Raw genomic sequence first — 115,343 nt, forward strand, 5'->3', positions numbered from 1 at the left:
ACCGGAGAGCTCGAACTCGAGCTCCCCGGTGCTGAGGGTTTCCACCGTCAAGGTGTCGTAAATCGACAGGGCCAAGCCGAGGCTGTCGTAACCGGGCCCCAGGTTGGCACTCGTACCAGGGACCTTGACGGTCAGCCGCTGACCTGCCGCGACAAGTGCACGATCGGTCGCGGTGGGCTGCGTTGATTCCACTCTTAGTTTTCTTCCAGTCCCAGTTCTGCGGCAACGGTGACGACGTCGTTTGGCACCTTGACTGGCTGGACATCGCTGCCGTCCTCAGTGCGGAGCGCCCACTGCGGGTCCTTGAGACCATGACCGGTGACCGTGATGACGATGGTTTTGCCGGACGGAACCTCGCCTGCGGCGTGCTTCTTGATCAAGCCTGCGACACCGGCAGCGGAACCAGGTTCAACGAAGACGCCTTCCTTGGAAGAAAGCCAGCGGTGGGCAGCAAGGATCTCGTCGTCGGTGACAGCCTCAATCAATCCGCCTGATTCGTCACGGGCCGCAACTGCGGTCTCCCATGAGGCCGGGTTACCGATGCGGATGGCAGTGGCGATCGTGTCGGGCTCGGTAATGGGGTGCCCTGCAACGAACGGCGCGGCACCTGCAGCTTGGAAGCCCCACATGACGGGTGTCTTGGTGGAAACAGCCGGGAGTGTTCCGTTGGCCGTCTCGAACGGCGCGGAATACTCCTTGTAACCCTTCCAGTAGGCGCTGATGTTGCCCGCGTTGCCCACTGGCAGTACGTGGATGTCGGGGGCATCGCCCAGTGTGTCCACAACTTCGAAGGCGCCGGTCTTCTGGCCCTGGATGCGAGCCGGGTTGACTGAGTTCACCAGGAACACCGGGTAGGCTTCCCCGAGCTTTCGAGCGATGTCCAGGCAGTTGTCGAAGTTACCGTCTACCTGGAGCAGGGTGGCACCGTGGGCGATAGCCTGGCTCAGCTTGCCCATGGAGATCTTGCCTTCGGGTACCAGCACCGCACACTTGAGGCCTGCGGCTGTGGCGTAGGCAGCAGCTGAGGCGGAGGTGTTGCCGGTGGAGGCGCAGACGACAGCTTTGGCACCGGCCTCGACAGCAGCTGTCATGGCCATCGTCATGCCACGGTCTTTGAACGAACCCGTGGGGTTCATACCTTCGACCTTCAGGTAAACCTCGGAGCCGGTCAGCTCTGAAAGCTTCTGCGCGTGGACCAGAGGCGTGCCGCCCTCGCCCAGGGTGATGACCTTGGTGGCTTCCGTTACAGGCAAACGATCAGCGTATTCGCGGATTACTCCGCGCCATTGGTGAGCCACTTAGACCCCTTCTACCCGGAGTACGGATGTTACGGAATTGATGACGTCCAGGCCCTTCACGGCCTCGACGGTTGCCGCGAGTGCGGCTTCGGACGCACGGTGCGTCACGATTTTCAGCTCGGCCGACTCAACGTTCGAGGCGGAGTCGCGGTGGATCGTCTGACGCATGATTTCGATGGAAACGCCGTTCTCCGCAAAGATGTGCGCGATCCGGGCCAGCACGCCGGCTTGGTCAGCGACGTCCAGGCCGATGTAGTAGCTGGTGGTGGACGCATCGATGGCCAGCGCCGGAACGTGGCCCGTGGTGGTCTCCGTCCGGCCGGGGCCGCCCAGGACCAAGCGCCGTGCGGCAGAGACAAGGTCACCCAGCACGGCGGATGCGGTGGGCGTTCCACCTGCACCCTGGCCATAGAACATCAGTTCGCCGGCGTTTTCCGCTTCAATGAAGACAGCGTTGAAGGCACCACGGACAGCAGCCAGCGGGTGTTCGCGCGGCAGGAGTGTGGGGTGGACGCGCACGGAAATGCCGCTGCCGTTGTCCGAGGCGTCGATCTTCTCGGCGATCGCGAGCAGCTTGATGACAAAGCCGGCTTCCTTGGCGGAGGCGATGTCCGCAGCGCTGACCTTGGTGATGCCTTCGCAATAGACATCATCCAGCGAGAAGCGCGTGTGGAAGGACAGGGATGCAAGGATCGCTGCCTTCGCTGCAGCGTCGTGGCCTTCGACGTCGGCTGTGGGGTCGGCTTCGGCATATCCAAGGCGCTGGGCTTCGGCGAGGGCGTCGGAGAACTGCGCACCTGTGGTGTCCATCTGGTCAAGGATGAAGTTGGTGGTGCCGTTGACGATGCCCAGGACCCGGGTGATGCGGTCGCCGGACAGGCTGTCGCGGATAGGGCGCAGGATAGGGATCGCACCGGCGACGGCGGCCTCGTAGGACAGCTGGACGCCGGCCTTGTCTGCCTCTTCGTAGAGTGTGGGGCCGTCCTGTGCGAGCAGTGCCTTGTTGCCGGTGACAACGCATGCGCCGTTCTGGATGGCCGTCAGGATCAGCGAACGGGCAGGCTCGATGCCGCCCATGAGTTCAATGACGAGGTCTGCGTCCTTGACCAAGGTATCGGCATCCGTGGTGAAAAGTTCGCGCGGCAGTTCGACGTCGCGCGGGGAATCGATATTGCGCACGGCGATGCCGGAAAGTTCCAAGCGGGCTCCGCTGCGTGCTGCGAGGGCCTCGGCGTCGTCAATGAGAATCCGCGCAACCTGGGCCCCAACGTTGCCACAGCCCAGCAGGGCCACCTTCAAGGTTTGCACTTCAGACATTCGCCACTCCCATGTCGCGGTTCAAGAGATCTTCTTCGGTTTCCCCGCGGACAATCAGCCGGGCGGCTCCGTCGCGTACAGCGACAACGCCAGGCCGGGCCAGGTAGTTGTAATTGCTGGAGAGGGCCCAGCAGTAGGCGCCGGTACCCGGTACTGCGAGCAAATCACCGGCTGCCACGTCCGCGGGCAGATATACATCTCTAACAACTATGTCGCCACTCTCGCAATGTTTGCCCACTACTCGGGACAGCTGCGGAGCCGCTGACGAGTCCCGGGAGGCCAAAACTGCCGAATAATCCGCGTCGTAAAGCACCGGGCGCGCGTTGTCGCTCATCCCGCCGTCCACCGACACATAGCGGCGCGGATACGTAACGTTGTTCTCCCCTTCTTCGCCCTCGTTGGCATCGACACGGACGGTTTTGAGTGTGCCAACTTCATAAAGCGTGAACGTGGTGCTGCCCACGATGGCACGTCCGGGTTCAATCGAGATGCGCGGTGGAGTGATGTCCAGTTCAGCGCACTTGGAACGCACGACGGCGGCCATCGCCTGCGCGATTTCGGCCGGGGGCCGGGGTGTATCCACCGGGGTGTAAGCGATTCCGTAGCCGCCGCCCAAGTCCAGTTCGGGCATGACGATGGAGTACTTGGCCTGCATGGCTGCCAGGAAGCCCAGTAGCTTCTCCGCTGCAAGAGCAAAGCCGTCGGGCTCAAAGATCTGTGAGCCGATATGGCAGTGCAGTCCCAAGAGCTCGATGCTGGCGTAGGTGGTTGCCGCAGCCACCGCTTCCTCGGCTGCGGACAGGCCTGCTTCATCGGTTGTGTCCCCGGCCATGGAGAGGCCAAACTTTTGGTCCTCGTGTGCCGTGGCAATGAACTCATGGGTGTGGGCGTGCACGCCGGGGGTCAGCCGGAGCATGACCTTGGCAGTTCCGCCGCGGCTGGAGGCAATCTTGGCTACCCGCTCCAGTTCATCGAGGCTGTCCACCACGATTCGGCCGACCTTCATGTCCAACGCGCGCTTGATCTCGGCATCGGACTTGTTGTTGCCGTGCAGACCGAGATTTGGCCCTTCAATTCCTGCACGGGCGGCAACAGCCAGCTCGCCGCCCGAACAAGTGTCCAAGCGGAGGCCTTCCTCGGAAACCCAACTGGCTACTGCAGTGCACAGGAACGACTTCCCGGCGTAGTAGACGTCCACTCCCCCACAAATATCGTCGAAGGCGGAATCAAAGGCGTCTTTGAACGCCCGTGCGCGGGAACGGAAATCCGATTCACTCATGACGAACAGTGGAGTTCCGTACTGTTCCTTGAGCTCGCTGACGGACACGCCGTCAATGGTGACCTCACCGGCGTCGTTCTTCTCAACGCCGGCCGCCCACATGGGTGCCTGCAAGGCATTGAGGTCTTCGGGAACAGCCAACCATTCGGGTGCGAGCGGAGAAGCGTGTGTAGCGTTCGTGGTCATTTCCCTACATCCGTTCCGGCGCAGAAACGCCCAGCAGTTCGAGTCCGTTGGCCAGCACTTGGCTGGTGGCGTCGTTCAGCCACAGACGCGTGCGGTTGACGTCCTGTACTGGCTCGTCCCCTTGCGGCGAGACGCGGCAAGCGTCGTACCAGCGGTGATAGGCACCGGCGATGACTTCGAGGTGGCGTGCCACCCGGTGCGGCTCACGCAGTTCTGCAGCCTTTGCCACGATGGACGGGTAGCTGCCGAGGTAGGAGAGCAATTCGTTTTCCGTGGCGTGGTCCAGGAGCGATGCGTCAAAGACGGAACGCTCCACCCCGGCCTCGGCAGCATTGCGTGCTGTGCCGCGGGAGCGTGCGTGCGCATACTGCACGTAGAACACCGGGTTCTCATTGCTGTGTTTCTTCAGCAGTTCGGGATCCAGGGTCAGCGGCGAGTCAGCCGGGAAACGGGCCAGGGAATACCTGACGGCATCCTTGCCGAGCCACGAAATAAGGTCCTTGAGCTCGATGATGTTACCGGCACGCTTGGATAGCTTGGCGCCATTCACGGACACAAGCTGGCCGATGAGGACCTCAATGTTGACCTCGGGATCATCGCCCGCGCAGGCTGCGATGGCTTTCAAACGGTTGATGTATCCGTGATGGTCCGCACCGAGCAGGTAGATCTTCTCCGTGAAGCCGCGGTCCTTCTTTGAGAGGTAGTACGCGGCGTCCGCAGCGAAGTACGTAGGTTCACCATTGGCGCGGATCATTACACGGTCTTTGTCGTCACCGAAGTCTGTGGTGCGCAACCAGACGGCACCGCCGTCGTCGAAAACGTGGCCTTGCTCGCGAAGGCGGGCGACGGCCGACTCAATCGCACCGGCGTCATGCAATTCCTTTTCGGAGAAGAAGACATCAAACTCGACGCCAAACTCAGCCAAAGTGGTTTTGATGTCTGCCATCTGTGCCTGGTAGGCAGCGGCCCGGATAACAGGCAGGGCTGCCTCATCCGTCAACTCGCGGATATCCGGATGGGCCCTCAGGACTTCGTCACCAAGCTCACGGATGTACTCGCCCGGGTAGCCACCCTCAGGCACGCCACGTCCGTGAAGGCGGGAGAGGACCGAGTTGGCGAAGACGTTCATCTGCGAGCCGGCGTCGTTGATGTAGTACTCGGCGGTGACGTTAGCGCCGGAGGCCCGCAGAACACGGGCAATGGCATCTCCCAAGGCGGCCCAGCGAGTGTGCCCGATGTGCAACGGACCGGTGGGATTCGCGGAAACGAACTCCATGTTGACCACGCGCCCCGCGAGCGCCTGGTTGGTGCCGTAGTTGCTTCCAGCCTCAACAATTGCCTTGGCGAGGGCGCCGGCTGTGGCAGCATCCACAGTGATGTTCAGAAAGCCCGGACCGGCGATTTCCACTCCGGTAACGCCAGGAATGCCCTGGAGATGGTTGCTGAGGATTCCTGCGAATTCGCGTGGATTCATGCCGGCCTGCTTGGAGAGCTGCAGGGCGATGTTGGTGGCCCAGTCGCCATGATCCCGGTTCTTGGGTCGCTCCACTCGCACGGCCTCGGGCACGACGGATTCCGTCAGGGCGATTTCGCCGGTGGAGACGGCGTTCTTAAGGCAGGCGGATATGGCAGCGGAGAGTTCTTCGGGAGTCACGCTTCTAGCCTACCGGGGGCCCGCAAAGTCGCGGAATTGAGGACCGCGTATGTGGATACTGTCACCACAGTCCACTCACAGGAACGGATACCCGACGCCACAGGCTGAACCATTACGCTGAATTCAACGTTGTGAACACGTAGGAGGTGGCCTCGTTGGTCATCCCGGCACACGCATTATCCCTTGACGAAAAATGACCATTGACGAATTCTTGTCCAGTTGAAACGAGCAGAACCATGACTACGCCACTCCGCAAGAGCATCTACGTTGGTTTCGCCGGCCTCTCCATCATCGGAACAGCCGCTGCATGCGCCCCCACAACCGAAGCCCCCGCAACCCAAACCACCTCTACCCAGGATGGCGGCGGGGCCACTGCCAGCAGTCCTTCGTCGGCAAGCACGTCATCGTCAACGGCAGTGGCTTCCACCGGCGCTTCCGCCTACAAGGACGGAACCTACAGCTCGGACGGCACATACACTTCGCCCAATGGCCAGGAAACGGTGGGTGTTGAGCTGACGCTTGCAGCCGACAAGGTTTCTGCGGTCAAAATCACGGTTCACCCTTCCAATCCCAATACCAGGAAGTTCCAGGGCGAGTTCGCCAGCGGCATCGCCGCACAGATCGTGGGCAAGGACATAGACGAACTCAACGTCTCCAAGGTGGCTGGCTCTTCACTGACTTCCGGTGGCTTCAACGAAGCCTTGGAACAGATCAAGTCCCAGGCCAAGTAGCAGTCATGCCGCACCCTGGCTGGAGCACCTTCCGCTTCGAAGGGATCGGTACGCAGTGGGAGATATCGACGCCGGACAGTTTGGTTGACGCTGTCCGGCGCGAACTGCTTGGGACGGTCGCGGAATACGACAAAACGTGGTCGCGGTTCAGGCCGGATTCCTTGGTGTCCGGCCTTTCCCGTTATGCAGGCAGGATTATCCTGCCGGGGCATGCCGTCGGCCTCCAAGAGGTCTATTCCGCGCTGTATCGCCTCAGTGGGGGCGCCATGACTCCGCTTATCGGCAGCAGCCTGGAACGGCTGGGTTACGACGCCACTTATGCCCTCACTCCATCGGGCAGCCCCCTCCCCCCGCCCCGTTGGGAAGACGTCCTTGATTGGGAAGGCACGGAATTGGCGGCCAAAGAGCCGGTGGTTTTAGACATCGGAGCTGCCGGGAAGGGCCAACTCGTGGACCTCTTGGGGAAACAACTGCTGCAAAGGGGCCACACCGACTTCCTGGTGGACGGGAGCGGCGACATGCTGCACGCCGGAAAACACCCGGTCACCGTCGCATTGGAGCATCCTTATAACCCCCGGCAGGCCATAGGCACGGTGGAACTGGACAACTCCGCTCTGTGTGCCTCGGCCTCGAACCGCCGCACGTGGGGTGATGGTCTCCACCATGTCCTGGATGGAGTCACGGGCAAGCCCGTACACACCACGGTGGCCACATGGACCATGGCCGCGAGCGCGCTGGTGGCAGATGGGGTGGCCACGGCATTGTTCATGGTGGAACCTGCTGCGCTGGAGGAGGAATTCGAATTCTCGTGGCTTACGGTGTCCTCGAGTGGCGCTGCCGCCTTTTCGACCGGTTTTGAGGGGAGACTGTTCACATGATTGCCGCTAAGTCCCGAGTGGACACTTGGTTGGGCCGCTTCACCATGTACCGCTTGATTCTTTGGGTGCTTGGCGTGTTGGCGGCCTACAGCATGGTCCTCAACGTCCTGGGATGGCTGACCTTTGGCCTGCCTGAGATGTTGGTCCATTTGGTGCTCTGCCTGGGCGTAACCTATGCCTCCGGCCGACTCCTGGCACTGCTCTTTGGTGTCAAGCAGCATACGGAGTCGTCACTCATCACGGGGCTTCTGCTCTATTTCCTGTTCTGGCCCGACTTTGGGGTGATGGACATGGCCGGGGTTGCCCTGGCTTGCGTGCTGGCCAGCGTGTCAAAGTACGCTCTGGCCTTCCGCGGACGTCATATCTTCAACCCGGCCGCCACCGGAGCGTTCATCACTGGACTGACGGGGCTCAATATCGCAACGTGGTGGGCTGCCACTCCCGCCATGCTTTGGCTCCTGGTTCCGGGAGTGCTGATTGTCCTTTACCGCACACGGAAAATGCTGATGGCCACTGTGTTCCTCGTGGCTGCCACAAGCATCATTACCGTGGAACTCATCGCGCGCAACATGACGCTGGGGCAGGCCCTGTGGCAGTCCTTGGCGCAACGGCCGCTGCTGTTTTTCGTCGGCTTCATGCTTTCGGAACCCCTCACCCTGCCTCCCCGCCGCTGGCAGCAGTTGGCGCTTGCCGCCGTCGTGGGAGTCGTTTTCGCAGTCCCCTACAACTTCGGCTTCATTGCCAACTCCCCCGAACTCGCACTGCTGCTAGGCAACCTCATTGCGTTCTTCCTTGGACAGCGCGGCGGCGTCCATTTGACGTTCAAGGGCGCCCGCCCCCTCACCCCCGCCAGTACTGAATTCAGGTTCGAACCGCAGCGGCCTGTGCGTTTTGCGGCCGGGCAGTTCATGGAACTCAACCTGCCGCATTCCGGATCCGACGGCAAGGGCCGTCGCCGCGTCTTCAGTATCACCAGCCCACCTGGTGCGGCTGAGGTTACGTTCGGCGTGGGTACGGCCGAGCCTCTGTCCGCAGCGAAGAAGGCATTACTTGCGCTTCGACCCGGGGACAGCGTTTCCGCGACAGCCGTCGGTGGAGATTTTGTTTTGCCGAACGACGCCGGGAGGCCCATCCTGCTGATCGCAGCAGGAATCGGGATCACGCCCTTCCTGTCGCAACTGGCGTCCGACGACGCCTCACGCGACACCGTGATGATCTACCTGGCGAAGGGTCGCGATGAGCTGGCCGCTGTGGAACAGCTGGAAGCCTCCCGTGCCAAGGTGATTGCCCGCCTAGCGGACGGTTCCACTCCCCCGGAGTTCATGGTCGACGCCGGTACGTCAAGAATCGATGCAGCGCGCCTTAGGGAGTTGGTACCGGACATAGGGGACCGGGAAGTCTTTGTCTCCGGCTCTCCAGCGAGCGTGGATTCCCTCCGCGCCGCAGCACGCGGTGCAGGAGCGCGTCGGGTCCACGTGGACTCGTTTGCAGGCTACTGATTCGAAGGTGTCGGGGCCGGGCCTGTTGCTCCTGCGCCATGACTTTCGTCTGCTGTGGCGGGTTTTCATTTGCGGCGCAGGGACTGCTAAGCTCTAGGACGTCCCACCGGCAACGGAGGGAACCCTGGATGCCCTCGTAGCTCAGGGGATAGAGCGTCTGCCTCCGGAGCAGAAGGCCGTAGGTTCGAATCCTATCGAGGGCACAACGAATACCCCGCCAGCCCTGCTGGCGGGGTATTTTTGCGTGCCGATTACCGACTATCAGTTGCGGGCTTGCCGGGCTTGGACCGCAATATTGTCGGCCCCTGCTCCTAGTCTGATCTCAGTTGGTCATAACCATAGCCAAAGGGGTTTTGCCGTGATGTGTTCAATCGTCCCGCCGTACATGCTGCGCAGGATTGCTGCCCGGAACGAACCACGGCTCCGGGCAGTTGCCCGGGCCGCAAAGGAGTCGTTGCTGCACATCAAGGATCTGCAGGCCATACGCACAGCCCCCATCCCTGCTGCACCACCGAGCGCACGGCAAGCCAAACCGGGCCCCCCGAAGCGGACCATCTTCGATGCCGAGTCCTCCGAGACCTTGCCCGGACGCATTGTCCGTAAGGAAGGAGCCCCACCCGTCGGCGACGTTGCTGCGGACGAGGCCTACGACGGCCTCGGGAGCACGCACCGGCTGTACGGTGAGATCTTCGGCAGGGATTCAATTGACGATGCAGGGCTCGCCCTGGATGCAACGGTTCATTACGGGAAGCTCTACGACAACGCCTTTTGGGACGGGAGCCAGATGGTCTTCGGTGACGGCGACGGCCAGATTTTTCAACGTTTCACCAAGTCCGTGAGCGTCATAGGCCATGAACTCGCCCACGGGGTAACCCAATACACGGCCAATTTGGCTTATCGGAACCAGGCCGGAGCCCTGAACGAGTCCATGTCGGACGTTTTCGGGGTCCTCGTCGAGCAGTATCTGAAGCAGGAGTCCGCCCGGGATGCCAGTTGGCTCATCGGTGAGGGCCTCTTCACGGATCAGGTCCAAGGCGCCGCCCTGCGCTCAATGAAAGCGCCGGGGACGGCTTATGACGACGACGTTTTGGGTAAGGACCCCCAGCCGGACTCTATGGATACGTATGTACGGACGAGCGCGGACAATGGGGGCGTGCATATCAACTCCGGCATCCCCAACAAGGCCTTCTATGTGGTTGCCACGGAACTCGGGGGCAATGCATGGGAGGCGTCCGGCCAGATTTGGTACGACACCTTGACCAGTGGTTCCTTGCCGGCTACCTGCACGTTTGGAAAGTTTGCCAAGACCACGGTCGCAACTGCTGAGGAACTTTTCGGCACTGGATCAGCTGAACATGACGCCGTCCTGAAGGCGTGGGAGACTGTGAAGGTCAAGGTTTAAGTCAGGCGGCGGGACCGGACAGGTTGGTTCGGTCCCTGCCGACTGGCTGACTAAGGAATGTCGAACGAGAAGCAGCCGGTCATGAAGATCACCGTCCAACGCAGTGGAGGAATCGCGGCGATGACACGTGTCTGGAGCGTGGATGCGGTGTCCCCCGATGAGAAGGAACGATGGGTCCCGATCGTTGAGGCCTGCCCTTGGGACGAAGCCAAAGGCCAGGCACGGACACCCGGCGAGCCGGACCGGTTCATGTATTCCATCCGTGCCGGGCAACGGCGGGCCACTCTTCCCGACCGCGCCGTAACGGGCCCCTGGCAGGAATTGGTGGAATGTGCCAAGGCCGAAGGTTCAGAGTCACGGGGCGGGTTCGGACGCCGCCGCTAAATTTCGAGCGGCTTCAGCCGGCTTCCGGGCTTGGAGCGGTTTTGGTCGGCTCTGGTTTGGAGTGGTTTCAGATGGCTTCTGCCAACTGCCCCCCTGAATGCCCGCCTGTAGCTTTGCGGACTTGTGTCCAGCACTTTGGTGAAGTGGTGGCGCAGCAGGACTGAATGTCCAAAGCCCGCGATACGAGCGATCTCGTCGATGTTCAGCTCTGTGGTTTCCAGCAGTTCCTGCGCACGCAACACGCGTTGCGAGTTTAGCCAGGCCGCGGGCGTCGCTCCGGTTTCCGCCCGGAATCGGCGGGCGAACGTCCTTGGGGACATGTGGAGCCGTGCAGCCAACTCGTTCACGCTGTGCTCTTCGTCCAGATGTTCAACCATCCACCGCAGTAACGCCTCCATAGGCGCTGAACCGCAGCGGGGCATGGGCCTGTCGATGAACTGGGCCTGCCCGCCGTCGCGATGCGGCGGTACCACCATGTCGCGGGCGATCGCCGCTGCCACATTTGCACCCAACTCCTCGCGGACAAGGTGGAGGCATGCGTCGATTCCGGCGGCCGTACCGGCGCTGGTGATGATGGTCCCGTCTTGCACGTAGAGGACGTTCTCATCCACGATCGCGGACGGGTATCGACTGGCCAGGTCCTGGGAATAGTGCCAGTGCGTGGTGCACCGGCGTCCGTCAAGCAGTCCTGCGCGGGCCAGGGCATAAGCGCCGGAGCAAATGGACATCACCCACGCGCCCCTGGCGTGTGCTGCGCGCAGGGCATCCATCACTGATTCAGGTATTTCCTGGTCCCGTCCGAACGGCGCCATGATGACCAGGTCAGCGTCAGCCGCTGCTTCGAGGCCGAGGTTTACGTGAAGGGACAGGCCGGACTTCATGCGTACATCACCCGGTTCCGGGGCAACCACGCTGAAGTCAAAGGCCGGAACACCGGCGCCGCGGTCCGATCGGTCGATGCCGAAGACCTCGAAGGCTGTACCGAATTCAAAGACCGAGAAGTTGGGAACCACGATCACCGCCACTGATTTCAACATATCTCCAGTGTGGCAGAAAATTATCTAAATGGGGCATTTCTGCCACTGTTTCTTCAACCGGTACAGGCGCAGGCTTGAGGCATGGAAATCTTTGGAATCATCCTCGTCATTGTCCTAATCACCGCCGTCGCTGCCACCGTTTCAGCCCTGTTGAAGGATGGACGCGGGCACAACCCGCCCATCAACTCCAAGGAACCCTGGAGCGCTTTCGAAGCTCCGAGCAGCCCGTATTGGAACCCCCGCATCTACTAGGGAAATGCCAAGCCACTGCAAAGCCCGGCAAACCACATCCATACGACGCCCGTCCGTTAGCGGAATTCTGCAGGATTCCCCGAACGGCGGGCGTCCCTCTTTGCCCAACGCCCGGCAAGGACCCATGTGGATGCCTCATGGGCTAGATTCACATGCATGATCCAAACGTCTGCACGGCTCCTTCAGCTGTTGTCACTGCTGCAGGTGCGTCGGGAGTGGACGGGACCGGCCTTGGCCCACCGCATGGGTGTGACGGAGCGGACCGTACGCCGGGACATCGACAAGCTGCGCAATTTGGGATACCCCATCCACGCCTCTCCCGGAATAGCCGGTGGCTATCAGCTTGGCGCCGGCGCGCAGCTTCCGCCGCTGCTGCTGGATGACAATGAAGCCCTGGCTGTCGCGTTGGGCCTCAATTCCGTAGCCGCGGGTCCGGTGGCAGGCATTGGTGAGGCCTCCGTCCGCGCCTTGGCAAAGCTGGAGCAAGTCCTGCCGGCCCGCCTGCGTCCCAAGTTCGCGATGCTGAAAGCGGCTGTCACCACCCTGCCCAGCAACGCGGGGACCGTAGATCCCCAGCAATTGACCGTCGTCTCCTCCGCAATATCGGACCAACGCCAAATCTCCTTCGACTACGTCACGTCAGAGGGCGAATCAGCGCGCCGACTGGTAGAGCCCTACAGATTGGTGGACACCGGACGCCGCTGGTATTTGGTGGCGTGGGACGTTGAGCGGGAGGATTGGCGAACCTTCAGGGCTGACCGCCTGGCTTCCCTGCCGTCGGAACGGAAGAGGTACACGCCACGGCCCCTGCCTGCGGAAGACCTCGCCGCTTACGTGCAGCAGTCCATCACCCGCTCACCGTACAGGTTCGACGTCGTGGTGCGGCTCCGCGCTCCCCTGGCCGAGGTATCCGCCGTCGTTAGTTCCCAGTACGCGACACTGACGGCCGACGGTCCGAAAGCCACCATCCTGCGATCAGGATGGGACAACCTGGCCGCTCCGGCGGCGTATCTGGCAGCCATGGACATGGACTTTGAGATCCTCGAGCCAGCTGAGTTCAAGTCCTACGCTTTGGAACTCTCGTCCCGCCTGAGTACCGCGGCAGGCACTGTGACGGACACAGCGGACGTGGAACCCCACTCACAGTAGACTGACAGCAGCCATGACACTTCATATTTCCTACCCCGCAGAGCTGCCCGTATCCGAGCGCCGCGAGGATCTGATGGCGGCCATCGCCGCAAACCAGGTGACCATCATTGCCGGCGAGACCGGTTCGGGTAAGACCACCCAGATCCCCAAGATGTGCGTCGAACTTGGCCTCGGAGACAAGGGCCTGATCGGGCACACCCAGCCACGCCGGCTCGCAGCGCGCACGGTGGCCGAACGCATCGCATCCGAACTCGACGTAGAGATTGGCCAGGAAGTTGGCTTCCAGGTCCGCTTCACCGGTGAGGTCAGTGCGTCCACCAAAATCAAGCTGATGACCGACGGCATCCTCCTCGCTGAGATCCAGCGGGACAAGCTACTGCGCAAATACAGCACCATCATCATCGACGAGGCCCATGAGCGCAGCCTCAACATCGACTTCATCCTGGGCTATCTCAAGCGCATCCTCCCCCAGCGCCCGGACCTCAAGGTCATCATCACCTCGGCCACCATCGATCCCCAACGGTTTGCCAAACACTTCGGCACCGAAGAAGATCCGGCCCCGATCATCGAGGTCTCCGGACGAACGTATCCCGTGGAGATCCGGTACAGGCCTTTGTCGCAGCCGGCGGGCGGGGACGAAGACACCTCGGACGATGAACTCGAAGAGGACCGCGATCCCCTTGACGCTGTGTGCGACGCCGTGGACGAGCTCGCCAAGGAAGCACCGGGCGACATCCTCATTTTCTTCTCCGGTGAGCGCGAGATCAGGGATGCTGCTGAAGCAATCAATGGCCGCATCCAAACGAACAGGCGCCTGGCCGGGACGGAAGTCCTGCCCCTTTTCGCCCGATTAAGCCTGCAGGAGCAGCACCGGGTGTTCAACCCCGGCGGGAAACGGCGCATCATCCTGGCCACCAACGTTGCCGAGACGTCGCTGACCGTGCCCGGCATCAAGTACGTAATCGACACCGGAACCGCCCGTATTTCCCGGTATTCACACCGAACCAAGGTCCAGCGACTTCCCATCGAGCGCGTCTCCCAGGCATCGGCCAACCAGCGTTCGGGCCGCTGCGGCCGCGTGTCCGAGGGCATAGCCATCCGTTTGTACTCGGAAGAGGACTTCGAGTCGCGTCCACTGTTCACAGACCCGGAGATTCTCCGGACCAACCTCGCAGCCGTCATTCTGCAGATGACCGCAATGGGCGTTGCCCGTGGCCCCAAAGACGTAGAGAACTTCCCCTTCGTGGAACCGCCCGACTCCCGGGCCATCAACGACGGCGTAACGCTCCTGCGCGAACTCGGCGCCTTAACCTCGCCCAAGTCCGGTGACGCAAGTGGTAACGGTCGCAACGGCAGTGGCCTGACCGCCGTCGGGCAGAAATTGGCGCAGCTGCCGGTGGATCCGCGGCTGGGCCGGATGATTGTGGAGGCGGGAAAGCGTGGCTGTGTCCGCGAGGTCATGATCCTGGCAGCTGCCCTCACCATCCAAGACCCCCGTGAACGGCCAACGGACAAGCAACAGTTGGCTGCGGAGAAGCATGCCCGTTTCCGGGACGAACTCTCAGACTTCACCGGCTTCCTCAATCTGTGGAACTACATCCAGGAAAAGCAGCGCGAGCTGTCCTCCACCCAGTTCCGCAAGCTGTGCCGCAACGAATTCATCAATTACCTGCGCGTCCGTGAGTGGCAGGATCTCTTCACCCAGCTCCGGCAGCTGGCCAAACCCCTGGGCATCGCGCTGGACAACAAGCGCGAAGCTGATCCCGTGGGCAACTACGAGGGCATCCACATCAGCCTGCTCTCCGGACTGCTGAGCCATATCGGCCTGCTGGATGAGCGCAAGCGTGAATACGCCGGTGCCCGCGGAAGCCGTTTTGCGATCTTCCCCGGGTCAGCGCTGTTCAAGAAATCACCCACGTTCGTCATGGCAGCGGAACTGGTGGAAACCAGCCGCCTCTGGGCACGTGTGGCCGCCAAGTTCGATCCGCTGTGGGCCGAGCAGGTAGCTCCGGACTTGGTGAAGCGGTCCTACAGCGAGCCGCATTGGTCTTCACGGCAAGGCGCCGTCATGGCCCATGAGAAAGTGACGTTGTACGGCGTCCCGATCATTCCCAACCGCCGCGTCAACTACGGACGGGTCGATCCCGAGCTCGCACGTGAACTGTTCATCCGCCACGCGCTGGTGGAAGGTGAGTGGAAGACCCATCACAAGTTCTTCCATCGTAACCGCGCCCTCCTGCAGGAAATCGAAGAACTCGAAACCCGCATGCGTCGCCGCGACATCCTGGTGGACGATCAGACTCTCTTCGAGTTCTACGACGCCCGCGTGGGTAAGGAAGTGGTGTCCGAGAGGCACTTTGATAAGTGGTGGAAGGATGCCCGGCAGTCAGACCCCGACCTTCTGGACTTCGACCAATCGCTACTGATGAGCGAAGACGCCGAAGCCTTGGACGATTCCGCATATCCGAAGAGTTGGCTGCACAAGGGATTTGAACTACCCCTGAGCTACGAGTTCCATCCAGTCGCTCCCGGCTCGGCCCCCAACCCGTCCGACGGCGTCACCGCCGAAGTTCCGGTGTTGTTCCTCAATCAATTGGACGACGCCCCCTTCCGTTGGCAAATCCCGGGCCAGCGGGTGGAACTGGTCACTGCCCTCATCAAATCGCTGCCTAAGCAAGTACGGAAGAATTTCGTGCCTGCCCCGGACGTTGCGAGGCAAGCAACCGCAGCACTGGAAACAGACTTCGATTCCGCCACCGATGAGCTCGAGCCGTCCTTGGAACTGGTGCTTCGCCGGCTCCGTGGGCACGTCATTCCGCCCGGATCCTGGAATTGGGACGCAGTACCGCCCCATCTGCGCGTTAGCTTCAAGGTGGTGGACAGCAGTGGCAAGGTGCTCGACGAAGGAAAGGACCTTGCTGCACTCCAGGAAAAGCTGGCACCGGCCACGCGCCGCGCCATTGCCGAATCACTCGGGGCAACGCCTGCGACGACGTCACGCGCCAAAGGAATCAAGGCAACCGACCGCTCGGGCGCGCCCAGCGGTGGAACGCCGGCGTCAGGCCCGGCTCCCGCCGGTGGTGGAGCGGTTGCCGAACGCGCGGGCATCACTGCATGGGACTTCGGCACCGTTGAACGTCAGGTTACACGCACCGTGAAGGGTCACGCCGTGACCGGCTTCCCTGCAGTCGTCGATGAGGGCAAGTCTGTTGCCCTTCGTGTTTTCCAGACGCGGCCGGAACAGGAAGCCGCCATGCGTGGCGGAGTAATCCGGCTGCTGGCGCTGCGGATCCCGCCACCGGATCGTTACGTGCTGGAACACCTCAGCAACACGGAGAAGCTGACGTTCAGCCAAAACCCGCACGGATCCGTGAGTGCACTCATCGCTGACTGCGCACTGGCAGCCATCGACAAACTGGTTCCGCAGGATCTGCCGTGGGACAAGGAGGCCTTCGATGCGTTGTACGAAGTCGTCCGGGCAGAACTGATCGACACCGTGTTTACGGTCACTGCCGTCGTCGAACGCATCCTGGCCAGTACGCGACGCATCCAAAAGCAGCTGAAGTCCAACGCCAGCCTGCCTCTGATCAGCGCCCTCAACGACATGAAGAGCCAGTTGGAGCAACTGGTGTTCCCGGGCTTTGTGGCACAGACGGGCTACGCCCAGCTCAGCCAACTGCCACGCTACCTCCAAGCAATCGAGAAGCGGCTGGAAAAGCTCCCAGGCAACGTCCAACGGGACAGCCTGAATATGGCAATCGTGCAGGCAGTGGAGGACGACTACGACGACGCCGTGTCGGCGCTCCTTCCGGGACGCCGGGCGGGTACCGAGTTAACCCGGGTGCGCTGGATGATCGAAGAGTTGCGGGTGAGCCTCTTCGCCGTCGAGCTTGGTACTGCCTACTCGGTATCGGAAAAGCGCATCCGCACGGTGCTGAACCAAGCCTTGGCCCCCGCATAGCCGCGGCCGCAATGACATGAAAAACCCGGCGGCGCCCAATAGCACCGCCGGGTTAAGTCGTGCAGGACTCAGTCCTGAGGGACTGCGTCGCCGTGGCCTGCTTCCCGAAGGGCAGCACGGAGCTTCACGGCGGTGGCTTCCATGACGGCGGGATCCGGGTTGTGGTCCACATTGTGGATTTCAAAGTCTGCGGTGGAGTAGGCAGGCCACACGTGGACATGCAAGTGGTCCACCTCGAAACCTTCCATCAGCACGCCAACGCGCTTGGCGTCAAACAAGTCCTCCTGCACCTTGCCGATGCGCTGGGCCACGTCCATGACCTTGGCCAGCAGTTCAGGGCTGGCCTGCGTCCACGAATCCACTTCTTCACGCGGAACCACCAAGGTGTGTCCCTGGGTAATGGGCGAGATGGTCAGGAAGGCGACCACGTCCTCGTCTTTCCAGACAAAACGGCCCGGGATCTCCCCATTGATGATCTTGGTGAACAGTGTGCTCATGCGTCTGCCCTTTCGGATGGTTCCTGAAGTGTTGCGGTGTCCAGTACGAAACGGTACTTCACGTCCCCGGCCACCATGCGGTCGTAAGCTTCATTGAGTTGCCCGGCTCCCACTATCTCGATGTCGCTCACAACCCCGTGTTCGGCGCAGAAGTCCAACATTTCCTGCGTTTCCTCAATGCCGCCGATCAATGAACCCGCATAGGCGAGTCGCCGACGGATGAGCAGGCCAGGGCTGACCGGGGGCATATCGTCCGCGGGGAGGCCCAATTGGAAGAGGGCTCCGTCCAGGCGAAGGGTTCGGAAGTACGGATTGAGGTCATGCGGCGCTGCAACGGTGTCGATGATGACGTCTATGCTCCGGTTGGCGGCCTCCATGGCGTCCGCGTCCTTGGAGAGGACCACGTGGTCCGCGCCCAGTTCCCGGGCGGCCTCGAACTTGGATTCCGACGTCGTGAATACGGTGACGTCGGCACCCATGGCTTTGGCAATCTTGACTGCCATATGGCCAAGGCCACCCAGGCCTACGACGCCCACTGAGTCGCCTTCCTCCACATCGAAATACCGCAGCGGAGAGTACGTGGTGATCCCGGCACACAGCAAGGGAGCAGCCGCTGCCGCATCAAGGGCCTCCGGGATGCGCAGCACGAAGCGCCTGTCCACCACTACCGACGTCGAATATCCGCCTTGCGTGATTTCGTCGCCATGACGCGGGTCCGCAGCCCCGTAGGTACCGACGTTGCCCCTCTCGCAGTACTGCTCGAGTCCTTCAAGGCAGCTCTCGCATTCGCGGCACGAGTCCACCATGCAGCCGACGCCCACACGATCGCCGGGGGCAAAGTCCTGCACCCCGGCACCCACCCGTGTCACGCGGCCTACGATCTCGTGGCCTGGAACCAACGGGTAGGGGGGAACCCGCCATTCACCGCGCGTTGCGTGCACGTCAGAGTGGCATAACCCGCAAAATTGAATCGCGATTTCCACGTCGTCCGCTGTGGGGGTCCGCCGCGCGACAGTCAGAGGCACCAAGCCACTGTCCGGGGAAGTGGCACCGTAAGCTGCAGCCAGCGTTCCGGACCGGTCTTCATTGGTATCCAGAGTGACGGGCTTGGCGAGGGGCGGGGGCACAGGGCGTCCGGGAGTCATGCTCCGACGCTACTCCCGGCAGCCGTGCTTGTGCCACTTGGGCCAGTGGATTCCTCCACAAACGGGGTGCTACCCACAACAACGTCATTCGCAGCATTGTTTGACCACTGAGAGAACGAGCCTGGATAGAGCGCTGCTCGGTATCCGGCGATCTCCAAGGCAGCAATCTCATGGGAGGCTGTGACGCCGGACCCGCAATAAACAGCCACGTGGGACGACTGGTCCAGGCCCAACTCCTCAAAACGCCTCCGCAGTTCCTCCCTGGGAAGGAACGTGCCGTCGGCTGAGATGTTTCCCGTGGTCGGCGCGCTGACCGCACCCGGAATGTGCCCGGCCCTGGGGTCAATCGGTTCTACCTCACCCCTGTACCTCTCCCCTGCCCGGGCATCCAGCAACACACCGTTGCGGTGCCACTGTGCCGCCTCCTGCTCGGTGATGGCCGGCATGAGGCCTTCACCCAACGTGACATTTCCGACGGCGGGACTCACCTCACCGGATTCCACTGGGTAACCAGCGGCACGCCAAGCGGCGAGGCCGCCGTCGAGCAGGTACACCGAGGCAAAGCCAGCGTTCCGCAGCATCCACCAAACGCGTGCGGCGGCCATGCTGCCGCTGTTGTCGTACGCGACCACCGTGTCGCCGTGGTTAATTCCCCACTTTCGAGCGGATTCCTGAAAACGGTCCGGACTTGGCAGGGGGTGGCGGCCCAGTCCGGGTTGTGCGTGATCTGCCAGCTCTGTGGGGAGGTCCACGAAAACGGCGCCCGGAAGATGGGCGCCCAGATATTCAAGGCGCCCGTCAGTGCGGCCCAGAACCCATCGGACGTCGAGGAGTACGGTCCGCCGCCCGGTTTCGAGTCGCTGGTGCAGTTCTGACGCACTTATCAACGTGGCCATGGGTCTCCTTCGTTCTGGCGGCTGGTCTTCCTGCAGGGGTTTCGTTGCTGCCCGTGCCCGAATTCCAGCCTAGGCTTATCCGGTGAGCAATTCGTGTATTCAGGACAGGGCATGGGCCAGCGAGGCCATCCGTAAGATCGAGGCCGAGAATAACCGCTCCGCCGACACCCACCTTTATGCGGTCCCACTCCCGGACCACTGGGGAGTCCAGCTGTACCTGAAAGACGAGTCAACCCACAGATCCGGCAGCCTCAAGCACCGTCTGGCGCGATCCTTGTTCCTATATGGCCTGGTCAACGGTTGGATCACCGAAGGGACCACCATCGTGGAAGCCTCCAGCGGCAGCACGGCTGTATCAGAGGCTTACTTCGCCCGGCTCATCAGCTTGCCTTTCATCGCAGTCATGACAAAGACCACCAGTCCCGAAAAGGTCGCCCTGATCGAGGAGTTCGGTGGCGCTTGCCTGCTGGTGGACCATGCCTCGGAGGTTTACGCCGTAGCCGAAGAGACTGCCAGGACGTCCGGCGGCTACTATATGGACCAATTTACGTTTGCTGAGCGGGCAACGGACTGGCGGGGCAATAACAACATCGCCGAGTCGATTTTCGAACAACTGTCATTGGAAGAGCATCCGGTTCCGGAATGGATCGTTGTAGGCGCCGGCACAGGCGGAACCAGCGCCACCATCGGCCGTTACCTGCGGTACAACCGATACAACACCCGCCTGGCCGTAGTGGATCCCGAAAACTCTGCCTTCTACCCCGCGTGGCGGGACGGAGACGCAGCCGCCGCCACTGGCCTTCCGTCCAGGATTGAGGGCATCGGCAGGCCTCGGTCTGAGCCCAGCTTCGTGCCGGCGGTTATCGACCACATGATCCAAGTGCCCGACGCCGCGTCCGTTGCCGCCATGAGGCACCTCCGGAAGCTCACCGGCTTACATGCCGGGCCCTCAACCGGGACCAACCTGTGGGGAGTTTGGCAGTTGGTTGCCGGGATGGTGGCTGAAGGCCGGAAAGGCAGTGTCGTTTCCCTGATGTGCGACGCCGGCGACCGTTATGCGGGAAGCTACAACGATGACGCGTGGCTGGCCGCGCACGGACTGGACCCGGCGCCGCACGAAGCCATACTTGAGAACTTCCACAGCACAGGAGTGTGGACCGGCTAGACCTCCACGGACTCCCCTGGCGCCAGTCGCGCGTAAGTGGTTCCGTAGCGGGCCCCGATCCGTGTGACATGCCCCTCGACGATCCCCCGGCCCAGTTCGTTGAGCAGCCCGTCATGGACAGGAAATGCCTTTGGAGCACGTACGGAAATGACGAAGTCCACAACCTCTCCCACCTTGGACCACGGGGCGTGGATGGGGACAAGAAGGGTTTGGACGCTGATTCCGTCAGGGACCACGAACGAGTCCCCGGGGTGGAAGACGTTGTCATCCACCAGGTAGCCGATGTTCGCTACCACCGGAATCTGGGCGTGGATGACGGCATGTTGCCCACCGTAAGTCCGGATGTTGAAACCTGCCGCTTGAAGGCCGGAGTTGGGTTCCACGGTATGCACGCGGTGGGCGACATCCCCGTTTTCCCTCAGTGCAGCTGCCACCCCGGCTGGGGCGTGGACCTCCAGCGTAGTGTTGCTCCGCAGGGCTGCCGTCACCGCAGGGCGGTCAATGTGGTCATTGTGCTCGTGAGTAACAAGTACGGCGTTGGCTCCGCTCAACGCTTCCTCTGACTCGGAGAAAGTCCCGGGATCGATCACCAGGACCTTTCCCTCCTTCTCCAGCCGAACACAGGCATGCGTGTACTTGGTGAGCTTCATGGAGACAGCCTATGGCCGCCCGCTGACAGTTTCCAAGGTTCGCCTACTGGTAAAATTAGGCTTTGCCAGCATCCCCAGGGAAGTGAGTCTTTCAATGCCACAAGGCACCAGTCCCGCCACGACCGGCCATGAAGCGCCGGCCACCAGCGGCGTCAAGGAGCAGCGCGTCACCAAGCAACGCTTGGCCGTCAGCGCTGCCCTGGATGAATTGGATGACTTCGTCAGCACCCAGGAGCTGTACCGACTTCTGCAGAACAAGGGCATTTCGGTGTCCTTGGCCACTGCCTACCGCATTCTGCAGTCCCTGGCGGACGACGGACTCATTGATGTCCTCCGAAACGGAGACGGCGAAGCCGTCTATCGTCGTTGTGCAGTCACCGGGCACCACCATCACCTGCTGTGCCGCAACTGCGGCAAAGCAGAAGAAGTGGAAGCACCCGCCGTCGAGACTTGGGCTGCCCGTACGGCAACTGAACATGGCTTCACCGAGGTGGCCCACACCGTGGAGATCTTCGGACTGTGCCCGGAGTGCACGGCCAAGAAGGCAGCAGGCAAGCTCTAGAGCGCACCCGCTGGTTGGTCACGCGACACCCGGCCGTTGAGGCCCTTGTTGGCGCGTACCCTGCCGATGATCCGGCACACCACGTAGATCAAGAAGGACAACGTGGTGACGTAAGGGCTGATGGGAATGCGGCTGCCCAAGGCCAGGAGAATACCGCCCACAGTGGCCGTCATCGCGAAGAGAACACTCAGCAGCACTACCAACCGCGGTGACGTGGTGACCCGCAGTGCAGCAGCCGCAGGGGTAATGAGCAGGGCAAGCACCAACAGCGCGCCAACAATCTGGATGGACAGGGCTACGCTGACGCCCAGAAGAACCATGAAGCCGATGGCCAGGCCACGGACAGGGACACCCCTGGCTTCAGCCATCTCCGGGTCAACGCTGGCAAAGCTCAGTGGTCGCCAAATCGCCACGAGTGCCGCCATCACCACCACTGCGGTGCCGGCCAAGACCTGCAGTTGCACCGTATCCACGGACACAATCTGTCCAGTCAGCAGGCCGAACTTGTTCGCCGCGCGCCCCTCATAAAGGGCGAGGAACAGGATACCCAAACCGAGACCGAACGGCATGATCACACCGATGATTGAGTTCTTGTCCCGAGCCCGGACTCCCATGAAACCCAGAATCACTGCCGCGGCCACCGAGCCGATCAAGGAACCGAAGATGATGTCGGCGCCAATCAGCAAGGCAAACGCCGCGCCGGCGAAGGACAGCTCGGAGATGCCGTGGACAGCGAAGGCAAGGTCCCGCTTCATTACGAAGGTGCCAACCAGTCCACCCAGGAAGCCGAGAACGGCTCCCGCCCAGATGGAATTTTGGACCAGGACCAGCAACTCACCGTAGTTCTCGAAGTTGAAAATGGTCTGCAGGATGCTCTCAAAGTCCATCTAGAACTCCTCCATAGTGGTGGCGTGGGCATCTTCATGGAAGTGCGTGGTTGCGTCTGGAAGTCCGACGACGACGATCCTTCCGTTGGTGTGGATGACCTCCACATGGCTGTCGTACAGCTCGGAAAGAACCTCCGTGGTCATGACCTCTTGAGGCGTCCCTACACGGAACTGGCCGCCGGCAAGGTAAAGTACCCGGTCCACGTAGTCGATTACAGGGTTGATCTCGTGGGTCACGAAGACCACGGCACTGTTTCGATCGTGGCATTGCTTGTTGATCAGTGAACTGACGCCCTGCTGATGATGCAGGTCCAACGAGAGCAGCGGCTCATCACACAGGAGGACCTGGGGCTCAGTGGCCAGTGCCTGCGCTACCCTGAGGCGTTGTTGCTCGCCACCGGATAACTGCCCCACCGGCACCTTGGCGTAGTCAGTTGCGCCAACTTGCTCCAACAACTCTTCGATTCGCTGGTTGACCTTGCCGGATGCGAATCGCATTCCCCAGCGGTGGCCATCGATCCCCAGCCCAACCAGGTCGCGTGCCCGCAACGGCGTATCCGCCGCAAAGGACTTTTGCTGAGGTATGTACCCAATACGTTTACTGCCGCGTTCCACGGGGTGGCCGCCCAGCGATACCGTTCCGGAATGCAGCTCCTGCAGGCCCAGAAGGACTTTCAGGAAGCTTGTTTTGCCGCTGCCGTTGGGTCCAAGAACGGCAAAGAACTCTCCGGGGTGGATGTCCAGGTCCAGATCCCGCCAGAGTGTCCTCTTGCCGAACTGCAGGCTCGCTCCGCGGAGGCTCACTACCGGTGTCAAAAGTTGTCCTCGATCCATACGCTCCGGGAGAAACGCAATAGTTGTGCGCCGCTGGTGTCCGCGGCTTTGCTGATGACAGGCAAAGGCCCCGCAGGCATCCTGAATATCTTAGGACGCTAACGGGGCTCTTCACTGCACGTTGATACTCGGGAACGCTACTTCTTGAGTGCCGCCGAAATGGCTTCGACGTTGTCCGCCATCCACTGAAGGTAGTCCTTGCCGTCAGGAAGCGTTTCGGTGAAGTTCACAACCGGCACCCCGGCGTTCTCGGCCGCCCGCTTGACGGACTCAGTCTGTGGCCCCTCCGTCTGCTGGTTATACGCGAGGAGACGAACAGATTTGGCACTGACGAGGTCGGTGGTTTCCTTCAGCACAGCGGGAGGGACATCCGTCTCCTCCTCGATGGCGGCGCTGTAAGCTTCCGGCGTCTTATTTTCCAGGCCGGCCGCCTCCAGGAGGTACAGGGGAACGGGTTCGGTCACAGCAACGGGTGCATGCTCGTTGCCGGCCTTGATGTCGCCGAGCTTGCCGGTTAGTTCAGATAGTTTTGCTTTGAAGGAATCCGCGTTCGTGGTGAATGTCGAGGCAGATCCTGCATCCAGGCTGCCCAACTTTTCGGCAACGGCGTCGGCGAGCTTGCCCATGGCGTCCAGGCTGTACCAGACGTGCTCATTGAACTCGCCGTGGTCGTGCGCGTGCTCATCTTCGTCTTGGGCCGCGGCACTACTGGATTCCGTACCGTGGCCTTCTTCCTCGGGCGCCAGTCCTGAGACCTCCACAGCGCTGATCATGTTCTCGTGGCCAACCTCGGTCTCGTCGGCAATTTTGTGAAGGAAGTCGTCGTACCCTCCCCCGTTCTCCACCACCAGCTTGGCCTTGGAGATCAGCAGCTTGTCCTGTGCAGTGGCTTCATAGGAGTGCGGATCCTGGCTGGTCTTGGTGATGATCGCGTTCACGTTGACCTTGTCGCCACCAATGGCCTTGACCACATCCCCATACACGTTGGTGGAGGTCACCACCTCAATGGCATCAGATGAGGACGGAGCGTTACTCCCGGTTGTACCAGCGCAGGAAGACAACAAAAGTGCGGCAAGACCTGCAGAAGCGGTCAGGGAAAGTCGGGCGGCGAAACGGCGCACGGAGACCTCGGATCTAGTCAAAATGAGAATCAAACACAATTAGGGGCTTTATCCAGTGTACCTCTAAATGGGAATGATTCCTGTTAGACAAGTCTGGCGCCGATGGAGATCCACCGACGCCAGACTCTGGTTGTCCTGCTATTGCACTTGTTGACCACCGTAACGGCGAATGCCGGTGGCTTGGGTGGCGTCCCGGATTTCGCCCACCAATTGCTCAATGACGTCCTCCAGGAACAAGACGCCTTGAGTCTCACCGCCCGCGCCGACAACACGTGCCAGGTGTGAACCCGTGCGTTGCATGACAGACATCGCCTGTTCGATCTCGTCATCCGGCGAAAGGTTGGCCAGTGAGCGGATGCGACCCTCGGCAATTGGGTGCCTTCGTCGCTCGTCGGGAATGGACAGGATGTCCTTCACGTGCAGGTATCCGGCGAGTTCGCCGTCGTCGTCAATCATCGGGAACCGGGAGAACCCGGTGCGGCGGACCGCTTTTTCAAGGTCCACGGGAGTGGACGCTGTCTTCAGCACCACCAGCTTGTCCAACGGAACCATGATGTGCGAGGCAGTATGCTCCGAGAACTCCAAAGCGCCGCTCAGCAAACCCGCTTCGTCGTCCACCAGACCATGGCGCGTCGACTCCTGGACGATCGATTGCACTTCCTCCAGCGTGAACGAAGAGGAAACCTCGTCTTTGGGTTCAATCTTCATCGACCTAAGGATGTGGTTGGCCAGCCAGTTCAGCGTCCAAATGATCGGGTTCACCACCCGGGCTATGAACATCAGCGGTGGGGCCAACAACAGGGCAGCCTTGTCCGCAACGGAAACCGAAATATTCTTAGGCACCATCTCACCAAAGGTGACATGCAGGAAAGTGACTACCAGCAACGCGATGCCAAAAGCAATGACGTCTGCCAGTTCAACGGGAACACCAACCAGCTCCAAGGGCTCTGCCAGCAAGTGGTGGATTGCGGGCTCGGCAACTTGGAGAATCAGGAGGGAGCAGACGGTGATACCCAACTGCGCACAGGCGAGCATCAGCGAGACATTTTCCATGGCGCGCAGCGTTGTTTGCGCTCGCTTGGATCCAGCTTCGGCCAGCGGCTCAATCTGACTTCGACGCGCCGACATGACCGCGAACTCTGCACCCACGAAGAAGGCGTTGCCTATCAGAAGCACCACGAGCCAGACGATTCCTGCCCAGTCACTCATACGGCACCTGCTTCGTGACGCGTGCTTCCGGAGTCCACGGATGACGATTCGTCTGTCTCGACGTGATGGAAACAGATCCTGTCGATCCTTCGACCGTCCATTCGGGTCACCGTCAGTTTCCCACCCACAGTGTTCACCACATCGCCTGTCCTGGCGATGCGGCCCAGCTGGCTCATGACGTAACCACCCACAGTCTCGTAGGCGGATTCATCTGGAACAGTGAGGTTGGGGATCTGCTCGGACACTTCATCCGGCCGCAGCAAGCCTGGAAAGTACCAGTCGCCGGATGCGCTCTGCAGCACTCCCGGCCGGATTTTGTCATGTTCGTCGGAGACTTCGCCGACGATCTCTTCCACAAGGTCTTCCAGGGTGGTGATTCCCGCGGTGCCGCCGTATTCATCGAGCACGACGGCTAGCTGGAGGTTGCCTTCACGCAGTTCAGACAGGAGTGCATCCAGATGGATAGTCTCCGGTACCTGCAGGACATCGGTCATGATCGCGCCTGCCTCAAGCTTGGCCCGACGCTCCGCGGGGACAGCAACGGCTTTCTTGACGTGAACCACTCCGCGGATGTCGTCCGTGGAGTCCCCGATGACAGGGAAACGGGAGTATCCGGTTCGCCGCGCTGCGTCCAGGACGTCGGAAACCGGCTGATCGGCGTCGATCGTTTCCATGCGGATGCGGGGGGTCATGACGTCCGCCGCCGTGCGCCCGGAAAAGTTCAAGGTGCGGGCAACGAAGTTGGCCGTCCCGGCATCCAGCGTGCCCAGCTCGGCCGAGCGCCGCACCAAGGATGCAAGCTCTGCAGGGGTCCTTGCCCCCGAGATCTCTTCCTTCGCTTCGAGACCGAACAGGTTCAGCACCTTGTTCGAGAAACCATTGAGCACCACGATGGCCGGTTTGAAAACGGCCGTGAACATCAGCTGGGGCCGCGCGAGGCGTTTACCCAAAGGGAAAGCGAGGGCAATGGCCATGTTCTTCGGGACCAACTCACCCAGAAGCATCGACAACAACGTGGCAAACGCCATGGCAACAATCAGCGCGACCGAATGCGCTACCTCAGGACCGAGGCCCAGCACGCCGAGTGGCCCAACGAGCAACCGCCCGACAGAGGGCTCCATCACGAATCCTGTCAACAGAGTTGTCAGTGTGATGCCAAGTTGGCAACTGGAGAGCTGCGTGGAGAGCGATTTGAGGCACTTCAGCAGCGGCGCGGCAGCGTGATCGCCGTTATCGACCGCCCGCTGAACGCTTGCCTGATCCAAGGCAACAAGGGAAAACTCAACTGCTACAAAGAAGCCGGTGCCCAGAATGAGGGCAAAGCCGGCAAGGAGAAGAATCCATTCCACTTAGCGCATCACTCCAAGAGTGGGCACGTGCAATGGGGGTAAGGCCCCTGACCCCGGGATTCGCCCCGGTGGAGGCTGGTCGGGTCCCGCGGACGCATGGTCTGCGGCACCACCGGCTGTGAGCGCCGGCGAGTGATGGGCATGTGAACGGGTGTTGCCGGCTCGACGGGCACGCTGCGCGGGGTTGCCAGATTGGCTCCCCCGACAGTTCCCAGGCCGGCACCTAGATTTACTGTCCATAAGAATTTCAGTCTACAGTCCGCCGACCAGGGACGCCTCGCTGGCAACCGGTACGCTTCGAAGACGAAGCGAAGGTGCATTAAGTCTGCCGCAACATGATTTAGGTCACCACTATTGGCAGTTAACCAACGATCCTAACTAGACTGACATGGGTCTGAGTTCGCGGGACCCGGACCCTGGCCCATCGTTGTGGAGAGCATCTGTGGCCAGCGGGAAAACAACACTCATGGAAGAGGCGTATTTCAAGTGCCAGAGCAGCCCAGCCACCGTCTACCAGAGGAATTTGGCGGAAACGAGTGGCTCGTTGACGAACTGTACGAGCGGTACCAACAGGACAAGAATTCGGTCGACGCCAAGTGGTGGCCGCTCTTCGAGTCCTTTGCTTCCGGTGACGGCACTTCTTCCAACGGATCCTCCGCAGCCGCAACGGCTGCCAATCCCCCTACCCAAGTACTTCCCGTGGTAGCTCCGGCTGCAGCGGCACCGGCACCGGCGCCGGCCGCTCCCGCAGCTGCCCCGGAGGCTGCACCGGCGGCACCCGCCCCAGCGAAAAAGGCACCCGCCACGGTTGCCCGGGACGGAGCAAAGAAGCCCGCCGCCGGCACCACGGCCCAGCCCATCCCCGCACAGCTGCCCAAGAGCACCAAAGCTCCCACGGCGCCTGAGGAAGACGTCGTTTCCGTCCTCCGCGGCCCGGCCAAGGCTATTGCCACCAACATGGTGACCAGTCTGGAAGTTCCCACCGCCACAAGCGTCAGGGCAGTTCCTGCCAAGCTGCTCATCGATAACCGGGTGGTCATCAACTCCAACCTTGCCCGCGCCCGCGGTGGCAAGGTTTCCTTCACCCACCTCATCGGCTACGCCGTTGTCCGCGCGCTCTCCCAGTTCCCCTCGATGAACGTCTACTACGACGAAATCGATGGCAAGCCGAGCGCGGTGCAGCCGGCTCACGTCAACTTCGGCATCGCCATTGACATGCCCAAGCCCGATGGCACCCGCCTCCTGATGGTTCCGAACATCAAGAAGGCAGAGACCATGGACTTCGCCGAGTTTTGGCACACCTACGAGGACCTCATCAAGCGCGCCCGCAACGGCAAACTGACCGCTGACGACCACGCAGGTACCACGGTCTCCCTGACCAACCCCGGCGGAATCGGTACGGTCCACTCGGTGCCGCGTCTTTCCAAAGGCCAGGCTGCCATTATCGGCGTCGGTGCCCTTGATTACCCAGCCGAGTTCCAGGGCGCCAGCGAGAAAATCATCGCCCAGAACGCCATCAGCAAGATCCTCACCCTGACGTCAACCTATGACCACCGCGTCATCCAGGGCGCGGGCAGCGGCGAGTTCCTCAAGCTTATTCACCAACTCCTCCTCGGTGCGCAGAACTTCTACGACGAAATCTTCGAAGCCCTGCGTATTCCGTACGAACCCGTGCGTTGGAGCCCTGATCTCCAGGTTGACCCCGCTGACGAGATCAACAAGGTTGCGCGCATTCAGCAGCTGATCCACTCCTACCGCGTGCGTGGCCACCTGATGGCTGACACCGATCCCTTGGAGTACGTGCAGCGCAAACACCCGGACCTCGACGTCCTGACCTATGGGCTGACCCTCTGGGACCTGGACCGTGAATGGCCCACGGGCGGTTTCGGCGGCAAGCCGCAGCTCAAATTCCGTGACATCCTTGGCGTTTTGCGTGACGCGTACTGCCGCACCACGGGCATCGAATACATGCACATCCAGGAGCCTGCCGAGCGCAAGTGGTTCCAGGACCAGCTGGAGCACCCGTACTCCAAGCCCAGCCGCGAAGAGCAGTTGCGCATCGTCTCCAAGCTCAACGCCGCTGAGGCTTTCGAGACCTTCCTGCAGACCAAGTTCGTCGGCCAGAAGCGCTTCTCCCTTGAGGGTGGCGAGTCGCTGATTCCGCTACTCGACGCCGTCATTTCAGACGCAGCCGACGACGGCCTGGACGAAGTTGCCATCGGCATGGCCCACCGTGGCCGGCTTAACGTGCTGACCAACATTGCAGGCAAGACCTATGCGCAGGTCTTCCGCGAATTCGAGGGCACCCAGGACCCCCGCTCGGTCCAGGGATCCGGTGACGTCAAGTACCACCTCGGCACCGAAGGCACCTTCACGTCGGACAACGGCAAGCAGACCAAGGTTTACCTCGCTGCCAACCCGTCCCACCTTGAGGCAGTCGACTCTGTGCTTGAAGGCATCGTTCGCGCCAAGCAGGATCGCCTCGACCAAGGCGAATCCTTCCCGGTTCTGCCCATCATGGTCCACGGCGACGCCGCCTTCGCAGGACAGGGTGTTGTGGCTGAAACCCTTAACCTCTCCCAGCTGCGCGGCTACCGCACCGGCGGTACAATCCACGTGATCGTCAACAACCAGGTGGGCTTCACCACTGCTCCGTCGTCTTCGCGTTCGTCCACATACTCAACGGACGTCGCCAAGATGATCCAGGCCCCTGTGTTCCACGTGAACGGCGATGACCCCGAGGCCGTGGTGCGCGTTGCACAGCTCGCTTACGAGTTCCGTCAGCGTTTCCACAAGGACGTCGTCATCGACATGGTGTGCTACCGCCGTCGCGGCCACAACGAAGGCGACGACCCTTCGATGACCCAGCCGCTCATGTACAACCTGATCGAAGCCAAGCGCTCCGTTCGCAAGTTGTACACCGAGTCGCTCATCGGCCGTGGGGACATCACCGAGGAAGAAGCAGAGCAGCTGCTCCGCGACTACCAGGAGCGCCTTGAGCGCGTCTTCGCCGAAACGCACGCTGCGCAGACATCGCCGATCCCGATCATCACGGCTGACTCCGCGGCGGTCTCGGACATCGAACGTCCCATTGCCCAGCAGTCGGACTTCGGCACCAATTCCCCCGCGTCTACGGCCATTTCCGCAGAGACTCTTGCCCGCATCGGCAAGGCCCACCTGGAAATTCCGGAAGGCTTCACCGTTCACTCCAAGCTCAAGCAGCTGCTGGAGAAGCGTGAGCAGATGTCCCGTGAAGGCGGCATCGACTGGGGCTTTGGTGAAATCGCGGCCTTTGGCTCGCTGATCATGGAAGGCGTTCCCGTTCGCCTTGCCGGCCAGGACTCACGCCGCGGGACGTTCGTCCAGCGTCACGCTGTGTTCCACGACCGCGCCAACGGCAACGAATGGCTGCCACTAGGCAACCTTTCCGATGACCAGGCCAAGTTGTGGATCTACGACTCCCTGTTGTCCGAATACGCAGCCATGGGCTTCGAATACGGCTACTCGGTGGAGCGCCCGGATGCCTTGGTCCTCTGGGAAGCCCAGTTCGGTGACTTCGTCAACGGTGCACAAACCATCATTGACGAGTTCATTTCCTCAGCCGAACAGAAGTGGGGACAGCGTTCCTCGCTGGTGCTTATGCTGCCGCACGGCTACGAAGGCCAAGGTCCGGACCACTCGTCAGCCCGCATCGAGCGCTTCCTGCAGATGTGTGCCGAGGACAACATGATCGTGGCCAACCCCACCACGGCTGCCTCGCACTTCCACCTGTTGCGCCGCCAGGCTTACAGCCGTCCGCGGAAGCCGTTGATCATCTTCACCCCCAAGCAGCTGCTCCGCCTTAAGGGTGCCGCTTCGGCCATTGAGGACTTCACTACCGGCGGCTTCAAGACGGTTATCAGCGATCCGGAAGTGCAGCCCGCCAACGTGGACCGCGTCATCCTGGTCTCTGGTCGCTTGTACTACGACCTCCTGTCCAACCGTCAGAAGTCCGGGGACACCTCCACAGCGATCATTCGTGTAGAGCAGCTTTACCCGCTGCCCAAGGCGGAGATTGACGCCGAACTCGCCAAGTACCCGAACGCTGACATCGTATGGGCACAGGACGAGCCCGCCAACCAGGGTCCATGGCCTTTCATGGGCTTGAACCTGGCACCGGAGCTTGACCGCAAGCTTCGCCTCGTTTCACGTCCGGCTTCGGCATCCACTGCCGCCGGTTCCATGAAGCGCCACGCCGCTGAGCAGGACGCCCTGATCAAGCAGGCGTTCGAACGCAAGTAAGCGAAACTGCCCGGCCTAAGGAGCGATGAGCGCGCCTTAGGCCGGGCAGTTCTGTTTAATGGGACAGGTACCGGTTCCCGAACCGGCTGACGAACCGGAACCGTGCAAGGACCGTAACGAGTGTGAAGAGGTAACCGTGGAAGACAGGAAGCTGCGCATTGCAGCTGTAGGAGATGAACTGCTCGCGGGCCTGGGGGATCCCCGCGCATTGGGTTGGCTCGGAAGAGTGCTGGCCCGCACACCCCAGGATTCCGTCGTGGTGGAAAGTTTCCCGCTCCCCTGCCCCATGGAAGGTACTGAGGGCCTTGCCGCCCGCTGGCAGGATGAAGCCGGCAGGCGTTTCAGTGACACTCATGAAAACCGATTGGTGATCGGCCTTTCGGGTCGGGATCTCGAGTTTGGGCTGTCCACCGCCCGAAGCCGGTTGAATCTTGCCAACATCCTTGACGGCGCTTCGCACAGCAGCGTGGAGGTCTTTGTGGTGGGCCCGCCTCCCACGTTGGATCCCGTCCGCAACAAGCGGCTTGCCGAACTGAACACCGCGTTTGCCGATGTCACCACCCGGCGGAATCACCACTACGTGGACACTTTCTCCCCTTTGCTCAATCATGAGCAGTGGAGGACGGACCTCGCAGCCAATGGGGGGACACCGGGCCAGGCGGGCTACGGATTGATTGCGTGGCTTGTCCTGCACCGCGGCTGGTTCCAGTGGCTTAATATCGCTCAGCCGGAATAATCACATGGAGGGATAGCTCTTCCCGCTATCAAACATTGCCTCTTCGCTAAACGCGATATATCGTGTTCCTTAACGACGCGATATATCGCAATTTGGAGGGATCATGTCTGAGGAACTATGGACCGTGACGGGCCCGCAGACCATCGATGTAGAAAATGTTCGTTCTCTCAAACTGGGCATCGTTAAGGGCCGCTTTGACGTGGTGACACACGACGAGCCCTTCGTCCATATCGAAATCAGCGAAATCACGGGCGACCCCCTAACGGTCACACTTGTCGACGGCAGACTGGAAGTCCGCCACCAACTCCAAGGACCTCAAGGCTGGTTCCGCAACCTGATGGGTACCGTCAACAGCACCAGCACCAATTCGGTGATCGTCGGCATCGCGCTGCCATCCGGCGTAGAAGTTGAAGCAGGAACCGTGAGTGGTGACGGCATGGTCTCCGGCATCAGCGGACGCACCCGCCTGAACACGGTCTCCGGTTCGGTCCTGGCGGACAACACCAGCGGCGAATTGCACGTGAACACAGTCAGTGGCGAGGTCATCGCCAGAAACCACGACGGCGTCCTGACCGCCAAGAGCGTCTCTGGGGAAGTTACCGCCTCGGGCACCTTCAAGAACGTCCGCGCGAGCACCGTGAGCGGCGACCTCAGCTTCGACCTTCAGGACTACACCAACGATCTCGGAGCCAACTCCGTCTCCGGCGACCTGACCATCCGGCTGCCACACGACGTCGGATTGGACATCGTAGCGAAATCGGCCAGCGGAACCGTAGTGATCGACGACCAGATATACGCCCAGCCCGGCAGTAACGTACACACGATTGTCGGCCCGGATGAAAAGCTTATGCTGGTGAGGACCAATACCGTATCCGGCAAGACCTACATCATGCACGGATCGGCGCCCACGGAGGAAAATGGCCGCCAGGTCCCAGGGGAAGCAGGTCTTTGATGCCTCCTGTCTTCGCCCACGGCGCCCTGCGACTATACCTCCTTGCGTTACTCGAGACAGGTCCTAAGCACGGCTACGAGCTGATCAAGGCGTTGGGCGAGCGGTTCGGGGGCACCTACTCCCCTAGTGCCGGCACCATCTACCCGCGCTTGGGCAAGCTGGAAGAGGAAGGGCTCGTTGCCACGGAGACCGAAGGGCGCCGCACCAAATACCTCATTACGGATGCCGGCCGCGCTGAATTGGACAGCCGTCGGCAAGAGCTGGCCGACGTCGAGGACTCCATCTCGGCCTCTGTCAGGCGGCTCGCCGACAACCTGCGGGAGGACATCCGAGCCAATATGCGCGGACTGCGCGCAGATCTCGCGGCCACTGCCGAGGCCGCCCGCACCGGCGCTTCCTCCGCGGCCTTTCGGAGCAGGGCGGCGGGTTACACTCCCGAAGGCCAGCGAATCCTCAAGGAAGCTGAATTATTGGTTCAGTCGTTCAGGGACGACATCCGTGTGGAGTTACGCCAACACGGTGCCACGCAGCCATTGACACCCTTGACGCTTGAAACCGTACGCACAGTTTTGGACCAGGCCCGTATCTCGATCCGGAATTCTCTGCAAAGTTAGCCCTTGGCCAGCTGCGAAACACCACAACACCCCCCGGTTCGCGGCGCAGCACCCGGATGTGCGAAACTGGAGGGCAGCTTTATTGAGTATCAATCCCTGAAGGAGGCCAGCTATGAGCAAGCGTGCACGTAAGCGTCGTGACCGTAAGCGCGGCGGCGCGAACCACGGCAAGCGTCCCAACACCTAAGCCATCGGCTTAGCGTCACAGGCTTAAAAGCGAAGGCCCCGGAAACCATGCGGTTTCCGGGGCCTTCGCTGTTAAAGCTGGAGGAGTTGAGTCAGGCGTCCACTGGCTTGATGGAATGAATCCTGTCAAGAATGGAATTTTTCAGGTTCTCCGGCGCGGACTCAGTGCATGATCGCTTGACCATGGTGCGAATGAGGCACTCGAGGTCATACTGCTCGGCGCATTCCTCGCATGAATCCAAGTGCTGCTTGATCTCACTGAGGTCCTCGCGGGTCAACGCACCGTCGAGGTACTCGTAGATCCGCTGCATTCGCGTATCGTCGCAATCGCCCAATCCCTGGCAGTCGCTCATTTCTCTTTCTCCTGATTGTTGCTTCCGGCCGCGGCCTGATCATCGGTTTGGGCCCTGAAGCCCCGTTCGGCGGCGTAATCCGCCAGCATGTCCCGCAGCATCTTCCTGCCGCGGTGCAACCGTGACATGACCGTGCCGATCGGGGTATTCATAATTTCTGAAATTTGCTTGTACGCATAGCCTTCAACATCCGCGAAGTAGACGGCCAGCCGGAACTCCTCAGGGATCGACTGCAACGCATTCTTCACGTCGGAATCAGGGAGATGGTCAAGAGCCTCAGTCTCCGCGGACCGTAAACCAGCCGAAGTATGCGACTCTGCCTTGGCCAACTGCCAATCCTCGATCGTGTCCGAGTTGGACTGCAGCGGCTCACGCTGCCGCTTCCGATAAAGGTTGATGTAGGTGTTGGTCAGGATGCGATACAACCAGGCTTTGAGGTTGGTCCCCGGCTTGTACTGGTGAAAAGCAGAAAACGCCTTGGTATAAGCCTCTTGAACCAGATCTTCGGCGTCGGATGGGTTGCGTGCCATCCGCATGGCTGCCGAATACAGCTGGTCCACGTACTGCATGGCGTCGCGCTCAAAGCGCGCCCGCCGCTGTTCGGAAGTCTCCGTAGCAGGGTCGACGTCGGTTACAGCCGCCGCGTCGTTCGCGCCGGTTGCCTGGTCCATGGCCGCTGCGGCCGGTTCAGTGGTGCTCATCGTTGCCAAGTCTACTGTCAGCTGCCGGGATTCCGGCTGCATCCCATACGCAGGCTCCGGTGGAACCACCCGGTCCTTAACCAACGTCAAAAAACCAACTCCGTTCAACAGGCGGCAAACATAATGCCGCAGTCCGGTCTCCACCGCACCTGAAGTTCACAACGGCTGCTGCTGGGTAAATATTCCGTAAAAGTGCAAGACTAGAGCAGACTGCACCCCTTGAACACAACATTTATCGAACTAATGTGGCAAGCCATCCAGGAGGCAAGACATGTCTGTTATCCGTTTTCTCGCACGTCCCATGCTCGCGTCCAGCTTTGTCGTCGCCGGGCTGGATAAGCTCAGGAACGCGGACGACACTGCCAAGCAACTCTCGCCCGTCCTTCGCCGTGCCTCGGAATCCCTCCCCTTCAAGGCTGACGAAAAGACCTTGGCGCGCGTCATCGGCGGCGCGCAACTGGGCGCCGGAGCTTTGCTGGGGCTCGGCAAGCTCTCCCGTTTTGCCGCCACGGTCTTGGCTGTGACGTCGGCCTTGAACTCGTACGTGGAGTGGCGTTCCGCCGATATCAGCACGAAGGAAGGCCGGAGTGCCCGCAAGGCCCAGTTGCTGAAGAACATCTCCCTCACGGGTGGTGTGCTTCTGGCCTCTGTTGATACCGCGGGTCGGCCGAGCATTGCCTGGCGGGCGGAGCACTTGGCTGCCGACGCCAAAAAGGTGACGGGAAAACAGATCAAGCGTGCAGACAAAGCAGTTCGCAAGGCCGTCGACAACGCAGTTGGAGCATAAGGAAGCATGACCGGTACCACCGCCTCAAACACCGAATCAACCAAGGCCGCTACCATGCTGCCTCTGTGGCAGGCCCCGCATGCCAAGAGGCCGGTGGATGCAACGGTGACGGTCCCTGGTTCAAAGTCGCTGACCAACCGATTCCTGGTGTTGGCCGCGTTGGCGGATGGTCCCTCACGGCTGCGGGCTCCCCTTCATTCCCGCGACTCTGCGCTGATGATCCAGGCCCTCCGACAATTGGGGGCAACCATCACCGAGGTCCCCGGGAGCGGCTCCTTCGGTCCGGATCTGGAAATTACGCCCGTGGATCCCGCCGCATCGGGAGCTGAAACGGCGATTGATTGCGGGCTGGCCGGAACTGTCATGCGGTTCGTCCCTCCGTTGGCTGCATTGCGCAAGGGTGCTACCGTCTTCGACGGCGATCCTCACGCCCGCAACAGGCCCATGGGAACCATCATCGAAGCGTTGATCGCCCTCGGCGTGCCAGTGGCAGGAGAAGGCGGCAGGACGCCGTCGTCCCTCCCCTTCGCCGTAGAGGGTACCGGCGAGGTCCGGGGCGGCCACCTGGTTATTGACGCCAGCGCTTCGTCACAGTTCGTCTCCGCGTTACTGCTGGTGGGTGCCCGCTTCGTTGAGGGCCTGCATCTGGAACACGTGGGCAAGCCCGTGCCCAGCTTGGACCACATCACCATGACCGTGGAAGTCCTCCGCAGCGTCGGCGTCGTCGTGGACGATTCCGTGCCCAACCACTGGCGGGTCTCTCCGGGACCCATCCGTGCATTTGACCAGCGGATCGAACAAGACCTCTCGAATGCAGGACCTTTCCTCGCCGCTGCCCTGGCCACATGTGGCACCGTCCGCATTCCCAATTGGCCGGCCGGAACCACACAAGTGGGCGACCAGTGGCGAACCATCCTGACCACCATGGGAGCAGAAGTAACGTTCGAAAACGGGACACTGACGGTGACCGGCGGAGCGGAAATCAAGGGTGCTGACTTCGATGAAACAAGCGAACTGGCGCCCACCGTTGCCGCGCTGTGCGCCCTCGCCAGCGGCCCCTCCCGGCTGACCGGCATTGCCCACCTCCGCGGACACGAAACGGACCGGCTTGCTGCGTTGGTCGCCGAGATCAACGGCCTCGGGGGTGACGCGGAAGAGACCGCCGACGGCTTGGTGATCCGCCCGGCGACCCTTCACGGCGGCGTGGTCCACAGCTACGCCGACCACCGCATGGCCACTGCCGGGGCGATCCTTGGGCTCGCCGTCGAAGGCGTACAAGTTGAGGACATCGCCACGACGTCGAAGACCATGCCGGATTTTCCAAAGATGTGGGAAGCGATGCTGCAGTCAAGCGATGCCAACGTCGATCTTGATGAGGCCAGCAACTAACCATGGGCCGTGACGCACGCTCCTGGGACGAATCCGATGTACGGATCCGTCCCAGCAAAAAAGGATCCAGGCCCCGTACCAAGGATCGTCCCAGTCACGATGACGCCGTAATAGGCAGGATCATCACTGTTGACCGCGGACGGTACAGGGCGATTGTGGGCGAAGATTCCGCCGACGAACGCATCGTTATCGCAGCCCGCGCCCGTGAACTTCGGCGGAATCCCGTTGTCCCCGGCGACTTTGTCGCATTGGTGGGTGACGTCTCAGGGTCTCCCGACACGCTGGCACGCCTGGTCCGGGTGGAAGAGCGGAAAACCCTCCTTCGCCGGAGCGCTGACGACACAGACCCCATCGAACGGGTGGTTGTAGCCAACGCCGATCAGCTCGTGGTGGTTGTTGCGGCGGCCAACCCGGAGCCACGCACTGGATTCATCGATCGCGCCCTGGTTGCAGCGTACGACGCCGGTATCGAGCCGTTGCTGCTCATCACCAAGGCGGACGTGAAGGATCCGGCGGAACTTCTGGCCAATTATCTGAGCTTGGACTTTCCCGTGATCATCAGCCGGACCGCTGACTCCGAGGCAGGCGGCATCGATGCCCGCTCGGATGACGGGCTTTCAGCCCGGCTGGACAAAGCCGCCGTGTCCCAACTCCGCTCGCACCTGGGTGGAAAAGTCACTGTCATGCTCGGTCACTCCGGGGTGGGCAAATCCACCATGGTCAACGCCCTGACAGGGGCAGAGCGGGCCACTGGAGGCGTCAACGCGGTGACGGGCCGGGGCAGGCACACGTCATCTTCGGCTTTGGCGCTGAAGCTCGACGACGCACCGTCCGGCAGCTGGATCATCGATACTCCAGGCATCCGTTCCTTCGGCTTGGCGCATGTGGATCCGGACCGGATTCTTCATTCCTTCCCGGATCTTGAACCTGGCACGGAGACCTGTGACCGTGGCTGCAAGCACGGTGCCGCTGCCACCAATTGCGGGCTGGATGCATGGGTGAACGATGGTCATGCAGGGCCATCAGGAGTAGCCCGGTTGGCCTCCTTGCGCCGCTTGCTGGGTGCAGACCCAAGGCTCGAAGCGAAAGAGACCAAGGAACTGGGCACTGTCAACTGATCATTGCCGGCTTCACGTCCCCAACGCATTGTCCGATTCAGGATAGTTTGGTGGCATGACCCATCCCGTTTCCACCTACAACGATGACCTGCGCCTTGCCCACGTCCTCGCTGATTCAGTCGATGCCCAGACCATGGATCGCTTCAAGGCACTGGACCTGCAGATCGAAACCAAGCCCGACCTCACACCTGTCACTGACGCTGACAAGGCAGCTGAGGAAGCAATCCGCGGGCAGTTGTCCCGCTCACGTCCACGGGACGCGGTCCTCGGTGAGGAGTTCGGCAGCAGTGGTCACGGGTCACGTCGCTGGATCATCGACCCCATCGACGGCACCAAGAACTTCGTCCGCGGCGTCCCGGTGTGGGCGACGTTGATTGCCCTCGTGGATGAAGGGGAACCGGTGGTGGGCGTTGTTAGTGCGCCGGCGTTGGGCAAACGATGGTGGGCTGCCAAGGACATGGGCGCCTACATGGGCCGCTCCCTCGCCTCGGCGACACGGCTCAAGGTGTCCAACGTTTCCCGCCTGGCCGATGCTTCCATGTCGTATTCCAGCCTTTCGGGGTGGAAGGAACGGGGCAACCTGGATCAGTTCCTGGGGCTGACGGAGGACATCTGGCGCACACGCGCCTACGGCGACTTCTGGTCCTATTGCCTTGTAGCCGAGGGTGCGGTTGATATCGCCTGCGAGCCTGAACTTAACCTCTACGACATGGCAGCACTCGTCCCGATCGTGACAGAGGCCGGCGGTCGTTTTACATCCTTGGAAGGCGAAGACGGTCCGTTTGGCGGTAACGCCCTGGCCACCAACTCGATCCTGCACTCCGAAGTTCTCAAGCGCCTCAACCCCGGATTGGACGATCTTCTCTAAACTTTCCACGCCTGTCCCACCCAAGCAGCGGCGGAATTTTCGGCGGCGGATGACCCCTTTTGGGGGTCTCCGCCGTTTTTTATTCGGCGAAAAAGGGATTTGGCATCCGACGTAACAAAGGGCTTAACAAAAGGCAGTGGCTTTGGAAGCGTCCCCGGATGTGCCTTAGCCTTTTTTACAGGTCACGAGTGCCAGCGCTAAACCCCGGTTTGCTGGCCGGCAACCCTCCATTCGCGGTGGGGTGCCCCGGGTGACGACCGGGCCGGTCCGGAACGGATGCGGCAAGCGCGGATCCCCCTATGGGGGTCCCTCTTGAGTGAGGTTCCATGAGCACTGTCACGTTCAACCCCAACACTATTCCGTCCTTTGCCGAAGAATCCGCAGCAGAGACGACCACCGCTGCGCGTCCGCTTGCCGCGGTCACTGGCGCTGAGCTGCAGGCTCCGCTGATTCAGGGTGGCCATGTCCGTTACGCAAACTTGGACTACGGCGCATCGGCTCCGGCTTTGACCATCGTCTCGGCCTACCTCAACGAGGTCCTGCCCTACTACGCCAGCGTTCACCGGGGCGCCGGGTACGCCTCCCAAATCAGCACGTCGGTGTACGAGAACTCAAGGAACATCGTCCGTGATTTCGTCGGCGGGCGGGCTGATGACTCAGTAATCTTCACGCGGAACACCACAGACTCTTTGAACCTCCTGGCCGGATGCCTCCCACAGGTGGACGGCGAGGTTGCAGGTGAAGTCCTCTACTTGGACATCGAGCACCACGCCAACTTGCTTCCGTGGCAAGGAGTCCCCCACCGCAGCGTCGTCGCAGCACCAACCCTGGCCGGGACACTCGACAAGCTGGAGGCCGAACTTGCCCAGGGCGGGGTCAGCCTGCTGGCCGTGACGGGCGCCTCGAATGTGACCGGGGAGATCCTTCCCATCGCCCGCCTTGCTTCGCTTGCCCACGAATACGGCGCACGAATCGTGGTGGACGCTGCGCAGCTCGCACCGCATCGCCGGATCAACATCACCGAGGCGGACGTCGACTACATCGTCTTCTCCGGACACAAGCTCTATGCCCCCTTCGGCGCGGGTGTCGTTGTGGGTCGTCCAGACTGGCTCGACGCCGGCATACCGCACCTTGCCGGAGGCGGGGCGGTACGTGAAGCGCGCCTGGACTCGGTCAGCTGGGCCGCGGGCCCGGCGCGCCACGAGGGCGGCTCCCCCAACGTGCTGGGCGCCGCGACACTTGCTCGCGCCGCCCAAGTCCTCGCAGGGTTGGACCAGGACGCGTGGCACGCCCACGAGTCCGCCATCCGCTCGTACCTGGTGCAGGGCCTGGAGGCCATCGATGGCGTGACCGTCCACAAGATCTTCGCTGACTCCCTGGACACCATCGGTGTGGTCAACTTCTCCGTAGAAGGATTCGACGCCGGACTGGTTGCGGCTTACCTGGCGGCCGAGCACGGCGTTGGCCTCCGCGATGGCCGGTTCTGCGCCCACCCTCTCCTAAAACGCCTCGGGCTCCCGTCCGGATCCTTGCGCGCCAGCTTCGGCGTCGGCTCCCGGTTGGAGGACGCCACCAGGCTGCTCGCAGGCATCGAAGGACTCAAGCGCGACGGACTGGGCTGGGACTATGTGGTGGACGAGGGCCGTTGGGTTCCTGCAAATGACCATCGCAGCTACCCCGAATGGGCCCCGAACACTCCCGGCACTGCGGGCGCAGCCCCCTGCACTGTGGACTAGAAGCACTGCGGACTAGAGACACTGCGGTAAATTCGTAGGGTACTTTTAGGGACCCTTTGAAGGAGCTTTTCGTGGCCCTGCGTTCACCCGCTGCCTCCAGCGGACAGCCACGCACTCCCGGACCAACCGGGCCGCGTGGTCCAAGGCTGCATGCTTCCCGCCGGCAGGAACTCGGTCAGAGCTTTCAGGACGGCGGCGAACACTATGACCGCGTGCGGCCCGGCTACCCCGCCGATTCCGTGGACTGGCTGCTTCCTCCAGGGGCGCGATGCGCAGCCGACCTCGGAGCAGGCACAGGAAAGTTCACGGCACTCCTCGTTGAACGCGGCCTGGAGGTCACTGCCGTCGATCCTTCTACGGACATGTTGGAGCAATTGCGAAAGTCCTTCCCCTACGTCAACGCGCTGGAGGGAACGGCCGAGGCAACTGGACTGACGGACTCAGCATTCGACGTCGTCAGCGTTGCCCAGGCTTGGCACTGGTGCGAACCCATCGCGGCGAGCACGGAGATCGCCCGGATCCTGCGGCCCCACGGGACCTTGGGGCTGATCTGGAATCAATTGGACACTTCAATTCCGTGGGTTCACCGCCTCTCGCGCATCATGCATGCAGGCGATGTCCACAAGCCCGGATTCCGGCCAGTCATCGGCCCGGAGTTTGAAGGTTTGGAAAGTCATCTGACCCGGTGGGAGGATGCCCTGACGCCGGAGGACATCATGGAACTGACCAAGTCCCGCAGCTACTATCTCCGCGCCAACGACGCCACGCGAGCGAAAGTCATGGGCAACCTGGAGTGGTACCTCTTGGACCACCTCGGCCATGCCCCTGGTGAAACCATCGGGTTGCCGTACATGACGCAGACCTGGCGGGCAGTCAAGGTTCAGGGTTCAACGCCACGGTAGGCTTAGGGGGTGAAGACCAGTACGCCCTCCTCCTCGATCGAGGACTACGTCAAGGTCATCTACTCCTACACGGAGTGGCAGGACAAGCCAATTACGTCGTCCCAGCTTGCCCAGCGCCTGGGAGTGGCTAACTCCTCGGTGTCCGAGATGGTGCGCAAACTCAAGGACCAAGGCCTGGTTGACCACCAACCCTACAGCGCCATCAGGCTCACCCCCCAGGGCATGCGGCTCGCACTGTCCATGGTGCGCCGGCACCGCCTCATTGAGACGTACTTGGTGGATGAACTCGGCTACAGCTGGGACGAGGTGCACGACGAAGCCGAAATGTTGGAACACGCCGTGTCCGATACGTTCATTGAGCGGATGTCTGCCAAGCTTGGACATCCTGTCCGGGACCCGCACGGAGACCCGATTCCTTCGGCCGATGGTTCGGTCGACTTGCCGCACGCCTACCGAATGATTGAACTGGACCAAGGCCACTCCGGCCGGATCACGCGAATCAGCGATGAGAATCCGGACCTCCTGCGATACCTTGCCTCTGAAGAGATCTCCCTGGACGCGCCTGTTGAAGTGGTGGGCCGCAAACCCTTCGGAGGAGCCCTGGTGGTCCGCATCGGCAGTGGCGCAAAAGGCCGCGAGTTCGACCTCGCGGACGAAGTCACTTCAGCTCTCTGGGTCCAGAGCGCCGAGACGCATGAAGGCTGTATTCTTCCGGCCCGCTAAGCTTGGGCGCGCTTGAGGTCAGCCGCGCTGCCCGCCCGCACCGCCGTCGCCGGAGGCTGCATCAGGTTCGCTGACGGCGGACGCCGCGGCTTCCTGCGCAGGATTCCGGATTCCGACGGCGGACACCACCGCCCCGAACAGGAACAGGCCCCCGGTTACCAGCAAAGCGTTGTACAGTCCGTCCCGAGAGAAGGCCGGTCCTACAATCACCCCTGCGAAGGCTATGGAAATGAGCCCCGCGATACGGGCAACAGCGTTGTTCACAGCCGAACCAATCCCGGCCTCCTCCGAGGGCACAGCACCTAGGATGGCGGCGGTGAGGGGCGCCACCAACGTGGCCAAGCCAATGCCAAAGACTATCTGGCCCGGCAACACTTGGGTCCAGTAGTTGAGCGGCTCCTGGACAGTCAATGACATCAGGAAGCCCGCACCGCACAGTAGCGGGCCTACCGTCATGAACCATCTGGGGCCGTACTTTCCGGCGAGGCCACCAAAGTAGGACGCACCCAGCATGAGGATGACTGTGCCGGGAAGCAACGCCATGCCCGCAACCGTGGCGCCCATGCCGCCTACCTGCTGCAGGTAAATGCCCAACACGAAGAAGCCCAGCGAGATCGCGGCATAGATGGCCAGAGTGGCGAGATTTCCCCAGGCAAAGTTGCGGATCATGAAGAGCCTCAACGGCAACATCGGTTCAGCCGTCCGAGCCTCGTGGAAGAGGAAGATCATCATCGCAACCACGCCTGCCACGAGGGGGACCCACACCTCTGCGCTCCCCCACCCTACCCTCCCCTGTTCGATGAAGGCATACACCGGGCCGCCCAAGCCAACCATGGCCAGGAAAGCTCCCAGGTAGTCGATGCGTTTGCTCTTGTCCCTCGCAGCATCCGACGCGCGCAGGCGTGCAAGCGTTGGCCAGATGGCAACAGCGGGGATGACATTGATGAAGAAAATCACCCGCCATGAGAGCAGGTCCACAGCGATGCCGCCGATCAGCGGACCCACAATTGCCGCAGCGCTCGTCCAGCCCGACCACTGCCCGATGGCTTTTGACTGCGCCGGGCCGGAGAACGACGAGATGATCATGGCCAGCGAACTCGGAACCAGGAGCGCGCCGGCGATCCCTTGCAGTGCCCGGGAGATTACCAACACTTCGCCGGTCCACGCGAGCCCGCACATCACCGAGGTCACGGCAAAACCGGCCAGCCCCCATTCAAGGATCCTTGCCCTGCCGAAATGGTCAGAGAGTGAACCGGCAACCAGGATTAATGCCCCAAGTGTGAGCAGGTAAGCGTCCACCACCCACTGCTGGATGACCAGGCCGCCACCCAGTTCCCTTCCAATGGCTGGCAATGCGAGATTCACCACAAATCCATCGAGGATAGCGATGAACGACGCCACAATTGCCACCACCAGCACGCGTTTCTGGAGAGGTGTGCTCGGCGGAAGGACCGCAGCGTCAGTCATGTGCACAGCCTACGCCCGGGAAGTCCCGTATCGTTGAGTGGTGATTAGCAGACGTGATGCCGCATTGGCCCTTGATATTTCGATGGAAATGGCCCAACGCCACGGCATTCCGTCCCGACTCTCCGAGGCCGAGCTCAGGGACATCCAGGACAACCCTCCGGCGTGGTTGGTACAGTCCCGGGCCAACCGCACCGGCAAGCGACCGGTCTGGGTCCACCTGACCTGTGCTGTATGTGGATACACCGAGGCCGTTCGCCCCAAGAAATGGTGGCCGGACTTTTCCTTCGTCTTCTGTGGCACCCACCGGAACAGCGAACTTCCCGAACTTTTCCTCGGCGATGTCCGCAGCGAATATGAAGGCGTAGGAAGCCGATTCATCGGCGTTGTGGACGTCCGCGAGGACTAGGCCAGCTGGCTCATTTCGGATGGAACGGCCGTAAGCTTCAGTACTTTGCCTTCCCGGAGAACAGTCAGCGGTAACGGCTCGCCGATTGCCTCGGCGAACAGCAATTTCTGCAAGCTTTCAGCGCTGGACACTGCGCGATCTTGCGCACGCAGCACCACATCTCCCGGTTGGAGTCCGGACAGCTCGGCGGGCGATCCTGGGATCACCTCCACCACCCGCAGGCCTTCTTTCTGCCCGGTCCGCACCACTGCACTGGCATCCAATGGTATTGGCGTGCTCACCAGGCCCAGGTAAGCACGGCGCACCCGGCCGTCCCTCAACAGCGCCGCAATGATGCGCCGGGTTGTGGTGTTGATGGGTACTGCCAGCCCCAGCCCAAGGCCCGCAACGGCGGTGTTGATACCCACGATGCGTCCCCTCGTATCGGCCAGTGCACCCCCGGAGTTCCCTGGGTTGAGCGCAGCATCGGTTTGAATGACATCCTCAATCACCCGCCTGTGCTCGCCCGCCCTTACGGGGATGGAACGCCCCAACCCGCTCACCACGCCAGCAGTTACCGAGCCGGCCAAACCGAGCGGATTCCCCACGGCGATCACCAGTTGGCCCACCCGCAAGGTGTCAGCATTGCCCAGCAAAGCCGGAGGCGGGGTTGACTTCACGCCACGGACCACGGCCAGGTCGGAGAGGGGATCTGCGCCCACCAGTTCCACATCAGTTTGCTTGCCATCCGCGAAAACGGCCCGCCCGGATTGGATGCCTGACACCACGTGGGCGTTGGTCAGCATGTTGCCGTCGCCGGTGAAGACCACAGCTGAACCGCTTCCTCCGCGAACCCGTCCGCGGCGGTCTGTACTCGTCATTTCGATGGCAGCAACATGGGGCGTCACCGACTCAGCAACCCGTATGACAATTTGTGAGTACGCGTCCAAGGCGCCGTCGTCGTCTGACGCCTGTTCTTCGAAAGCCTCGCTTGTCGTCATCTGGTGCCTCCTGCCAAGGACCGCCGCGCTTCACCGCTACCTTCGGCGACGCGTCTACCCTGTACAACTGCCATACAGTTGCCGGTAGTCCGGAAGTTGATACGCCGTGGGTGAACGATGGCGCCTGTGGCAAAAAGAAAGCCCCCGGATCACAAGGATCCGAGGGCTTTCCGAGGTGGAGATGGGGGGAATTGAACCCCCGTCCGATGTCGTTTTGTCAGGGCTTCTCCGGGCGCAGTTCGCGTCGGATTTTCTCGGCCCCAGCCATCCTGCGAACAGGTGGCTGATCCGGGCCCAGTCATCTAAAAGTCCCGTTTACCTCAATGACGAAGGCAAACAGCAGTGGCTATCTAAATGACGCCAGGAACCGGGGCGATAGCAACCCCGGGCTGACGGACTGTCTTACTGCTTAGGCAGCGAGAGCGAAGTCAGTGCGCTTAGATTCGGCACTTATTGGTTTGCAGACAGCGTTTACGAGATAATTCTGCATCCTCGGCCCGCTTCACCTGTCGCGACTAACATCGTCGAAACCGATCATCCCCGTATTTTGTTACCAAACCCGGCAAGAGTTTTGAACTCTCGTCGGACTACCTATCATAACGCATCCATCCGGCGGATCATTCCCCGGAGCCACGCTAGCTAACGTCGGTTGCGTTCCCGCAACTCACGCAGCGACTCACGCTTGTCCTGCTGTTCACGGAGCGTCTGGCGCTTGTCGTAATCCTTCTTGCCGCGGGCAATGGCAATCTCCACCTTGGCACGGCCGTCCAGGAAGTAGAGCTGAAGCGGCACTACCGTGAAGCCGGACTCGCGAATTTTCTGCGAAATCTTGTCCAGTTCATCGCGGTGCAGCAGGAGCTTGCGACGGCGACGTGCGGCATGGTTGGTCCAGCTCCCCTGGTGATACTCGGGGATATGGATGCCCTCCATCCACAGTTCGTCGTTGTAGAAGGTGCAGAAGCCATCAACCATGGAGGCATGACCTTCACGGAGGGACTTCACCTCTGTTCCCATGAGGGCAATGCCTGCCTCGTAGGTGTCCAGGACATGGTAGTTATGCCGGGCCTTCCGATTGGTGGCCACTACCTTACGGCCACTTTCCTTGGGCACGGTAGAACTCCTTGTTAGATGCGGATTTCAACTAGTGTACGCCAGCGCGGCACAGTCCCTGCGCGCCATCCGCACGCTAGAGAAGAGTCATGGGGTCCACTGCGGCACTGTTCAGCCAGGTTTCGAAGTGCGCGTGGCAACCTGTCGAGTTACCCGTGCTGCCCGAGTATGCGATGAGTTGCCCCGCCGATACTTGCTGGCCGTTTGCCACGACAATGCTGCTGTTGTGATAGTAGATGGTGGTCAGCGAGTTGCCTTGCACCACACCATGGGACAGTTTTACCCGCCATCCGCCGCCGTCGGCTGAGTTCCAGCCCGAGTTGAAGACCTCTCCTGCCGCCGCTGCATAGACGGGCGTGCCACATGCCGCACCGAAGTCGATGCCCGTGTGCATGTAACCACCGGTGCCATAGAAATCTATGGTGCCTGGTGGTGTTGCACGCCAGCCAAATCCGGAGGTGATGGGGACAGCACTTGCGAAGGGGTGCCGAAGGCCGAACGCTGACGGCGAACCAGCCGGCGGAGGAGAATACGGCGGTTCCGGAGGCGCAGGCCTACCTTGGGCTGCGGCTGCAGCGGCTGCCGCAGCCGCGGCCTCTTCGGCAATCCGGCGCTGTTCCGCTTCCCAGGCTTCCCTCAGCTTCCGGTCACGCTCCACGATTTCGGCGGCGACCGTACTCTGTTCGGCCTTCACCCGGGCAAGGTTGGCTTCAATGCCCGGCTTGGCAGCCTGCAGTTGTCCATTGAGGCGGGTGGTGTCTTCAATCAGCTTGTCGACTTCGGCTTTCTTGCTCGCAGCCTCGTCCCTCGCCGACTTTTCCCGTTCCAGCGCGGCATCCGCCTTGGCCTTCAGGTCCTGGATTTCTTCCTCGACAGCAACAAGCCTCGCCTGGGAGTTCACGTTGGTGGCGTTCTGTTGGGTGAGTTTGGTCATCGCCGCGTTTTGGCTGCGCATGGCCTGGTCAGCCAAATCCATGGACTCGGTCAAGCTTCCGGATTCATTGGAGCCGAACAAGAGTGCAATATTGGTGGGAACTCCACCGGACTTGTAGGCCTGGGAAGCGATCTGTCCGATCAGCTTCTTGGTCTCCGTGATCTTCTGCTTATCGCTCTCCAGCTGCTCCGTAATTTTGGCCTTGTTCTGCTGGGCAAGCTCAACCCTGGCAGCAAGTGCCTCGACTTCCTTCACCGCACTCGCCACCCGGCCCTGCGCCTCAAGCAGAGCCTGCTGTGCACCAGGAAGCCGGCCCTGGTAAATCACCAAGTCACCGGCGGCCTTTGCGATGTTTGAGTCGACAAACTCGAGCGAAGCCTGGACCCGGGCCGCTTCTGCTTCCAGCGCAGCCTGCTGGTCCTCAAGGCTGTCCGCCTGGGCTGTTGGAGCGCCTGAAAGGAGACTGACCGCCAGGCCAACAGCAAGAACCGCCCCCAGGAACCGAGCATGGCCCGACGCAAGGCGCCGACGCAGGGGGTTCGGGTCCAACGTGGTCATCAGGATTCCTTTTCGCTTGTCAGCATGGCCGTTGTTTCAATTCGGGCGTTCACGATTAGACCTTCAGGTATCGCCGGAGAGTTAAGAGGGAAGAAATGCCGGCCAGACCTGCGCCAAGGGCAATCAGTACCGGCGCGATCACCAGGACCTGGGTGGAGGAGATGAACGGAGTATTGAGGAACTGCTTCGACAAGTCGCCGTTCAGCCAGAAGTGGGCCATAAGCCAGAGCGTGACCGAGGCCAATAATGCTCCCACAACGGCGGCTATCACGCCTTCCAGGATGAACGGCAGTTGAATCACCGTCTTTGACGCACCCACGAGCCGCATGATTCCTGTCTCCCGCCGTCGGCTGAACGCGGACAGCCGGATGGTGGTGGTGATCAGGAGGACCGCACAGAAAATCATCACCGCTGCCACGCCTATGGCCGCAACCGAGGCCCCGTTCATCCAGGAAAAAATGCGCTCAAGCACTTGCCGCTGGTCACTGACCGTTTCAACACCCGGTTGTGAGGAGAACGTCTCACTGATGATTTCGTATTTTTCGGGGTTCTTCATATTGATCCGGAACGAGGCCGGCAACTGGTCCTCAGACACCGAATCCACAATCGGCGAGTTGGAGAACTGCTCCTTGAAGTGCGTGTACGCCTCGGCTTGGGACTCGAACTGGAAATCGTTGATGTAGGGCTTGATTGCCGGGGATTCCAGCATTGCCTGGAGGTTGTCCTGCTGTTCCTTGGTGGCCGAACCCGAAGCGCAGCCGACCGCCGTCGAACCGTCATTGCAGAGGAAGACTGCTACCTGGACTTTGTCGTACCAGTAGCCCTTCATCTGGTTGATCTGCATCTGCAGCATTCCTGCCGCACCGACGAACGTCAGGGAAACAAAAGTCACCAAGACCACGGAAATCACCATGGAGAGGTTCCGGCGAAGGCCGCCACCGATTTCCCCCAGGATAAACAAAAGCCTCACAGCTGTGCCCCCTGCGCACGGTTGAGCTCTTCCCCGCTGGCGTCTCGCAGCCGGCGCGATTCCCCAACCACGGGAATCATCGAGGTGTACAGCGCTTTGGCTTCGTCGCGAATGACCTTGCCGTTCTTGAGTTCCACCACGCGGCGGCGCATTTCATTGACGATGTCGTCGTCATGGGTTGCCATCACTACCGTGGTGCCGTTCTGATTGATTTTGTCCAGGACTCCCATGATTCCCATCGAAGTGATGGGGTCAAGGTTTCCGGTCGGCTCGTCCGCCAGTAAAATGCCAGGGCGGTTTACGACGGCGCGGGCGATCGCCACGCGCTGCTGCTCACCACCGGAAAGTTCATGAGGCATGCGACGTTCTTTGCCCTCAAGGCCAACCGTCTTCAAGACCTCAGGTACTGTCTCCCTGATAATCGAGCGGCTTTTGCCGATCACTTGCATCGCGAATGCTACATTCGCGAAGACGTTTTTCTGAGGGAGCAACCGGAAGTCCTGGAAGACAACGCCGATCCCGCGCCGGAGCTTCGGGACGCGCCAACTCGAAATGTTGGCAACATTCTGGCCAGCGACGTAAACGGATCCGGCCGAGGCTTTGTCCTCTTTCAGGATCAACCTCAGGAAGGTGGACTTGCCTGAGCCTGAAGCACCCACCAAGAAGGTGAATTCGCCGCGGTTGATCTCAAGGCTCACAGAATCGAGCGCCGGTCGGGCATTCTGCTCGTAGACCTTGGTGACATTCTCAAATCTGATCATGGCCCTTTAGAACCCCGCCGGACATGACATAGTCGCCCAGTCCAACAGCCGGAGCGCGGGCTTTCGATGGGGGAAGTGAGAGCACCGGCCACTCGACTATACGCACGGGTAAGCCGCTATTCGGCGGCTTTCAGGGGCGTGTCGCGGATTCCGAAGCCTCACGTGATCCGGGACACATTAGTGGTTGTTAGTTAGCCGCTGCGTTTCGGTTGCCGGTACGCCAGCGAATGCCGGCGTCGATGAAGTCATCTATATCGCCGTCAAGCACTGCCGAGGTGTTGCCCACCTCGTGTTCCGTCCGCAGGTCCTTGACCATCTGGTAGGGATTGAGGACGTAGGAGCGCATCTGGTCGCCCCAAGAGGCTTTGACGTCTCCGGCCAATGCCTTCTTTTCCGCGTCCTGCTGTTCCTTCTTAACCAGCAGCAAGCGGGACTGAAGCACCCGCATGGCGGCCGCCCGGTTCTGAAGCTGCGATTTCTCATTCTGCATTGAGACAACAATGCCCGTAGGGATGTGAGTCAGTCTCACCGCGGAGTCCGTTGTGTTGACCGACTGGCCGCCCGGACCGGACGACCGGAAGACGTCAACACGGATTTCGTTGTCCGGGATCTCGATGGAGTCTGTCTGCTCGATCAACGGGATGACTTCTACCGCTGCGAAGGACGTCTGGCGGCGCCCTTGATTATCAAAAGGACTGATGCGGACCAGCCGGTGTGTGCCGGCTTCAACGCTCAACGTACCAAAGGCGTAGGGGGCCTTGACTTCGAAGGTGGCGGATTTCAAGCCGGCTTCTTCTGCATAGGACGTGTCCATCACGGTGGTTGGGTAGCCATGGCGTTCAGCCCAGCGAAGGTACATCCGCATCAGCATCTCCGCGAAGTCGGCAGCATCCACGCCGCCGGCTCCTGCCCTGATGGTCACTACAGCTTCGCGTTCGTCATACTCGCCGGACAACAGCGTTGTTATCTCAAGTTCCGCGAGTGCCTTGCGAATCGAGGAAAGCTCTTTGGCTGCTTCCGCCATCGAGTCCTCATCGCCCTCATCCTGGCCCAGTTCCACCAAGACTTCGAGGTCGTCAATCCGGGAAGCGAGCTTGGAAAGGCGCTCGACTTCGGACTGCCGGTGCGACAACCGGGAAGTGATCACCTGGGCAGAAGCGGGATCATCCCAGAGGTCTGGAGCCCCGGCCTGCTCGCTCAGTTCAGCTATCTCAGCCTTTAAGGCATCAATATCGGTGACGTTCTCGATTGAGCTGTAAGTTGCTCGAAGTGCGCGGATTTCCGCGGGAAAATCAATTTCAGCCATGATCATCCCAGCGTACGCTATCCGTTGCGCTCCCCGATGAAGCTCCCGCCCCTGCCTGTGGGAGCTCTACTACTGGGTCAGCCGGGATCGGGCTGTTGACCTCGCTTCAATGAGAATGCCATCGGGCAGCAGGAAGCTGATTACTGGCGGATGCGCCACTGCGGTCAGGACTACCACCGCCGTAGCGCCCGGCTCGCTGCCCGTCCCCGCTGCGACGGCAAGTCGGTCATGCCGTGAAAAAGCGCCACTTGCATCGAGATAAGATCCGGTTGCGGCCACGACTCTCGCGTCGTCCAGCAATGGGGAAGGCATGCCACCTCCCCCGATATCCCCCACCATGTAGGAATCCGCGGCCGCGAGCGCCGCACCGTCAGCCAGGGACAGCAGCTTCTTGTGCTCCAGATAGACAGCCGACGCAGCCATGACCACCGAGGCCAGGAGAAGTGACAACAGCACGAACCCGACAATGAGAACCGTTATCTGGCCATCTTCAGGTGGACGCCTCTTCGACGGCACTACAGTCATTGGTAACGGCCTACAACCTGCGACGCCGATGCACTGAGTCGGCTTGCCTTCAATTGCAACACGTCCCCGAATGGCATCAAGGGCAAGGAAACGTCCAGGCGTACCGTGACAGTCACCGTGGTGCCAGCCGACAGACAATTCTCACGATCACAGTCGATGGTGATGCTGGCCTGATCAACGGAATGACCATGGTCTTTAAGGGCGACGAGGACACTGCGCTCTGCTGCCGCTCTGGCGCTTGCTGGGTCCCGTTGTGCCACGAAGACTTTAGCTGCTTGGTCAGCGGCGCCCACTACCCCAAACGACCCGCCCTGGATTCGGCCTACGGTCACCACGAAGTAGACCACGGGGACCATGAGCAGCAACGCCAGGAAGGTAAATTCCACCACGGCGCTGCCCTGTTGCTCACCAGGAGTTGGAGCGAAGTCCGACGTTTTGCCAGCCGATTCCACCGGCAAACACATGGCCTCGCGAACTCTCTGCCGTACGGCGTTCAGTAGGCGCCTCAGCCCGTCACCCTGGCAGATCTGCATGTCCCTTGACCTCCAATAATTTGGCTGGACCGATCAGGCCAACAACCGGCAATGGTGCCTTTACTGTCACTTCCAAGGTTCGGTTCCCATCACTGGTGATTTCGGTCGAGGTGACATCGCGGGCAAAATCAACGTTCAGCGCAGCACCAATCAACTCTGCGGTCCGGGAACGGGCGTCCAGTGGAGTACGGTCTGACAGCGCGCCGTATCGCGCTCCGGAGGCGGCCGCATCGACCAGCGTATTCCGGACGTGCAGAACCAGCGTCAGTTGAACAATGGACATAAAGAACAACGTCAGCAACGCACCAATCAACACGAAGTCCACCACAGCAGACCCCCGGTCGTTCTCGACTTTCAAGGGTGCCGGGTGACGACCGTCCTCGATTATGCCGCCCTTGCCCATCCCGCGTCCTACTGGCCCACCTTGCTCATTGCTTGATCAAAAAGGTCGCCCAACGCAGGTGTGGCGATGGCAAGAAGTCCTGCTACCAGGATCGCGGACATCAGCGTAATCATCACCCAGCCCGGTACGTCACCGCGCTCCCGGTCTTCCTTAGGAGGCTTCGCCCTCGGAGTAATCGCCACGAACAACCATGTGGAGCCAAGGAACAGTGTGGAGACAGCGGACAGTTTGCTTGCGATTCGTTTCATGAATTTCCCCAATGTATGTATTTCGAGAAGGTGCTGACTTGGTGTGACTGCTTGCATGGACGGTAGGGCGCATCTATGGACGGGTCGCTAAAGGCTCATTTCCAAAGCCGCAATAGCAGGGAAAGCAGCGAATACCACGGTCAGAGGGAGCACGCCGAAGACGAGCGGGACCATCATGGCGATCTCTTTGCGGCCTGCGGACTCCATGAGTTCCCTTTGTGCGGCGTCGCGGACGTCGGCCGCTTGCGCCCGGAGCACGTCTGCCAGGGGAGTTCCGCGTTCTACGGCAACCACCAAACCGTCAATAAATCTGACCAGGGGTGGCAATTCCGCTCTTGATGAAAAGGCCTTGAGTGCTTGCGTCAGCGGTGTCCCGGACCGGGTATGCGCGAGAATTGTGGCGAATTCCCCGGAGAGTTCACCACTCGAGCTGCGGCTCACCCTATCCAATGCGCCCATTGCACTCTCTCCCGCAGCAACAGCGAGCGCCATTAACTCCGCAAGGCTGGGAAACTCGGACAACATCCTTGATTCCCGTCGTTTGATCCTGAGACCCAAGACAAAATCGCGCAGCAGGTGGCCGCCGAGTGCGCTTCCAAGGACAGAAATGCATGACGCGGCGGCACTGAACCGACCGGCAGTGGCACCGGCGACTACTACAAGTACAGCTATCACGAAGGCGGCGCCAGCCCACAAAAGCTGCTCAGCCCGGAAATCCAAAGTCGTTTTTATCGAACCGGCACGGGAGAGCCTTTTGCTCAATGCCGTGGAGCTGACGTTGAAGCGGGACATGGAGGTGATCGCATCGCGGACGATTGGGCGGAGTATTCGTTCCAAGGGCCCAAACGGCGTTAGGTCTTGTGTTGGCGCGCGCAGTAGGCGCGAACCAAGATTCTGCGACTTCAACTGCGGTTCAATGCGATCCGAGAATCTTGTTCCCCGCATAAACGGGATCCGCACCAGGACCAACCAGCAGCCGATGCCGAGAGAAAGGCCGCACAACAAGGCGAAGGCAGTCGATGTGTTCATCGAAGAACCCGCTCATCCTCTGGCAAGGCGCCAATGCGAAGCATCACGGAGTAGCAGAAAACTGAGACGAGCAGTCCTCCGAGCAACACCACCGCGCCCATGCCGGAGTTGAAAGCCAGCATGGCCTCGGGCCGACTTGCCATGACCACCAGAACTATCCAAGGCGCAGCAACTGCCAGTCGGGCAGCATTGATGGTCCAGGACTGCCGGGCCTCAAGCTCACTGCGCGTCCGGGCGCTGTCACGCAGGAACACTGAAAGGGTCCCGAGCATGCGCCCGAGGTCGGAGCCACCCACTTCCCGGGTCATTCGCAACGCCTCTATGATGCGGTCGGCCACCGGATCTGCCAGGCGATCCTTGAGTCTTTTTACCGCCGCATCAAAATTTCCAGCGGCCCTGTAGTCGGCCCCAAAATCCAGGAACAGTTCCCCTAACTCTTCCGGCCCATTGTTTCCCAGTTGGATCAGGGCCTCCGGTAATGCGAGGCCTGCACGAATTGCTGATCGCAAGTGGTCCACGACATCCGGCCACAGTTGCCGAAGCGCAGTCCTGCGCTTCCGTGCGCGCCAGCGCACAGCCGCAAACGGAATCCAGGAGCCGAAAATCGCAAAGCACGAGGCCACCGGTGGGGACCCTGTCAGAACGTAGAACACCAGCAGCGCCAGCATGCCGAAGCCGGCGCAGGTCGCAAGGAGTCCGCCACCGGTTACTTTCTCGATCCCTGCTGACAGCAGGAGGTGGTCCAAGCGACGGGGCTTGGCCTTAATGGGTCCAGCCGGCGGCTGGACCCACGCGGACCACCATATGAGAAAGACTCCCAAGCCCACTACGATCCCAAGCAATGGCGCCATCAGTTCACTTCCAGGAGGGCAGCCACGTCAAAGCCAGCCTGGGCAAACTTTTCAGCGGCGGGCATGGAGTTGGCTCTCGGCTGCAGCTGCCCGGCCACCAAGCCGAAGACGCCAGAGGATTCGATAATTCCGTTTTCCACCCTTCGTCCCAAGGAGAGGATTTCGGTCACTTGCCTGCGCCCACTTGAATGGCGGCCGCAGTGCACCACAAGGTCGATGCAGGATGCCACCGTTGGCACAACGAAAGCACTGGAAATATTCGCACCAGCCAAGAGCGGAAGGGTACAGATCTTGGTGACGGCGTCGTGTGCCGAGTTGGCGTGCACAGTGCACATCCCGGGCAATCCGGAATTCAGCGCGATCAGCATGTCGAGGCTTTCGGCTTCGCGCACCTCTCCCACTACCAAGCGGTCCGGGCGCATTCGAAGCGCTTCCTTGACCAGCCGCCGCAGTGGAATTTCGCCTTCACCTTCGAGATTTGCTTGGCGGCATTGCAACCCGACTACATCGCGCAGCGGGAGCTGCAATTCAAAGATCTCCTCAACGGTGATAACTCGTTCACGGGAACCGATGCTTGCGGCCAAGCAATTCAGCATGGTTGTCTTCCCAGCCTGGGTGGCTCCCGAAACCAGGATGTTGAGTCCACTGGCTACTGCCGCACCAAGGAATCTGGCAGCTTGCGGCGTTAGGCTCCCAAGCTCTACGAGGTGTTCGAGCCGCTTCGCCCTGGCGATAAATTTCCTGATGTTGACAGCCCAATGCTTCCGGGTGATGTCCGGGATCGCTACGTGCAATCGGGACCCGTCAGGAAGGGCCGCATCCACGAAAGGGGATGAGAGGTCCAGACGCCGCCCTGAGCTTTTGAGCATCCTTTCCACGAGATCGCGCACCTGCTGCTCGCTGAGCGTTATTGCCGTGAGCTCGGATTCCCCGTTGCGCGCCACATAGATTTCGTGCGGCGCGTTGATCCACACCTCTTCGATTCCGTCATCATCCAGCAGTGGCTGCAGTGGCCCAAACCCCGATACGGCGTCAAAGATGTGTTGCCGGGCGGCTTCCAGGTGCCCGAGCGAAGGAAGGGTCCCCAGGAGTGCCCGTTCATCGTAGTCGTTGACGGCGGCATCTACGAGAAGCCGGACATCCTTTGTTTGCTCCAGCGGATCCAGCCCGCGGCGTCGAATGAGTTCCCGAACTTCTCCCTCGACAATTCTTACAGCATCCACATCTCTCCCCATGTCACGAGCCCGTAAACGAGAGGCGCATCTCGAGTCATTCACGCTAGGCGAGCGAATTCAGAGCCTCAAGTCAGTCCGGACCACGTGTGGATAACTCGTCATCATCCGTCTCGTCAGTATCATTCAACCCACTAGTCACTCCAGTTTCGGAATGTTAGGGTAAAGCCCGTTAGGAGCTGGCCTTTGGTCTCAGGCACAGGCGCCCGCCCTGGAGCTTGTCCCGAAGCCACACCATGTACCGCTAAGCCGCGATGCAGGGCCGGATGTGAAAATGAAAACTCGTTCGATGGACCCCGTCCACCGCATCCCGCTGGCACGTGCCGGCCTGGCGCTTACCGTCGCACTGCTGGCGGCTGGCAGCCTTGGAGTTCCCGCATGGGCGCAGCCCTCCGGCCCTCAACCGGCTCCGCATTCCAATACTCAGGAAAGCCCGCCGCCGCAGGGCCCCCGGCCAGCCGGCGACGGCTCTGGGTCCGCTCCGGACAGCGGGTTGTCAACGGGTGCGCCGGTGCCCGATCAGCAAGAGCGGCCGGCCGCCGTCGAACCTTCCCCCACAGTGACGAGCCCAACCGCCGTCGGACAGCCCGAAGCGCCTGCCCCAACGCCCAAATCCATGCCCGGCAACGCGCCGGACGCCGAAGCCATGAAAACGGCCATGCGGGCCGCCATTCCAGCCGGTGGCGCAGAAATGGGGCAGCGCTCGCCCAGAGTAATGGCCAAGCAGCAGAAGGCGGCTTCCCAGCCTTCCGGAGCAAAAGCAATCGGGGGAACCGTGGATTCGGCATTCCCCATGGCGGCTGACCCAGGGCACTGGCGCCCCACTATCGGCATCGCCGGACAAGACGTCAGCGCCCACCAAGGCAACGTCAACTGGCAGAACCAATGGAATCAAGGGTCCCGATGGGCATACGTCAAGGCCTCTGAAGGCAATTACTACCTCAATGAGAACTACACACAGCAGTACAACGGATCCCGCAACGTAGGAATGGTCCGGGGCGCCTACCACTTCGCTATCCCCAACTGGTCATCAGGTGCCGATCAGGCCCGATATTTCGTGGCTAACGGTGGTGGCTGGACAGCCGACGGTTACACGTTGCCGCCCGTCCTGGACATTGAGTACAACCCTTATGCCGGACGGACCATCAACGGGTTTTACTTCGGCAACACGTGCTACGACATGTCCAAAGCGCAGCTCGGACAGTGGGCGGCCGACTTTGGTAACACAGTCAAGGCACTGACCGGCCGTTTCCCGGTGATCTACAGCACCACCGACTGGTGGAATACCTGCGTGGGAAACTCCACGTTCGGAAGCTACCCCCTGTGGATCGCGTCCTACTGGAACAACCCAACGAACTCCCCCGGTAACCTGCCGGTCAGCTGGGGCAATTACACCATGTGGCAGTACAGCAGCACCGGCCCCTTCGAAGGCGATTCAAACGTTTTCAACGGCACTTATGACCAGCTTCGGACATTTGCACGCGGAGTCCCCCGCCCCTCCAGCCCCGCTATCCGATCCGGGGCTGATGTGCTTGCTGCCATGCCCTCCGGACGCCTCGACAACTTTCCGGCAGACGGCCAAGGGCGCATTACGGGACCGGTAGCCATCGGCTCTGGCTGGGGAACTGCACAATCCGTCCACGTCGTTGACTGGAACCAAGACGGAGTCCAAGACATCCTCGCCCAGTGGGAGGACGGCTCGCTTCGGGTCTTCCGGGGTGCTTCCGGTGGCGGTTTCCTGTCCCCCTTGTTGGTAGGAACCGGGTGGCAGGAGATGTCGCTCACTGTCGGGTGGTGGAATGCCAGGGATGCCTATCCGGGTGTTATCGGTCAGGATGGCAAAGGGAATCTGTACCGGTACACAAATACGGCAGGAGCCGCCCTTAGCGGAGGCGCGCTGATCGGGACCGGATTCGGAGGGCACCAGTTCAACCAACTGGACTTCGACGGTGACGGCAACCAGGACATCGTCTCCCGGACGACGGACGGTATTATGCGTCTTTACCGCTCCAACGGAGTGGGATCCTTCTTCTCCGAGCCGGCCCGGGTGATTGGCAACGGGTGGTCCGGCATGACATCGGTAAGCTCCGCAGCCGGTTTCAACGGCTCCGGTTCCCAAGGGCTCCAAGCCCGGGCTGCCAATGGTGACCTGTACTACTACCCGGCGGTTTCCGGGTCCTGGGGCAACCGTTTCCTCATAGGAGTGGGATGGAATGACGCGAATGTGATCAGCGGTGCACCGGTCAACGTAGAGACCACGCTCGGCGTCGACGCTCAAGATGTTGTGGCCGCTCGTCAAGACGGCAACCTTTACCGCTATCCCGGGTCAGGGTCCACATCCTTGCTACCGGCCGAACTTATAGGTACTCAATGGACTGGCCTTAAGGCCGGCTTCCTCACCGACTGGAACAACGACGGCGCGATGGACATTCTTGCGCAGTGGACCGATGGGCGCCTCAGCGTCTACCCCGGATTAAAGGGCCGGGGCTACGGTTCGCCCATCAGCCTTGGAACCGGTTGGAAGGACTGGACGCTCACGGTGGGTTCGTGGAGGAAGTCCGATACCCGCCCGAGCATCGTCGGCTACGATCCCGCGGGTCGCTTGTTCCACATCAGTAATCCCTCCGGCACCGGATTGGGCGCGCGTGTTCAGATTGGTACAGCTTGGGCCGGATTGGACATCGTCCAGATGGATTTCGACAAGGACTCCAACATGGACCTCCTTGCGAAGAATTACGCCGGTGATCTACTGCTCTACCGGTCAAATGGAAGTGGCGCATTGGTGCAGGCAGCGCCAAGCACCGTAGGTGTTGGTTGGAACGTGATCAACAGTTATGGAGCCATCCGTGGTTTCGCCGGGGCGGGGTCAACCGGAATCCTGGCGCGGACCACCGGCGGCGATCTGCGCTACTACCCGGTGGGACAGAATCGCAGCTGGGGTTCGCCCACCAAAGTCGGCACTGGTTGGGGTGCGCTGAGAATCCTCGCCCCCGCCGGAAGTTAGACCACGGCGTTCCAACTCGGAATTTTGCCAAGGGCCTGCGCACTCTGAAAAGGGTGCGCAGGCCCTTTCGCATTTGGCAAAACTACGTCAAGGAAACAAATAATGTTTAGGCCAAGGGACAGGTCTAAATCCCGGGATTGCGTGATCTAATGAAGGTGGTCTCACGTATTGGCTGTTCAGCGCATTCGGGAAACGGGCTTTGTTTGGGGGCAAGCGAAGGTCACCAATGCGCACAATCAAGGAGTGATCTTTCATGGCGTTTACCGTTTCAACGGCCAAGGTCAGCATTTCGCCGCCGCTTTACGTCAACCCCTATATGGCGGGGTACGGGACCCTCGACGGCGGCCGGGAGGCTACCAGCAGTGCACCCTACGAATCACTGTGGGTTCGGGCGATCATACTTTGGGAAAACGGCTCCCCAAACCTGATCATGAGCGTGGATGTTCTTGCCCTGCCCAGATCCATCCACCAACGGGCCCGGCAACGGATCCTGGCACTGGCCAGCTGGACCAACGGCGACATTTTGATCCAATCCACCCACACTCATAACGGGCCAGCCATCGTCGACACGCTTCACCCGTTCATGTGCTACGGGTTGTCAGATTTGTCGATGGTGGAGACCTACAGTCAGCACTTGGAGAACGACCTCGTGGACGCTGCGAGGGAAGCACTCAACGCCGCGCAGACCGCCGTCGCCTTGGATTACAAGGTCACGACGGTAAGCATCGCATACAACAGGGTGGGCCTTCCCTACCTTGAGAACACTGTCCCCGTCATCGTGGCACGCAAACCAAACGGCAACGCTGCGGCGGTGATTTTCAATTACGCATGCCATCCGGTTGCGGCTGGCATGCGCACGCTGTTCGACGGCGACTTTCCCGCCGGGGCGTGTAACTACATCGAAAACACCAACCCCGAGTGTTTTGCCTTGTTCCTGCAGGGAGCGGCCGGAGATCAGAACCCCATGGGAGTACCCAGCTGGGAATTGCGGGACGAGTACGCCACCAGGCTGGGCGCCGCGGTTGACGTGGCCATGCAGAGACCGGGAAGGTCCATCGGCAGCCCTCTCCAGACCAGCTATAGGGAAGTGCAGATCCCCCTGGATATAACGCCGACGACAGGCAATATGGCAGCCGTGCGCGCCGCATATGCATCGCGGCTACCCAATTTGGACGGCAATCCCGCTTGGTACGGACGCCATGCCCAGGTCATGATCGGTCGCATCGATAGCGGCAGCTATGAAACCTCGGTCGTTTGCCCCTTCCAGGTGTGGAAGTTTGGGGGCAGCCCTCAACTAAGGATTGGGATCGTCGGTGGCGAGTTGGTAAGCGGCTATGCAGCATACTTCCGGGCGAGGTTCGGCGGCGCAAACGGCGTGATCGTTGGTGGTTACGGAAACGAGTCGTGCTACTACGTACCCAGCGCCCAGTTCCTGCCGCCCTATTCTTCCGGGGGCAGCTATGAAGGCGGCTGGGACCCGGACCATCCGGGCATCGCGGGGGGCTCCATGACCGTTTACGGACATATCGCTCACTTCCGGGGCGGAACAACGGGCGTAGAAGCAACTGTCATCAACACGTTGAACTCGATGTTCGCCTAAGAACCCTCAAGGTCGAAGGCCTTGGTCTCCGGAGCAAGGCCTTCGACGTTCGCGAATCGCCATTTTGTAGCGGTATCGATACCCGATTTGCAGCCAAATTCATTGACCGGCATTCGGGTTATGGCAACCATGGAGGTGGAGGTCACCATGCGAACCCTGTACCCGGCTGCTGCCGCGCTGCTACTGCTTATTACCGGTTGTTCCAGCGCAACGTCACCTTCAACGACACCGTCGACCACGGCACCGTTCACTTCTGCACCTCCTACTTCAACGCCCTCATCAACGGCCTCATCGAGTCCCGAACCGACGGAGCCGGGCGAAGGCAGCGGACAGGGCGCCGGTGCGCCTGATGATTCAGGCCGGTTCTCGTACTTATGTTCAAGCTTGAATGAGGCCGTTCCGGACGTTACTTATACAAGCCTCGCGGAGGTTTGGGCTTCTTCGGGATACGTGCGGCTGGATTCCTGCACTGCAAGCTATGAGGGGCCCGACCCGTTCGAACCCACGGAAGATGAGGCAAGGATCATCTCCATAGCCGAGCCCGGCGTACCGGCATACGAAGGGCTTGACGCCTACTTGACTGCGTTGTCACTCTGTAGCCGCGTTAGTGACGAAGCTGCATCCGAGCTCTTCGGAGGCAGCAGCCGGCAAATGCTGCAGGCTGCCAGCGAGCTATGTCCAAGGGCGCCACAAGGAAGAATCATTGGATTCTGGTCATCCGGCGAAAGAGCCGCGGACGGCGAGTATGCGGTGACCAACGACGGCCTGGTGCCCGGAAGGTTCCACCTCCGGAAAACCCCGCCGGCGGGCTGCACGTGGTCGGTGACAGCCTCTGACGGCAGCACGAAGGCCAACGGTGGCGCGGCTGAGGGGCAATCGGGAATACTCCTTGAAGAAAAAGACGTACTGGCTAGTGACAAATGCGGAATTTGGGAGAAGATAGAGTAATGCAGCCGGCAACGGCTGGGGCGAAAATCCAACTGCATGCGGAGCTGGGGAGCATCCGAATGAAGTGGGGATCCCTCGGTGGACATGCCAAGACGCGCTATCGTCCAGCTTGGCCTAGCCGGTCTCGTTCTTTCAGGCTGCTCGGTCAAGGTCGTTGAAAATGTTGAGCCATTCAGGCTGGGCGTGACGAATGCCGGCGATGCCGACAAACCACGCGTCGAAAGACCCGAACCAGTAAAGCGCTATCAATTTGAGTGCCGCGGCATTAATGGAAATCCGCTCATCATCTTGTCGAGCCTTGAAGAGGTTTGGGCAAACACTCAATACAAGAAATTCGCAGATGTCGTCGTGACATATGTGGGCCCTCAGCCCCAAGTACTGGCAGCAGAAGAAAATGCCGCGGTAAATGTCGCACTGGAAGCAGGTGCCGCTGGAACACGCAATGACATTTGCCTTGCGATTATCAAAGCCTGCACCAGAAACAATCCACCAACCCTAAGCACGGCCCTCTATGGGCTTGGCGGCGTTCCCATCGTCAAGGGAGCGCTTACCCTGGCGCCCATGGCGCCGCAGGCCGCGGTCCTGACCAAGTGGCTGAAGGAAGTGGCGTAATGGAACAGCAGATAAGGCGCGACGGCGGATGGCGGCTTCGCGGACGCAAACTCACCACGGCATTGACCGCAACTCTTCTGACAGTTGCAGGCATGACGGCGGTGGTCTCCAGTACTCCCGCACACGCAGACCAACAGAAACAAATCATAGGAATCGGGCTTACCAAGCCGGCCGGAACCGTTCTGGACCCCATCGGCAGGATGTGGGTCTCAGACAGTGTGGCCGGATTCTGCCGGATGTCCGAACCAGTCAATGGGAACGCGGGCACCATTGAGCAAGACACGTGCTTGGGTGGAAGTCTGCCGGGAGCCGGACCCGGACCCAAAGTGCCTGGGGTCTCCATAGTGCTCGACCCGACGCCTGGCTCCGTGGGCAACGGCGACGAAACGGTTTTTATCCCGGACTCAGCAGTTGGCAGTTCGCATCTTGTACGGGCCGTATGGAATCCGCCGCTGGACCTCTTCGAATACAGCAGTACGCTGACGGTCCTCGACGGCGATGTCCGACCGAACGCAGTATCGGACGGCCCGGACGGTAACATCTATCTGTCGTTCGCCAACGCCCGATCAATCATCAAGATCGTTGATCCGACGATCATGCACCCAAGTATTGAATCCATTGCATCGGTCACCACCCGGGCACTGGGCCTTGTTGCAGCCGGTTGGGACAGCAACGGACATGTCAGTGTCTATGTTCTGGAATCCACGGGCCTCAGGGCATTCTCCGCCCCGGGCGACGGTGCAATGACAAACTACGTACCGTTGACTTCCTACAACGTCGGCATCGCGTCGTCGATCTACTACGACTACAACGCCCACATCATTTACACCGGCACGAGCAGCGGCACGACAGCAAGCACGGACAAGGTGTCACGCCTCAACCTCACCACCGGTGCAGTTGACAACCAATGGGCGCTGGGCTTCAGCAAGATCAGCGGCCTGGGTATGCGCCGTGGCCAACTGCTGGTCCTGGATGATCCCGGCCAGTTGGGCACCACTCCAGGAACCGGCAGGGGAAGCATCAGCATCCTTGGCGGCGCTGTGGCAAAAATTACTTCCGGTCCCACACTGGCGAGTGGCGCACAAGCCCCGAACCCCGGTTTCACCAACGACACCACTCCAACGTTCGGTGTGACAGCGGAGCCAGCAGGCAGCGCTTTGGAATGCTCCATGGGAGGCGCATGGGTGGACTGCACTGGCGGAACGTATACGTCAACTGCACTGAACAACGGAACCCAGACATTCTCCGTCAGGCCTGCCCCCGGCGGGATCCCGGTTTCACGGACCTTCACGGTGGACACGATCGCCCCGGCAGCGCCTGTCTTTACTGCTCCGAACAGTGGTCAAGTGGTCAACGGCAAACCTGTCCTCGGTGCCACTTTCGAGCCAGGAACAACACTCAGCTGTTCTGTTGACTCCACTGCCGATGCCGCATTCCAGACCTGTGTTCCGGGCGATACTTTCACGCTCACAACTGCGGGTACCCATACCTTAAGGATCCGCAGCACAGACGCAGCCGGGAATGTCAGCCCTGCTGCCGCACAGACCGTGACAGCTGATCTAACGGCCCCCCAGGTAGCCATCACGGCTCCGGCCAGCGGAGCTACCGTAGGAGCCGGATACCAGTTCCAGTTCGCCTCCAGCTCCCCGGATGTGGCGGGCTTCCGCTGCCGATTGGGAACCGATGCCTTCACCGCATGCACCTCACCGAAGGTCTATGCAGACATTGCCAACGGACCGAACAGGTTCGAAGTAGAAGCCCGGGATGTCGCAGGCAACGCCACCGTTGCAGGCGTCAACTTCACCGCCTTCGTGGCTGACACGACACCACCCACCGTCACAGCCAGTCCCATAGGCGGAACGTACGGTCCTGCAACCAAGGTCACACTGACCGCGAATGAAGCCGACGCCAAAATCTACTACACGGAAAATGGCGCGACTCCTACCACGGCCAGTACGCTCTACACCGGCCCCATCACGATGGGAAGCAAAACCATCACGTACATGGCCATCGACGCATCCAACAATGCCTCCGCACCCCAAACCCAGGTGTACGTGTTGGACAATGTTGCGCCAACCGTGACGGCCAGCCCACAGGGCGGAAACCTCACCCTCGGGCAAAAGGTCACTCTGACCACAGAATCCGGGGCAAAGATCCACTACACCACGGACAACTCCACACCGACGGTTTCCAGTCCCTCCGGGATCACAACGGTTACATTGACTCCGACAGCCACCACTACGGTCAAGTACTTCGCAATCGATGCTGCTGGAAACCAATCGCCAGTGGCCTCGCAGACATACACCCTGCCTGCGGCGCCGGCCAATACCTGGAAGGACTACAACTCCGACGCCAAGAATGACGTCTTGGCCAGGGACGCGGCCGGTACGTTGTGGCTCTACCCGGGAAACGGCACAGGTGGATGGCTGGGCAAGGTCAACACGGGTACGTCGTGGAACAACTACAACCTGATTGTCCCAACGCGGGACTTCAGCGGAGACGGACGAAGTGATGTCCTGGCCCGGGACGCATCCGGGCAGTTGTGGCTCTTCAAAGGAAACGGCGTCGGCGGCTGGCAACCGCCTGAGATAGCAGGCGCAGGCTGGAGCGGCATGACGTCCGTGATCGCCCCCGGCGATTTCAGCGGGGACGGCAAGTCCGATGTCCTGGCGAGGGACTCCTCAGGTGTCCTGTGGCTCTACAAGGGCGACGGCTTGGGTAAGTTCAGTGCCGGGCGGACCCAAGTAGGGGCAGGCTGGAACGTCATGAATGCCATATTCAGCACGGGCGATTTCAACGGCGACGCGAAGTCGGATGTGCTGGCCCGGGATACTGCAGGTGCCCTGTGGCTCTACCCTGGCAATGGCAGCAGTGGCTGGGGCAGTCGCTCCCAAATCGGAAGCGGATGGAACGGCATGACGGCGTTGCTCGGACCGGGAGACTTCAACGGGGATGGCAAAACTGATGTACTTGCCCGTGACGCCAACGGCAACCTGTGGCTCTATCCCGGCAATGGTTCCGGGGGCTGGCTCGCTTGGCGCCAGGTAGGCAACGGATGGCAAGGATTCACTTCGCTCCCCTGATAAGGACCGGACATAGCTTGCCGTTTTGAGGGGTGCATCGGAGAATGTCCGGTGCACCCCTTTCGTCTGCTGTCAACGCTGAAACCCCTGCCCTTCCACAGAAGGTATCCAACAATGAACTAGACTGAGGGTTTGCAAGGAACTCGTGACAACAGCGTTGCGAGCTGCGCTGGCGTTCAAGAATTCGTCGGCACGAACTACCGAGGAGAGTCTTGACTTTCGACCAGGCAGGCCAACCGGATCTCTCCGTTGTGATCCCGGTCTATAACGGAGAACGGATTTTGGCGGCAACAATGGCCCGCCTTTCCGGCTACTTGACCAGTGGCACCTCCGAGATCATCATCGTGGAGAACGGTTCTTCCGACAACACACTCGAGGTCGCCCTCAAGCATGCGGTGGACACTCCCAACGTGACGTTCCAGGTTCTCCAGAGCCAAAAGGGCATGGGCAATGCGTATCGCCGGGGCATCGAAGCCAGCTCCGGCCGTAGAGTGCTACTCACCGCCGACGACCTCCCCTTCGGCACCGACGACCTTGACGAAGACAAGAAGCTCGAAGCCAAACCGCACATTGTCATCGGTTCGAAGGCCCATAAGGACTCGGTCACCGAGCGCAGCCTCGTTCGCGGCATAACCACCTTTGGTTTCAAGACTCTGCGACAAGTAATACTCGGGTCAAAGATCGGCGACTCCCAAGGAACGTTGATCGTTGACGGCGACTGGCTTCGACGCATGGTTGACCGCTTCGATGACCCCGGATTTCTTTTCAGCACTCAAGTTGTCTATGCGGCTGAGAAGCAAGGTTTCAGGATTGTTGAAGTTCCCGTCACGCTGGCTCCCGACGACGAACCTGGCGAAACAACCATCCGGACTGCCGACGTCGTAAAGATGTTCAAAGGGCTGGTAGCCATGCGCCGCCGTCGGAGTGAGTTCGCGGCGGCGCCTAACGCGGGAACGCATGCCTCATGACGGGTTCAATCGCGGAAACACCTTCCAATGACAACGATCTGAATCCGGAACAGCCGCCAGTAAAGAGCACCAAGGCAAAGCTGGTCGACTTCGCCCGGCGAGCCTTGGTAGTGATCGTGTTCGCTGCTGCGGCGTACTTCATTGCAGTCCAATGGCCGCAAGTCCAAGCCACCGTCTTCGCCCTGCAATGGTGGCAGGTCCTGCTGTCCCTGTTGGCGCTCATCCCTGGCGTCCTCCTCGGGATGTACATGTGGCGGGTGGTCATGGCGAGTCTGCTGCGGTCAGTAGACATTGAACCTCAAGGTTTGGTGCTCAACCAGATCTACCTGGTCGGCCAGATCGGCAAGTATCTGCCCGGTTCCGTGTGGGCGTTCGTGCTTCAGATGGAGCTTGGCCGTAAGAACGGAATTGCACGTGCACAGGTTTTCGTAGCGTCTCTGGTGAGCACCGGAATCACCATAGGCGCGGCCCTGGTGGTTGGGGCTTCGGCTCTTCCCATCCTGGTCCAACGGCAGCCCAATCTGCAGTGGCTGTACGTCATACTCCCGGTGGTGATCCTGGCGATGAACCCGAACGTCGTCACGTTCCTGGTCAACATCGTCCTGCGAGTGTTTCGTCGCCCACCGCTACCCGAACGCATTCAGGCCAACACCATGGTGAAGGCCTTCATCCTTGGCGTTCTGATGTACCTGTGCTTCGGCCTGCACCTGTGGATATTGGTTGGTCACGAGGCCACCCTGGACCTCGCAACGTTCCTGGTACTGACTGGTGCATTGGCTCTTGGAATGACGCTCGGAGTGCTGGCATTCCTGCTTCCCGCCGGCGTAGGTGCCCGCGAAGCCATCTTGATCCTTGCCCTGGCCGGAATGATGAGCGCCGGTGCCGCGACTGCAATCGCTGCACTCTCACGAATTATGTTCACGATTGCCGATCTGCTGTGCGTCGGAATTTCCTTTGTTCACTTCCGGTGGCGGCAACAGTCCGCTTCCAAGACCTCCGTGGAATCCACCTCCGAGGCCAAGTAGCGGGTGGTGGCGGACGCCCTCCGGCCCTCCATAATCACGGCCGTCCTTTAGGCCAATATCCATACTTATGCCGCGCGCTAAGGAGCAAGCTAAGACCATGACAGCAGGAACCTCCGGGGCTACTGCCCAGCGTCCCCCGGCCACCCGGCGGCGCTACTTCATGCAGCACGACTGGCATTGGGGAATCATTACTGCCGCTATAGCGGCAGTCGCCTCCATCATTCCCCGACTGTTCAATCCCACGTTTTATTACTGGGACGACATGATGCAGTCCTTCCTCCCCTTATGGCGCCATATGGGAGAGGAGATACGGTCCGGTCGATTCCCGTTGATGGAACCCGGCGGTTGGGTCGGCGGCAATATCGTGGCCGAGGTGGGCTACGGAATTTTCAACCCGGTCAACATCGTCAACTCAGTCATCGTCTCGAACTTCGAGAACTTGTCTCTCGCGAGCTATTTCATTATCGTGCAATTCATCGCGTTGCTGGCGTTCGGGACGTTCATGCTCGCCCGCGACTACGGTTCCAACCGGCCACTCGCCTTGGCCGCCGGTGTAGCCATTCCCTTCAGCGGTTTCACGCTCTTCTACGAGGCCGCCCGCTGGCCGGGGGGCCTGATGGCCTTCGCCTGGATTACCGTTTTCTGGTGGTCTGTTCGCCGCTACGCACGTCGCAACACTTCACCCTTCCTGCCGTTCCTGTTGGGCTTCCTCACGATGACCGCCGGAAACCCCTACGGTGCCATTGGCGTCATCCTGGTTCTCGCCGCCGTCGCCGTCGAGTTGATGCTCATGAGGCACTGGCGTCGGCTTATTCCAATCGTCATTGTGGGTGCACTGGTTGGTTTGACCGCTGTCCTGGTCTACTTCCCCTTGCCCCTCAGCTCGGCTGTCACCGTCCGGCAGCAGAGCGAAATCCTGAATGACCTCTTCCTTTCCCCGGATATGTCATCGCTCCTGACCATGAGCACCTCGTCAATGAGGCCCCGGATTAACAACTTCTGGGCCCCCATAGACAACGTCCCGTCCAGTTACTTGGCGTGGTTTGTCCTACCGTTGCTTCCGTGGCTTGATTTCCGCAGCTTTAGGAACCGCTCGCGTCAAATATTCAGTATCTACATCATTACGGGAATCTACTTCCTGCTGACCTTCGCTCCCTCCCAGGTGCTTGTCTTCCGCTGGCCCATTCGGCTCATCGAGTATGTATACCTCGGAGTCATCGTCCTCGTCGCCGTCGTGGCCTCAGCGGGCCTGAAAACCACGTCATGGAAAAAAAGGCTATTCATTACCGTGGCCATCCTTGGTTTTGGAACCTACAGGGCATGGTCCATGGTGCCTGAGGGTGGCAAATGGCAGGTCTTCACCTTGGCAGTGACGTTGGCTCTGGTGGGGCTGGCCGTCCTTGGTTGGAAGCGGTTCGGCTACCGCGGCCTCGCAGCAGTAATGGTGGTCGGAACGATCGCTACGCTTGGAATGCAGTCCAGGCAGTTCGTCCCCAACAACGCTGTTGCCGGGATAGGTTCCCCCGTGGATGCGGACACGCTCCGTGACTCAACCAGTAGTTACAGGGGTAACACCATTCAAATCTTCAACACCATGAAAATCACAGGACAGGAATTTACTGAGGGCCGCCTTTTGTACGGTAATCAGATCCTCAACGCCGACGTCAACAACAGCATGGGCCGGTACAGCGGGATCAGTTTCACAACATACGTGAACGCCTTGTGCATGAACTACCGCGGCGAGACTTGCCCGCTGGCCTACACTGAGCTGTTTAAGCAGGCATCAAGTGAAATCGACGTTACTTTGGCAGATGTCCTCCAAGTGGAGACGGTAGCCGTCCAGAAAACAATGATCGCCCCGGACCAACTCAACGTAGCCCCGGGCTGGAAGATCGTGGCTTCGGATGAGACCAGGACAATCCTTCAGCGGGAGAATCCTTTACCGTACCCTGGAACCGTTTCCTGGGCTTCCGACGGTATCTCCGTGCAGGATGCCGTAAGGAACGGTAACGATGAACACATAACGCTGTCCGGTGACGGCACCGCTGGAAAGCTCACCCTCGCCCGTCTCGCCTGGCCCGGCTACACCGTCACGGTTGATGGGGAACCTCAGAAGCTCACTCAGGGCCCAGCGGGAGTAATACTGGTGGATGTTCCGGCCGGCGCCACCTCAGTGGACGTTACCTTCACGACGCCGGGTCTCATCATGGGCCTTGCTGCTCAAGCAGCCGCGTGGTTCGGGATATTGGTGTTCACTGTTTTCCACTACGTTCGTCGGCATCGCCGGACGAAGTCAGAAGAACATGTCATTCAGGAGCCAGCTGAAAAGGTTTCTGTCTAGGCAGCCGGGCAGTGCCCGGTGGCACCCGTGTCGCAGAAGAGCGTTCGTCCCTCACAAGGAACGGACTCTCTTCTTTTGTGGATTTCAAAGGCCCGCTTAAGCCATTCACGGACGGGTTCGATGTGCGGTATTGGACAGAGCGCCAAGCAAATCCAAGGCTGATCCATGTGCCGTACACCTTCTGATGCTGCTCCGCGGTACGGCAAAGGCCACCTCCCATCTCTTGAGAAGATGGGAGGTGGCCCTGTTGCCGCCCTCTTGCGAATCACATAAGGAGTACCGGCTAGTTGCTATTCCGCAGCCAAGCTACAGCCTCGTCAGCGGGGCCTTCGAACTGGACCGTACCGGAGGCAAGCACGACTCCCCTATCGCAGATGCGTGAGATCATGTCGAGGTCGTGGCTGACCACCACCAGGGTCCGTCCTTCCGCCGAGAGTTGTTTGATCTTGGCCAAGCACTTTTTCTGGAACGGTTCGTCTCCGACAGCCAGGATCTCATCCACCAGGAAGATATCCGGCTGCGTGTGGACGGCTACGGCGAATGCCAGCCGTAGGAACATGCCGGAGGAATAGAACTTTACTTCGGTGTCGATGAACTGTTCTATTTCAGAGAACGCAACGATCTCGTCGAACTTCTCGTTGATTTCCTGCTCGGTCATTCCCAGTATCGCGGCATTGAGGAAGACGTTTTCACGCCCGGACAAGTCCGGGTGGAATCCTGCGCCTACCTCGATGAGCCCAGCTACACGACCCTTTGTGCGGACTGTTCCCTTGTCGGGCAGGATAACTCCCGATATGAGTTTCAACAGTGTTGACTTTCCCGAGCCGTTGAACCCCAACAGTGCCACGGTCTCCCCCGGCTGTACCTCAAAGCTCACATCGTGGAGAGCATCGAACTTCTTGCTGAGGTCGCTTTTCCGGCCCTTGACCAGCCAAACCAGAGTCTCCTTGAGGGAGTGGGAATGGCGCAGATTGAACGTCTTTTTAAGGCCTTTGACGACTATCGCGGCGCCCATCTAGACCTCCTGCGCAAAGTGGCCCTCAAGTCGTCGAAAGACGAGTTGGCCGATGATAAGGAACATGGCTGCCATGCCGAGACCAATCAATCCTGTCCACATGAGATGCGGAGGCAGTTCGACTGGACGGTCAACAGTGGGGTACCAGAAGGCCCAGTGGAATAATTCGACAGCAACTGTGATCGGGTTGAGCTGATAGATCACCAACACCCAAGGTGGCGCCAGCCGGCGGATCATGGTCCAGTCATAGAGCACCGGCGACGTCCATGTAACGATCATCATCAACATATCCACGATGTTTTCAGCATCGCGGAAGAAGACATTGATGGCGCCAGCCAAAAGGCCCAAACCCGTTGCCGTAACTGCCACAATGACGAAGCCCAAAGCAGCTCCAATGAGCTGCATAACGTCTGGTTTCCACCCGCTCAGCAGCGCCGCTGCCAACAGGACAACAAGTTGTGGGAGGAAATGAACCGCTGCCACCCACACCGACGCGACGGGGAACAACTCCCTCGGCAGGTAGATCTTTTTGACCAAGGCAGCATTCGACACGATGGATCTCGTGGCATTCGAAAACGCTTCGGAGAAAAAGTTGATGACGATGACGCCGGAGAACATGTACAGCGCGTAATTGGGAATTTGGTCCCCGACTCGCAGGACAATTCCCAAAGCGAAGAACAGCACAACGTACTGAACCAACGGCTTGACATAGGACCAGGCGAGACCGAGGACGGAGCCCCGGTACCTTACACGGAGTTCCTTACGGACAATCAGCTTGAGGAGGTATCGGCGCCGGTAAACGTCCAGCAGCCCGGCACCTACACCGGGAACTGCATAAGTATCTGTGGAAGTCGTCATTGCTACTTGCTGGGCTCCGAAGCTTCGAATGTTTTCCGCCACGACTCCATGGAGGTGATCTCTGGAAGAGCCTCACGGTATTGAGCCCGAAGGGTCTCCCAGTTGGAAAAGAGTTGAGCATGGAGTTTGGTCGATTCGACCACCAATTGACGAGCCATCTTGGGGTCTCGCAAGTGCCATGAAGCACCTGTGCCGTCAGCATTGGACACCACTGCGCTGTCCAAGTGCGCCAGGCTCCACCATTTGCCGTCCTGATGGGCTACATGAGCCTCAGGGTTGGCCTTGGCGGTATCGCGGACGGGAGCCAGCGTCTGCTTAAGGACGGTCTTAACTGCCCAAGGAAGCAGGCCCAAAGCACCTGGCTGCTTGTAAGACTGCGGCTTCTTGGGGGGACGCTTGAGGAAGACCTCCGGGAAAGCTGCAGGGTCGGTCTTGACCTGCGAGTCCGGGAACTCCTCGCGCATTGCACGGAGTTTCGGCATCATCGTCGGTAGTTGCTTGTGCAGATTACCTGGTCCGGCGAGAACATCGCGGAGAGCCATAACACGGGCCTGCTCCGGGTAGTACTGCATTGAAACCAGATGCTTGACGTCCGCGTTCAAGCTTTCCCGCAGGATACGTCCGCCCTTGGGGAACGGGGAGTGCAAGAGGGTCGCGATAAGTCGGTTGCGCTCGTGGTAGTAGGCTTGCCAGTCCACGGAATCGTCCTTATCCGCCCAAGAGACGTGCCAGACCGCTGCCCCTGGAAGAGTCACTGTGGGGAAGCCCGCTGCACGGCCGCGGAGGGAGTACTCAGCGTCATCCCACTTGATGAACACAGGAAGGGACAGGCCGATGGTTTCCACAACGGTTTTGGGAATGAGACACATCCACCAGCCGTTGTAGTCTGCGTCCCAGCGACGGTGGAGTTGCGGAGTTGAGCGCAAACCTGCGGTGGAGAAGTCGTGATTGCCGAGTCCCTCCACAGGACCCCAGAGGAAGCGGTAGAAGTTGACTACCTCTGAGTAAGCGTGCAGGACTGACTTGTTGTACATATCGAACATGTGGCCGCCAACAATGGTCGGCTTCCGGCAGAGGTCGGCAAACGCCACTGCGCGCATGACACCCTCTGTTTCGAGCTCGATGTCGTCGTCCAGCAACATGACGTAGTCGCTCTTATCAGAAACGACCATTTCGTACATGTTCCGGGCAAAACCGCCCGAGCCGCCCAGGTTGCCCTGGTTGATGATCCGTAGTTGGTCGCCCATGGAGTCCGCAACTGCATCGAAGCCAGCTTCGTCGGCAACTTTCTTATTGCCCTGATCCACGATGATGAGTTCGGCCAGTATTTCGCGTAGACCTGCGTCAGCATCGATGGACTTGATGGTCTCGAGGCAGTAGTCGGCGCGATTGAACGTTGTTACGCCCAATGTCACGCGCCCTTGGGCGCGGCCTTCATCTGGGACAGCCCAGTGAGCGCTCTTTAGCGTCATGCCATCGCCGCCGGCAATCAGATCGAACCAGTACCAGCCGCCGTCCCCAAACGGGGCCAAGGTCAGATCGAAATCATTGCTGGAAGAACCCTCGACAAGAATCGAGTCGACGCGCTGCGACGCGCCACGAGCGTTGGAACGGTATACGATAACCGTCCCCTCGCCCTCGGTCTCAATGTGAAGCACAGTTTTAGTTGCGATGGTCCACTTGCGCCAATAACTTGCAGGGAAGGCATTGAAGTACGAACCAAATGAAAGTCGTTCACCGCGACGCACCTGGACGGAGCCACGGTTCAAGATGTCCTCCGGGTGGAGTTTCCTGGCCATGCCGATGGCCTGAACATCTGCGTTGCTGTCGCTCCTCTGGACCTTGTTGGTGTCAGGATCCACATACAGGGGCAGTGTGTCGAGGTCGCGGTTGGCCGGAAAAATCACGCGTTGGACAATCCGCAGGTTCTGTTCCGTAGAAGCGGGGATTTCAGCGGCAGTGGTGGCCGTCATGGCGATCTCCTGGCTTTCGTTTGTTGCAGCGGTCATGCGTCTACTCCCCCACTTTCAAGCTTGGCGCCACCGGTGAAGTGCGGCTTGATCTTGTTGTCGAACATGGACAAGGCGGAACCGATTGCCATGTGCATGTCAAGGTACTTGTAGGTTCCAAGTCGGCCACCAAACAGGACCGACTTCTCATCCTTGGCAAGATCGCGGTAAGCCAGCAGTTTCTGACGGTCATCAGAAGTGTTGACGGGGTAATACGGCTCGTCACCTTTCTCAGCGAAGCGTGAGAACTCGCGCATAATGACGGTGGCGTCCTTGGTGTAGTCGCGCTCGGGGTGGAAGTGACGGAACTCATGAATGCGGGTGAAAGCTGCGTCCGCATCCGGGTAATTCATAACCGAACAGCCTTGGAAGTCCTCAATAGGCAGGACCTCTTCTTCGAGGTCGATCGTGCGCCAGGAGAGATCGCCTTCAGCGTAGTCGAAATAGCGGTCAACGGGACCCGTGTAGATGACCGGTACCTGTCCGAGGACAGAAGACCGGCCGTACTCACCGTCGTCGAAGAAGTCGGAGTTTAAGACAACCTCAATGTTCGGGTGATCCGCCATGCGTTCAATCCAAGCTGTGTAACCGTCTACCGGGAGACCTTCGTAAGTGTCATTGAAGTATCGGTTGTCATAGTTGTAGCGCACGGGAAGCCGCGAGATGATTTCAGCTGGCAGGTCCTTCGGGTCCGTCTGCCACTGCTTTCCCGTGTAGTGCTTAATGAAGGCCTCGTAAAGTGGACGCCCGATGAGCTGGATGCCCTTGTCATTGAGGTTCTGCGGGTCTGTTCCCGCCAGTTCGCCAGCCTGCTCGGCAATGAGTGCCTTTGCTTCGGTTGGGCTCATGGCCGAACGGAAGAACTGGTTGATGGTACCCAGGTTGATGGGCATTGGGTACACCTCGCCCTTGTGGCTGGTGTAAACCTTGTGCTGGTAGCTCGTGAACTTGGTAAACCGGTTCACGTAGTCCCACACTCGCTCATTCGAGGTGTGGAAGAGGTGGGCGCCGTAGCGGTGCACCTCAATTCCGGTCTGCGCCTCATTCTCGCTGTAGGCGTTTCCACCAATATGGTGACGGCGATCAAGCACCGCAACCTTCAGCCCCAACTCGGTAGCGGCGCGTTCTGCAATGGTCAGGCCAAAGAAACCCGAGCCGACGACGACGAGATCAGCGTTCACAAACTCTCCTGTGTATTGGCGTGCGGGCACAGAGATGCCCACGTCTACTGGTCAAGGCTACCCGACGTTGCGATCGTTCCCCGATTCGGCGGCGCATGGCAGCGAGGCAGCATTTGTTCCGGAAAAAACGAACAGGAGGCGTGGCCCATAGCCAGCCTCCCGTTCAATACTGCAAAAAGAACAATGCTTAGAGCGAGATCACGGAGCCTGTCCCTGCGGACTCGAGCACTGCTTCGGCAACGCGAAGGGTCTCGAGCCCCTCCGCCATTGTGACAATGTTCATGGACTTTCCGAGTACGGCATCACGGAAGGCCTCGTGTTCCATCTTGAGCGGTTCGCGTTTTGCCAGGGCAAAGCGCGTGGATGACCCCTCGGACACACCACGGAAGGCCGCGATGGAATCCCAGTCTGTCTGGAATGTGCCATTTTCAATGAATGTCAGATCAGCGGAGATAGTGTCGGCAATGTATGCACCGCGCTCACCCAGGACAACGGTGGTGCGCTCCTTCATGGGCGAGAGCCAGTTGACGATGTGGTTGGTGACTACCCCGCTCTTGAGGTGGCCAATTGCAGTGACCATATCCTCGTGCTCGCGTCCGCTCCTGGAGGTGGTATGAGCAACAACATTTACGAAATTACTCTGTGCAAGCCAGGCAGTGAGGTCGATGTCGTGAGTTGCCAGGTCCTTGACCACGCCAACGTCCGCGATGCGGGAAGGGAATGGCCCCTGGCGTCGGGTCGAGATCTGATAAACCTCTCCGAGGTCGCCGTTGCCGAGCCGTTCGCGGAGGCTTTGCAATGACGGGTTGAAGCGCTCGATGTGGCCTACCGCCCCGATCAATCCCCGCGAGTCGAACGCTTCGGCGATCCTGCGACCCGATACGGAATCGTTGGCAATGGGCTTTTCCACCAGGCAGTGCACGCCGGCTTCAGCCAACCGCAGTGCCACTTCCTCATGAAGCACGGTTGGCACAGCGGCTACGGCCATGTCGATGCCCTGCTCGATGAGCTGTTCAACCGAGCTGCACACCTCGAGTCCGCTGGCTACGTTGTGAGGGTCACCGAAGGAGTCAGCCACGGCAACGAGGTCTACGCCCTCCAGCTCGCGAATAACACGGGCGTGGTGACGGCCCATCATCCCCAGTCCGATGAGGCCTGCGCGCAGATTTGCCACTAGCTTCCTGCCTTCGCAATGGCGTTGACCGCAGCCACGATGCGATCAAGGTCGTCCTGGCTCAGCGACGGGTGAACAGGCAGCGACAATACGCTGGCGGCGGCTTCCTCGGTGACAGGGAGGTCATCAGACGTCTGGAAAGGAGCCAAACGGTGGTTCGGAATGGGGTAGTACACGCCACAGCCCACGCTATATTCCTCGCGCAGCGCCTTGGCGAAAGCGTCACGGTCCTCTGCGATGCGAATGGTGTATTGGTGGTACACATGCTCGTAACCTTCAGACACCTTTGGAGTGACAACACCCTCGATGTTGGCGTCGAAGAAGGCCGCGTTCGCCTGCCGGGTCTTGGTCCAGGCGTTGATTTTGGTTAGCTGCACGCGGCCAATAGCAGCGTGGATGTTGGTCATGCGGGCATTGAAACCGACAAGCTCATTTTCGTACTGGCGCTCCATGCCCTGGTTACGAAGCAACCGGAGCCGTCGCTCGACGTCGGCCAAGCCGGTGCTGACCATGCCGCCTTCGCCGGACGTCATGTTCTTGGTGGGGTAGAGGCTGAACATTGCGAAGTCACCGAACGTACCAACCTTCCGACCATTGACAGCCGCGCCGTGTGCTTGGGCTGCATCTTCGAAGACCTTCACGCCGTGCTTTGAGGCGACTGCGCCGATACCGTCCACGTCGAAGGGGTGCCCATAGAGGTGTACGGGCATGATAGCGGCCGTGCGGTCCGTAATTTTTGATTCGACGGAGGCCGGATCAAGCGTGTAGTGGTCCATGTCCACGTCCGCGAAGACAGGAGTAGCCCCTGTCAGGGCTACGGAGTTGGCCGTGGCGGCGAAGGTGAACGACGGAACAATTACTTCGTCGCCGGGGCCAATGCCGGCAGCCAACAAGCCGAGGTGCAGTCCGGAAGTGCCGGAGTTGACCGCTACAGCAGCCCTACCATCGAGGAGCACCTGCGAGAACTCCTGCTCAAAGGACGCAACCTCCGAACCCTGTGCGAGTTGGCCGGAGGCCAAGACGGCCTCTACTGCCTTGCGCTCGTCATCACCGATGATGGGCTTGGCGGGGGGAATGAATTCGGGGCTCATGCCTCTACCTCTCGAAGGGTCTCGTTCTGTTCAACATATGTGGCGCCGGTCTCCGGGCATACCCAGTTCTCACCGCTGCGCTGCAGCGGGAAACCAGCTTTGCCGACCCAACCATGGCGTTTGGCCGGCACTCCGACCATCAGGGCAAAATCAGGAACGTCTTTAGCCACAACAGCACCTGCTGCCACTGTGGCCCATCGTCCGATGGTCACGGGGGCGACACAGACAGCGCGGGCACCGATTGATGCACCTTCACGAATGGTGACACCAACCGGCACCCAGTCGTGAGCGCTTTTTAAACCGCCATCCGGGCTAACCGCCCGGGGGTAAGTATCGTTCGTGAGTACTACGGCCGGGCCGATGAACACTCCGGCCTCAAGAACGGCGGGCTCGTAGACAAGGGCATAATTCTGAACTTTGCAGTTGTCCCCCATCTTGACTCCGGTGCCAATATAAGCCCCGCGTCCCACGATGCAATTAACACCCAATTCGGCCTGCTCGCGGACTTGGGCCAGATGCCAAATCTTTGATCCATCACCAATAATCGCCTTGTCTGAAACATCGGCGCTCTCCGCAACCACTATCACCGGTGAAGGTCCTTCCTCATTGAGCACACGCGACAACGAGATTCATCTTAGCTGAGAGACCATGCCCCGGTGTCAAGACGGCTCCTGCATGGGCCCTCCGCAAGAGTTGTCCACATACGCCATTACGTTCGCATCGATTCAATCCGGGGTGCCATAGCGTCAGTCTTGTCAACCCGAAGTTCATTGCCGGACGAATGCAGAGGAAAGCCTATGGCCTTGGAGTGCACATTGGTCTGCGCCCCTGGAGCCCCTCGGACAGCGGGCCCGGAAGAACTCAGCATCGCCGTCCCACAAGGAACGTCCGGCGCCCACGTTCAGCAGCTTCTCATTGAAACGCGTGGAACGGGCGTCCTCTCTGTGGATGGTCAACTCTTGGCCACTCTCACGGTGGGACTACCGCCGCTCATCTCGGGCGCCGTCATCGTCGATGGTTCTCCGCCGCATCGAGACACGAAAAACATGTCCCTGCCCCTGATAATGCTCACCCATTCAGGACCCGGTTCAGGCTCCGCCTTCCGGATTCAACGGGGACGGTACTGCATAGGCAGGGGTTCGTTCGATATTTCATTGCCGGATCCGGGGATGTCCAGGGAGCAGGCCTCCTTGGAGGTTTCCAGCACTGCGCTGATGCTAAGGGCGGTCGGCGGGGCGAATCCTGTCTTCGTGGATAATCAGCCCGTTCAACGAAAATACATCACGTCCTCTTCGCTGGTGAGATGTGGCAACTCCACCTTCACCGTCGTCACGGACAGTGGCCCCTTTCCGGAAATTTCAACTAATGCAGGTCGTTCGGTTGACGTACCACTCGGTATACCTCATACCGGTCGCGCCGGAAACCGTCCGGCAATGGCGTTGGCCGCCCTGCTGCCTCTACTTGCCGGTGTCGGCTTGGCCGTTGCAACAGGAATCTGGATGTACTTGGGATTTACAGCCGTTTCGGCGATCAGTCTTCTCGTCCCGCTGATCGCTGGGCGAAAGGGCCGCCGGGAACGCAGGCTGGCCCTTGACCGCGCAGTGCAGGAGGACATTGAACGACGCCGACACTGCTCACCGTCAGCTGCAGAGCTAATCGCGGCAGTTCACCGGGCTTCCAGGCCGGGACATCTGACGACCGAGCCCGCCGCGGACCATGAAGTTGTCGCTGCAGCTGCAGTGTCGCCGACAGGGACCAGCCGGCCAATACGGATCAGCGGTGAGGGCAACGATGTGTGGCTCCGGCTCGGCACAAGGCAGGAGGCCGCAAACGTGCGCCTTGTTCCTGACGATCCGCAGTTCCGGCCGCCGCCCATAGGCAGCGCGGCAATGACTTTGGATCCCAAGCATCCCGTAGTGACACTGTGCGGCCATCCGGCTCACACAGAGGCGTTGCTTCGATTCGTGTTGATGCAACTAGCCAGCTTTTCGGTCTCAGCGGACACGCCCGTCATTATTTTTGGCAGGGCAGGAAGGTTGCCATTGAGCGCCAGGTTCCTGCCCCGGGTCACGCTCACAAGCACCGTGGCCACCGCCCTCGCTGCGCTGCACCGCGCGAACGGAAAGGTGAATGGGATACTCATCATGCTTGATGATCCATCGAAGGATGAAGAATTATCGTCAGCCCTCCTGAAAACCGCTCAAACCGCAGCATGGCGGGTCATCAGGTGCTCCGGTCAATCCGAACTATCCGGAGACGTCATCGAGATATCACCATCAGGGACAACAGGCTATCTGGAGACGGACGGTGAGCGCCGACACTTCATCCCGGATCTCGTACCAGCCGAAGTTTTCGATAGGTTCTGCCGCAGGGTCCGGGTGGCAGCTGTAGATGAAGGACCGGGAACGAGCGACCCGGTTCCGGAGGAATGTTCGCTCGTCGAGTTACTTCCCCACGGGCAGCGCAGAGTGCTTCGGCGATGGGCCGCGGCATCCTCGCAAGACGGCCTCACCGCTGTCTTGGGCATAGGCCACAACGGGCCGCTGATCTTCGACTTCAAGCGCGACGGCCCGCACCTCTTGGTTGCCGGGACCACCGGTTCCGGCAAGTCCGAACTTCTCCGGACACTTGTGGCTTCCCTTGCGCTGAGTGACTCTCCAGACCGCACGAACTTCTTGTTTTTTGATTTCAAGGGCGGATCGGGCTTGCGGCCACTAGCTGGACTACCTCACTGCGTCGGCCTGCTGACGGACCTCAGCAAGCACCGTTTGGACCGCGCTCTTGTTTCCCTCCGTGGTGAGACCCGGCGTCGTGAAGAACTATTCGCTGCGGCCGGCGTGTCGGATCTCGCCGAATATCGACGACGGGCGTTGGCAAGCGATCCGGAGATCCCGTACTTGGTCTTGGTAATTGATGAGTTTCGCATGTTGGTGGACGAAGCCCCGAACTCTCTCCGGGAGCTCATGCGTGTGGCCACCATCGGGCGCTCCCTGGGTATTCACCTGGTGATGGCTACCCAGCGGCCCCAAGGAGCCTTGTCTGCCGATATCCGGGCGAACGTGACATCAAGCATTGCCCTGCGCGTGCAGTCCGAGGCGGAGTCCGTGGACATCATCAATACGAAAGCTGCTGCCTCCATAAGCGTTGAAGCTCCGGGACGAGCCTATCTCGCAAAAGCTTCATGCAGCCCCGAAGAATTCCAGACAGCGTCCCTGTCGGTTTCCCACGCTACAGCTGGCCTCTGGCGCGACAGTCCCTTGCCGGCCGTGCAGTCGGCTTCGCAGGTTTTGGAGCCCACGTCCGGCGCAGCCGGTACGTCCGCCAACCAGGATTCCCTTTCGGATGCTGGCGCTGAACGGGTCGTTTTAACGGTCCACGAAGCATGGCAGCGTCTCTGCAAACCCCTCCCCAGACGACCAGTGGCCGCACCACTGCCCTCAATGATCCTTTGGCATGATGAGCTGCCTGAAGTGGATGGCCCCGCGTCCGGGCCCGAAGGGCGTTGGGCGGTGGGACCCTTGGCGATGCTCGACAGGCCGACGCATCAAGTTGTGGAACCGCTGCTGTGGTCACCTTCCAAAGCCGGCCATCTGGCAATGATCGGCAGCGACTCGAGCGGAATGCAGGAGTGCTTCAGGGCTGCGTCCGCAATGCTCGCGACCCAAAATCCCCAACCGCACCTCTACATCCTGGACGCAACGGGCATGCTTGGCCAGGTTAACGCAGGCGGTCGAATCGGTGCCGCTGTGAGCCTGCACCAACTGCACCTCGCAGCGCGGGTCCTTAAGCGCCTCGCTGCAGAAATGGAGCGGCGACGAAGTGCCGGCGAATTCGATGCGGCCAGTTCACCTTTGGTCTTAATCGTGGCCGGGTGGTGCTCGTGGGCCACCGCGCTCAGGAGTGGGCCCTTCGGTTATGCAGAAGCAATTTTGCAGGACATCATCAGGGACGGTTGTTCCGTAGGCGTCACTGTTTTGATTTCAGGCGAGCGGGAACTCGTCAGCGCACGGTTTTTTGCCGCGATACAGAATCGCGCCTACTTTCCTTCGGGATCTTCTGAAGAATCACGGTTCCACTGGCCGCGGCTCCCTGAAATGGAATCCCTTCCCGGGCGCGCAGTGGTCATAGGAAACCTTGCCGGCGGACATGCAACCGTGGCCCAGTTTCGTGTGGCTCCGGAGAACGGACGCTGGCCTTTCGGTGAGCTCGCCCCGTCTGAGCCGCCGTTCCGCGTACGGCCGCTTCCTGAGCTTCTTGGAGTTGAGGACTTCCGCGACCTTATGGCGCAGCCCCTGGTGCAAGCACTGCCATCAAGTTCCGGGCGGGCGCCGGGCAAGGGGGCAGAAGCCTACGCCTCGGAAGGCACCGCTAACGGTCCACTGTGGATTGGCATCGGAGGAGACGAAGCCCTTCCGGTAGCCATGCCGCTGCGGGAACATGGAGTCAGCGTCATCCTCGGTAGCGCTCGCTCTGGAAAGAGCTCAGTCCTGGCATCGCTTCACGCCCTGAATCCTTTGTTTCCTTGGGTGTACCCGCCGGACAGAGCATCTGCCAGCGTTTTCTGGGCTTCGGTGGCATCCCAAGCTGCTGCTAAGACGCTGGCCCCAGACAGCATCCTGCTGGTGGATGACGCCGAATTGCTGGATTCCCAAGGCCGCCAGGCTTTGGCCGGCTTGGTAGGCACAGTGCGTGGAATCATCCTCACAGCAACAACGAGACCAGCCTTGCTACATCACTTGCCCCTGTCAAAGGAGATACAGACGTCCAGTATGGGTTTGGTTTTGGCCCCCGGATCACCCCACGACGGCGAACTGCTCGGCGTGAGGCTGGAATCCGATCGGGCCGGACGCCCGGGGCGCGGCTTTCTCATCAGCGGGGCAGACGTGATGTCCTTTCAGGGCGTACTCACCACACGGATTCCACCGCAAGCCAAAGGGCACTAAACGGGAGCCACCCTCTGGCCATGCTGCTCCGTACCTTGACCAGCCCGATGACTAGAGAGCCCCGGTAGCTCCACCGGTACGTGAAGCAAAAGCCACGACGTCCTTCTGGAAAAGGAAAATAATCGCAGCAAACGCCGGAACCAGCATCGCCAAGCCTTGCAAGACGAGCCCGCCGGTTATGGTGGGAAAACCAATGGTGAGAACAAACAATTGGGCCACCAAGGCAGCCGCCCGGGTCCACCTATGGCCGCGGAACAGGAAATGTCCTACGGCAAATAGCCATGCAGCGAAGGCCAGCAGCAGCCCAAGGGTGAAGATAGCCCCCCAAAAGGTCAGCACCGGAGCGCCGGTCAACAGTTCGAACGCATACCAAGCAGCTGCGCTGAGGAGGGCGAGGGCTTCAAGCCCTACAACCACGGAGATGACGACAATTCCCAAGGGACGGCGGCTGGCAACGGGTCCGTTTGCTGCGAGGCTCGCCGTCGTATCAGGATCATCGCTTCCGTCCGGGCCGGACGCGGGTTGGGCAGGGTTTACGGGAGGTCTTGACACACTGGCACACTACCGGACATAGTCATCTAGCAGTGAGGGCACTGGCGGCTGATGTGATGCATCGCTCACGGATTCCGAGCATTTCGACCACTAACACCCCTTGTTTACAAGGCGTTAACATGAAACGCTTGACTCAGACGACCAAGGGGGCCCATGCGGGCCCCTTTCCTTTGGAGCCTCTCGTGAATGTTTTCACAAAAGGCCCTTCTAGTTCTCACGAATGGAGTGACTGATCAGCATGGATTGGCGTAATCGCGCAGCCTGCCTCGAAAAGGACCCGGAGCTCTTCTTCCCAGTAGGCAACACGGGACCAGCACTTTTGCAGATCGAGGAAGCCAAAAGCGTCTGCCGCCGCTGCCCCGTCGTGGACACCTGCCTTCAATGGGCATTGGAGTCCGGACAAGACGCCGGTGTTTGGGGCGGTATGAGTGAAGACGAACGACGGGCACTTAAACGTCGCGCTGCACGCGCACGTCGCGCTTCCTAGCCCAAGGACAATGAAGGCCGCGGACTCTTGGTCCGCGGCCTTCTTCGTTTAGCTGCTCCGGGGATTCAGTGAGCCTGACACAGTGAGCTAGGCCCGAGCGAGGTTGAGTACAATCTCGACGGCAGTACCGCCGCCTTCGCGCGGGCTCCACTGAATGGACCCGCCGAGCTCGCTGGTCACGAGTGTACGAACAATTTGCAGGCCCAAACCTTCGGTGTACTGGCCATCCGGCAGGCCCACGCCGTCGTCGGCTATGGTCACGGTCAGGAACTCGTCGTTGCCGTCGCCATCTGCCCGGTCTGCAAGCAACCAAACCGTTCCTGTGCGTCCCTCGAGTCCATGCTCAACCGCGTTGGTGACCAGTTCGTTGATGACCAAGGCCAGTGGCGTGGCAAAGTCGCTGGGCAGCTCGCCGAACATGCCTGAGCGTTCTGTTCGCACTTGCTGGGACGGCGAGGCTACTTCGGCTGACAACCTGAACTGCCGCCCAATCAGTTCGTCAAAGTCGACACTCTGCGTCAGCCCCTGGGAAAGTGTCTCGTGAACGAGTGCGATCGTGGCCACACGCCGCATCGCCTGTTCAAGACCCTGTTTGGCTTCGTCGCTGACCATTCGCCGGGACTGCATACGCAGAAGAGCTGCCACAGTTTGAAGATTATTCTTTACCCGGTGGTGGATCTCCCGGATGGTGGCGTCCTTGGTAACTAGTTCCATTTCCCTGCGACGAAGTTCCGAAACGTCACGGCAAAGGACAAGGGCCCCGAAACGATGCTGCTCATCGCGCAATGGAATGGCCCGAAGTGAAAGACTGACACCCCTGGACTCAATCTCGCTGCGCCAAGGCATCCGCCCAGTCACTACCAAAGGCAATGTTTCGTCCACCATCCGCCGGTCCTTCAGAAGGCCGGCAGTCACCTCCGCCAGCGAACGCCCCTCCAGAGACTCGACTTCGCCCAGTCGACGGAAGGCAGACACGCCATTGGGGCTTGCATACTGCACGATGCCCTCCGCATCGAGCCTGATGAGCCCGTCGCCGACTCGCGGGGCTCCTCGACGGGAACCCGTCGGAGATGCGAAGTCGGGCCACAGGCCCAGGGTTCCCATCCGCAAAAGGTCATAGGCGCACTGGCGATACGTGAGTTCCAGCCTGGATGGCATGCGAGAGCTGGACAGATCCATATGAGATGTCACAACCGCAAGTGTTCTGCCATTGCGCACCATGGGGACAGCCTCCACCCGGAGTGCCATTTCGCTGCTCCAGCTTGTTTCACTCGAGCGCTCGATCGACCGGCTGTTCCATGCCTTATCCACAATCGGGCGAAGATCCGAGCGGATGCCCTCGCCCACAAAGTCCGAATGGAACACCGTATGCGATGTCGACGGACGGACGTGGGCGAGGGCAATGTAGCCATACTCCGGATGCGGGAACCACAAAGCGAGATCCGCGAAAGCCAAGTCAGCGACCATCTGCCAGTCACCGACGAGGAGGTGCAGCCATTCGGCATCTCCAGGCCCGAAATCAGCGTGTTCCCTGATGGGGTCTGTAAAGATTGCCACTGCACCTCCATTTGCGACGCCGGGACAGACCCTAGCGTCGAACGATTGACCTCAAGAGCCTTAATGCTACCGACAGTGAAGCCATGTCGTCGGCTTCGAGTGCGTTGACCTCATCAAACATCGTCTTGGCACGTCCCAGCTGTTCGGCATTCTGCCCTTCCCATGCCTTGAGGCGACCTTCAGCCAAGGCGCCCGACTCTGTGGATTCAAGGACCGACGTCGTCATATCCGCCACCGTGGAATAAAGGTCATCACGGAGAGCTGCACGCGCCAAAGCCTGCCAACGGTCATCGCGAGGCAAGGAACTAATCCGTTCCAGCAGCGAATCCACATGGAAGCGGTTGAATACTGTGTAGTAGACGTGCGCGACGTCCTCGACACCCTCGTTTCGTGTTTGGGCAATCCGCGCGATGTCCAACAGTGCGTAGCTCTCGAACAGCTCTGCCCACCTGTGTGCAAGATGCTCCGGCAGACCCCAGCCACGGGCTTTGTCCAACCAGTTGGAAATGCGGATCTCGTCCTCACCCCGAAGGTAGTCCAGAAGCTTGGCCCTCAGCGGGGCCAACATGGGCTTGAAGGATTCAACGACCTCGGATATGGGCTGGGAACCCATCCCCTGGCCCAGCACCCAGCGCACTGCCCGGTCGAGCAACCGCCGGACGTCCAGATGGACTTCACTCCAGTGTTCGGTCGGGAAGGATGCAGGAAGTGCGTTCAGCTCGGCAACCATAGGATCGAGATCATAGATTTCGCGAAGCGCCACGAAGGCCTTCGCAACAGCGACCTCATTGGCCGACGTTTCTTCAATGGCCCGGAAGGCGAAGGTAATGCCCCCCAGATTGATGATGTCGTTGGCCACCACAGTGGCAATGATCTCGCGCCGCAGCGGGTGGGTGTCCAACTCAGCGTCGAACTTCTCCCGTAGTTGCTTGGGGAAGTATTCACGGATTGTGTCCGCAAACCACGGATCGTCCGCGAGGTTACTGTCCCGCAACGCCCCAGTGAGCTCGATCTTTGCGTATGCCGCCAGGACCGCCAACTCCGGAGACGTAAGTCCTTGGCCCTGCTCCAACCTTGACCGCAGGGTTTCTGTGGTGGGGAGTGCCTCAAGATCGCGCTTGAGGTCGGCAGATTTCTCCAGCCAGTCCATGAGGCGCTCGTAACTTGGGCTCCAGTCCGCGACGCGGGTCCGGTCGTTGAGGAGCAGAATGTTCTGGTCGATGTTGTCCTGTAGAACAAGGCGTCCCACTTCATCGGTCATGTCGGCAAGGAAGCTGGCTCGTTCGGCGGAGTCAAGCTTGCCGGCTGATACCATCCGATCCACAAAGATCTTGATGTTGACCTCATGGTCCGAGCAGTCAACACCCGCGGAGTTATCGATTGCGTCCGTATTCAAAATGACGCCCTGCAAAGCGGCCTCGATGCGTCCCCTCTGCGTCAATCCCAGGTTTCCGCCTTCGCCCACGACCTTGACCCGCAGATCCCGGCCGTCCACGCGGATAGCGTCGTTGGCTTTGTCGCCCACGGCAGCATGGGTTTCGGCACTAGCCTTGACGTAGGTGCCGATACCGCCGTTATAAAGAAGATCTGCCGGGGCCAACAAAATCGCGCGAAGAAGTTCCGGCGGGCTTAGCTGCGTCGTTCCATCCGGCAAGCCCAACGCCTTGCGAACTTGGTCCGAGACCGGGATGGTCTTGGCTTGGCGTGGATAAACGCCGCCGCCTTCGCTAATAAGGGTCCGATCATAGTCGTCCCACGAGGACCTGGGCAGCTCGAACAGCCTCTGCCGCTCGGCAAACGATGCAGCAGCTTCAGGTGAGGGATCAAGGAAGATGTGGCGGTGGTCAAAGGCGGCCAGCAGCCGGATATGCCGGGAAAGCAGCATGCCGTTGCCGAAGACGTCACCGGACATGTCACCGACGCCAACCACCGTGAATTCCTCGGTCTGGGTGTCCAGGTCGAGCTCGCTGAAGTGCCTCTTGACTGATTCCCATGCCCCGCGGGCAGTGATACCCATGGCTTTGTGGTCATAACCGACTGACCCGCCCGAGGCAAACGCATCGCCGAGCCAGAAGCCGTATTCGGCCGCCAGCCCATTGGCGGTGTCGGAGAACGTAGCGGTGCCCTTGTCCGCTGCCACTACAAGGTAGGAATCGTCATCATCGTGCCGAACAACGTCCGACGGCGGCACCAGCCTTTCGCCGTCTGCTGATGCAACGAGGTTGTCTGTAATGTCCAGAAGACCTCGAATGAAGGTCTTGTAGCTCTCAATTCCTTCGGCCATCCAAGCAGCCCTGTCCACTGCCGGGTTGGGAAGCTTCTTGGCAAAGAACCCTCCCTTGGCACCCGTTGGAACAATGACGGCGTTCTTTACGGTCTGCGCCTTTACGAGGCCCAGAATCTCAGTCCGGAAGTCCTCCCGCCGGTCAGACCAGCGAAGGCCACCGCGGGCCACCTTGCCGAAACGCAAGTGCACGCCTTCAACTCTCGGAGAGTAAACCCAGATTTCGAACATTGGGCGTGGGAAAGGAAGACCATCAATCGATGTGGGATCCAGCTTGAAGCTGACGTATTCCTTGTTCTGGTAGTAATTAGTCCGCAGAGTCGACTCAATAAGGTTCACGAAGGTACGCAGAACGCGATCGGCATCCAACGTGGCCACCTGCTCGATCGACTCAGCCAGAGCTACCCGCGCTGCGGCTTGGCGTTCAGGCCGCTGGCCTTCCGGAACGTTGGGGTCGAAGCGCGCGGAGAAGAACTCATTTAGCCCACGTGCAACATCGGGGTTGCCCAAGAGGGTATCGGCAATGAATCCGAAGGAGTTGGTGTTGCCCATTTGCCGCATGTACTTGGCGTAGGCACGGAGTACCACCACTTGACGCCAATGGATGCCTTCACGGAGCACCAGCCGGTCAAAGTTGTCTGATTCGACAGCACCCGTGATGGCTGCACCGAAGGAGTCGCCCAGGAGGTCTCCCGTACCCAAAGGGTCGACGCCCGCGGGGTACTTGAGCCCGAGGTCATAAAGGAAGAAGTCGCGATGGTCTGAGGTTTCGATCTCGAAGGGCCGCTCATCCAAGACCTCAAGGCCGAGGTTGTGGAAGTAGGGAAGGATTTGACTGAGGCTCTTGGGTTCCAGCAGGTAGAGCTTGACCCGGGCGTCCTCCTCCAACGCTTCACCGGCTCCTACGGGAAGATAAACGTGGACACCGGGCCTGATTTGTTTGGTATCCCGTCCTGCCCGCTCTGCCTCCGCGCCGTATTTCTCGAAGCGTTCAATGTCCTCCAGAGCGTCTTCCACTTCGTAGTCCACGCGGTACCCGGCAGGAAATGCCTCAGCCCACAGCGCGGACAGAACGTCGGCTTCCTCGGCAGACCGGTGTTCACGGAGCACCTCTGCGATACCTTCGCTCCAGGACCGGGATGCACGCATCAGCCGTTGTTCGAGTTCTTTCACGTCAACTTCCGCCAGTTCAGCGGTGCGGGGCAACCTGATCCTGAAGAAAACACGCGCCAAAGCGGATTCCGTGATCCGGGCCTCGTAGTCAATGCTTTCGGCGTGGAACGTTTCGCGGAGTTCCTGCTCGATCCGGAGTCTGACGCTGGTGGTGTACCGGTCACGGGGCAGGTAGACCACCGCGGACATGAACCGGCCGTAGATGTCCGGGCGCAGGAACAGCTTGGTCCGACGCCGCTCCTGGAGTCGCTGGATACCGGTGGCCGTAGCCGCAAGATCCGGTATCTCGATCTGGAACAGTTCGTCCCGGGGATACGTTTCAAGGATTCCCAAAAGATCCTTGCCTGAGTGGGAGTCGATGGGGAACCCCGCGTTCCGCAGGACAGCATCCACCTTGTCCCGAACGATCGGGATGTTGCGTACGGATCCGGTATAAGCACTGGTGGCGAACAGGCCAATGAACCGCCGTTCACCGTTAACGTTGCCCAACGCGTCGAAGCTCTTGACACCGATGTAGTCAAGATAGGCGGGCCGGTGCACAGTTGAACGCGAGTTCGCCTTGGTAATCACCAAGGCGCGCTTCTCCCTCGCGCGCTTACGCCCGGCATCCGTGAGGTGCTGGACTTGGCGCGTGGTGTCGCTGGCCCGCAGGAGGCCGAGACCACTGTCTTCACGGAGTTGAAGAACGTCTTCACCGTCCTCCTCAACAAGGTTGTATTCGCGGTAACCCAGGAACGTAAAGTTTCCGTTGTCCAGCCACCGCAAAAGGTCTTGTGCTTGCCGGAGTTCGGCGACTTGTTCAGGGTGGGTGACGCCGCCCAACGCCTCAGCCAGCTCGAGGGCTTTGCTGCGCATCTTGGGCCAGTCCTCCACCGCTGCCCTGACGTCGCCAAGGACGCGTTGCAGGCCCGCGGTCAACTCTTCCCGCGCATCATCACTTACACGGTCAATTTCAACAGCGATCCAGGACTCCATATGCGAGGCGCTATCGCCATCGCCCAAGAGATGGGCAACGCTGGGAAGTGCGGCCGTATCGCCACTGGAAATGCCGACATTGGACGGGACCCTGGAAATACGGCTCAGCTCACCGGACACCCGATCACGGGTGACCACGAACAAGGGGTGCATCACCAAACGGATCGCGCAGTTCTGGCGAACAAGTTCAGCATTGACAGAGTCGACTAGGAACGGCATATCGTCCGTGACGATGTAGACGACATTTCGCTCAGGTTCGACTGCAATTTCGACGACGGCGTTTCCGGGCCGTCGGGACTGGGCAACGGTCCTATGCTTTGTTGCCCGCGCAATCAGAAGTTCAGGCGAGTATGCGCGCGCGTCCTCCTCTGCGAGGTGTTCATAGTAGTCACCGAAGAACCCTTCACGGACAACTGCTGCATCGGACCGATCCTCCACGCTGGATCCTGACGACATCTACAAACGCCTCCATCACATGTTCATTGCTGCGACTCTGCAGCCCACATGGCGAGCCTAGCGCTTAAGGAAGGGCAAAGCTCTGATAGTTCGTCCAAAGGAATTTCGATTCTGCTGTACAGGCGCACAGACCAAGCCAGCTATTGCCATCCGCAGCGGCGAATCAGGTGCTACTTCCAGCAGGACTGCACCTGATAGCACAGCTGCGTCACACGCCACGGAGTCAGCCGGGAGGTAGGCATCCACGCCCGCTCCCGGACCATAGCGGCCCCAAGCCTCGCCGAGTTGCTGTCTGGGCGAATGTCCAACCGCCGAACGCCTCACCTTATTCAGCACGACACGGGGAGATATCTCCGGAACCGCGGATTCAAGCTCCGCCAACCCCCGTACTAACCGCGGAACTCCAATGGCATCCGCTGATCCTACGGCGAACACAACATCAGCCATTTCCAGACTGCGGAGTGTGGCGGCGTTCCGCCGCGGAGCCACGGAGTCAAAACTCAGCTCTTCATCGGATTCAAGGCAGAAACCCGTATCAACCACCACATAATCCGCCAATTGCCTGGCCTTTTCGAGAACCACCGAGACGGCTCCCGCCCTCAATTCCGTCCACCGATCCGCTCGGGTAGTGCCCGTGAGTACCCGAAAAATCCCGGCTTTTGTGTGCACAGGAATGGCCGCCGACTCAAGTCCCTCAAGATCGAGCAGACCCTGATCCGCCAGCCTGCAAGCCTGAGCCAAGCCCGCCGACTCGTCCAGCAGCCCAAGCATCGCCGACACACTCGCCCCATAACTGTCCGCATCCACGAGGATGACGGATTCGCCGGCGGCAGCCAACTCTGCCGCGATATTGACCGCAAGCAAAGTCCTCCCAGGTGCACCAATCGGTCCCCACACGGCAGTTATCTGACCTGCCCCGCCTCGTGTGTCGTCCACGTACTCCGCCGCAGATTCCAAAAGCACCCCCGCCCCGGGATCTGCGAATCCTGTGTCTCGACCAGCCAGAGGCTGGCCTCGGACGCCTTGTCGACCCACAGCCTCCGATATTTTTGCGGCGAGATCTGCGGGCTCAATGCCAGTCGAAGCCGGCACGGCGCCGATGGAGTGCAGGCGTTTGGTCTCGGCGGGGTCATCGGTCAAGGCGACGATGGAGACGCCGACTGCTCCGAGGCGGTCAACCAGCGTGGTGGTGAGCTCCTCGCAACCTTCCGCCACCACAGCCGCCACAGCGAGGCCGCTTTGGCAAGCAGCGATCAGTTCAGCAAGCTCTGAACAACGGCGGACCACTGTTACCGGTCCGTGAAGGCGTTCCAACCCGCCGACTACAGCTTCCTGTGCGGAACCAACGGTAATAACAGGAATGCTCACCGGACCACACCCGCAGGGTTCCAAACGACCGACACCTTGGCCTTGTTTGCTTGGGCACCCAGCAATTTGGGCATCTGCTCATCAGTCACCAGCACCATCACCACGGTTGTCTTCGTGGCCCCCAGCGGAGAAGAGCCGCTGGTCATTCCGGCAATTTCTGCACCCGGCAGAAGTAGCCGCGGTTCCTCGAAAGCATTGTTCGAACCAGGCATGGCAATCCACACATCAACCCTGGCGCCCGGAACGGCCTGCGAAGGCAACTCCTCCTCCATGGCGATGGCAACCGGTTTACGGTCGACGACATCAGCAGCGCCCAGGCTTGCCCGCGGGACCAGCTGATTCTTTGCCACCCGCTGCAGCGCAACCTCACCCTCAGCTAATCCGTGTTCCACGGTGACATAGCTGGGCTCAACGTCATCCAAGCGGACCTTGACAATGGACAAGTCCGATTCTGTTACCACCTGGCCTACGGCAATGTCTTCCCGGGCCGAGTAGACCTGCGTAGTCCTGTCAGCTGAACCAACCAAAGCAATGACACCGGCCATGGACCCCAGGACCAGCAATAGGCCAATGAGCAGCCGGGGATCCTTCCACGACGGCTTCTTTAACCGTGGAGCTGCAATGTCCGCACCCTGACTCATTTTCCTGCTCCCCCACTCTGAGTTACGACATGGCCGATGGCACCTGCCTCCTCATTCTTACCGGCGCCTTCCACAGTTCCAAAGCCGCTGGCCTCAAACGGGTCAAAACTGTGGATAACTTCACCAAAAACCCACAACGGTGGCAAAATGGGGCCATGCCCCGATTCCTGACTCTTGCGGATGTCGCCGAACAACTTCAAATCAATTCACCTCAGGCTTACGCCCTCGTTCGAAGCGGGGAGCTGAAAGCCATACAGGTGGGAGGGCGGGGCCAATGGCGCATCGAGGAAAGGATGCTGGAGCAGTACGTTGAGGACCGCTACGCGGAGGCCGGCCAAATGATCGAAGAGGCCAGGAACAAGATCGACCAGCCTTAGTTGCTCCTAGCCCCTGAAGCCATGGCTCCACCAGAGCAAAGCGCTGCCAATGAACCGAAAGGGATGGTCAGGACAGCGGCTATGTTGCCGGCCCGCCGTACTTCCCCGTGCGGAACAACTGCGAGATCAAAGTGGTCACGCCCCACCCGGTCTATTACTCCATGCAGCTTGTATCCATCTCCTGTCCGTACCGCCAAGTGAACAACCAGCTCAGCGCGGTCCCTTGACAGCACCCTCAGTGCGGAGGCGATCCCGAGCGACTGCTGTATTCGTGACGAGGGCTTCAAGGCCACTTTCCCCAGCCCTTGGTAGGAGAGCACAGACGCATGGGGCACCAACCACTGGCGCGCACCCTCCGTCAGGACCAGCCACTCGCTACCCGAATGACCCAGCACTCCTCCGATAACGCTGCCGTCGACCAGGACAATCTTGATTTCGGCACCAGCGGCCCCGCGCAAGCGATCACCCAGGTCGATTCCCGCAAGCTCAATCCGAGCCCGATCCGTTATCTCAGATTCCTTCTCCAAGGCGCGCCCTGCCGAGAATTGTGCTTCCAAATCATCGAAAAGAGAGTTCCATCTCATGTAGTCAGACTAGGCTGCAGGAAGGAGGCATGGCCAATCCGCCGAGGAAAACAATAAGAGGATTGGACAAGATGCAGAAAGTGTGCCAAGAATAGTACAGGTAGGTTAAACTTTATCAAAGCATATCAAATAAAGCTTGGGGGCTTTAATGGCACGACGACTGCGTAGTGACTCCACCCTCGCGGCATCTGTTCTAAGTCTGGGAATCCTACTGGCACTTGCAGGAAACCTGCTCCTTGCACAGTGGGAAGCTGCTGAACGGCTTAATCAAAGATCCACGTTTGAACATCTTCTCGGTTTCTTTGCCTGCGCTGCCGGGATAGCGATAGTGATTTGGTGGGCCATCTCGTTGTTCATCGCTTTCCTGGCGTCACTACTGCATCAGGCAGGTCACAGGAAGCGCGCCGACTCACTTTCAAAGTTCAGCCCTGCCTTTATGTTGCGAATCGCCGTGGCGGTCATGAGCCTGAACCTCCTCGGCGCAGGGGTTGGCCAGGCCGCGACCAGCCCACCAGAACCAGGTTGGCATAGTGCTTCCCCGGGCAGCAAGGCCCACGCCCGGCCAGCGTGGCAGCCTTCTTCCGTGGAGCGCACTTTCTCGATCCCGGCATCTGTAGACGACTCCGATAGTGCCGGCAATCGGCTGAATGATCCGCGCTGGCAACCTCAACCTCCAGTGATTGACCCTGGGATTCTGAGCCGCCAGTCCTCACGTTCGAACACACCAGCGGGCGATACCAGCGTGGTTGTCAAGGATGGGGACTCGCTGTGGTCAATTGCGGCTTCCAAGCTAGGGCCCTTCGCAACAGACGTGGACGTCGCGCTGATCTGGCCCAAATGGTACGCCGCCAACCGCGCAACCATCGGAAGTGACCCGGCCGTGCTGCTTCCGGGCCTGGTTCTGCAACCACCCTCACCCGGCTAGCAGTCAAGGGCATCCCTATGCCCACCGTTCCACAGAACCGCCCACTCAGGGGCAGCGTTCGCCCAACAAGCCAGATCCCAACGTCATCCCAGCAGAAGCCACCGAGCAAAGCGTCCCCACGCTGAAGCTCATGTAGTGAATGCCTGAGGTATGACCATGACTGTTGCAACAGCGAATCGACCAGCAAGCCGTCGGAGCACAAAACGTACGGCCCTAACATCCGGGCCGGGCGGTGCGGACATAGACGTCCGGCTTGTAGCCCGGAGCATCGCGCAGGCAGCTTTGGAAGTTCTGGCCGGCACCCGCCCACTGCAACAACTCTCTCGCTCACTGGATTCGGAGTGCTACCTGTCCCTCCAGCATCGAGCAGCCCTCACGCGAAAGCACGCAGCAAGGACAAGGGGTAATCCCCAGCCGCACCTGAGCCCCATGGTCCGCTCTGTTCGGGTCTGTTCAATCTCCGACTCCATTTGCGAGGCAAGCATCGTAGTGACGGAAGAGCTACGTTGCCGTGCCGTAGCCATGAGGCTGGAGCGGTTGGACGGAGTCTGGCAGGTTACTGCTCTGGAAATTGGATAAAGACAGCGTAAGAAAATGCTTCGAGGTATACAAAAAGGGTGAATCACTGGACTTCAGCCCGGGATTCACCCTTTTCATTACTGCTTTACGAGACCGGTTCAGCGGCGCTTCTTCTTCGCCTGCTTGCGCTGGTCCTGGCTCGCCGCTTTCGCCGGATTGCCGGAGCGGCCTGAAGCCCGGCCCTCGATGCGTGTCTGGGTTGCTCCATCTTCACCTGGCGCGGTGTATTGCAACTGCGCCGGCTTTTCCGGCGCCTGAAGGCCTGCCGCACGGATTTGCGGGTCGTGATGCTCGGTGTGTGTGCCAGCGGCAGAATCGTCCGCCACTACCACATCTTCGGCGGGTGTTACCTCAACTTCTAGGTTGTAGAGGAAACCGATGCTCTCCTCACGGATGGCTTCCATCATGCTTTGAAACATCACGAACCCCTCACGCTGGTATTCCACCAGAGGATCACGTTGGGCCATCGCACGAAGACCGATGCCCTCCTTGAGGTAGTCCATCTCGTAGAGGTGTTCCTGCCATTTGCGCCCAAGGACCGAGAGCACAACCCGGCGCTCCAGCTCACGCATGCTCTCAGACCCGATAGCCTCTTCGCGTGCCTGGTAAACGAGCCGGGCGTCCGAAAGAATTTCTTCCTTCAGGAACTCGGCAGTGACCTTGGACTTACCGCCCGCTTCGTCGATAATCTCCTGGGCGGTCACTGTTGCCGGGTACAACGTCTTCAGGTTGGCCCACAGCTGGTTGTAGTCCCAATCGTCGCCCGTTCCCTCGGCCGTAGCGGCGTCAATGAGTGCATTGATGGTGTCTTCCAGGAAGTACTGGACTTTTTCGTGCAGGTCATCGCCTTCAAGAATCCGGCGACGGTCGCCATATATAGCCTCACGCTGACGATTGAGGACGTCATCGTACTTGAGGACGTTCTTCCGCTGCTCGGCGTTGCGGCCCTCTACTTGGCCCTGTGCAGATGCGATCGCACGGGAAACCAGCTTTGATTCAAGGGCAACATCGTCAGGCACCGAACTGTTCATCAGCCGTTCGGCCGCACCTGAGTTGAACAACCTCATGAGGTCATCTGTCAGGGAAAGGTAGAACCGGGATTCGCCGGGGTCGCCTTGCCGTCCGGAACGTCCACGCAACTGGTTGTCGATCCGGCGGGATTCGTGGCGCTCGGTTCCAAGCACGTAAAGCCCGCCAAGGTCCAGCACTTCTTCGTGCTCGTCCTTGACCGCCTGTTTGGCTGCGGCAAGCGCGGCCGGCCATGCGGCTTCGTACTCTTCGGAGTTTTCCTCAGGATCAAGGCCGCGCTTGGCAAGTTCGGCAATGGCAGTGAATTCGGCATTGCCGCCGAGCATGATGTCAGTACCGCGGCCCGCCATGTTGGTTGCTACTGTAACAGCGCCCTTTCGCCCGGCCTGCGCCACGATGGACGCTTCCCTTGCGTGGTTCTTGGCGTTCAGTACTTCGTGTCGGATGCCTTCTTTGGCCAAGAGCTTGGAGAGATACTCGCTCTTTTCAACACTAGTGGTACCCACCAGCACAGGCTGGCCGTTCTCGTGACGCTCTGCGATGTCCTGAACCACAGCGTCGAACTTAACCACCTCGTTCTTGTAGACGAGGTCCGGTTGGTCGATCCGCTGCATGTCGCGATTCGTGGGAATGGGAACGACACCGAGCTTGTAGGTGCTCATGAACTCAGCGGCTTCGGTCTCGGCCGTACCTGTCATGCCGGCAAGCTTCGAATACATGCGGAAGTAGTTCTGCAGCGTTACTGTCGCAAGAGTCTGGTTCTCGGCCTTGATCTCGACGTTTTCCTTGGCCTCAATGGCTTGGTGCATGCCTTCGTTGTAGCGCCGTCCAGCCAGGATGCGGCCGGTGTGCTCGTCAACGATCAGGACCTCGCCGTCGAGGATGACGTAGTCCTTGTCCCGCTTGAACAGTTCTTTCGCCTTGATGGCATTGTTGAGGAAGCCAATCAGCGGGGTGTTGGCAGATTCGTAGAGGTTTTGTATTCCAAGGTAGTCCTCTACCTTTTCAATACCGGCTTCCAGCACGCCCACGGTTCGCTTCTTTTCATCGACCTCGTAGTCAATATCGGGCTGCAACCGGAGCACGACTTTGGCAAATTCGCTGTACCACCGATTAGTGTCGCCTTGCGCGGGACCGGAAATGATCAGCGGGGTACGTGCTTCGTCGATCAGAATGGAGTCGACTTCATCCACGATCGCGAAGTTATGGCCACGCTGGACGAGCTCGCTCGCGTCCCAAGCCATGTTGTCGCGCAGGTAGTCGAAGCCAAATTCGTTGTTGGTGCCGTACGTGATGTCAGCGGCGTACTGTTCCCGACGTACGGTGGGGTCCTGGTTGGACAAGATGCAACCACTGGAAAGGCCAAGGAACCTGTAGACGCGGCCCATGAGTTCGGACTGGTACTCGGCCAGGTAGTCGTTCACGGTGACAACGTGGACACCCTTGCCCGAAAGCGCGTTGAGGTAGGCAGGCGCTGTGGCAACGAGGGTCTTGCCTTCACCCGTTTTCATTTCCGCGATGTTGCCCAGGTGCAGTGCAGCGCCACCCATGAGCTGCACGTCGAAGTGCCGCATCCCCAAGGTCCTGGAGGAGGCTTCGCGCACGGCGGCGAAGGCTTCCGGGAGCAGGGCTTCCAAGGATTCGCCGTCTTGGTGGCGGGACCTTAGCCGGTCCGTTTCCTCCCGGATTTCAGTGTCCGAGAAGGACTTGAAGGTTTCTTCCAGGGCATTGATGGAATCGGCATAGTTCCGCAGTGTCTTGAGTGTCTTTTTGTCACCCGTGCGGAGAAGTTTTTCGATTAGTGATGCCACGTGAAATTGCTCCCAGTCTCATGCTGCCGAATTCTGGCTGTTTCAGTCTACGGGAGAGACCAGCGCCACGTTGCCGGGTTCCCCTCTGAGCGGACTGTCGGATTGGACGCGTTCTCCCGGCGCAATATCACCTTTTGCCACGGCCTCGGAGAGTGATCCGGCGAGGTCCCCTACCGGCCATACCACCACGTCCTGAAGGCCCAGCCATGAAGCCATGAGCCTAAGTTCTTCGGCAAGTTCGACGGCGGTATCCGCCGGCGCGTTCATCTCACCAAAAGCGGAACGCACCAGGAGCTGACCGGACGCGCGGTCTGCTTTGAGGTCCACCCTGGCGACGATGTTGTCCCTGAGCAGGAACGGAAGAACATAGTAGCCGAACCGACGCTTGGCGGCAGGGGTGTAGATCTCAATCCGGTAGTGGAATCCGAACAGTTCCTCGAGTCGCCGCCTTTCGAAGACCAAGGAATCGAAGGGACTCAGCAGTGCCCGGGACGCAGCCTTACGTGGCAGCGTGGCTTCAACATGCTTGTAAGTTTCCCGGCCCCATCCCCGAACCGCAACAGGCTCAAGGCGGCCTGCGCGGATCAAGCGTTTTACAGAGTCCGCTCCTGCTTTCAGAGGTGTCCGGAAGTAGTCGGAGAAGCACCTCACCGTGCCAATGCCGTGGGCTCGGGCGGCTGCTTCCATCAGGCGGTCAAGGGACGCTTCGGCGTCGACTTCGGACGGAGAGACGTAGGGAATAACCCTTGAGGTCAGGGTGTACTTGCGTTCAAATTGCGATGTCCGGGAAGCAGCCGATATCCGGCCTTCTTCGAAGAGGTGCTCCAGCACGCGCTTGACGATGTTCCAATTCCAGCCCCAGTTCTCACGTTCCGGGTTTTCATCGTGTCCTAGCTTCACAGTCAGTTCGGATGCTGTCATCGGGCGGCCCGAGGTAAGGGCGTCCAGGATTCGGTCCTCCATGCCCTGGCGTACGGCCGGATCCAGGCCATGGGCTCCCACCCAGGCCCGCTTCTGCCATACGAGTAAGTCATGGAAGTGCTCGGGGCGGATGAAGCTTGCCTCGTGCGCCCAGTACTCCATCATTTTGCGCGGATTGCGGCTGGCCATCGAGTTGAGGATGAGGGGGTCGTAGTTACCTAGTCGGGAAAAGAACGGAAGGTAGTGGCTTCGTGCCACCACGTTAACAGAATCGATCTGGACGAGCTGTAATTGGGCAAAGGTCCGGCCCACCGCCCGTGAAGTCACGGGGCCGACGGGCCGGACCTTTGCCAATCCTTGAGCTGCCAATGCGATCCGCCGTGCCTGTGAGAGGCTCAGCGAAGCGGTCATTGAAGTCCCTTCGTGATTAAAGTGAGGCCTTACTTGGCTGTGGCGGCCTGATCATCAGATCGGTAGGCGTGGATCTTTTCTTCCACGGCTTCCTGGCCGGGTTCGCAGGTGGAGTCGAGGGTGATGACACCGTAGGTCCAGCCACTGCGCCTATAAACAACCGAAGGTGCGTTGGTCTCTTTGTCCAGGAACAGGTAGAAGTTGTGTCCGACGAGCTCCATGTTGTCCACAGCGTCATCCAGGGTCAGCGATGCTGCGGGGAAAACTTTCCGGCGGATCAAGACGGGAGAGTCGCCGGCCGGAATATCGTTTTCGATGTCGTAGGGCGACCGCTCGTCTGTCTGTGGCACGGACGCCTGGTGGTTGCTTGCCTCTACATAAAGCGGCTCACTCGCGCTGGCTGGCTCAAGGGTTGCCGTAGCTTCCCGCACAGCCTTGGGCGTGTGGCGGCCGTGGTGCACCTTCTTACGGTCCTTCGCACGACGAAGCCTCTCAAGCAGCTTGTTGTACGCGAGATCGAAGGCAGCAAACTTGTCAGCGGCTGTGGCCTCAGCACGGATAACGGGGCCTCGGCCCAAGACAGTCACTTCAACGGTGAGTTCGCCAGGCGTCTGCCTGGGATTGGTTTCCTTGGAAACCTTGGCGTCAACCCGCTGGACCTTATCCCCCAGCGATTCAATCTTTGAGATTTTTTCGCCGGCATATTCGCGAAAGCGGTCAGAAACTGTCAGATTTCGTCCGCTGATCATGAACTCCATGGTGCCCTCCAATAACTCAGGTGACACGACAACGACGCTGTTGGGGGCTTGTCTGACGGACAGTCGAGCCCCTTTCCGAGCCGCTATCGACAGGTACATCTGTTCTTGGTACCCACAACCGACGTTAGTTCATCGGAACCCGTTATTCATCCTTTAGCCACTTAATTTTTGATTGAGTCTTAATGACCACTGGGGGGTCGTCCTTGGCAGCGACGGAGGCGTAGGCTGGTGGCCTCGTGGCCGCGAGCACAACAGCGCCGGAGACTACGCCGCCGGCAAGAGTGACCGCCCGCGCTGCCTCAGCGAGGGTTGCCCCGGTTGTGAGGACATCGTCAACGAGGATGCATTTCCTGCCCCTTAATTCCTTGCCCTTTTGTCGGCCTACCATCATGGATCCACGGACACGGCGAGCGCGTTCGCCTCGACCCAGCCCCTTTTGGCCACCGCCTCCGCGTTCCACAGGGCTCCGTCCTGACACCTGTTCAAAAAGCCGGTCTGTCACTTTTCGTACGGCTTGGGGGCCTGCCATCAGGATCGACGACTCCCCCGGCTTCTCCAGCACGTCCAGGATTGGGCAATGGGGCAGCATCCGGCGCATGCGCATGAAGAAGAGCAGAAGGTGCACCGGGCTGAATCCTCGCCTGCGGTATGCCTTGCCGCTGCTGGGAACCGGGACGAGGTAGTATCCGGAGCGGCCACCGATGGCAGTCTCCAACGCTTTGCTGAGGCAGGGAGCTAGGACATCCGCAAGGCGCCACTGACCATAACGCTTGAAGGACAGCAGGCAGCGTGCCAACTCATCCCGGTATGGCCCCGCTGCTACTACTCCGATCTTCGCTGAACCATCGACGTCAACCAAGGCGGGCGACTCCTGCTCTGCCCGGAACGGCTGCTTGCACAGCTGACGGACTTTCTTTGCGCAGCTCCCGCAAAGTACTGCGTCTTCCATTTCACAGCAGACACAGTCGACGGGAACCAGCAGGGTCAGAAGGTCATCAAATGTCCGTTGCAAGGCGGCGATGATGCGGCCGGTTCTTCTTTTATCCGGACCGCGACGCCGCGCTGCATCAGGTTCAGGCGAATTGAGGTCGGGATCGAAACGTGGTCGCGACTGCCATGTACTTACCCACGAGCCGAGAAAGGAAGAGGAGCCAAACGCGCAAAAGGTCACGCTTCAGCTTTACTGTCTGATCTTTCCCGCAGAAGGCACACAGCACGCTATGTGCATAAACATCCGGGATGAATCGATGACCGGAGCCCCCTGACATTGAGGTCAGCCTGGAAAAGCCGGTTCTGTGGGTCCTTTTAGCTGAAGCTCCCATCCGTTTCCGACGCGTTGGAAGATGCCGGCAGTGGACTGACCGTAAATTTGCTCAGCCCCGTTTCCGACACTGAGGCTGGTCAGACCGTCCCACGGCGCCAGTTGCTGGGGTTCACCCGATGCCAGCGACAGCAACTCCGGAACCACCGTTGAAGTGGCCGAACCGGACATCACTGCCACCGTGGAGCCATTGACCCAGGCGCCTTGGTCAGCGGCGGTATTGCTCAGCAGCGTGATGGGAAGCGTGAGGTCCTTGGGCACGCCCTCGGGATTCCGGACTATGCCCGTGATTTGCACAGCAGTCTTGCCGTTGGCCTCAGAGATGACAAGCGCCCTGGTCCCCTCCCGGGAGACCCTGAAGTCCTTGACTGTTCGTCCGGTGAGCCATGCCGGTGTCATGGTGACGCTGGGAACGCCGGTACCCGGAGCTGTGCCTGTGGGCTTGTGTGCCACAACCTCGGCAGCCCCGTTGCCACCGGGTCCTGCTGTCCACACCCAGTCGTTCGGGCTGAAGGAAGGACCAGTAAGGGTACTTCTGGTGGTTAGTTGCCGCGCAGGTTGTCCCGGTTCGATGGAGTAGAGAGTGGTTTTATCCCCGTTGAGGAAAGCAGCTGTTTGGGACACCGGCGATTCGGCGGGCGAGTGCGGACCCAGACCGGACACCGATTGTATATCCGGCAAGGGAGTAATCCTGTTGTTCTCATACCGCACCAAATCACCGTTGTTCACTGCGATCTGTCGGGCAGGAACGCTCTTGTCCAACACCGGAGGCAAAACAGTACCGTTGTCTTCCACGCGTACCAGGTCCTGATCGGCGCGAAGTTGAACGTTGATGACATCGGACTGGCTGCGGAAGGTCAGCGCCAACTGGTTTTGCATCCTCTGGCGGTCCTCCGCAGAGGCGTCGAAAAGCTCCTTGGCAGAGAGGTCTACCTGTGCTGCACCGGAGACAACCGGAACTGATTCGCGGGCGAGCTTCATTCCCGATGGGAAAGCACTGACCACTGCCCCTCTCAGGTACGGGGCGGGGCCGGCAAGCAGGGCACTGGTCATGGACTTGACTGTGTTCTTTTTAATGAACCAACGGTAGTCCGGCACTGCGTAGGTGAACGTCGGGTCATAGAAGTAAATGGGGTTTGCCCCGTAGATTACCTTGAATGTCTCCTCCGGAATGGCCGTACCATCAGGGACCTTGGAGATCCGCCATTCTCCTTCCACCTGCTCGAGAGTTAGTGGAATGGTCTCTTTGGTACCCGGCGGGAACTGGGTTGCAACCCCATCAGCATCCACCGAATATGCGAGGTCGAGTTCGTAGAGGTATTCGTTCTCCGCTGCGGCTTTGACTACCTGCGCCTCGCGAAAAACAAGGGCCCGCTTGTCCGGCTTCCACGTTACAGACTGCGCTTGCGTCAGGTACTGACGCGCCACAGGGTAGTCATCCTCGTAGCCGCTGCCAGCCATATAGAAATCCTCGATCACAGTCTCCGGACTGGAACCGGCACGCGGCGCAGCGGGAAAGAACACCGGCGCGTTGGGGTTACCGGCGCCTTCGTCTTTGCTTTTGCCGACTGGACCGGAGCGGGGAATCTGCGCACAGGACGCAAGCATCACTATCAGCACAGCCAACAATGCGACGATTGTCCTCGTACGCCCGGGACGCAACGTTCTCACGGCTTCTCCCCTGTTCCACCGTCGTCAGGCGCAGGGTTGCCGCCGACAGATGGAGTCGGCTTCGGGGTGTCGCCGGAATCCCGGCCCAGCACCAGCATTTGCCGTTCGCTTGTTGACCCGGGAAATCCTAGGTCCGCAGGTTCCAGTTGAAGCGGGGACTTCACAATGGTGCCTCCTTGCCGCAGCGGAAGCGTCAATCGGAAGTTGGAACCGGATCCCTTTCGGCCCCAGGCCTGAAGCCAACCATTATGAAGCTTGGTGTCCTCAGCTGCGATGGAAAGGCCCAACCCACTGCCTCCGGTGGTCCGGGCCCGTGCAGGATCTGCCCGCCAGAAGCGGTCGAAGACCCTGGCGGCCTCAACTTGGGTCATGCCGATGCCGTGGTCCCTTACGGACACCGCTACAGCTTCGTGGTTGGCTGCGACGGATATATGAATCGGCTTGCCCTCACCGTGTTCGAGTGCATTGAGCAGCAAGTTGCGGAGGATACGGTCGATCCGGCGGGAGTCCATCTCCACGATGATGCTCTTCTGTCGGGCGTTTAGCCGGACTTCCGAACCATACTCCGCGGCCACCGGCGCCGCACCTTCCATAACGTGAGAGATCACCTGGAAAATATCTTGTGGTTCGGCATCCAGCACGGCAGCGCCTGCGTCAAACCGCGAAATCTCCAGCAGGTCCGAAAGCAACGACTGAAAGCGCTCAACCTGGTGGTACAGCAACTCCGCCGATCTCTTGTTCATGGGATCGAAATCGTCCCGGGCATCGAACAGGACCTCGGCCGCCATCCGTACCGTGGTGAGCGGGGTACGCAGTTCGTGGGACACGTCAGAGACAAAGCGTTGTTGCATTTGCGACAACGTGGCCAACTGGGTGATCTGTTCCTGGAGGCTTGCGGCCATGTGGTTGAAGGAAGCACCCAATCTAGCGACTTCGTCTTCGCCCTTGACCACCATCCGTTCCTGTAGTTGGCCGGCAGCAAGCTTTTCCGACACGACGGCGGCATGGCTTACCGGACTGACGACGTTACGGGTCACGTACCAGGCAATGGCGCCAATCATAAGGACCAGGGCCGCACCGCCGGCCCACAGGACGTTCTGGATCTCGTCCAGTGTCTGTTGGGCCGTATTGAGGTCGTAGATCAGGTATAGCTCGTAAGCCGTTCCGTTGAAGGTGACCAAATTTCCCACGGCAATACCGGGCCTGTCCTCGTTCCCCACAGGGAACTGTGTGGAGGCCCAGAACTGCTGCTTACCACCGGTTTGAACGGCCTTACGCAGCTCCGGAGGAATGACGCGAACCGTCAGCTGGTCCGAAGCCCGCGACTCAACCCAGCGGTTACGCGGTTTGGTTTGTTCCGGAGCAGCTTCGAAGACATACCTGCGCTGGATGACCGAGCCCCGGCCTTCCACTGCTGTCAAGGTGTCATAGACCAGGGTGATGACGCTTGATTGGTCGGTGACCTGGGCGCCGTCGAACGTGTCCTGGACTTGCTTGACGTTGAAGCGCGACTCGGATTCCGCCTGCGCCAGCCTCTCCTGGAAGAGGTTGTTGGCGATCTGGTTGGACAAGTAGGCGCCCACAATCGCGAACGAGGTCACAGCGAGCAGCAAGGTGGTCAGGACTGTGCGGAACTCCAAGGACCGCCGCCAGCGCCGCAACAATGAACGCCAAACGAAGCGCAGCCCCGGCCTGATTTGCCGCACGCCGATGGATACGAGCCGCGAAACACGAAGGACAAGGATCAGTCCACGCCTGGTCCAAATCCGCGCCCGGGTCAGAACCCACGAAAGGTTCCTGACCTCCTTGGCGGATTGACCGGGGCTCGTTTCCGCTTGATCAGGGGACGCTTCAGGGGACGTTGACTGTGCCGGCGTCACCTGTTGGACACCGGCTGAACCGGCAGTTTGGGGACTCAGTTCCCCGCCTGCCTCGCCGGTCTTGCCGACCGGGGACTCAGGAACCTGCTTTATACCCGACACCACGCACCGTCAAAACGACCTCGGGCGCTTCCGGATCGCGTTCGATCTTGGAGCGCAACCGCTGGACATGGACGTTGACCAGCCGCGTGTCAGCGGCGTGGCGGTAGCCCCACACCTGCTCCAGGAGCAATTCGCGGGTAAATACTTGCCAGGGCTTGCGTGCCAGCGCGACCAAGAGATCGAACTCCAGGGGCGTCAGGGAGATCCGCTCTCCACCACGGGTCACCAAATGACCCGCGACGTCGATTGTCACGTCTGCGATACGCAGGGTTTCGGGGGCCTTCTGATCTCCCGGGCGCAACCGTGCCCGGACCCGTGCCACAAGTTCAGCGGGCTTGAAAGGCTTAGGCACATAATCATCGGCGCCGGATTCAAGACCACGCACAACATCTGAAGTATCTGACTTGGCGGTCAACATGACGATGGGGACGTCCGACTCGCCACGGATCTGCCGGCAGACCTCAATGCCATCGGAGCCCGGCAGCATCAGGTCCAGCAGCACCAGGTCCGGCTTTGAGGACCGGAAGATCTCCAAAGCTTGGCCGCCGTCTGCGCAGAACACCGGCTCGAAGCCATCGTTGCGCAGGACGATACCAATCATCTCTGCGAGTGCTTCGTCGTCGTCAACTACCAGAATGCGTGCCTTCATAGTTATATATTCCCTTATCACCAAGTCTTTGTCCCGTTGGGCGCGGCGCACGGCATGGCGTCCCCGGGCAATTCCACCGTACTGCACCCTGCCGTTCCCGCGACCCGGCGGGCGGCATGGTCGGCAGGCTATGAGGGACGACGACGGGACTATAGGCTGGGTGCGAAGGTCCGTGTGGGGGACGTCGGGAGTCGGCGGGCCGGATCTTATGGGGAGGGAATCGTGTCACAACCAGAACACGGCCGGAATCCGTTGCCGGGCGATCAGCCCGTATGGGGAAACCAGCCACAGTGGGGCAATCAACCGCAGTGGGGAGGCCCTCCGGGATGGGCGGCGCCGCAGAGCGGTGGGCAGAACCACCCAGGCCAAGCCGCTCCGGGATGGCCTCCGGGGCCTCCCTATGGACAGCCCCTCTATGTCGCTCCCCCAAAGCCCGGAGTCATTCCCCTGCGTCCGTTGCAGTTCGGCGAGATTCTTGATGGCTCCTTCCAAACGATCCGCCGCAATGCTGCCTCCATGTTCGGCTCTGCGCTGATCGTACAAGCCATTGGAGCAGTCTTCATTGGCATCGTCACAGTTGGAATGTTCCAGCTGTCAGCCTCCCTTGAATCTGTCAGTTCAGAAGCAGAGTTCGCCGACGCGATGGGCCCGTTGCTCGCTTTCATGGCCGGCACCTTGGGAGTTTCCGTGCTGATCGGTTTCCTGGGATCTGTCCTACAAGGAGTTTTGGTTGTCCCGGTTTCCCGCTCGGTCCTCAACCGCCGGACAGGCTTCAAGCAAATGTGGAAGCTTGCGGGCCCGAGGATCCTGCCGCTCCTCGGCGTTGCCGCGCTGCTGACGCTGGGCGGCCTGCTCGTAGCTGCTGCAGTGATCGGCATCGCGATCTTGTTGTTGACTGCGATGGGAGCTGCCGCCCTGCTTATTGTCTTGCCGCTGGGGCTGGGTTCCTTTGTGGCTTTCGTTTGGATCGGCCTGAAGTTGATGCTGGCTCCCGCAGCCATCGCGGTGGAGCAGACCGGCGTTTTCCAAGGATTGCTCCGATCCTGGCGATTGACCAAGAACAATTGGTGGCGCATCTTCGGCATCACCCTGGTGGTAGCCATCATGGTGGGAATCATCACCCAGATTGTGCAAATTCCCGTGTCATTGGCCTCTGCTGCCATTGGTGGAGTAGTTGCTCCCCACCCTGATCCCGACTCGATGGCCTCCACGCTGGTTCTGACCACTGTGATCTCCACTGCGATTGGGGCGTTGGTGGGGTCCGTGACATTTGCCTTTCAAGCGTCCGTGTCGAGCTTGATCTATATGGACCTTCGGATGCGTCGCGATGGCTTGGACGTTGAATTGATGCGGCTCATGGAAACGGGTTCCGATCCGGACGGTATACCCGGCGGGCCATCCACCTTGACCCGGAACACCACTTGGCCACCTGATGGCGGGCAGTTTCCTTATGCTCCCCCGGGGCAGCGGCCTCCCGTATGAGGGTAGCGGCGATAGACATTGCACCGCTGGCTTTCATGGAACCGCCGGTGGAACCAGACCGTGACGAAGCACGGCGTTGGGCTGCCGAGGAGCTCTCGAATCCCCGGTATCCGGATGCAAGGCCCAGCTGGCTGGACCAGCTATGGCGCGATTTCCTGGACTGGATGGCATCGTTGGGAGGCGATGGGCCGGGTACTGGACCCAACCTTGCCGTCCCGTTGATTGTGGTTTTGGCTCTAGCCCTCATCATCGCTGCCATCGTGGTCATTAGGCCAAGGCTCAACGCCCGGAGAACGGGAAAACCCGGAGATCTCTATGGAGAGGAGCAGAGTGTCGACGCCGGGGGCTACCGCAGGAGGGCGGCTGCTGCAGCCGACGGCGGCAACTGGCCTGCCGCCGTCGTCGACCAATTTCGCGCTCTTGTCCGATCGGCCGAGGAACGGGACATCATTGATGCTCGAGCCGGCAGGACGGCAGATGAAGCAGCGGGTCAACTGGGCCAGGTCTTTGGTGCGGCACAAGTCAGGCTGCTCGCCGCTGCCGGTATTTTCGACGCCGTGCGGTACGGCGAACAAGCCGCAACATGGACGGATTATGAGTCCGTCCGCCAACTGGATGCTGATCTTCTTGAGTTGAAGCCCGACTTCACGGGTCAAGCCCATGCCGGATTCGCGGTACCCCGATGACAACCACCTTGGAAGGCAGCACCCCGGGTGCCAACAATGCCGTTTCCGCAGGGCTTTCGACGGATCAACGTTTTAGGGCCTGGTTCCGGAAGCACCTGGTCTGGATTGCCCTCGGCACCCTGCTAACCGGTTTGGTGACTTTCCTGGCTGTCAACAGCGTCTCCGGCGCAACAGATTCCCGGCGGCTCTCCGCGCGGAATCCAGCGCCGGACGGTGCCATGGCTGCAGCCGAAATCCTCGCACGCCACGGCGTATCCGTCACTCCGACAGACACGTTTGAAGACACTATGGATGCGCTGTCTGCAAAGGACGAAGCCACGGTTCTCCTCTTTGACGCACAGGGCTTTCTTGACCGGTCCCAACTGGAGGAGATCACAGCCGCAGCAGATCGCGTTGTGGTAGTTGCTCCACGGCTGAGGACGCTCAACGGCCTGAACCAGGGAATTCGCCCCGGCGGAGTGGTTCCAGAAGCAACACAGGTAATCGAACCCGGATGTGAACAAGAAGATGCCAGGGCGGCGGGCCGGGTATCCGCACAAGGATCTATCCTTTCCGGGCCCGTGGTTTGCTATCCCACCCGCGAGGACGGACCAGGCTTGTATGCGGCGTCAGCCGATGGGCGAGTCATCGTCCTGGGCAGTAGGGAACTCATGGACAATCAACACCTCGCCTCGGAGGGCAATGCGGCCCTCGCCCTGCGTAGCTTGGGGAACAATGCTGACCTCGTGTGGTACATCCCTGGCGTTGGGGACGTCTCCGCCTCAAGCTCAAACCCCACTCTGAGCGAACTGGCACCGCGGTGGCTGGCGTTTGCTGGCCCATGGCTGGGCTTGGTAGCCCTGCTGTCCATCGCTTGGCGGGGCCGGCGCATGGGCCCTCTCGTATTCGAGCCACTGCCGGTCGTGGTCAAGGCCGCGGAAACCGCAGAAGGCCGGGCGCGCCTTTACCAGGATTCGCGGGCTGTGCGGCGGGCAGCCGACAACTTGAGGGCAGGAACCTTGTCACGCTTGGCACGGCACTTCAACCTCGGCGCTGACACCACCCCCGAAGCAATCGTCGACGCAACCGCCCGCCATGCGACGCAATCGGCCCAAGAAGTCCGATTTGTCCTGATTGATTTCACGCCTGAAAGCGAAGGACAACTGGTGCAGTGGGCACAAGAGATCGACCGAATCGAACAGGAGGCTACCGCCCGATGAGCAGCCAGCCAAACAGCTATACGGACAGCAACAGCCACTACCCGGGCGCTACGGCGCCTCGCCCGGATGGACTGCAGCCAGAAACATCACAGCAGGACCTGGGCCAGCGAGACGCCAGCCAGCAGGGTACGCCTCAGGAAACCGGGCCTGCGGACAACGGCCAACGCCATTCCGGGGAGGATCCGGCGCGGCAGTCGCTGCTGAATGTCAGGACCGAGGTCGGCAAGGCCGTGGTCGGGCAGGACCCCACCGTCACGGGTATGCTCATCGCCCTGCTCTGTGGCGGGCATGTTCTCCTGGAAGGTGTGCCCGGCGTAGCCAAGACCCTCTTGGTCAGGGCTTTGTCCACCGCGTTGAGCCTGGATACAAAGCGCGTCCAGTTCACTCCGGACCTCATGCCCGGCGACGTCACGGGGTCACTGGTTTACGACTCTCATACGTCAGAGTTCACTTTCCGCGAAGGCCCGGTGTTCACCAACATCATGCTGGCCGATGAGATCAACCGGACCCCGCCGAAGACCCAGGCCTCGCTCCTGGAAGCGATGGAGGAACGCCAGGTTTCCGTGGATGGCGTGTCGCGTCCACTTCCGAGCCCGTTTATTGTGGCCGCAACCCAGAACCCAGTGGAGTACGAAGGCACTTATCCCTTGCCGGAAGCACAACTGGACCGGTTTCTCCTCAAACTGACCATGCCACTACCTGGACGGGCAGAGGAGATCGAGGTCATCCGCCGCCACGCCAGCGGCTTTGATCCCCGGAACCTGGCTGCAGCCGGCGTACGGCCTGTGGCGGGCGCAGTCGAGCTTTCCAATGCCCAAGCGGCTGTCGCGCAAGTGGCTGTGGCTCCGGAAATCCTCGCCTACATCGTTGACGTGGTGCGCGCCACGCGGTCTGCTCCTTCTTTCCAACTCGGCGTTTCTCCCCGTGGAGCCACCGCCCTACTCAACACATCCAAAGCCTGGGCATGGTTGTCCGGTAGGTCATTCGTGACTCCGGACGATGTCAAGGCATTGTCGTTGCCGTGCCTGCGGCACAGGGTGGGTCTGCGTCCGGAGGCTCAAATGGACGGCATCCAAGTGGACGACGTCCTGGGCAGTATCCTGGCGTCCGTCCCGGTGCCGCGGTGATCCTCGGACCGGCATTGGGCGAGGGGGTTTGAGTGGCCATCACGGGTCGTTTCGTGTTGCTGGCCCTGCTGGGTTTGGTGCCCTTGGTGGTTTTTCCTGCGTGGAGTACGGTCCTGTTCGTGGCCGTGGGACTCCTGCTTTTGCTGATTATGGACCTTGTCCTGGCGGCCTCCCCCGCGAAGCTTGCCCTGGACCGCGTGCAACCTGGAAACGTGACGCTTGAGGGCAAGGTGGACTCCGTTGTCACTGTCACCAATCCCACCCGGCGCAAGCTCCGTGCCGAGGTAAAGGACACGTGGCAGCCCTCCGCCGGCGCGGTGAACGCTTCACAGTCCTTGGTGGTCCCGTCCGGCGAGCGTCGCCGTGTGACCGTGCCCCTGATTCCTCATCGTCGCGGCGACCTCAAAAGCCCTCACGTGACCATCCGATCGTTCGGCCCTCTGGGCTTGGCAGCACGGCAACGCACACGCGCCCTACCTGGCCAACTGCGGGTCCTCCCGCCCTTCCACTCAAAGCGCCATCTTCCTTCGAAACTCCGCAAGCTCAGGGAACTTGATGGCAGGGCCGCCGTACAGATACGTGGGGCAGGTACCGAATTCGACTCATTGCGCGACTACGTCCGCGGTGACGACGTCCGGTCCATCGACTGGCGCGCCACCGCCCGTCGAACATCCGTGGTGGTAAGGACCTGGCGCCCAGAGCGTGACCGGCGTGTTGTGATCGTGCTTGACACTTCGCGTACAGCGGCCGCCCGAATCGAGGATGAACCCCGGCTCGACACTGGAATTGAGGCGGCGCTGCTGCTCGCAGTGCTGGCCGAACGCGGAGGCGACCGTGTGGACTTCCTCGCCTATGATCGGCGACTACGCGCACGCGTCGAATCGGCATCGAAAGGCAATCTGTTGGGTCAACTCGTCCAAGCTATGGCCCCCTTGGAAGCTGAATTGATCGAACTCGATTGGCAGCAGGTTCCCGCACAGGTGCGGGCCGTCTCGGCGCACCGGTCCATGGTGGTTCTCTTGACGGCACTCGACGGCGGTGCCCCCGAAGAAGGGCTCCTTCCCACTGTGGCGCAATTGTCACGCCAACACGTTGTGGTGGTGGCCTCGGTTCGGGATCCCTTGCTTTCTGCCATGAAAGAAGAAAGAACTACGGCCAGCCAGGTTTTCCGCGCAGCCGCCGCCGAGCGCGCACTGTTGGAGCGCTCCGCGGTAACGGCGCAACTCCGGCAGCTCGGAGCCGAAGTAGTGGACGCCGAACCTCACGATGTTCCTCCCTTGCTCGCTGACACCTACATACGGCTCAAAGCAGCCGGGAGGCTTTAATTCCAAGGTTTGGTTCCAAGTACAAGGAAGGACCGCAATGAATAGCCCCATCTATCAGCTGGCACTCGGTGAGGAGTTCAGCCGGCTAACTCCAGAGCTCCAGGAGTATTTTTCGTTAGCTGCCGGCTCCGGATCGTATGGAATCGGCGAAGGAGTCTTTGACGTTGTGGGATGCCGACAAAAGTGGTTGCGACCACTGCTCGCCCTGACAGGGAGGGAAGAGGCTTTCTTCCCTGAATACGGGGAGGGCATTCCGTTCCGGATCGAAAACCATGCCCACCTGGATCCTTTCGGACGCCCGGCTCTGACTGCCCGCCGGGAAATCTATTTCCCCTCGGGTACACGGTTGTTCCACGATACGACGAGTGCCATCCTGACTGGCCCCGACCACCGGAATGCCCGCTTGGTGGACCACGTGGGACGTTATCGCCGCTTGGTCACGGACCTTGATGTCAGCGTTACTCCGGAGGGCCGCCTTCGTGGCGTGTCCAGATCAAGCAGGCTATTTCCAGGCCCCTTGCGAATACCGTTGCCGGAGGCACTTGATGCCCGTGCCTATGCGGAGCAGTGGTGGGACAGCGGAGAGCGCAAGCACCGTATCCAAGTCAAAGTCATCCAGCCGCAGATCGGATTGGTCCTTGTCTATTCAGGACGCTTCGACTACCGCTTGGCACCGTATTTGCCAGGAGCGGCCCCAGGCACCTCGCTCCCCCGTTATGCGGAACCAGACCGCTGGGAACAGAGAATCTGACTCTTCTGCAGTCAGCCCTGGGCCAGCTGGTCAAGTCCGTCAGCCACTTGGGTTAGTTTCGTCAGCACGTCCTTGGCCGTTGAGGGATTGAAATCCGCCAGCCCCGTCGAGGGAGTGACGCGGAGTCCCGCCAGGCCCGAGGCAGGAAGCCCGAGCTGCCGCCACGGCTTCCAGATACTTTCAACAACCTCGGCCGTGCGTGGCAGTTGCGCCTGTGGCTCGTCGGTGGACAGGGCGCCCGCCCACACGCGTTTTCCGTCCTCGACGGCCGCAGCAAGCTGCTCCCACTGGCGCGTCGTCAACGCTTTCAGGGGCACCGCGACGCCGTCAGCTCCCGCTGCAAGGATTCGCTCAATGGGCGCTTCGATTTCCGGTACGGAGACCACGGCTTCGACGACGCCCGCAGACTTGAGGGCCTCGATCACCACCCTCCATGCGCTTGTCACTTCCTCCCCGGATATGGACCGCAACGTTCGGTAGCCACTCGCCGTCGGGATCGTGCCGGCCATGACGGATGCGATGTCCGGCTCGTCAATTTGAACCACCAAACGGGCACCCGGGACAGCCGTGGCGATGCGGCTGAGGTGCTCCGCGACGCCGGCGGCCAAGGATTCCGCAATATCCCTGCGGGCGCCATAGTCCAGGAGTGCCCGTTCGCCATTGTGCAGGTAAAGATTGGCGGCAAGACCCAGTGGACCCAACAACTGGATTTTGAACTCCGTTGCGGAGACGTCCTCGGCACCAGCGATGTCGGCGAGAACATTGATGTCCGTCGCGAGTGCCGAGCGGGCGCGCTGGGCATCCTTTCCTGGTTTGTCCACCAAGCGCCAGCCGTGCGGTTGGACATCGATTGCCAGGTCGACAAGCAGTGAGCCGGTCCTGCCGACAGCATCGGAGCCCACCCCTCGATCAGGCAGTTCGGGCAGGAAAGGAAGGTGGGGGTCCCCCAGTTCGCCCCGAATGATCCGGTTTGCCTCAGCTGGATCGCTTCCGGGCCACGGTCCCAGAGCGGTGGCACTGGCGCGCAGATCAACCATTTCTGCCACGGGTCAAGCCTGCTGGCTGGAAATCTGGTGATCCTCGGCGATTGCCTCGTGATGGCGGATCACTTCGCTGATGATGAAATTGAGGAATTTTTCTGCGAAGGCTGGATCCAGATGCGCATCCTCGGCGAGCCGGCGCAAGCGGGCGATTTGGGCCGATTCGCGGCCCGGATCACCGGCGGGGAGTTTGTGGGTGGCCTTCAGGATTCCTACCTTCTGGGTGGCCTTGAAGCGTTCCGCGAGCAGGAACACCAGTGTTGCGTCGATGTTGTCGATGCTGGACCGGATGGACAGCAGCTCATCCATGACGGCACGGTCCACTTGGCCGGCCAGGGAGCTCGCTGCCGGGTTGAAGGAATCGGCGTCATCGGGAAGGGCGTTGTTCTGCTCGGTCATGCACCCCAGTCTATGGTGTGGGGCGGTGCCCCCGCGGGTGTTACCTGCCGGCCGGGACAGGCGCGGCATAGCGACCATAACGGTCAACTATTGCCGCATCCCTTAACGCGGAGAAGGTACGCCCGTCTTGACGAGGGGCGTACCTTCGCAACGATTCAGCCGCCAAGCAGCGTGCGGTGCGCTTCCCGCCGTCGTGCTTGTTCGTCCGGGTCCGGCACCGGCAGCGAGGCAATGAGCCTCTTGGTGTAGTCATGCTGCGGTGAGCCCATCACATGGTTACCGATCCCCTGCTCCACCAACTGGCCTTTGTACAGCACGCCAACCCAGTGGGACAGCATGTCCACCACTGCGAGGTCGTGGCTGATGAATAGAGCCGCGAAGCCGTACTGCTCCTGTATGTCCCTGAACAGGTCCAACACTTTGGCCTGCACCGAGACATCCAAGGCCGAGGTGGGTTCGTCGGCGATCAGGAGGCGCGGGTTGAGTGCCAGCGACCTCGCCAAGGATGCACGCTGCCGCTGCCCGCCGGACAGCTCATGCGGGTAGCGCTCCGCGTACGACGCCGGCAGCTGGACTGACTCGAGCAGCTCACCTACTTTTTTCCTCGCCTCAGCGGCGCCCGGCTTGGTGTGGATAATCAGCGGCTCTGCGACGCACTCGCCTATGGTGAGGTGCGGATTAAAGGATGCCGCCGGATCCTGGAAAACGAAGCCGATCTCCTTGCGGAGCGGACGGAAGGTACGCTCCTTGAAGTCCAGCATCTCGTACCCAAGAACCTTCAGGCTGCCTCCGGTGGTGCGGGTCAAGCCTGCAATGGCCCGTCCGATGGTGGATTTTCCGGAACCGGACTCACCCACCAGTCCGAAGACCTCATTTTCCGACACCGTAAAGCTGACGTTGTCCACGGCCTTGAAACCGTGCCTGCCGAAACGCCCTGGGTATTCAATGGTGAGGTTATTTGCTTCCACCAGGATTTTCCCTTCCTGGTGGAGCCGGCCACGGGCACCCTCTGATGCTGAGTTTCGTCCGAGGTGCGGCACTGCGGCCAGCAGTTTCCTGGTGTAATCCTGCCGAGGTTCAGCAAACAGGACCCGGGAAGGAGCCTCCTCCACGACGTCGCCCTGGTACATGACAACTACGCGGTCGGCCAAGTCCGCGACTACTCCCATGTTGTGTGTGATGAGCACGATTGAGGTTCCGTAGTTGTCCCTCAAGTCGCGCAGGAGCTGCAGGATTTCGGCCTGGACTGTGACATCCAGTGCAGTTGTGGGCTCATCGGCAACGATCAGTCCCGGGTTAAGGGCCAAGGCCGCAGCGATTACCACACGTTGCTTCTGTCCGCCTGAGAACTGATGCGGGTAGTAGTTGACCCGTGTTTCAGGGTCGGGGATGCCCACCTTGCGGAGTGCCTCGGTTGCCCGGTGCTTGGCTTCCTTCGCAGAGATGCGACGGCCATGCGTTGCGTGTGCCCGGATACCTTCGGCAATCTGCCAGCCCACGGTAAAGACCGGGTTCAGTGCTGTGGAAGGCTCCTGGAACACCATGGCGACGTCCCGGCCACGGATTTTACGAAGCATGGATTTACTGACACTGATGACGTTGTTGCCGTTGATCACCACGGCGCCGGAGCTTATGGCAGTTTCCGGAAGCAGGCCAAGGATGGTCTTGGCCGTCACGGTTTTTCCGGAGCCTGATTCCCCCACGATGGCCACTACTTCACCGGCTCCAACTTCCAAGCTGACGTCCTTTACAGCGTGAACGTCCCCGCCATCAGTGGCGAAGGTGACTTGGAGCCGATCGATGGTTAGTACAGGCTGCTCGGTGCTGATGTGATCTGACACATTTCCCAGATTGGTAGTCATGGCTTGCCTGCTTCTGACGGATTTGAAGGTGTTCCTGCTGTTGTTGGTGTTGGCGTCCTGCCCGCGCGTTTGCGTCCGCGGATCCGGGGGTCGTTGAGGTCGTTGATGCTCTCGCCCACAAGGGTCAGCCCCAGAACGGTGAGAACGATCGCGATCCCGGGGAAGACACCCGTCCACCAAATACCGGAGGACGTGTCCGCCAGTGCCTTGTTGAGGTCAAACCCCCATTCAGCTGCTGATGTGGGCTCGATGCCGAAGCCAAGGAAGCCCAAGCCGGCGAGCGTCAGGATCGCCTCGGAAGCGTTCAGGGTGAACATGAGCGGCAGGGTGCGGGTGGCGTTCTTGAAGATGTGCCGACCAATGATGCGCACGCTGGAAGCCCCGAGCACTTTGGCCGACTCGACGAACGGCTCAGCCTTGAGGCGAATGGTCTCTGCCCGTATGACGCGGAAGTACTGCGGGACAAAGACCACCGTGATGGAGAAGGCACAAGAGAAGATGCCGCCCCAGAAACTGGATTGTCCCCGGCTGATCACGATGGAAATGACGATTGCCAGAAGCAGGGTGGGAAACGCATAGATGGCATCCGCTACGACCACGAGGATCCTGTCCAGCCACCCTCCGAAATAACCACTGAGCAGGCCAAGGGCGACACCGAGGAACAGGGACATCGCCACAGACACAACGATGACCGTCACCGCTGTTTGGGAACCCCAAATCACCCGTGACAAGACGTCGTAACCGCCAACAGTTGTTCCCAGCAGGTGCTTGGAGTTAGGAGCTTCCTGGGTGGGAAATGAACCGGATGCATCGCTAAGTTGGGAGTAGCCATAGGGAGCAAGGAGAGGAGCAAAGATGCTCGTAAGGATGAAGAGTCCACTAAGGACAACACCCACAATGAGCATGCCCCGCTGCAGTCCTACGCTCTTCTTCAGATGGCTGATTACGGGAAGCCTTGAGAACAAAGGCTGCGTGGGTCGGGTCAACTGAGGAGTGCTCATGATCAGTACCTCACTCGAGGGTCGATGAGCGCGGCAATGATATCCACCACGAAGTTGGTGACAGCCACAATGATGGCCAGCAATACAACGATCCCTTGGACGGCCAC

The 115,343-nt window shown here is 60.4% G+C and carries 99 protein-coding genes, 1 tRNA gene, 1 other RNA gene and 1 riboswitch (2 of these 102 cut by a window edge); of the genes, 43 read left to right on the forward strand and 58 right to left on the reverse strand.

Annotation, left to right across the window (positions count from 1 at the left end):
* The 5 genes in view from thrB to argS are tightly spaced (at most 4 nt apart) and all read right to left on the reverse strand, a layout consistent with a single transcriptional unit that may run on beyond the window.
* A protein-coding gene (gene thrB / locus RIF72_RS00545) for a homoserine kinase (RefSeq protein ID WP_309072965.1) crosses the window boundary here: on the reverse strand, window positions 1–192 show its beginning. It extends 783 nt beyond the left edge of the window; the window shows 192 of its 975 coding nt (coding positions 1–192); the start codon lies at window positions 190–192; the stop codon falls past the left edge of the window.
* Window positions 193–194: 2 nt separating this feature from the next.
* Window positions 195–1,298 (reverse strand): threonine synthase, encoded by a 1,104-nt coding sequence (gene thrC, locus RIF72_RS00550; RefSeq protein ID WP_309072966.1) that lies wholly within the window; start codon window positions 1,296–1,298, stop codon window positions 195–197.
* Window positions 1,299–2,615: a homoserine dehydrogenase gene (locus tag RIF72_RS00555; protein WP_309072967.1), complete on the reverse strand. Its 1,317-nt coding sequence runs from the start codon at window positions 2,613–2,615 to the stop codon at window positions 1,299–1,301.
* On the reverse strand, window positions 2,608–4,080 hold the full coding sequence (gene lysA, locus RIF72_RS00560) for a diaminopimelate decarboxylase (protein WP_309072968.1): 1,473 nt from the start codon (window positions 4,078–4,080) through the stop codon (window positions 2,608–2,610). Before lysA ends, RIF72_RS00555 begins: the two co-directional genes overlap by 8 nt.
* A 4-nt stretch (window positions 4,081–4,084) precedes the next feature.
* Complete coding sequence (gene argS / locus RIF72_RS00565) at window positions 4,085–5,734, reverse strand: arginine--tRNA ligase (protein WP_309072969.1); 1,650 nt, start codon at window positions 5,732–5,734, stop codon at window positions 4,085–4,087.
* Between the two features lie 236 nt (window positions 5,735–5,970).
* On the opposite strand from argS, the gene RIF72_RS00570 reads away from it, so the two are divergent.
* The 6 genes from RIF72_RS00570 (at window position 5,971) to RIF72_RS00595 (ending at window position 10,628) form a co-directional block, all read left to right on the forward strand.
* A complete protein-coding gene (locus tag RIF72_RS00570) occupies window positions 5,971–6,465 on the forward strand; it encodes a hypothetical protein (protein WP_309072970.1) in 495 nt (164 codons plus the stop codon).
* 5 nt (window positions 6,466–6,470) lie between these two features.
* Window positions 6,471–7,343, forward strand: a complete 873-nt coding sequence (locus tag RIF72_RS00575) for an FAD:protein FMN transferase (RefSeq protein ID WP_309072971.1) — start codon at window positions 6,471–6,473, stop codon at window positions 7,341–7,343.
* Window positions 7,340–8,842, forward strand: coding sequence for an oxidoreductase (locus RIF72_RS00580; protein WP_309072972.1), 1,503 nt, complete (start codon window positions 7,340–7,342; stop codon window positions 8,840–8,842). The genes RIF72_RS00575 and RIF72_RS00580 overlap by 4 nt, the downstream gene beginning before the upstream one ends.
* Window positions 8,843–8,972: 130 nt before the next feature.
* Window positions 8,973–9,045 (forward strand) — tRNA-Arg (locus RIF72_RS00585).
* A gap of 158 nt (window positions 9,046–9,203) precedes the next feature.
* Window positions 9,204–10,244 (forward strand): M4 family metallopeptidase, encoded by a 1,041-nt coding sequence (locus tag RIF72_RS00590; RefSeq protein WP_309073235.1) that lies wholly within the window; start codon window positions 9,204–9,206, stop codon window positions 10,242–10,244.
* 81 nt (window positions 10,245–10,325) lie between these two features.
* On the forward strand, window positions 10,326–10,628 hold the full coding sequence (locus tag RIF72_RS00595; RefSeq protein WP_309072973.1) for a protealysin inhibitor emfourin: 303 nt from the start codon (window positions 10,326–10,328) through the stop codon (window positions 10,626–10,628).
* Here the strand turns inward: RIF72_RS00595 and RIF72_RS00600 are convergent.
* Window positions 10,625–11,665: a helix-turn-helix domain-containing protein gene (locus RIF72_RS00600; protein ID WP_309072974.1), complete on the reverse strand. Its 1,041-nt coding sequence runs from the start codon at window positions 11,663–11,665 to the stop codon at window positions 10,625–10,627. The two genes, RIF72_RS00595 and RIF72_RS00600, sit on opposite strands and share 4 nt — an antisense overlap.
* An 81-nt stretch (window positions 11,666–11,746) precedes the next feature.
* Here RIF72_RS00600 and RIF72_RS00605 point away from each other — a divergent pair, with 81 nt between their 5' ends.
* From RIF72_RS00605 to hrpA, 3 genes are all read left to right on the forward strand, one after another.
* Window positions 11,747–11,917 (forward strand): hypothetical protein, encoded by a 171-nt coding sequence (locus RIF72_RS00605; RefSeq protein WP_309072975.1) that lies wholly within the window; start codon window positions 11,747–11,749, stop codon window positions 11,915–11,917.
* A 156-nt stretch (window positions 11,918–12,073) separates the two neighbouring features.
* The gene (locus tag RIF72_RS00610; protein ID WP_309072976.1) at window positions 12,074–13,066 is read left to right on the forward strand and encodes a WYL domain-containing protein; all 993 of its coding nucleotides are present in this window, start codon (window positions 12,074–12,076) and stop codon (window positions 13,064–13,066) included.
* Window positions 13,067–13,079: 13 nt separating this feature from the next.
* Window positions 13,080–17,027, forward strand: a complete 3,948-nt coding sequence (gene hrpA, locus RIF72_RS00615; protein ID WP_309072977.1) for an ATP-dependent RNA helicase HrpA — start codon at window positions 13,080–13,082, stop codon at window positions 17,025–17,027.
* A 68-nt stretch (window positions 17,028–17,095) separates the two neighbouring features.
* Here hrpA and RIF72_RS00620 read toward each other — a convergent pair whose 3' ends face one another.
* Genes RIF72_RS00620 through RIF72_RS00630 form a run of 3 tightly spaced genes read right to left on the reverse strand, consistent with a single transcriptional unit; the run spans window position 17,096 to window position 19,565 of the window.
* Window positions 17,096–17,524 carry an HIT family protein gene (locus RIF72_RS00620; protein WP_309072978.1) on the reverse strand — a complete coding sequence of 143 codons (429 nt, stop codon included), beginning with the start codon at window positions 17,522–17,524 and terminating at the stop codon, window positions 17,096–17,098.
* The gene (locus RIF72_RS00625) at window positions 17,521–18,669 is read right to left on the reverse strand and encodes an NAD(P)-dependent alcohol dehydrogenase (RefSeq protein WP_309072979.1); all 1,149 of its coding nucleotides are present in this window, start codon (window positions 18,667–18,669) and stop codon (window positions 17,521–17,523) included. Before RIF72_RS00625 ends, RIF72_RS00620 begins: the two co-directional genes overlap by 4 nt.
* Window positions 18,666–19,565, reverse strand: a complete 900-nt coding sequence (locus RIF72_RS00630) for a sulfurtransferase (RefSeq protein WP_309072980.1) — start codon at window positions 19,563–19,565, stop codon at window positions 18,666–18,668. The genes RIF72_RS00625 and RIF72_RS00630 overlap by 4 nt, the downstream gene beginning before the upstream one ends.
* An 82-nt stretch (window positions 19,566–19,647) precedes the next feature.
* On the opposite strand from RIF72_RS00630, the gene RIF72_RS00635 reads away from it, so the two are divergent.
* Window positions 19,648–20,730 carry a PLP-dependent cysteine synthase family protein gene (locus RIF72_RS00635; RefSeq protein ID WP_309072981.1) on the forward strand — a complete coding sequence of 361 codons (1,083 nt, stop codon included), beginning with the start codon at window positions 19,648–19,650 and terminating at the stop codon, window positions 20,728–20,730.
* On the opposite strand, the gene RIF72_RS00640 is transcribed toward RIF72_RS00635, so the two are convergent.
* Window positions 20,727–21,380, reverse strand: a complete 654-nt coding sequence (locus RIF72_RS00640) for an MBL fold metallo-hydrolase (protein WP_309072982.1) — start codon at window positions 21,378–21,380, stop codon at window positions 20,727–20,729. The two genes, RIF72_RS00635 and RIF72_RS00640, sit on opposite strands and share 4 nt — an antisense overlap.
* Before the next feature lie 94 nt (window positions 21,381–21,474).
* Here RIF72_RS00640 and RIF72_RS00645 point away from each other — a divergent pair, with 94 nt between their 5' ends.
* Window positions 21,475–21,942 carry a Fur family transcriptional regulator gene (locus RIF72_RS00645; RefSeq protein WP_309072983.1) on the forward strand — a complete coding sequence of 156 codons (468 nt, stop codon included), beginning with the start codon at window positions 21,475–21,477 and terminating at the stop codon, window positions 21,940–21,942.
* On the opposite strand, the gene RIF72_RS00650 is transcribed toward RIF72_RS00645, so the two are convergent.
* From RIF72_RS00650 to RIF72_RS00670, 5 genes are all read right to left on the reverse strand, one after another.
* On the reverse strand, window positions 21,939–22,829 hold the full coding sequence (locus tag RIF72_RS00650; protein ID WP_309072984.1) for a metal ABC transporter permease: 891 nt from the start codon (window positions 22,827–22,829) through the stop codon (window positions 21,939–21,941). The two genes, RIF72_RS00645 and RIF72_RS00650, sit on opposite strands and share 4 nt — an antisense overlap.
* Window positions 22,830–23,663: an ABC transporter ATP-binding protein gene (locus tag RIF72_RS00655; RefSeq protein WP_309072985.1), complete on the reverse strand. Its 834-nt coding sequence runs from the start codon at window positions 23,661–23,663 to the stop codon at window positions 22,830–22,832.
* Between the two features lie 137 nt (window positions 23,664–23,800).
* Window positions 23,801–24,817 carry a metal ABC transporter solute-binding protein, Zn/Mn family gene (locus RIF72_RS00660; RefSeq protein WP_309072986.1) on the reverse strand — a complete coding sequence of 339 codons (1,017 nt, stop codon included), beginning with the start codon at window positions 24,815–24,817 and terminating at the stop codon, window positions 23,801–23,803.
* 105 nt (window positions 24,818–24,922) lie between these two features.
* Entirely contained in the window at window positions 24,923–25,993 is a 1,071-nt protein-coding gene (locus RIF72_RS00665; protein ID WP_309072987.1) for a hemolysin family protein, read from the reverse strand.
* Window positions 25,990–27,342: a hemolysin family protein gene (locus RIF72_RS00670; RefSeq protein ID WP_309072988.1), complete on the reverse strand. Its 1,353-nt coding sequence runs from the start codon at window positions 27,340–27,342 to the stop codon at window positions 25,990–25,992. The genes RIF72_RS00665 and RIF72_RS00670 overlap by 4 nt, the downstream gene beginning before the upstream one ends.
* Window positions 27,343–27,828: 486 nt before the next feature.
* Here RIF72_RS00670 and RIF72_RS00675 point away from each other — a divergent pair, with 486 nt between their 5' ends.
* The 5 genes from RIF72_RS00675 (at window position 27,829) to RIF72_RS20065 (ending at window position 34,112) form a co-directional block, all read left to right on the forward strand.
* Window positions 27,829–31,623, forward strand: a complete 3,795-nt coding sequence (locus tag RIF72_RS00675; RefSeq protein WP_309072989.1) for a multifunctional oxoglutarate decarboxylase/oxoglutarate dehydrogenase thiamine pyrophosphate-binding subunit/dihydrolipoyllysine-residue succinyltransferase subunit — start codon at window positions 27,829–27,831, stop codon at window positions 31,621–31,623.
* 136 nt (window positions 31,624–31,759) lie between these two features.
* Window positions 31,760–32,359, forward strand: coding sequence for a GDSL-type esterase/lipase family protein (locus RIF72_RS00680; RefSeq protein WP_026540104.1), 600 nt, complete (start codon window positions 31,760–31,762; stop codon window positions 32,357–32,359).
* 103 nt (window positions 32,360–32,462) lie between these two features.
* On the forward strand, window positions 32,463–33,311 hold the full coding sequence (locus RIF72_RS00685) for a DUF4097 family beta strand repeat-containing protein (RefSeq protein WP_309072990.1): 849 nt from the start codon (window positions 32,463–32,465) through the stop codon (window positions 33,309–33,311).
* Window positions 33,311–33,925, forward strand: a complete 615-nt coding sequence (locus RIF72_RS00690; RefSeq protein ID WP_309072991.1) for a PadR family transcriptional regulator — start codon at window positions 33,311–33,313, stop codon at window positions 33,923–33,925. Before RIF72_RS00685 ends, RIF72_RS00690 begins: the two co-directional genes overlap by 1 nt.
* A gap of 112 nt (window positions 33,926–34,037) precedes the next feature.
* Window positions 34,038–34,112: a 50S ribosomal protein bL37 gene (locus RIF72_RS20065; protein ID WP_369299106.1), complete on the forward strand. Its 75-nt coding sequence runs from the start codon at window positions 34,038–34,040 to the stop codon at window positions 34,110–34,112.
* Window positions 34,113–34,203: 91 nt separating this feature from the next.
* Here RIF72_RS20065 and rsrA read toward each other — a convergent pair whose 3' ends face one another.
* Together rsrA and RIF72_RS00700 are read right to left on the reverse strand one after the other, a co-directional pair.
* Window positions 34,204–34,464, reverse strand: a complete 261-nt coding sequence (rsrA, locus tag RIF72_RS00695; RefSeq protein WP_309072992.1) for a mycothiol system anti-sigma-R factor — start codon at window positions 34,462–34,464, stop codon at window positions 34,204–34,206.
* On the reverse strand, window positions 34,461–35,255 hold the full coding sequence (locus RIF72_RS00700) for a sigma-70 family RNA polymerase sigma factor (protein WP_309072993.1): 795 nt from the start codon (window positions 35,253–35,255) through the stop codon (window positions 34,461–34,463). Before RIF72_RS00700 ends, rsrA begins: the two co-directional genes overlap by 4 nt.
* A gap of 181 nt (window positions 35,256–35,436) precedes the next feature.
* On the opposite strand from RIF72_RS00700, the gene RIF72_RS00705 reads away from it, so the two are divergent.
* From RIF72_RS00705 to RIF72_RS00735, 7 genes are all read left to right on the forward strand, one after another.
* Window positions 35,437–35,952: a DoxX family membrane protein gene (locus RIF72_RS00705; RefSeq protein ID WP_017198488.1), complete on the forward strand. Its 516-nt coding sequence runs from the start codon at window positions 35,437–35,439 to the stop codon at window positions 35,950–35,952.
* Window positions 35,953–35,958: 6 nt separating this feature from the next.
* Window positions 35,959–37,341 carry a 3-phosphoshikimate 1-carboxyvinyltransferase gene (aroA, locus tag RIF72_RS00710; protein WP_309072994.1) on the forward strand — a complete coding sequence of 461 codons (1,383 nt, stop codon included), beginning with the start codon at window positions 35,959–35,961 and terminating at the stop codon, window positions 37,339–37,341.
* 2 nt (window positions 37,342–37,343) lie between these two features.
* Window positions 37,344–38,459: a ribosome small subunit-dependent GTPase A gene (locus RIF72_RS00715; protein WP_309072995.1), complete on the forward strand. Its 1,116-nt coding sequence runs from the start codon at window positions 37,344–37,346 to the stop codon at window positions 38,457–38,459.
* Window positions 38,460–38,514: 55 nt separating this feature from the next.
* The gene (hisN, locus tag RIF72_RS00720) at window positions 38,515–39,327 is read left to right on the forward strand and encodes a histidinol-phosphatase (protein WP_309072996.1); all 813 of its coding nucleotides are present in this window, start codon (window positions 38,515–38,517) and stop codon (window positions 39,325–39,327) included.
* Window positions 39,328–39,507: 180 nt separating this feature from the next.
* Window positions 39,508–39,621, forward strand: a riboswitch (SAM riboswitch).
* 32 nt (window positions 39,622–39,653) lie between these two features.
* Window positions 39,654–41,063: an aminotransferase class V-fold PLP-dependent enzyme gene (locus tag RIF72_RS00725; protein WP_309072997.1), complete on the forward strand. Its 1,410-nt coding sequence runs from the start codon at window positions 39,654–39,656 to the stop codon at window positions 41,061–41,063.
* Between the two features lie 77 nt (window positions 41,064–41,140).
* Window positions 41,141–41,965: a class I SAM-dependent methyltransferase gene (locus RIF72_RS00730; protein WP_309073236.1), complete on the forward strand. Its 825-nt coding sequence runs from the start codon at window positions 41,141–41,143 to the stop codon at window positions 41,963–41,965.
* Window positions 41,966–41,974: 9 nt separating this feature from the next.
* Entirely contained in the window at window positions 41,975–42,688 is a 714-nt protein-coding gene (locus RIF72_RS00735) for a metal-dependent transcriptional regulator (RefSeq protein ID WP_017198494.1), read from the forward strand.
* Window positions 42,689–42,706: 18 nt separating this feature from the next.
* Here the strand turns inward: RIF72_RS00735 and RIF72_RS00740 are convergent, their stop codons facing one another.
* Entirely contained in the window at window positions 42,707–44,161 is a 1,455-nt protein-coding gene (locus tag RIF72_RS00740) for an MFS transporter (RefSeq protein ID WP_309072998.1), read from the reverse strand.
* A gap of 76 nt (window positions 44,162–44,237) precedes the next feature.
* On the opposite strand from RIF72_RS00740, the gene RIF72_RS00745 reads away from it, so the two are divergent.
* On the forward strand, window positions 44,238–44,561 hold the full coding sequence (locus tag RIF72_RS00745; protein WP_017198496.1) for a hypothetical protein: 324 nt from the start codon (window positions 44,238–44,240) through the stop codon (window positions 44,559–44,561).
* Here RIF72_RS00745 and RIF72_RS00750 read toward each other — a convergent pair.
* From RIF72_RS00750 to RIF72_RS00815, 14 genes are all read right to left on the reverse strand, one after another.
* Complete coding sequence (locus tag RIF72_RS00750) at window positions 44,558–45,541, reverse strand: trypsin-like peptidase domain-containing protein (RefSeq protein WP_309072999.1); 984 nt, start codon at window positions 45,539–45,541, stop codon at window positions 44,558–44,560. The two genes, RIF72_RS00745 and RIF72_RS00750, sit on opposite strands and share 4 nt — an antisense overlap.
* A gap of 173 nt (window positions 45,542–45,714) precedes the next feature.
* Window positions 45,715–46,083: a transfer-messenger RNA gene (gene ssrA, locus RIF72_RS00755) on the reverse strand.
* Window positions 46,084–46,180: 97 nt separating this feature from the next.
* On the reverse strand, window positions 46,181–46,651 hold the full coding sequence (smpB, locus tag RIF72_RS00760) for an SsrA-binding protein SmpB (protein WP_017198498.1): 471 nt from the start codon (window positions 46,649–46,651) through the stop codon (window positions 46,181–46,183).
* Window positions 46,652–46,727: 76 nt separating this feature from the next.
* A complete protein-coding gene (locus RIF72_RS00765; protein WP_309073000.1) occupies window positions 46,728–48,143 on the reverse strand; it encodes a peptidoglycan DD-metalloendopeptidase family protein in 1,416 nt (471 codons plus the stop codon).
* A 55-nt stretch (window positions 48,144–48,198) separates the two neighbouring features.
* The gene (ftsX, locus tag RIF72_RS00770) at window positions 48,199–49,113 is read right to left on the reverse strand and encodes a permease-like cell division protein FtsX (RefSeq protein ID WP_309073001.1); all 915 of its coding nucleotides are present in this window, start codon (window positions 49,111–49,113) and stop codon (window positions 48,199–48,201) included.
* Complete coding sequence (ftsE, locus tag RIF72_RS00775; protein ID WP_309073002.1) at window positions 49,110–49,874, reverse strand: cell division ATP-binding protein FtsE; 765 nt, start codon at window positions 49,872–49,874, stop codon at window positions 49,110–49,112. The genes ftsX and ftsE overlap by 4 nt, the downstream gene beginning before the upstream one ends.
* A gap of 187 nt (window positions 49,875–50,061) precedes the next feature.
* Window positions 50,062–51,180 carry a peptide chain release factor 2 gene (gene prfB / locus RIF72_RS00780; RefSeq protein ID WP_309073003.1) on the reverse strand — a complete coding sequence of 373 codons (1,119 nt, stop codon included), beginning with the start codon at window positions 51,178–51,180 and terminating at the stop codon, window positions 50,062–50,064.
* Between the two features lie 69 nt (window positions 51,181–51,249).
* Entirely contained in the window at window positions 51,250–51,705 is a 456-nt protein-coding gene (locus RIF72_RS00785) for a pilus assembly protein TadG-related protein (RefSeq protein ID WP_309073004.1), read from the reverse strand.
* Window positions 51,702–52,238, reverse strand: coding sequence for a hypothetical protein (locus tag RIF72_RS00790; RefSeq protein ID WP_309073005.1), 537 nt, complete (start codon window positions 52,236–52,238; stop codon window positions 51,702–51,704). The genes RIF72_RS00785 and RIF72_RS00790 overlap by 4 nt, the downstream gene beginning before the upstream one ends.
* The gene (locus RIF72_RS00795) at window positions 52,219–52,641 is read right to left on the reverse strand and encodes a pilus assembly protein (protein ID WP_309073006.1); all 423 of its coding nucleotides are present in this window, start codon (window positions 52,639–52,641) and stop codon (window positions 52,219–52,221) included. The genes RIF72_RS00790 and RIF72_RS00795 overlap by 20 nt, the downstream gene beginning before the upstream one ends.
* 8 nt (window positions 52,642–52,649) lie before the next feature.
* Window positions 52,650–52,889, reverse strand: a complete 240-nt coding sequence (locus tag RIF72_RS00800; RefSeq protein ID WP_309073007.1) for a hypothetical protein — start codon at window positions 52,887–52,889, stop codon at window positions 52,650–52,652.
* Window positions 52,890–52,976: 87 nt separating this feature from the next.
* The gene (locus RIF72_RS00805; protein ID WP_309073008.1) at window positions 52,977–53,918 is read right to left on the reverse strand and encodes a type II secretion system F family protein; all 942 of its coding nucleotides are present in this window, start codon (window positions 53,916–53,918) and stop codon (window positions 52,977–52,979) included.
* Entirely contained in the window at window positions 53,915–54,769 is an 855-nt protein-coding gene (locus RIF72_RS00810) for a type II secretion system F family protein (RefSeq protein ID WP_309073009.1), read from the reverse strand. Before RIF72_RS00810 ends, RIF72_RS00805 begins: the two co-directional genes overlap by 4 nt.
* Complete coding sequence (locus tag RIF72_RS00815) at window positions 54,769–55,992, reverse strand: ATPase, T2SS/T4P/T4SS family (protein ID WP_309073010.1); 1,224 nt, start codon at window positions 55,990–55,992, stop codon at window positions 54,769–54,771. The genes RIF72_RS00810 and RIF72_RS00815 overlap by 1 nt, the downstream gene beginning before the upstream one ends.
* Before the next feature lie 283 nt (window positions 55,993–56,275).
* Here RIF72_RS00815 and RIF72_RS00820 point away from each other — a divergent pair, with 283 nt between their 5' ends.
* A complete protein-coding gene (locus tag RIF72_RS00820) occupies window positions 56,276–59,005 on the forward strand; it encodes a GH25 family lysozyme (RefSeq protein WP_309073011.1) in 2,730 nt (909 codons plus the stop codon).
* Between the two features lie 253 nt (window positions 59,006–59,258).
* Window positions 59,259–60,605, forward strand: coding sequence for a hypothetical protein (locus tag RIF72_RS00825; protein WP_309073012.1), 1,347 nt, complete (start codon window positions 59,259–59,261; stop codon window positions 60,603–60,605).
* Here the strand turns inward: RIF72_RS00825 and RIF72_RS00830 are convergent.
* A complete protein-coding gene (locus RIF72_RS00830; RefSeq protein WP_309073013.1) occupies window positions 60,602–60,856 on the reverse strand; it encodes a hypothetical protein in 255 nt (84 codons plus the stop codon). The two genes, RIF72_RS00825 and RIF72_RS00830, sit on opposite strands and share 4 nt — an antisense overlap.
* A 133-nt stretch (window positions 60,857–60,989) precedes the next feature.
* On the opposite strand from RIF72_RS00830, the gene RIF72_RS00835 reads away from it, so the two are divergent.
* The 6 genes from RIF72_RS00835 to RIF72_RS00860 all read left to right on the forward strand — a co-directional run bounded on the left by RIF72_RS00835 (window position 60,990) and on the right by RIF72_RS00860 (window position 69,582).
* A complete protein-coding gene (locus RIF72_RS00835) occupies window positions 60,990–61,553 on the forward strand; it encodes a hypothetical protein (RefSeq protein ID WP_309073014.1) in 564 nt (187 codons plus the stop codon).
* Between the two features lie 84 nt (window positions 61,554–61,637).
* Window positions 61,638–62,165, forward strand: a complete 528-nt coding sequence (locus RIF72_RS00840) for a hypothetical protein (protein ID WP_309073237.1) — start codon at window positions 61,638–61,640, stop codon at window positions 62,163–62,165.
* Window positions 62,165–65,248 (forward strand): chitobiase/beta-hexosaminidase C-terminal domain-containing protein, encoded by a 3,084-nt coding sequence (locus tag RIF72_RS00845; protein WP_309073015.1) that lies wholly within the window; start codon window positions 62,165–62,167, stop codon window positions 65,246–65,248. Before RIF72_RS00840 ends, RIF72_RS00845 begins: the two co-directional genes overlap by 1 nt.
* 212 nt (window positions 65,249–65,460) lie before the next feature.
* A complete protein-coding gene (locus RIF72_RS00850) occupies window positions 65,461–66,216 on the forward strand; it encodes a glycosyltransferase (protein WP_309073016.1) in 756 nt (251 codons plus the stop codon).
* Window positions 66,213–67,241: a lysylphosphatidylglycerol synthase domain-containing protein gene (locus RIF72_RS00855; protein ID WP_309073017.1), complete on the forward strand. Its 1,029-nt coding sequence runs from the start codon at window positions 66,213–66,215 to the stop codon at window positions 67,239–67,241. Before RIF72_RS00850 ends, RIF72_RS00855 begins: the two co-directional genes overlap by 4 nt.
* A gap of 97 nt (window positions 67,242–67,338) precedes the next feature.
* Window positions 67,339–69,582, forward strand: a complete 2,244-nt coding sequence (locus RIF72_RS00860; RefSeq protein WP_309073018.1) for a hypothetical protein — start codon at window positions 67,339–67,341, stop codon at window positions 69,580–69,582.
* A gap of 283 nt (window positions 69,583–69,865) precedes the next feature.
* On the opposite strand, the gene RIF72_RS00865 is transcribed toward RIF72_RS00860, so the two are convergent.
* The 7 genes from RIF72_RS00865 to RIF72_RS00895 form a co-directional block, all read right to left on the reverse strand.
* Window positions 69,866–70,597 (reverse strand): ABC transporter ATP-binding protein, encoded by a 732-nt coding sequence (locus RIF72_RS00865; protein ID WP_309073019.1) that lies wholly within the window; start codon window positions 70,595–70,597, stop codon window positions 69,866–69,868.
* Window positions 70,598–71,455, reverse strand: a complete 858-nt coding sequence (locus tag RIF72_RS00870) for an ABC transporter permease (protein WP_309073020.1) — start codon at window positions 71,453–71,455, stop codon at window positions 70,598–70,600.
* Window positions 71,456–71,457: 2 nt separating this feature from the next.
* Window positions 71,458–73,464, reverse strand: a complete 2,007-nt coding sequence (locus RIF72_RS00875; protein WP_309073021.1) for a glycosyltransferase — start codon at window positions 73,462–73,464, stop codon at window positions 71,458–71,460.
* On the reverse strand, window positions 73,461–74,645 hold the full coding sequence (glf, locus tag RIF72_RS00880) for a UDP-galactopyranose mutase (protein ID WP_309073022.1): 1,185 nt from the start codon (window positions 74,643–74,645) through the stop codon (window positions 73,461–73,463). Before glf ends, RIF72_RS00875 begins: the two co-directional genes overlap by 4 nt.
* Before the next feature lie 187 nt (window positions 74,646–74,832).
* A complete protein-coding gene (locus RIF72_RS00885; protein ID WP_017198519.1) occupies window positions 74,833–75,819 on the reverse strand; it encodes a Gfo/Idh/MocA family protein in 987 nt (328 codons plus the stop codon).
* Complete coding sequence (locus RIF72_RS00890; RefSeq protein ID WP_309073023.1) at window positions 75,819–76,910, reverse strand: DegT/DnrJ/EryC1/StrS family aminotransferase; 1,092 nt, start codon at window positions 76,908–76,910, stop codon at window positions 75,819–75,821. The genes RIF72_RS00885 and RIF72_RS00890 overlap by 1 nt, the downstream gene beginning before the upstream one ends.
* Window positions 76,907–77,524 (reverse strand): DapH/DapD/GlmU-related protein, encoded by a 618-nt coding sequence (locus tag RIF72_RS00895; protein ID WP_017198521.1) that lies wholly within the window; start codon window positions 77,522–77,524, stop codon window positions 76,907–76,909. The genes RIF72_RS00890 and RIF72_RS00895 overlap by 4 nt, the downstream gene beginning before the upstream one ends.
* Window positions 77,525–77,707: 183 nt before the next feature.
* On the opposite strand from RIF72_RS00895, the gene RIF72_RS00900 reads away from it, so the two are divergent.
* Window positions 77,708–81,853: an FtsK/SpoIIIE domain-containing protein gene (locus RIF72_RS00900; RefSeq protein WP_309073024.1), complete on the forward strand. Its 4,146-nt coding sequence runs from the start codon at window positions 77,708–77,710 to the stop codon at window positions 81,851–81,853.
* A gap of 51 nt (window positions 81,854–81,904) precedes the next feature.
* Here the strand turns inward: RIF72_RS00900 and RIF72_RS00905 are convergent, their stop codons facing one another.
* A complete protein-coding gene (locus RIF72_RS00905) occupies window positions 81,905–82,405 on the reverse strand; it encodes a hypothetical protein (protein WP_309073025.1) in 501 nt (166 codons plus the stop codon).
* 238 nt (window positions 82,406–82,643) lie between these two features.
* On the opposite strand from RIF72_RS00905, the gene RIF72_RS00910 reads away from it, so the two are divergent.
* Window positions 82,644–82,892: a WhiB family transcriptional regulator gene (locus RIF72_RS00910; RefSeq protein WP_015937605.1), complete on the forward strand. Its 249-nt coding sequence runs from the start codon at window positions 82,644–82,646 to the stop codon at window positions 82,890–82,892.
* 87 nt (window positions 82,893–82,979) lie between these two features.
* Here RIF72_RS00910 and RIF72_RS00915 read toward each other — a convergent pair whose 3' ends face one another.
* From RIF72_RS00915 to RIF72_RS00930, 4 genes are read right to left on the reverse strand one after another with little or no spacing between them, the layout of a single operon-like run.
* Window positions 82,980–84,449 (reverse strand): histidine kinase N-terminal domain-containing protein, encoded by a 1,470-nt coding sequence (locus RIF72_RS00915; RefSeq protein ID WP_309073026.1) that lies wholly within the window; start codon window positions 84,447–84,449, stop codon window positions 82,980–82,982.
* A gap of 31 nt (window positions 84,450–84,480) precedes the next feature.
* Window positions 84,481–89,337 (reverse strand): NAD-glutamate dehydrogenase, encoded by a 4,857-nt coding sequence (locus RIF72_RS00920; protein WP_309073027.1) that lies wholly within the window; start codon window positions 89,335–89,337, stop codon window positions 84,481–84,483.
* 57 nt (window positions 89,338–89,394) lie between these two features.
* The gene (locus RIF72_RS00925) at window positions 89,395–90,705 is read right to left on the reverse strand and encodes a chromosome partitioning protein (protein WP_309073028.1); all 1,311 of its coding nucleotides are present in this window, start codon (window positions 90,703–90,705) and stop codon (window positions 89,395–89,397) included.
* Complete coding sequence (locus RIF72_RS00930) at window positions 90,702–91,346, reverse strand: SAF domain-containing protein (protein WP_309073029.1); 645 nt, start codon at window positions 91,344–91,346, stop codon at window positions 90,702–90,704. Before RIF72_RS00930 ends, RIF72_RS00925 begins: the two co-directional genes overlap by 4 nt.
* Before the next feature lie 155 nt (window positions 91,347–91,501).
* On the opposite strand from RIF72_RS00930, the gene RIF72_RS00935 reads away from it, so the two are divergent.
* Window positions 91,502–91,723 (forward strand): helix-turn-helix domain-containing protein, encoded by a 222-nt coding sequence (locus tag RIF72_RS00935; RefSeq protein ID WP_309073030.1) that lies wholly within the window; start codon window positions 91,502–91,504, stop codon window positions 91,721–91,723.
* On the opposite strand, the gene RIF72_RS00940 is transcribed toward RIF72_RS00935, so the two are convergent.
* Window positions 91,720–92,307: a hypothetical protein gene (locus RIF72_RS00940; RefSeq protein ID WP_309073031.1), complete on the reverse strand. Its 588-nt coding sequence runs from the start codon at window positions 92,305–92,307 to the stop codon at window positions 91,720–91,722. The genes RIF72_RS00935 and RIF72_RS00940 overlap by 4 nt on opposite strands.
* A gap of 148 nt (window positions 92,308–92,455) precedes the next feature.
* Between RIF72_RS00940 and RIF72_RS00945 the strand changes: the two genes are divergently transcribed.
* Both RIF72_RS00945 and RIF72_RS00950 read left to right on the forward strand, forming a co-directional pair.
* On the forward strand, window positions 92,456–93,232 hold the full coding sequence (locus RIF72_RS00945; RefSeq protein ID WP_309073032.1) for a hypothetical protein: 777 nt from the start codon (window positions 92,456–92,458) through the stop codon (window positions 93,230–93,232).
* A 156-nt stretch (window positions 93,233–93,388) separates the two neighbouring features.
* The gene (locus RIF72_RS00950; protein ID WP_309073033.1) at window positions 93,389–93,811 is read left to right on the forward strand and encodes an Rv3235 family protein; all 423 of its coding nucleotides are present in this window, start codon (window positions 93,389–93,391) and stop codon (window positions 93,809–93,811) included.
* A gap of 98 nt (window positions 93,812–93,909) precedes the next feature.
* Here RIF72_RS00950 and secA read toward each other — a convergent pair whose 3' ends face one another.
* The 7 genes from secA to mtrA all read right to left on the reverse strand — a co-directional run bounded on the left by secA (window position 93,910) and on the right by mtrA (window position 104,364).
* Entirely contained in the window at window positions 93,910–96,651 is a 2,742-nt protein-coding gene (gene secA, locus RIF72_RS00955) for a preprotein translocase subunit SecA (protein WP_309073034.1), read from the reverse strand.
* Between the two features lie 42 nt (window positions 96,652–96,693).
* Entirely contained in the window at window positions 96,694–97,983 is a 1,290-nt protein-coding gene (locus RIF72_RS00960; RefSeq protein ID WP_309073035.1) for a DNA glycosylase AlkZ-like family protein, read from the reverse strand.
* A gap of 29 nt (window positions 97,984–98,012) precedes the next feature.
* Complete coding sequence (gene hpf / locus RIF72_RS00965; RefSeq protein WP_309073238.1) at window positions 98,013–98,741, reverse strand: ribosome hibernation-promoting factor, HPF/YfiA family; 729 nt, start codon at window positions 98,739–98,741, stop codon at window positions 98,013–98,015.
* A 142-nt stretch (window positions 98,742–98,883) separates the two neighbouring features.
* Entirely contained in the window at window positions 98,884–99,753 is an 870-nt protein-coding gene (locus tag RIF72_RS00970; protein ID WP_309073036.1) for a phosphoribosyltransferase family protein, read from the reverse strand.
* A gap of 261 nt (window positions 99,754–100,014) precedes the next feature.
* Entirely contained in the window at window positions 100,015–101,724 is a 1,710-nt protein-coding gene (locus RIF72_RS00975) for an LpqB family beta-propeller domain-containing protein (RefSeq protein WP_375164188.1), read from the reverse strand.
* Window positions 101,725–101,729: 5 nt separating this feature from the next.
* The gene (gene mtrB, locus RIF72_RS00980; protein ID WP_309073038.1) at window positions 101,730–103,718 is read right to left on the reverse strand and encodes an MtrAB system histidine kinase MtrB; all 1,989 of its coding nucleotides are present in this window, start codon (window positions 103,716–103,718) and stop codon (window positions 101,730–101,732) included.
* Window positions 103,690–104,364, reverse strand: coding sequence for an MtrAB system response regulator MtrA (mtrA, locus tag RIF72_RS00985; protein WP_090818324.1), 675 nt, complete (start codon window positions 104,362–104,364; stop codon window positions 103,690–103,692). Before mtrA ends, mtrB begins: the two co-directional genes overlap by 29 nt.
* A 222-nt stretch (window positions 104,365–104,586) precedes the next feature.
* Between mtrA and RIF72_RS00990 the strand changes: the two genes are divergently transcribed.
* From RIF72_RS00990 to RIF72_RS01015, 6 genes are read left to right on the forward strand one after another with little or no spacing between them, the layout of a single operon-like run.
* Window positions 104,587–105,846, forward strand: coding sequence for a hypothetical protein (locus RIF72_RS00990; RefSeq protein ID WP_309073039.1), 1,260 nt, complete (start codon window positions 104,587–104,589; stop codon window positions 105,844–105,846).
* Between the two features lie 47 nt (window positions 105,847–105,893).
* On the forward strand, window positions 105,894–106,532 hold the full coding sequence (locus tag RIF72_RS00995; protein ID WP_309073040.1) for a DUF4129 domain-containing protein: 639 nt from the start codon (window positions 105,894–105,896) through the stop codon (window positions 106,530–106,532).
* A complete protein-coding gene (locus RIF72_RS01000) occupies window positions 106,529–107,731 on the forward strand; it encodes a DUF4350 domain-containing protein (protein WP_309073041.1) in 1,203 nt (400 codons plus the stop codon). The genes RIF72_RS00995 and RIF72_RS01000 overlap by 4 nt, the downstream gene beginning before the upstream one ends.
* Window positions 107,728–108,858, forward strand: coding sequence for a MoxR family ATPase (locus RIF72_RS01005; RefSeq protein WP_309073042.1), 1,131 nt, complete (start codon window positions 107,728–107,730; stop codon window positions 108,856–108,858). Before RIF72_RS01000 ends, RIF72_RS01005 begins: the two co-directional genes overlap by 4 nt.
* A 32-nt stretch (window positions 108,859–108,890) precedes the next feature.
* Window positions 108,891–110,183 (forward strand): DUF58 domain-containing protein, encoded by a 1,293-nt coding sequence (locus RIF72_RS01010; RefSeq protein ID WP_309073043.1) that lies wholly within the window; start codon window positions 108,891–108,893, stop codon window positions 110,181–110,183.
* Window positions 110,184–110,220: 37 nt separating this feature from the next.
* A complete protein-coding gene (locus tag RIF72_RS01015; RefSeq protein ID WP_309073044.1) occupies window positions 110,221–110,934 on the forward strand; it encodes a DUF4166 domain-containing protein in 714 nt (237 codons plus the stop codon).
* 11 nt (window positions 110,935–110,945) lie between these two features.
* On the opposite strand, the gene RIF72_RS01020 is transcribed toward RIF72_RS01015, so the two are convergent.
* The 5 genes from RIF72_RS01020 to RIF72_RS01040 form a co-directional block, all read right to left on the reverse strand.
* Window positions 110,946–111,971: a hypothetical protein gene (locus RIF72_RS01020; RefSeq protein ID WP_375164189.1), complete on the reverse strand. Its 1,026-nt coding sequence runs from the start codon at window positions 111,969–111,971 to the stop codon at window positions 110,946–110,948.
* A 12-nt stretch (window positions 111,972–111,983) separates the two neighbouring features.
* On the reverse strand, window positions 111,984–112,373 hold the full coding sequence (locus RIF72_RS01025; RefSeq protein ID WP_054808477.1) for a chorismate mutase: 390 nt from the start codon (window positions 112,371–112,373) through the stop codon (window positions 111,984–111,986).
* A gap of 155 nt (window positions 112,374–112,528) precedes the next feature.
* Window positions 112,529–114,235: an ABC transporter ATP-binding protein gene (locus tag RIF72_RS01030; protein ID WP_309073046.1), complete on the reverse strand. Its 1,707-nt coding sequence runs from the start codon at window positions 114,233–114,235 to the stop codon at window positions 112,529–112,531.
* On the reverse strand, window positions 114,232–115,236 hold the full coding sequence (locus tag RIF72_RS01035) for an ABC transporter permease (protein ID WP_309073047.1): 1,005 nt from the start codon (window positions 115,234–115,236) through the stop codon (window positions 114,232–114,234). The genes RIF72_RS01030 and RIF72_RS01035 overlap by 4 nt, the downstream gene beginning before the upstream one ends.
* A gap of 2 nt (window positions 115,237–115,238) precedes the next feature.
* Window positions 115,239–115,343 carry the final stretch of an ABC transporter permease gene (locus tag RIF72_RS01040; RefSeq protein WP_309073048.1) on the reverse strand. 987 nt of this gene lie beyond the right edge of the window, so only the last 105 of its 1,092 coding nucleotides appear in the window; its start codon lies off the right edge, out of view; the stop codon is at window positions 115,239–115,241.

The sequence above is a fragment of the Paenarthrobacter sp. genome (assembly GCF_031180005.1).
Lineage (GTDB): Bacteria > Actinomycetota > Actinomycetes > Actinomycetales > Micrococcaceae > Arthrobacter.

What these genes read in the sequence shown, in the direction of transcription:
- RIF72_RS00900 (WP_309073024.1), top strand. Translation starts at nt 77,708, where the DNA reads ATGGCCTTGGAGTGCACATTGGTCTGCGCCCCTGGAGCCCCTCGGACA.
- hpf (WP_309073238.1), bottom strand. Translation starts at nt 98,741, where the DNA reads ATGGAGTTCATGATCAGCGGACGAAATCTGACAGTTTCTGACCGCTTT.
- RIF72_RS00910 (WP_015937605.1), top strand. Translation starts at nt 82,644, where the DNA reads ATGGATTGGCGTAATCGCGCAGCCTGCCTCGAAAAGGACCCGGAGCTC.
- hisN (WP_309072996.1), top strand. Translation starts at nt 38,515, where the DNA reads ATGACCCATCCCGTTTCCACCTACAACGATGACCTGCGCCTTGCCCAC.
- hrpA (WP_309072977.1), top strand. Translation starts at nt 13,080, where the DNA reads ATGACACTTCATATTTCCTACCCCGCAGAGCTGCCCGTATCCGAGCGC.
- RIF72_RS00935 (WP_309073030.1), top strand. Translation starts at nt 91,502, where the DNA reads ATGCCCCGATTCCTGACTCTTGCGGATGTCGCCGAACAACTTCAAATC.
- RIF72_RS01015 (WP_309073044.1), top strand. Translation starts at nt 110,221, where the DNA reads ATGAATAGCCCCATCTATCAGCTGGCACTCGGTGAGGAGTTCAGCCGG.
- RIF72_RS00685 (WP_309072990.1), top strand. Translation starts at nt 32,463, where the DNA reads ATGTCTGAGGAACTATGGACCGTGACGGGCCCGCAGACCATCGATGTA.
- RIF72_RS00825 (WP_309073012.1), top strand. Translation starts at nt 59,259, where the DNA reads ATGGCGTTTACCGTTTCAACGGCCAAGGTCAGCATTTCGCCGCCGCTT.
- RIF72_RS00820 (WP_309073011.1), top strand. Translation starts at nt 56,276, where the DNA reads ATGAAAACTCGTTCGATGGACCCCGTCCACCGCATCCCGCTGGCACGT.
- RIF72_RS00595 (WP_309072973.1), top strand. Translation starts at nt 10,326, where the DNA reads ATGAAGATCACCGTCCAACGCAGTGGAGGAATCGCGGCGATGACACGT.
- RIF72_RS01000 (WP_309073041.1), top strand. Translation starts at nt 106,529, where the DNA reads ATGACAACCACCTTGGAAGGCAGCACCCCGGGTGCCAACAATGCCGTT.
- RIF72_RS00930 (WP_309073029.1), bottom strand. Translation starts at nt 91,346, where the DNA reads ATGAGTCAGGGTGCGGACATTGCAGCTCCACGGTTAAAGAAGCCGTCG.
- RIF72_RS01020 (WP_375164189.1), bottom strand. Translation starts at nt 111,971, where the DNA reads ATGGTTGATCTGCGCGCCAGTGCCACCGCTCTGGGACCGTGGCCCGGA.
- RIF72_RS00625 (WP_309072979.1), bottom strand. Translation starts at nt 18,669, where the DNA reads ATGACTCCCGGACGCCCTGTGCCCCCGCCCCTCGCCAAGCCCGTCACT.
- RIF72_RS00810 (WP_309073009.1), bottom strand. Translation starts at nt 54,769, where the DNA reads ATGGCGCCATTGCTTGGGATCGTAGTGGGCTTGGGAGTCTTTCTCATA.
- RIF72_RS00795 (WP_309073006.1), bottom strand. Translation starts at nt 52,641, where the DNA reads ATGGGCAAGGGCGGCATAATCGAGGACGGTCGTCACCCGGCACCCTTG.
- RIF72_RS00745 (WP_017198496.1), top strand. Translation starts at nt 44,238, where the DNA reads ATGGAAATGGCCCAACGCCACGGCATTCCGTCCCGACTCTCCGAGGCC.
- RIF72_RS00845 (WP_309073015.1), top strand. Translation starts at nt 62,165, where the DNA reads ATGGAACAGCAGATAAGGCGCGACGGCGGATGGCGGCTTCGCGGACGC.
- mtrA (WP_090818324.1), bottom strand. Translation starts at nt 104,364, where the DNA reads ATGAAGGCACGCATTCTGGTAGTTGACGACGACGAAGCACTCGCAGAG.
- RIF72_RS00580 (WP_309072972.1), top strand. Translation starts at nt 7,340, where the DNA reads ATGATTGCCGCTAAGTCCCGAGTGGACACTTGGTTGGGCCGCTTCACC.
- RIF72_RS00610 (WP_309072976.1), top strand. Translation starts at nt 12,074, where the DNA reads ATGATCCAAACGTCTGCACGGCTCCTTCAGCTGTTGTCACTGCTGCAG.
- RIF72_RS00855 (WP_309073017.1), top strand. Translation starts at nt 66,213, where the DNA reads ATGACGGGTTCAATCGCGGAAACACCTTCCAATGACAACGATCTGAAT.
- RIF72_RS00570 (WP_309072970.1), top strand. Translation starts at nt 5,971, where the DNA reads ATGACTACGCCACTCCGCAAGAGCATCTACGTTGGTTTCGCCGGCCTC.
- RIF72_RS00705 (WP_017198488.1), top strand. Translation starts at nt 35,437, where the DNA reads ATGTCTGTTATCCGTTTTCTCGCACGTCCCATGCTCGCGTCCAGCTTT.
- RIF72_RS00655 (WP_309072985.1), bottom strand. Translation starts at nt 23,663, where the DNA reads ATGGATCGAGGACAACTTTTGACACCGGTAGTGAGCCTCCGCGGAGCG.
- RIF72_RS00790 (WP_309073005.1), bottom strand. Translation starts at nt 52,238, where the DNA reads ATGCAGATCTGCCAGGGTGACGGGCTGAGGCGCCTACTGAACGCCGTA.
- RIF72_RS01005 (WP_309073042.1), top strand. Translation starts at nt 107,728, where the DNA reads ATGAGCAGCCAGCCAAACAGCTATACGGACAGCAACAGCCACTACCCG.
- RIF72_RS00840 (WP_309073237.1), top strand. Translation starts at nt 61,638, where the DNA reads ATGCCAAGACGCGCTATCGTCCAGCTTGGCCTAGCCGGTCTCGTTCTT.
- RIF72_RS00665 (WP_309072987.1), bottom strand. Translation starts at nt 25,993, where the DNA reads ATGAGTGACTGGGCAGGAATCGTCTGGCTCGTGGTGCTTCTGATAGGC.
- RIF72_RS00555 (WP_309072967.1), bottom strand. Translation starts at nt 2,615, where the DNA reads ATGTCTGAAGTGCAAACCTTGAAGGTGGCCCTGCTGGGCTGTGGCAAC.
- RIF72_RS00605 (WP_309072975.1), top strand. Translation starts at nt 11,747, where the DNA reads ATGGAAATCTTTGGAATCATCCTCGTCATTGTCCTAATCACCGCCGTC.
- RIF72_RS01030 (WP_309073046.1), bottom strand. Translation starts at nt 114,235, where the DNA reads ATGACTACCAATCTGGGAAATGTGTCAGATCACATCAGCACCGAGCAG.
- RIF72_RS00890 (WP_309073023.1), bottom strand. Translation starts at nt 76,910, where the DNA reads ATGAGCCCCGAATTCATTCCCCCCGCCAAGCCCATCATCGGTGATGAC.
- RIF72_RS00750 (WP_309072999.1), bottom strand. Translation starts at nt 45,541, where the DNA reads ATGACGACAAGCGAGGCTTTCGAAGAACAGGCGTCAGACGACGACGGC.
- RIF72_RS00785 (WP_309073004.1), bottom strand. Translation starts at nt 51,705, where the DNA reads ATGACTGTAGTGCCGTCGAAGAGGCGTCCACCTGAAGATGGCCAGATA.
- RIF72_RS00945 (WP_309073032.1), top strand. Translation starts at nt 92,456, where the DNA reads ATGGCACGACGACTGCGTAGTGACTCCACCCTCGCGGCATCTGTTCTA.
- RIF72_RS00600 (WP_309072974.1), bottom strand. Translation starts at nt 11,665, where the DNA reads ATGTTGAAATCAGTGGCGGTGATCGTGGTTCCCAACTTCTCGGTCTTT.
- RIF72_RS00640 (WP_309072982.1), bottom strand. Translation starts at nt 21,380, where the DNA reads ATGAAGCTCACCAAGTACACGCATGCCTGTGTTCGGCTGGAGAAGGAG.
- RIF72_RS00620 (WP_309072978.1), bottom strand. Translation starts at nt 17,524, where the DNA reads ATGAGCACACTGTTCACCAAGATCATCAATGGGGAGATCCCGGGCCGT.
- RIF72_RS00960 (WP_309073035.1), bottom strand. Translation starts at nt 97,983, where the DNA reads ATGACCGCTTCGCTGAGCCTCTCACAGGCACGGCGGATCGCATTGGCA.
- RIF72_RS00875 (WP_309073021.1), bottom strand. Translation starts at nt 73,464, where the DNA reads ATGACCGCTGCAACAAACGAAAGCCAGGAGATCGCCATGACGGCCACC.
- ftsE (WP_309073002.1), bottom strand. Translation starts at nt 49,874, where the DNA reads ATGATCAGATTTGAGAATGTCACCAAGGTCTACGAGCAGAATGCCCGA.
- RIF72_RS01035 (WP_309073047.1), bottom strand. Translation starts at nt 115,236, where the DNA reads ATGAGCACTCCTCAGTTGACCCGACCCACGCAGCCTTTGTTCTCAAGG.
- RIF72_RS00800 (WP_309073007.1), bottom strand. Translation starts at nt 52,889, where the DNA reads ATGAAACGAATCGCAAGCAAACTGTCCGCTGTCTCCACACTGTTCCTT.
- aroA (WP_309072994.1), top strand. Translation starts at nt 35,959, where the DNA reads ATGACCGGTACCACCGCCTCAAACACCGAATCAACCAAGGCCGCTACC.
- RIF72_RS00575 (WP_309072971.1), top strand. Translation starts at nt 6,471, where the DNA reads ATGCCGCACCCTGGCTGGAGCACCTTCCGCTTCGAAGGGATCGGTACG.
- RIF72_RS00865 (WP_309073019.1), bottom strand. Translation starts at nt 70,597, where the DNA reads ATGGGCGCCGCGATAGTCGTCAAAGGCCTTAAAAAGACGTTCAATCTG.
- RIF72_RS00765 (WP_309073000.1), bottom strand. Translation starts at nt 48,143, where the DNA reads ATGACCACGTTGGACCCGAACCCCCTGCGTCGGCGCCTTGCGTCGGGC.
- lysA (WP_309072968.1), bottom strand. Translation starts at nt 4,080, where the DNA reads ATGACCACGAACGCTACACACGCTTCTCCGCTCGCACCCGAATGGTTG.
- RIF72_RS00690 (WP_309072991.1), top strand. Translation starts at nt 33,311, where the DNA reads ATGCCTCCTGTCTTCGCCCACGGCGCCCTGCGACTATACCTCCTTGCG.
- RIF72_RS00590 (WP_309073235.1), top strand. Translation starts at nt 9,204, where the DNA reads ATGTGTTCAATCGTCCCGCCGTACATGCTGCGCAGGATTGCTGCCCGG.
- RIF72_RS00630 (WP_309072980.1), bottom strand. Translation starts at nt 19,565, where the DNA reads ATGGCCACGTTGATAAGTGCGTCAGAACTGCACCAGCGACTCGAAACC.
- RIF72_RS00805 (WP_309073008.1), bottom strand. Translation starts at nt 53,918, where the DNA reads ATGAACACATCGACTGCCTTCGCCTTGTTGTGCGGCCTTTCTCTCGGC.
- RIF72_RS00940 (WP_309073031.1), bottom strand. Translation starts at nt 92,307, where the DNA reads ATGAGATGGAACTCTCTTTTCGATGATTTGGAAGCACAATTCTCGGCA.
- RIF72_RS01025 (WP_054808477.1), bottom strand. Translation starts at nt 112,373, where the DNA reads ATGACCGAGCAGAACAACGCCCTTCCCGATGACGCCGATTCCTTCAAC.
- RIF72_RS00725 (WP_309072997.1), top strand. Translation starts at nt 39,654, where the DNA reads ATGAGCACTGTCACGTTCAACCCCAACACTATTCCGTCCTTTGCCGAA.
- RIF72_RS00950 (WP_309073033.1), top strand. Translation starts at nt 93,389, where the DNA reads ATGACTGTTGCAACAGCGAATCGACCAGCAAGCCGTCGGAGCACAAAA.
- RIF72_RS00870 (WP_309073020.1), bottom strand. Translation starts at nt 71,455, where the DNA reads ATGACGACTTCCACAGATACTTATGCAGTTCCCGGTGTAGGTGCCGGG.
- RIF72_RS00860 (WP_309073018.1), top strand. Translation starts at nt 67,339, where the DNA reads ATGACAGCAGGAACCTCCGGGGCTACTGCCCAGCGTCCCCCGGCCACC.
- RIF72_RS00715 (WP_309072995.1), top strand. Translation starts at nt 37,344, where the DNA reads ATGGGCCGTGACGCACGCTCCTGGGACGAATCCGATGTACGGATCCGT.
- rsrA (WP_309072992.1), bottom strand. Translation starts at nt 34,464, where the DNA reads ATGAGCGACTGCCAGGGATTGGGCGATTGCGACGATACGCGAATGCAG.
- RIF72_RS00920 (WP_309073027.1), bottom strand. Translation starts at nt 89,337, where the DNA reads ATGTCGTCAGGATCCAGCGTGGAGGATCGGTCCGATGCAGCAGTTGTC.
- RIF72_RS00645 (WP_309072983.1), top strand. Translation starts at nt 21,475, where the DNA reads ATGCCACAAGGCACCAGTCCCGCCACGACCGGCCATGAAGCGCCGGCC.
- prfB (WP_309073003.1), bottom strand. Translation starts at nt 51,180, where the DNA reads ATGGCTGAAATTGATTTTCCCGCGGAAATCCGCGCACTTCGAGCAACT.
- RIF72_RS00650 (WP_309072984.1), bottom strand. Translation starts at nt 22,829, where the DNA reads ATGGACTTTGAGAGCATCCTGCAGACCATTTTCAACTTCGAGAACTAC.